This window comes from Pseudomonas sp. TWRC1-2 (assembly GCF_049896685.1).
In the GTDB taxonomy this organism is placed as follows: domain Bacteria; phylum Pseudomonadota; class Gammaproteobacteria; order Pseudomonadales; family Pseudomonadaceae; genus Aquipseudomonas.
In genome coordinates this window covers 57,002-171,338 of the sequence record NZ_JAFCUU010000006.1, presented here as the reverse complement: position 1 = coordinate 171,338, position 114,337 = coordinate 57,002, and the positions used below count along the sequence as shown (strand labels likewise).

110 protein-coding genes and 6 tRNA genes (2 of these 116 cut by a window edge) are annotated in these 114,337 nt (G+C 60.5%); 64 read left to right on the top strand and 52 right to left on the bottom strand.

The genetic code is table 11. The features are described from left to right. The 9 genes from ACP7B3_RS18645 to ACP7B3_RS18605 all read left to right on the top strand — a co-directional run. Positions 1-525 carry the end of an ABC transporter substrate-binding protein gene (locus ACP7B3_RS18645; RefSeq protein ID WP_262210123.1) on the top strand. Its footprint begins 1,104 nt before the window's first position, so only the last 525 of its 1,629 coding nucleotides appear in the window; the start codon falls outside the window, past its left edge; it ends in the stop codon at positions 523-525. A gap of 365 nt (positions 526-890) precedes the next feature. After that, entirely contained in the window at positions 891-2,435 is a 1,545-nt protein-coding gene (locus ACP7B3_RS18640) for an ABC transporter substrate-binding protein (RefSeq protein ID WP_370004724.1), read from the top strand. 170 nt (positions 2,436-2,605) lie between these two features. Beyond that, positions 2,606-4,000 (top strand): OprD family porin, encoded by a 1,395-nt coding sequence (locus ACP7B3_RS18635; protein WP_145165243.1) that lies wholly within the window; start codon positions 2,606-2,608, stop codon positions 3,998-4,000. Between the two features lie 80 nt (positions 4,001-4,080). Then, a complete protein-coding gene (locus ACP7B3_RS18630) occupies positions 4,081-5,679 on the top strand; it encodes an ABC transporter substrate-binding protein (protein WP_145165245.1) in 1,599 nt (532 codons plus the stop codon). 76 nt (positions 5,680-5,755) lie between these two features. Then, positions 5,756-6,766: an ABC transporter permease subunit gene (locus ACP7B3_RS18625; RefSeq protein WP_010565541.1), complete on the top strand. Its 1,011-nt coding sequence runs from the start codon at positions 5,756-5,758 to the stop codon at positions 6,764-6,766. Positions 6,767-6,776: 10 nt separating this feature from the next. Beyond that, complete coding sequence (locus tag ACP7B3_RS18620) at positions 6,777-7,688, top strand: ABC transporter permease subunit (protein ID WP_145165247.1); 912 nt, start codon at positions 6,777-6,779, stop codon at positions 7,686-7,688. Positions 7,689-7,698: 10 nt separating this feature from the next. After that, a complete protein-coding gene (locus ACP7B3_RS18615) occupies positions 7,699-8,667 on the top strand; it encodes an ABC transporter ATP-binding protein (RefSeq protein ID WP_242194736.1) in 969 nt (322 codons plus the stop codon). Further along, positions 8,667-9,638, top strand: coding sequence for a peptide ABC transporter ATP-binding protein (locus ACP7B3_RS18610; protein ID WP_106578631.1), 972 nt, complete (start codon positions 8,667-8,669; stop codon positions 9,636-9,638). Before ACP7B3_RS18615 ends, ACP7B3_RS18610 begins: the two co-directional genes overlap by 1 nt. A gap of 254 nt (positions 9,639-9,892) precedes the next feature. Then, entirely contained in the window at positions 9,893-11,029 is a 1,137-nt protein-coding gene (locus ACP7B3_RS18605; protein ID WP_426180136.1) for a hypothetical protein, read from the top strand. Between the two features lie 85 nt (positions 11,030-11,114). On the opposite strand, the gene ACP7B3_RS18600 is transcribed toward ACP7B3_RS18605, so the two are convergent. From ACP7B3_RS18600 to ACP7B3_RS18590, 3 genes are all read right to left on the bottom strand, one after another. Then, positions 11,115-11,375, bottom strand: a complete 261-nt coding sequence (locus ACP7B3_RS18600) for a hypothetical protein (protein ID WP_106578629.1) — start codon at positions 11,373-11,375, stop codon at positions 11,115-11,117. 97 nt (positions 11,376-11,472) lie between these two features. Beyond that, positions 11,473-11,730: a hypothetical protein gene (locus tag ACP7B3_RS18595; RefSeq protein WP_145165253.1), complete on the bottom strand. Its 258-nt coding sequence runs from the start codon at positions 11,728-11,730 to the stop codon at positions 11,473-11,475. A gap of 188 nt (positions 11,731-11,918) precedes the next feature. After that, entirely contained in the window at positions 11,919-13,502 is a 1,584-nt protein-coding gene (locus tag ACP7B3_RS18590; protein ID WP_426180129.1) for a peptide chain release factor 3, read from the bottom strand. 332 nt (positions 13,503-13,834) lie between these two features. On the opposite strand from ACP7B3_RS18590, the gene ACP7B3_RS18585 reads away from it, so the two are divergent. The 5 genes from ACP7B3_RS18585 to ACP7B3_RS18565 all read left to right on the top strand — a co-directional run bounded on the left by ACP7B3_RS18585 (position 13,835) and on the right by ACP7B3_RS18565 (position 18,916). Further along, positions 13,835-14,551: an ABC transporter permease gene (locus tag ACP7B3_RS18585; protein WP_025856261.1), complete on the top strand. Its 717-nt coding sequence runs from the start codon at positions 13,835-13,837 to the stop codon at positions 14,549-14,551. 20 nt (positions 14,552-14,571) lie between these two features. Continuing rightward, a complete protein-coding gene (locus tag ACP7B3_RS18580; protein WP_242194740.1) occupies positions 14,572-15,468 on the top strand; it encodes a glycine betaine ABC transporter substrate-binding protein in 897 nt (298 codons plus the stop codon). 11 nt (positions 15,469-15,479) lie between these two features. After that, positions 15,480-16,133, top strand: coding sequence for an ABC transporter permease (locus ACP7B3_RS18575; RefSeq protein WP_027604864.1), 654 nt, complete (start codon positions 15,480-15,482; stop codon positions 16,131-16,133). Then, the gene (locus tag ACP7B3_RS18570; protein WP_053131666.1) at positions 16,130-17,287 is read left to right on the top strand and encodes a betaine/proline/choline family ABC transporter ATP-binding protein; all 1,158 of its coding nucleotides are present in this window, start codon (positions 16,130-16,132) and stop codon (positions 17,285-17,287) included. The genes ACP7B3_RS18575 and ACP7B3_RS18570 overlap by 4 nt, the downstream gene beginning before the upstream one ends. 465 nt (positions 17,288-17,752) lie before the next feature. Next, positions 17,753-18,916 (top strand): type III PLP-dependent enzyme, encoded by a 1,164-nt coding sequence (locus tag ACP7B3_RS18565; RefSeq protein ID WP_053254366.1) that lies wholly within the window; start codon positions 17,753-17,755, stop codon positions 18,914-18,916. A gap of 49 nt (positions 18,917-18,965) precedes the next feature. On the opposite strand, the gene ACP7B3_RS18560 is transcribed toward ACP7B3_RS18565, so the two are convergent. Both ACP7B3_RS18560 and ACP7B3_RS18555 read right to left on the bottom strand, forming a co-directional pair. Further along, on the bottom strand, positions 18,966-19,715 hold the full coding sequence (locus tag ACP7B3_RS18560) for a tetratricopeptide repeat protein (RefSeq protein WP_426180122.1): 750 nt from the start codon (positions 19,713-19,715) through the stop codon (positions 18,966-18,968). Between the two features lies 1 nt (position 19,716). Then, the gene (locus ACP7B3_RS18555) at positions 19,717-20,397 is read right to left on the bottom strand and encodes a Fe2+-dependent dioxygenase (RefSeq protein ID WP_369302581.1); all 681 of its coding nucleotides are present in this window, start codon (positions 20,395-20,397) and stop codon (positions 19,717-19,719) included. Positions 20,398-20,604: 207 nt separating this feature from the next. Here ACP7B3_RS18555 and ACP7B3_RS18550 point away from each other — a divergent pair, with 207 nt between their 5' ends. Further along, positions 20,605-22,890, top strand: a complete 2,286-nt coding sequence (locus tag ACP7B3_RS18550) for a TonB-dependent receptor (protein WP_426180118.1) — start codon at positions 20,605-20,607, stop codon at positions 22,888-22,890. Positions 22,891-23,027: 137 nt separating this feature from the next. Beyond that, entirely contained in the window at positions 23,028-25,553 is a 2,526-nt protein-coding gene (locus ACP7B3_RS18545) for a PepSY domain-containing protein (RefSeq protein ID WP_426180115.1), read from the top strand. 134 nt (positions 25,554-25,687) lie between these two features. On the opposite strand, the gene ACP7B3_RS18540 is transcribed toward ACP7B3_RS18545, so the two are convergent. The 4 genes from ACP7B3_RS18540 to ptsP all read right to left on the bottom strand — a co-directional run bounded on the left by ACP7B3_RS18540 (position 25,688) and on the right by ptsP (position 32,951). Further along, positions 25,688-27,229 (bottom strand): alkaline phosphatase D family protein, encoded by a 1,542-nt coding sequence (locus ACP7B3_RS18540; RefSeq protein WP_426180112.1) that lies wholly within the window; start codon positions 27,227-27,229, stop codon positions 25,688-25,690. Positions 27,230-27,423: 194 nt separating this feature from the next. Beyond that, entirely contained in the window at positions 27,424-29,139 is a 1,716-nt protein-coding gene (locus ACP7B3_RS18535) for a PTS fructose-like transporter subunit IIB (RefSeq protein WP_426180109.1), read from the bottom strand. An 11-nt stretch (positions 29,140-29,150) separates the two neighbouring features. Further along, positions 29,151-30,092 (bottom strand): 1-phosphofructokinase, encoded by a 942-nt coding sequence (gene pfkB, locus ACP7B3_RS18530; RefSeq protein WP_426180106.1) that lies wholly within the window; start codon positions 30,090-30,092, stop codon positions 29,151-29,153. Continuing rightward, positions 30,093-32,951, bottom strand: coding sequence for a phosphoenolpyruvate--protein phosphotransferase (gene ptsP, locus ACP7B3_RS18525; RefSeq protein WP_426180103.1), 2,859 nt, complete (start codon positions 32,949-32,951; stop codon positions 30,093-30,095). Positions 32,952-33,245: 294 nt separating this feature from the next. Between ptsP and cra the strand changes: the two genes are divergently transcribed. After that, the gene (gene cra, locus ACP7B3_RS18520; protein WP_145165276.1) at positions 33,246-34,241 is read left to right on the top strand and encodes a catabolite repressor/activator; all 996 of its coding nucleotides are present in this window, start codon (positions 33,246-33,248) and stop codon (positions 34,239-34,241) included. A 2-nt stretch (positions 34,242-34,243) separates the two neighbouring features. Next, positions 34,244-35,020: a TatD family hydrolase gene (locus ACP7B3_RS18515; RefSeq protein ID WP_426180099.1), complete on the top strand. Its 777-nt coding sequence runs from the start codon at positions 34,244-34,246 to the stop codon at positions 35,018-35,020. Here ACP7B3_RS18515 and ACP7B3_RS18510 read toward each other — a convergent pair. The 5 genes from ACP7B3_RS18510 to ACP7B3_RS18490 form a co-directional block, all read right to left on the bottom strand. Beyond that, positions 34,967-35,395, bottom strand: a complete 429-nt coding sequence (locus tag ACP7B3_RS18510; RefSeq protein WP_124416411.1) for a hypothetical protein — start codon at positions 35,393-35,395, stop codon at positions 34,967-34,969. The genes ACP7B3_RS18515 and ACP7B3_RS18510 overlap by 54 nt on opposite strands. A 127-nt stretch (positions 35,396-35,522) precedes the next feature. Further along, on the bottom strand, positions 35,523-36,227 hold the full coding sequence (locus ACP7B3_RS18505) for a methyl-accepting chemotaxis protein (RefSeq protein WP_426180459.1): 705 nt from the start codon (positions 36,225-36,227) through the stop codon (positions 35,523-35,525). Positions 36,228-37,744: 1,517 nt separating this feature from the next. After that, the gene (gene ampE / locus ACP7B3_RS18500) at positions 37,745-38,581 is read right to left on the bottom strand and encodes a regulatory signaling modulator protein AmpE (protein ID WP_106578613.1); all 837 of its coding nucleotides are present in this window, start codon (positions 38,579-38,581) and stop codon (positions 37,745-37,747) included. After that, positions 38,578-39,141: a 1,6-anhydro-N-acetylmuramyl-L-alanine amidase AmpD gene (gene ampD / locus ACP7B3_RS18495; RefSeq protein WP_426180096.1), complete on the bottom strand. Its 564-nt coding sequence runs from the start codon at positions 39,139-39,141 to the stop codon at positions 38,578-38,580. Before ampD ends, ampE begins: the two co-directional genes overlap by 4 nt. A gap of 61 nt (positions 39,142-39,202) precedes the next feature. Next, positions 39,203-41,359 carry a DUF1631 domain-containing protein gene (locus ACP7B3_RS18490; RefSeq protein WP_426180094.1) on the bottom strand — a complete coding sequence of 719 codons (2,157 nt, stop codon included), beginning with the start codon at positions 41,357-41,359 and terminating at the stop codon, positions 39,203-39,205. Positions 41,360-41,604: 245 nt separating this feature from the next. Here ACP7B3_RS18490 and nadC point away from each other — a divergent pair, with 245 nt between their 5' ends. Then, the gene (nadC, locus tag ACP7B3_RS18485) at positions 41,605-42,453 is read left to right on the top strand and encodes a carboxylating nicotinate-nucleotide diphosphorylase (RefSeq protein ID WP_145165288.1); all 849 of its coding nucleotides are present in this window, start codon (positions 41,605-41,607) and stop codon (positions 42,451-42,453) included. 43 nt (positions 42,454-42,496) lie between these two features. Here nadC and ACP7B3_RS18480 read toward each other — a convergent pair whose 3' ends face one another. The 3 genes from ACP7B3_RS18480 to ACP7B3_RS18470 all read right to left on the bottom strand — a co-directional run bounded on the left by ACP7B3_RS18480 (position 42,497) and on the right by ACP7B3_RS18470 (position 43,525). Continuing rightward, entirely contained in the window at positions 42,497-42,802 is a 306-nt protein-coding gene (locus ACP7B3_RS18480; RefSeq protein WP_242194771.1) for a DUF6388 family protein, read from the bottom strand. 172 nt (positions 42,803-42,974) lie between these two features. Continuing rightward, positions 42,975-43,047, bottom strand: a tRNA-Thr gene (locus tag ACP7B3_RS18475). A 64-nt stretch (positions 43,048-43,111) separates the two neighbouring features. Beyond that, on the bottom strand, positions 43,112-43,525 hold the full coding sequence (locus ACP7B3_RS18470) for a pilin (protein ID WP_277933556.1): 414 nt from the start codon (positions 43,523-43,525) through the stop codon (positions 43,112-43,114). A gap of 202 nt (positions 43,526-43,727) precedes the next feature. Here ACP7B3_RS18470 and ACP7B3_RS18465 point away from each other — a divergent pair, with 202 nt between their 5' ends. Genes ACP7B3_RS18465 through yacG form a run of 4 tightly spaced genes read left to right on the top strand, consistent with a single transcriptional unit; the run spans position 43,728 to position 46,616 of the window. Next, complete coding sequence (locus tag ACP7B3_RS18465) at positions 43,728-44,936, top strand: type II secretion system F family protein (protein ID WP_426180090.1); 1,209 nt, start codon at positions 43,728-43,730, stop codon at positions 44,934-44,936. Further along, the gene (locus tag ACP7B3_RS18460) at positions 44,933-45,799 is read left to right on the top strand and encodes a prepilin peptidase (RefSeq protein ID WP_426180088.1); all 867 of its coding nucleotides are present in this window, start codon (positions 44,933-44,935) and stop codon (positions 45,797-45,799) included. The genes ACP7B3_RS18465 and ACP7B3_RS18460 overlap by 4 nt, the downstream gene beginning before the upstream one ends. Next, entirely contained in the window at positions 45,796-46,419 is a 624-nt protein-coding gene (gene coaE, locus ACP7B3_RS18455) for a dephospho-CoA kinase (protein ID WP_145165294.1), read from the top strand. Before ACP7B3_RS18460 ends, coaE begins: the two co-directional genes overlap by 4 nt. After that, complete coding sequence (gene yacG, locus ACP7B3_RS18450; RefSeq protein ID WP_106578604.1) at positions 46,416-46,616, top strand: DNA gyrase inhibitor YacG; 201 nt, start codon at positions 46,416-46,418, stop codon at positions 46,614-46,616. Before coaE ends, yacG begins: the two co-directional genes overlap by 4 nt. Here yacG and ACP7B3_RS18445 read toward each other — a convergent pair. The 3 genes from ACP7B3_RS18445 to ACP7B3_RS18435 form a co-directional block, all read right to left on the bottom strand. Continuing rightward, on the bottom strand, positions 46,613-46,828 hold the full coding sequence (locus ACP7B3_RS18445; protein ID WP_003171680.1) for a hypothetical protein: 216 nt from the start codon (positions 46,826-46,828) through the stop codon (positions 46,613-46,615). The genes yacG and ACP7B3_RS18445 overlap by 4 nt on opposite strands. Before the next feature lie 66 nt (positions 46,829-46,894). Further along, positions 46,895-47,584: an energy-coupling factor ABC transporter permease gene (locus tag ACP7B3_RS18440; protein WP_426180084.1), complete on the bottom strand. Its 690-nt coding sequence runs from the start codon at positions 47,582-47,584 to the stop codon at positions 46,895-46,897. Further along, complete coding sequence (locus ACP7B3_RS18435) at positions 47,581-48,048, bottom strand: FAD/FMN-containing dehydrogenase (RefSeq protein ID WP_145165300.1); 468 nt, start codon at positions 48,046-48,048, stop codon at positions 47,581-47,583. The genes ACP7B3_RS18440 and ACP7B3_RS18435 overlap by 4 nt, the downstream gene beginning before the upstream one ends. Before the next feature lie 100 nt (positions 48,049-48,148). Here ACP7B3_RS18435 and ACP7B3_RS18430 point away from each other — a divergent pair, with 100 nt between their 5' ends. The 3 genes from ACP7B3_RS18430 (at position 48,149) to ACP7B3_RS18420 (ending at position 50,400) form a co-directional block, all read left to right on the top strand. Then, positions 48,149-48,778 (top strand): DUF1780 domain-containing protein, encoded by a 630-nt coding sequence (locus tag ACP7B3_RS18430; RefSeq protein ID WP_145165302.1) that lies wholly within the window; start codon positions 48,149-48,151, stop codon positions 48,776-48,778. 89 nt (positions 48,779-48,867) lie between these two features. Then, positions 48,868-49,041 carry a DUF3094 family protein gene (locus ACP7B3_RS18425; RefSeq protein ID WP_064450648.1) on the top strand — a complete coding sequence of 58 codons (174 nt, stop codon included), beginning with the start codon at positions 48,868-48,870 and terminating at the stop codon, positions 49,039-49,041. 60 nt (positions 49,042-49,101) lie between these two features. After that, positions 49,102-50,400: an NAD(P)/FAD-dependent oxidoreductase gene (locus tag ACP7B3_RS18420; protein ID WP_145165303.1), complete on the top strand. Its 1,299-nt coding sequence runs from the start codon at positions 49,102-49,104 to the stop codon at positions 50,398-50,400. A 59-nt stretch (positions 50,401-50,459) separates the two neighbouring features. Here ACP7B3_RS18420 and ACP7B3_RS18415 read toward each other — a convergent pair whose 3' ends face one another. From ACP7B3_RS18415 to rluD, 9 genes are all read right to left on the bottom strand, one after another. After that, a complete protein-coding gene (locus ACP7B3_RS18415; RefSeq protein WP_426180079.1) occupies positions 50,460-51,347 on the bottom strand; it encodes a LysR family transcriptional regulator in 888 nt (295 codons plus the stop codon). Positions 51,348-51,378: 31 nt separating this feature from the next. Continuing rightward, complete coding sequence (locus tag ACP7B3_RS18410) at positions 51,379-52,122, bottom strand: cysteine hydrolase family protein (protein WP_426180456.1); 744 nt, start codon at positions 52,120-52,122, stop codon at positions 51,379-51,381. Positions 52,123-52,279: 157 nt separating this feature from the next. After that, positions 52,280-52,356, bottom strand: a tRNA-Pro gene (locus ACP7B3_RS18405). Between the two features lie 94 nt (positions 52,357-52,450). After that, positions 52,451-52,526 (bottom strand) — tRNA-Lys (locus ACP7B3_RS18400). Between the two features lie 5 nt (positions 52,527-52,531). Beyond that, positions 52,532-52,608: transfer RNA gene (locus tag ACP7B3_RS18395), tRNA-Pro, on the bottom strand. A 10-nt stretch (positions 52,609-52,618) separates the two neighbouring features. Beyond that, positions 52,619-52,694 (bottom strand) — tRNA-Asn (locus ACP7B3_RS18390). A 302-nt stretch (positions 52,695-52,996) separates the two neighbouring features. Then, on the bottom strand, positions 52,997-55,561 hold the full coding sequence (gene clpB, locus ACP7B3_RS18385) for an ATP-dependent chaperone ClpB (RefSeq protein ID WP_242194788.1): 2,565 nt from the start codon (positions 55,559-55,561) through the stop codon (positions 52,997-52,999). A gap of 170 nt (positions 55,562-55,731) precedes the next feature. Next, positions 55,732-56,457 carry a peptidoglycan editing factor PgeF gene (gene pgeF / locus ACP7B3_RS18380; RefSeq protein WP_426180077.1) on the bottom strand — a complete coding sequence of 242 codons (726 nt, stop codon included), beginning with the start codon at positions 56,455-56,457 and terminating at the stop codon, positions 55,732-55,734. After that, complete coding sequence (gene rluD, locus ACP7B3_RS18375) at positions 56,454-57,416, bottom strand: 23S rRNA pseudouridine(1911/1915/1917) synthase RluD (protein ID WP_005784662.1); 963 nt, start codon at positions 57,414-57,416, stop codon at positions 56,454-56,456. Before rluD ends, pgeF begins: the two co-directional genes overlap by 4 nt. A 149-nt stretch (positions 57,417-57,565) precedes the next feature. Here rluD and ACP7B3_RS18370 point away from each other — a divergent pair, with 149 nt between their 5' ends. Further along, a complete protein-coding gene (locus tag ACP7B3_RS18370) occupies positions 57,566-58,591 on the top strand; it encodes an outer membrane protein assembly factor BamD (protein WP_106578596.1) in 1,026 nt (341 codons plus the stop codon). A 125-nt stretch (positions 58,592-58,716) separates the two neighbouring features. Then, positions 58,717-58,950, top strand: a complete 234-nt coding sequence (locus ACP7B3_RS18365) for a PP0621 family protein (protein ID WP_092240641.1) — start codon at positions 58,717-58,719, stop codon at positions 58,948-58,950. On the opposite strand, the gene thiO is transcribed toward ACP7B3_RS18365, so the two are convergent. From thiO to pilV, 5 genes are all read right to left on the bottom strand, one after another. Then, entirely contained in the window at positions 58,937-60,046 is a 1,110-nt protein-coding gene (gene thiO, locus ACP7B3_RS18360; RefSeq protein ID WP_426180072.1) for a glycine oxidase ThiO, read from the bottom strand. The genes ACP7B3_RS18365 and thiO overlap by 14 nt on opposite strands. Positions 60,047-60,108: 62 nt before the next feature. After that, positions 60,109-60,510, bottom strand: coding sequence for a type IV pilin protein (locus tag ACP7B3_RS18355; protein ID WP_426180070.1), 402 nt, complete (start codon positions 60,508-60,510; stop codon positions 60,109-60,111). A gap of 11 nt (positions 60,511-60,521) precedes the next feature. After that, the gene (locus ACP7B3_RS18350) at positions 60,522-61,052 is read right to left on the bottom strand and encodes a pilus assembly PilX family protein (protein WP_426180067.1); all 531 of its coding nucleotides are present in this window, start codon (positions 61,050-61,052) and stop codon (positions 60,522-60,524) included. A gap of 7 nt (positions 61,053-61,059) precedes the next feature. Then, entirely contained in the window at positions 61,060-61,767 is a 708-nt protein-coding gene (locus ACP7B3_RS18345) for a PilW family protein (RefSeq protein ID WP_426180064.1), read from the bottom strand. Further along, positions 61,764-62,249 (bottom strand): type IV pilus modification protein PilV, encoded by a 486-nt coding sequence (gene pilV, locus ACP7B3_RS18340; RefSeq protein WP_426180061.1) that lies wholly within the window; start codon positions 62,247-62,249, stop codon positions 61,764-61,766. Before pilV ends, ACP7B3_RS18345 begins: the two co-directional genes overlap by 4 nt. Before the next feature lie 206 nt (positions 62,250-62,455). Here pilV and ACP7B3_RS18335 point away from each other — a divergent pair, with 206 nt between their 5' ends. Beyond that, entirely contained in the window at positions 62,456-63,037 is a 582-nt protein-coding gene (locus ACP7B3_RS18335) for a GspH/FimT family pseudopilin (RefSeq protein ID WP_416364411.1), read from the top strand. Here ACP7B3_RS18335 and ispH read toward each other — a convergent pair. From ispH to murJ, 6 genes are all read right to left on the bottom strand, one after another. Beyond that, positions 62,991-63,938 (bottom strand): 4-hydroxy-3-methylbut-2-enyl diphosphate reductase, encoded by a 948-nt coding sequence (gene ispH / locus ACP7B3_RS18330; protein ID WP_083360219.1) that lies wholly within the window; start codon positions 63,936-63,938, stop codon positions 62,991-62,993. The genes ACP7B3_RS18335 and ispH overlap by 47 nt on opposite strands. Before the next feature lie 184 nt (positions 63,939-64,122). Continuing rightward, on the bottom strand, positions 64,123-64,560 hold the full coding sequence (locus ACP7B3_RS18325; protein WP_426180454.1) for an FKBP-type peptidyl-prolyl cis-trans isomerase: 438 nt from the start codon (positions 64,558-64,560) through the stop codon (positions 64,123-64,125). A gap of 7 nt (positions 64,561-64,567) precedes the next feature. After that, the gene (gene lspA, locus ACP7B3_RS18320) at positions 64,568-65,077 is read right to left on the bottom strand and encodes a signal peptidase II (protein WP_426180057.1); all 510 of its coding nucleotides are present in this window, start codon (positions 65,075-65,077) and stop codon (positions 64,568-64,570) included. Continuing rightward, positions 65,070-67,901, bottom strand: coding sequence for an isoleucine--tRNA ligase (gene ileS / locus ACP7B3_RS18315; RefSeq protein WP_426180054.1), 2,832 nt, complete (start codon positions 67,899-67,901; stop codon positions 65,070-65,072). The genes lspA and ileS overlap by 8 nt, the downstream gene beginning before the upstream one ends. A gap of 14 nt (positions 67,902-67,915) precedes the next feature. Then, positions 67,916-68,854, bottom strand: a complete 939-nt coding sequence (gene ribF, locus ACP7B3_RS18310; RefSeq protein ID WP_064450635.1) for a bifunctional riboflavin kinase/FAD synthetase — start codon at positions 68,852-68,854, stop codon at positions 67,916-67,918. Between the two features lie 119 nt (positions 68,855-68,973). Continuing rightward, the gene (gene murJ, locus ACP7B3_RS18305; protein WP_145165592.1) at positions 68,974-70,512 is read right to left on the bottom strand and encodes a murein biosynthesis integral membrane protein MurJ; all 1,539 of its coding nucleotides are present in this window, start codon (positions 70,510-70,512) and stop codon (positions 68,974-68,976) included. Between the two features lie 253 nt (positions 70,513-70,765). Here murJ and rpsT point away from each other — a divergent pair, with 253 nt between their 5' ends. Next, entirely contained in the window at positions 70,766-71,044 is a 279-nt protein-coding gene (rpsT, locus tag ACP7B3_RS18300; protein ID WP_003171647.1) for a 30S ribosomal protein S20, read from the top strand. 283 nt (positions 71,045-71,327) lie between these two features. On the opposite strand, the gene ACP7B3_RS18295 is transcribed toward rpsT, so the two are convergent. Next, positions 71,328-71,813, bottom strand: a complete 486-nt coding sequence (locus ACP7B3_RS18295) for an FKBP-type peptidyl-prolyl cis-trans isomerase (protein ID WP_003188398.1) — start codon at positions 71,811-71,813, stop codon at positions 71,328-71,330. Here ACP7B3_RS18295 and ACP7B3_RS18290 point away from each other — a divergent pair. The 3 genes from ACP7B3_RS18290 to ACP7B3_RS18280 all read left to right on the top strand — a co-directional run bounded on the left by ACP7B3_RS18290 (position 71,812) and on the right by ACP7B3_RS18280 (position 75,181). After that, positions 71,812-72,102: a DUF3565 domain-containing protein gene (locus tag ACP7B3_RS18290; protein ID WP_242195076.1), complete on the top strand. Its 291-nt coding sequence runs from the start codon at positions 71,812-71,814 to the stop codon at positions 72,100-72,102. The two genes, ACP7B3_RS18295 and ACP7B3_RS18290, sit on opposite strands and share 2 nt — an antisense overlap. Positions 72,103-72,181: 79 nt before the next feature. Next, positions 72,182-74,281 carry a phosphate acetyltransferase gene (gene pta, locus ACP7B3_RS18285; protein ID WP_106578583.1) on the top strand — a complete coding sequence of 700 codons (2,100 nt, stop codon included), beginning with the start codon at positions 72,182-72,184 and terminating at the stop codon, positions 74,279-74,281. Further along, positions 74,282-75,181 (top strand): acyltransferase, encoded by a 900-nt coding sequence (locus ACP7B3_RS18280; RefSeq protein ID WP_145165591.1) that lies wholly within the window; start codon positions 74,282-74,284, stop codon positions 75,179-75,181. 176 nt (positions 75,182-75,357) lie between these two features. Here ACP7B3_RS18280 and cysN read toward each other — a convergent pair whose 3' ends face one another. The 3 genes from cysN to ACP7B3_RS18265 form a co-directional block, all read right to left on the bottom strand. Beyond that, a complete protein-coding gene (gene cysN, locus ACP7B3_RS18275) occupies positions 75,358-77,256 on the bottom strand; it encodes a sulfate adenylyltransferase subunit CysN (RefSeq protein WP_426180049.1) in 1,899 nt (632 codons plus the stop codon). 13 nt (positions 77,257-77,269) lie between these two features. Then, a complete protein-coding gene (gene cysD / locus ACP7B3_RS18270) occupies positions 77,270-78,187 on the bottom strand; it encodes a sulfate adenylyltransferase subunit CysD (protein ID WP_017137614.1) in 918 nt (305 codons plus the stop codon). A 256-nt stretch (positions 78,188-78,443) separates the two neighbouring features. Continuing rightward, positions 78,444-79,202, bottom strand: a complete 759-nt coding sequence (locus tag ACP7B3_RS18265) for a Nif3-like dinuclear metal center hexameric protein (protein WP_426180045.1) — start codon at positions 79,200-79,202, stop codon at positions 78,444-78,446. A 102-nt stretch (positions 79,203-79,304) separates the two neighbouring features. On the opposite strand from ACP7B3_RS18265, the gene algW reads away from it, so the two are divergent. From algW to ACP7B3_RS18250, 3 genes are all read left to right on the top strand, one after another. Continuing rightward, complete coding sequence (gene algW / locus ACP7B3_RS18260) at positions 79,305-80,459, top strand: Do family serine endopeptidase AlgW (protein WP_369302557.1); 1,155 nt, start codon at positions 79,305-79,307, stop codon at positions 80,457-80,459. Positions 80,460-80,566: 107 nt separating this feature from the next. Then, complete coding sequence (locus ACP7B3_RS18255; protein WP_426180041.1) at positions 80,567-82,678, top strand: TonB-dependent siderophore receptor; 2,112 nt, start codon at positions 80,567-80,569, stop codon at positions 82,676-82,678. 12 nt (positions 82,679-82,690) lie between these two features. Further along, positions 82,691-83,410 carry a DUF4198 domain-containing protein gene (locus ACP7B3_RS18250; protein ID WP_426180039.1) on the top strand — a complete coding sequence of 240 codons (720 nt, stop codon included), beginning with the start codon at positions 82,691-82,693 and terminating at the stop codon, positions 83,408-83,410. A 132-nt stretch (positions 83,411-83,542) separates the two neighbouring features. Here ACP7B3_RS18250 and hemH read toward each other — a convergent pair whose 3' ends face one another. Together hemH and ACP7B3_RS18240 are read right to left on the bottom strand one after the other, a co-directional pair. Beyond that, complete coding sequence (gene hemH, locus ACP7B3_RS18245) at positions 83,543-84,568, bottom strand: ferrochelatase (protein ID WP_426180037.1); 1,026 nt, start codon at positions 84,566-84,568, stop codon at positions 83,543-83,545. 14 nt (positions 84,569-84,582) lie between these two features. Next, a complete protein-coding gene (locus ACP7B3_RS18240; RefSeq protein ID WP_426180035.1) occupies positions 84,583-85,482 on the bottom strand; it encodes a TIGR01777 family oxidoreductase in 900 nt (299 codons plus the stop codon). 211 nt (positions 85,483-85,693) lie between these two features. Between ACP7B3_RS18240 and ACP7B3_RS18235 the strand changes: the two genes are divergently transcribed. The 12 genes from ACP7B3_RS18235 (at position 85,694) to ACP7B3_RS18180 (ending at position 95,700) form a co-directional block, all read left to right on the top strand. Further along, positions 85,694-86,680, top strand: a complete 987-nt coding sequence (locus tag ACP7B3_RS18235; RefSeq protein WP_106578574.1) for an NAD(P)/FAD-dependent oxidoreductase — start codon at positions 85,694-85,696, stop codon at positions 86,678-86,680. Then, a complete protein-coding gene (locus ACP7B3_RS18230) occupies positions 86,677-86,892 on the top strand; it encodes a TIGR02450 family Trp-rich protein (protein WP_106578573.1) in 216 nt (71 codons plus the stop codon). The genes ACP7B3_RS18235 and ACP7B3_RS18230 overlap by 4 nt, the downstream gene beginning before the upstream one ends. A gap of 112 nt (positions 86,893-87,004) precedes the next feature. Next, the gene (locus ACP7B3_RS18225; protein WP_242194828.1) at positions 87,005-87,964 is read left to right on the top strand and encodes a YbgA family protein; all 960 of its coding nucleotides are present in this window, start codon (positions 87,005-87,007) and stop codon (positions 87,962-87,964) included. Between the two features lie 17 nt (positions 87,965-87,981). Next, a complete protein-coding gene (locus ACP7B3_RS18220) occupies positions 87,982-88,911 on the top strand; it encodes a MerR family transcriptional regulator (RefSeq protein WP_404486800.1) in 930 nt (309 codons plus the stop codon). Continuing rightward, positions 88,912-90,354: a deoxyribodipyrimidine photo-lyase gene (phrB, locus tag ACP7B3_RS18215; protein ID WP_426180032.1), complete on the top strand. Its 1,443-nt coding sequence runs from the start codon at positions 88,912-88,914 to the stop codon at positions 90,352-90,354. Next, on the top strand, positions 90,347-90,769 hold the full coding sequence (locus tag ACP7B3_RS18210) for a nuclear transport factor 2 family protein (protein ID WP_426180029.1): 423 nt from the start codon (positions 90,347-90,349) through the stop codon (positions 90,767-90,769). Before phrB ends, ACP7B3_RS18210 begins: the two co-directional genes overlap by 8 nt. Beyond that, positions 90,766-91,548: an SDR family NAD(P)-dependent oxidoreductase gene (locus ACP7B3_RS18205; RefSeq protein WP_106578568.1), complete on the top strand. Its 783-nt coding sequence runs from the start codon at positions 90,766-90,768 to the stop codon at positions 91,546-91,548. The genes ACP7B3_RS18210 and ACP7B3_RS18205 overlap by 4 nt, the downstream gene beginning before the upstream one ends. After that, complete coding sequence (locus ACP7B3_RS18200) at positions 91,545-92,792, top strand: NAD(P)/FAD-dependent oxidoreductase (RefSeq protein WP_426180026.1); 1,248 nt, start codon at positions 91,545-91,547, stop codon at positions 92,790-92,792. Before ACP7B3_RS18205 ends, ACP7B3_RS18200 begins: the two co-directional genes overlap by 4 nt. Further along, positions 92,789-93,598 carry a DUF1365 domain-containing protein gene (locus ACP7B3_RS18195; protein WP_124416390.1) on the top strand — a complete coding sequence of 270 codons (810 nt, stop codon included), beginning with the start codon at positions 92,789-92,791 and terminating at the stop codon, positions 93,596-93,598. Before ACP7B3_RS18200 ends, ACP7B3_RS18195 begins: the two co-directional genes overlap by 4 nt. Then, positions 93,585-94,856 carry an SAM-dependent methyltransferase gene (locus ACP7B3_RS18190; protein ID WP_145165579.1) on the top strand — a complete coding sequence of 424 codons (1,272 nt, stop codon included), beginning with the start codon at positions 93,585-93,587 and terminating at the stop codon, positions 94,854-94,856. The genes ACP7B3_RS18195 and ACP7B3_RS18190 overlap by 14 nt, the downstream gene beginning before the upstream one ends. Beyond that, complete coding sequence (locus ACP7B3_RS18185; RefSeq protein WP_404486791.1) at positions 94,849-95,340, top strand: DUF2878 domain-containing protein; 492 nt, start codon at positions 94,849-94,851, stop codon at positions 95,338-95,340. The genes ACP7B3_RS18190 and ACP7B3_RS18185 overlap by 8 nt, the downstream gene beginning before the upstream one ends. A 54-nt stretch (positions 95,341-95,394) precedes the next feature. Further along, on the top strand, positions 95,395-95,700 hold the full coding sequence (locus ACP7B3_RS18180) for a YkgJ family cysteine cluster protein (RefSeq protein WP_016977069.1): 306 nt from the start codon (positions 95,395-95,397) through the stop codon (positions 95,698-95,700). Between the two features lie 134 nt (positions 95,701-95,834). Here the strand turns inward: ACP7B3_RS18180 and ACP7B3_RS18175 are convergent, their stop codons facing one another. The 6 genes from ACP7B3_RS18175 to hemA form a co-directional block, all read right to left on the bottom strand. Then, the gene (locus tag ACP7B3_RS18175) at positions 95,835-96,353 is read right to left on the bottom strand and encodes an acyloxyacyl hydrolase (protein WP_145165577.1); all 519 of its coding nucleotides are present in this window, start codon (positions 96,351-96,353) and stop codon (positions 95,835-95,837) included. Between the two features lie 111 nt (positions 96,354-96,464). After that, positions 96,465-97,259, bottom strand: a complete 795-nt coding sequence (murI, locus tag ACP7B3_RS18170) for a glutamate racemase (RefSeq protein ID WP_426180023.1) — start codon at positions 97,257-97,259, stop codon at positions 96,465-96,467. Then, positions 97,252-98,007, bottom strand: a complete 756-nt coding sequence (gene moeB, locus ACP7B3_RS18165) for a molybdopterin-synthase adenylyltransferase MoeB (RefSeq protein ID WP_426180021.1) — start codon at positions 98,005-98,007, stop codon at positions 97,252-97,254. The genes murI and moeB overlap by 8 nt, the downstream gene beginning before the upstream one ends. Next, positions 98,001-98,831 (bottom strand): peptide chain release factor N(5)-glutamine methyltransferase, encoded by an 831-nt coding sequence (gene prmC / locus ACP7B3_RS18160; protein WP_369302547.1) that lies wholly within the window; start codon positions 98,829-98,831, stop codon positions 98,001-98,003. The genes moeB and prmC overlap by 7 nt, the downstream gene beginning before the upstream one ends. Beyond that, a complete protein-coding gene (gene prfA, locus ACP7B3_RS18155) occupies positions 98,832-99,914 on the bottom strand; it encodes a peptide chain release factor 1 (protein WP_119736461.1) in 1,083 nt (360 codons plus the stop codon). After that, on the bottom strand, positions 99,911-101,200 hold the full coding sequence (gene hemA / locus ACP7B3_RS18150) for a glutamyl-tRNA reductase (protein ID WP_426180018.1): 1,290 nt from the start codon (positions 101,198-101,200) through the stop codon (positions 99,911-99,913). Before hemA ends, prfA begins: the two co-directional genes overlap by 4 nt. Before the next feature lie 182 nt (positions 101,201-101,382). Between hemA and ACP7B3_RS18145 the strand changes: the two genes are divergently transcribed. The 16 genes from ACP7B3_RS18145 to sctC all read left to right on the top strand — a co-directional run. Further along, on the top strand, positions 101,383-103,107 hold the full coding sequence (locus tag ACP7B3_RS18145) for a tetratricopeptide repeat protein (protein WP_242194851.1): 1,725 nt from the start codon (positions 101,383-101,385) through the stop codon (positions 103,105-103,107). Positions 103,108-103,111: 4 nt separating this feature from the next. Then, entirely contained in the window at positions 103,112-103,729 is a 618-nt protein-coding gene (gene lolB, locus ACP7B3_RS18140; protein WP_177016585.1) for a lipoprotein insertase outer membrane protein LolB, read from the top strand. A 50-nt stretch (positions 103,730-103,779) separates the two neighbouring features. Then, positions 103,780-104,583 carry a 4-(cytidine 5'-diphospho)-2-C-methyl-D-erythritol kinase gene (ispE, locus tag ACP7B3_RS18135; RefSeq protein WP_426180452.1) on the top strand — a complete coding sequence of 268 codons (804 nt, stop codon included), beginning with the start codon at positions 103,780-103,782 and terminating at the stop codon, positions 104,581-104,583. A 36-nt stretch (positions 104,584-104,619) separates the two neighbouring features. Continuing rightward, positions 104,620-104,694: transfer RNA gene (locus ACP7B3_RS18130), tRNA-Gln, on the top strand. Positions 104,695-104,740: 46 nt separating this feature from the next. Further along, positions 104,741-105,682 carry a ribose-phosphate pyrophosphokinase gene (locus ACP7B3_RS18125; protein ID WP_003208392.1) on the top strand — a complete coding sequence of 314 codons (942 nt, stop codon included), beginning with the start codon at positions 104,741-104,743 and terminating at the stop codon, positions 105,680-105,682. A 138-nt stretch (positions 105,683-105,820) separates the two neighbouring features. Beyond that, positions 105,821-106,423 carry a 50S ribosomal protein L25/general stress protein Ctc gene (locus tag ACP7B3_RS18120; protein ID WP_106578554.1) on the top strand — a complete coding sequence of 201 codons (603 nt, stop codon included), beginning with the start codon at positions 105,821-105,823 and terminating at the stop codon, positions 106,421-106,423. 168 nt (positions 106,424-106,591) lie between these two features. Further along, the gene (gene pth, locus ACP7B3_RS18115; RefSeq protein WP_010213318.1) at positions 106,592-107,176 is read left to right on the top strand and encodes an aminoacyl-tRNA hydrolase; all 585 of its coding nucleotides are present in this window, start codon (positions 106,592-106,594) and stop codon (positions 107,174-107,176) included. Between the two features lie 21 nt (positions 107,177-107,197). Beyond that, entirely contained in the window at positions 107,198-108,298 is a 1,101-nt protein-coding gene (gene ychF / locus ACP7B3_RS18110) for a redox-regulated ATPase YchF (protein WP_101266309.1), read from the top strand. A 304-nt stretch (positions 108,299-108,602) separates the two neighbouring features. Then, positions 108,603-109,517: a sigma 54-interacting transcriptional regulator gene (locus ACP7B3_RS18105; RefSeq protein ID WP_262210145.1), complete on the top strand. Its 915-nt coding sequence runs from the start codon at positions 108,603-108,605 to the stop codon at positions 109,515-109,517. A gap of 255 nt (positions 109,518-109,772) precedes the next feature. After that, positions 109,773-109,940, top strand: a complete 168-nt coding sequence (locus tag ACP7B3_RS18100; RefSeq protein WP_157986803.1) for a hypothetical protein — start codon at positions 109,773-109,775, stop codon at positions 109,938-109,940. Positions 109,941-110,026: 86 nt separating this feature from the next. Continuing rightward, positions 110,027-110,392 (top strand): hypothetical protein, encoded by a 366-nt coding sequence (locus tag ACP7B3_RS18095; protein WP_426180014.1) that lies wholly within the window; start codon positions 110,027-110,029, stop codon positions 110,390-110,392. 4 nt (positions 110,393-110,396) lie between these two features. Further along, positions 110,397-111,182: a type III secretion system inner membrane ring lipoprotein SctJ gene (gene sctJ, locus ACP7B3_RS18090; RefSeq protein WP_416364426.1), complete on the top strand. Its 786-nt coding sequence runs from the start codon at positions 110,397-110,399 to the stop codon at positions 111,180-111,182. Continuing rightward, positions 111,175-111,756, top strand: a complete 582-nt coding sequence (locus tag ACP7B3_RS18085) for a type III secretion protein (protein WP_426180011.1) — start codon at positions 111,175-111,177, stop codon at positions 111,754-111,756. Before sctJ ends, ACP7B3_RS18085 begins: the two co-directional genes overlap by 8 nt. Beyond that, the gene (sctL, locus tag ACP7B3_RS18080) at positions 111,734-112,339 is read left to right on the top strand and encodes a type III secretion system stator protein SctL (protein WP_145165554.1); all 606 of its coding nucleotides are present in this window, start codon (positions 111,734-111,736) and stop codon (positions 112,337-112,339) included. Before ACP7B3_RS18085 ends, sctL begins: the two co-directional genes overlap by 23 nt. A gap of 91 nt (positions 112,340-112,430) precedes the next feature. Next, positions 112,431-112,664, top strand: a complete 234-nt coding sequence (locus ACP7B3_RS18075) for a hypothetical protein (RefSeq protein ID WP_145165552.1) — start codon at positions 112,431-112,433, stop codon at positions 112,662-112,664. Between the two features lie 263 nt (positions 112,665-112,927). Next, positions 112,928-114,337, top strand: partial view of a type III secretion system outer membrane ring subunit SctC gene (gene sctC, locus ACP7B3_RS18070; RefSeq protein WP_426180009.1) — the 5' portion only. Its footprint extends 723 nt past the window's final position; the window shows 1,410 of its 2,133 coding nt (coding positions 1-1,410); the start codon lies at positions 112,928-112,930; the stop codon falls past the right edge of the window.

Here is a 114,337-nt window from a genome sequence, read left to right as displayed (position 1 = left end):
CTCAAGGAAGCCGGTATCAAGGAAGGCACCGAGATCACCTTGTGGGCCATGCCGGTTCAGCGTCCGTACAACCCGAACGCCAAGCTGATGGCTGAGATGCTGCAGAGCGACTGGAAACAGATCGGCCTGAAGGTCAACATCGTCAGCTACGAATGGGGCGAGTACATCAAGCGCTCCAAAGGCGGCGAGAACCAGGCGATGATCATCGGCTGGAGCGGTGACAATGGTGACCCGGACAACTGGTTGGGTACCCTCTTTGCCTCCTCGGCCTTGAACGGTAACAACTTCTCCAAGTTCACCAACAAGCAGTACGACGACCTGATCAGTCAGGCCAAGTCGACCACTGATGTGGCCAAGCGCACCGAACTGTACAAGCAGGCGCAACAACTCCTGAAACATGAATTGCCTTACACACCTATCGCGCACTCGACGGTGTATCAACCCATGCGCAACACCGTGCAGGACTTCAAGATCAGCCCGTTTGGCTTGAACTCCTTCTATGGCGTAAGCGTAAGCGGCAAGTAAGGATTAATAACGGCGACGTTTCATAACGTCGCCGTTATTGCATCCGCCTGGACCGTAGGAATCAGACCACCTTTGCAACCGTTACCGTCCTACGGCAACGAACTGCGATAGGTGCGTCTGTTGCCTACAAGGTCAATCCGTTTTGGCGCATTTACTGCGAAGTCCACGGCCCATACCGTCGTACGACAGCAGAGGCACCAATATCGGAAAGGCACCTGCCGTGTGTGGGATCAGTGATGTCTCCCAGGCTTCGAGCCTGGGTGATTGCTCGCTGATGACAACTACAAACAAGGATCGGGATCGTCATGCGCCATACCACTGTTCTATCCGCAATTTTTGGCACCAGCCTGCTGGCTGTGGCCACGATGGGCCAAGCCGCCGACAAGAAGAGCCTGGTGTTCTGCTCTGAAGGCAGCCCGGCCGGGTTTGACACCGCGCAGTACACCACCGCCACCGACAACGATGCGGCCGAGCCGCTGTACAACCGCTTGGTTGAGTTCGAAAAAGGCGCGACCAATGTGGTACCTGGGTTGGCAACCAAGTGGGATATTTCCGAAGACGGCCTGACCTACACCTTTCATTTGCGTGAAGGGGTGAAATTCCACAGCAACAAGGAATTCAAGCCGACGCGCGACTTCAACGCCGACGACGTGCTGTTCACCTTCAACCGCATGCTTGACCCCGACCACCCGTTTCGCAAGGCCTACCCCACCGAGTTTCCATACTTCAACGGGATGAGCCTGAACAAGAACATTGCCAAGGTCGAGAAAACCGACCCGCACACCGTGGTGATGACCTTGAATACGGTTGACGCCGCGTTCGTTCAAAACATCGCCATGAGCTTTGCCTCGATTCTGTCGGCCGAGTACGCCGAGCAGTTGCTCAAGGAAGGCAAGCCCAGCGACATCAACCAGAAGCCGATCGGCACTGGCCCGTTTGTGTTCCAGCGTTATCAGAAAGACTCGCAGATCCGTTACGTGGCTAACAAACAGTACTGGGACCCAAGCCGGGTCAAGCTGGACCAGTTGATCTTCGCCATCAACACCGATGCGTCGGTGCGGGTACAGAAGCTCAAGGCCGGCGAATGCCAGATCACGCTGCACCCGCGCCCGGCCGACGTCGACGCCCTCAAGGCCGACCCGAACCTGCAACTGCTGACCAAACCCGGCTTCAACCTGGGTTACATCGCCTACAACGTGCGCCACAAACCCTTCGACCAGCTCGAAGTGCGTCAGGCGCTGGACATGGCGGTGAACAAGCAAAGCATCCTCAACGCCGTGTACCAGGGCGCCGGCCAACTGGCGGTCAACGCCATGCCGCCGACCCAGTGGTCCTACGACGACACCATCAAGGACGCTGCCTACAACCCGGAAAAAGCCAAGGAATTGCTCAAGGCCGCCGGCGTCAAGGAAGGCACCGAGATCACCCTGTGGGCGATGCCGGTGCAACGTCCGTACAACCCCAATGCCAAGCTGATGGCCGAGATGCTGCAAAGCGATTGGGCCAAGATCGGCCTCAAGGTCAAGATCGTCAGCTACGAATGGGGCGAGTACATCAAGCGCACCAAGAACGGTGAGCACGACGTCAGCCTGATCGGCTGGACCGGCGACAACGGTGACCCGGACAACTGGCTGGGCACTCTTTACAGCTGCGACGCCATCGGCGGGAACAACTACTCCATGTGGTGTGACCCGGCGTACGACAAGCTGATCAAGCAAGCCAAGGTCGTCACCGACCGCGAACAAAGGACTGTTCTGTACAAACAGGCGCAGCAACTGCTTAAAGCACAGGTGCCGATCACGCCCGTCGCCCACTCCACGGTCAACCAGCCGTTAAGCGCCAAAGTCGAAGGTTTCAAAGTCAGCCCCTTCGGCCGCAACGTGTTCTCGGGCGTCAGTATCAACCCATAAAAAAATAACCGGATTGCAGGGAGCGACGTTGGCTCCCTGGCAAACGTGCAGCCTTTTGTTGCGAAATTTCCTACAGCAAACGTTTGCAAAGGCTTGAACGAGTTACACACCCAATAGCCGGTTCACCTAAAAAGACCGGCATTAAAAAGAGAACCAAAGGAGCTTCACCCATGAAACTGAGCAGCAAAGCGCTTCTGGCCCTGGCCATCAGCAGCATCACGGCAACCGCCTTCGCTGAAACCCAAAGCCAGGACTTCGTCCCTACCACATTGGCCGGCACCAGCGCCCAAAGCGAGGCCAAAGGCTTTATCGACGGTCAAAGCCTGGGCGGTACCACCCGTAACTGGTTTTCCAACGAGCAGCGTTTCCGTGGTAGCAAGTTCACTTACCAGAAGCACGGCGAGGCTCGCACCGACGCCTACCGTACCAACTGGCTGCAAGGCACCATCCTTAACTACTCCTCGGGCTTCACCCAAGGCACTGTTGGGGTAGCAACCGAAGTAGCGGGTTACAACGTCATCGCGCTCGACCAGAGCAAGCGTGACATCAAGGGCGGTTCCAACCGTACCCTGGCCGACTCCGACGGCGATGCAGTAGGCCAGTGGAGCAAACTGGGCCTGGCCAACGTCAAGTTCCGTGTGTCCAACACCACCTTGACCGCCGGTCGCCAGAACTTCAGCAGCGGCATCGTCGACACCATCGGCAACCGTGCACTGCCGTCGAGCTTTGAAGGTTTTGCCCTCAACAGCGAAGAGTTCAGCAACCTGTCGTTCCAGGGCGCTTACTTCGACCGCGTGTCGCCACGTACCGAACAGAGCCTGTCGAAATTCCGCAGCGAATACGGCAATGGCCAGGAAGCGGATCACGTCTACACCGCGGGTGTGAACTACCAGCCGTTCAAGAGCCTGAAAACCAGCTTCTTCGGCGCTCAAGTCAAAGACTTCTGGAACCAGTACTACTTCGGCGCTACCCATGAACTGGGTGACAGCCAGCAACTGAGCCTGACCACCGGCCTGAACTACTACAAAACCGTCGACGAAGGCAAAAAGTTGATGGGCAAGATCGACAACGACACTTACTCGCTGTCGCTCGGCCTGACTCACCAGGCTCACAGCCTGACCTTCTCGTACCAGGAAGTGAACGGTAACGAGTACTTCGACTACCTGCACGAAACCAACGGTATCTACCTGGCCAACTCCCTGACGTCCGACTTCAACGGTCCGAACGAGAAATCGTTCCAGATCGCTTACGGCATCAACATGGCCGAATACGGCGTGCCAGGCCTGAAGTTCAACATCTACTCGGCTCGCGGCTGGGGCATCGACGGCACTCACTACACCGGCGACGGCGGCCGTGCCGGCTTTGCTTACAACGGTATCCAGACCCAGGACGGCGAGAAACACCAGGAATACGGCGTGGGTACTTCCTACGCGATTCAAAGCGGCGCACTCAAGGCCACCACCATTCGTGGTACCTACGTGACTCACCGTGCCAGCGCCAACCAGGCTGACGGCAACCTGCGTGAGTTCCGCCTGGTCACCACCATCCCGTTCAACATTCTTTAATTAGCGCCAGGTAGACGGCGGGCTCAGGAGGAGCCCGCCGTCTACGCTTGTCTGGTTCACTCGATTGCAGAGGGCTCTGAATGAAAATGCTCCCGTTACAAGCTGCCATTGCCGCTGCGCTATTGAGCGTTGCGATCGGCGTTTCGGCCAAACCGTTGGTGGTCTGCACCGAAGCCAGCCCGGAAGGTTTTGACCCGGTCCTGTACACCACCGCCGTCACCGCTGACGCCGCGGCAGAAACCATGTTCAACCGCCTGGTGGACTTCAAGCCCGGCACCACCGAAGTCGTGCCTGCCCTGGCCAAAGACTTGCCGGAAATCAGCGCCGATGGCCTGACCTACACGTTCCACCTGCGTGACGACATCAAGTTCCACACCACCGATTACTTCAAACCCACGCGCAACATGAATGCCGACGACGTGCTTTGGAGCTTCCAGCGCCAGCTGGACCCGAATCACCCGTGGCACAACAAGTCCAACGTGGGCTACCCGTACTTTGAAAGCATGGGTTTCAAGGAACTGCTCAAGAGCGTAGAGAAGACCGACGACCACACCGTGGTCTTCACCCTGACCCGTCCTGAAGCACCGTTCCTGTCCGATCTGGCCATGGCGTTTTCCTCGATTCACTCCGCCGAATACGCCGACCAGTTGCTCAAGTCCGGCAAGACCGATGACCTGAACGCCAAGCCCATCGGCACCGGCCCGTTCATCTTCAACCGTTACGCCAAAGACGCCCAAGTGCGCTTCAAGGCCAACCCGGACTACTTCCGTGGCAAGCCGCCGGCTGACCCGTTGATCCTGGCCATCACTACCGACAGCAACGTGCGCCTGCAAAAGCTCAAGGCCAACGAATGCCAGATCGCGCTGTATCCCAAGCCCGATGATGTGCCGAGCGCCAAGGCTGATCCCAACCTGAAAGTCGCGGAACTGGCGGCGATGACCACCAGCTACACCGCCTTGAACACCACCCACAAGTACATGAGCGACGCGCGCGTGCGCCACGCGATCAACATCGCGTTCGACAAAAAAGGCTACAACGAGTCCCTGTACGGCAAAGGCAACGCAATCGACGCCACCGGCCCGTACCCGCCAACCCTGCTGGGCTTTAGCGACAAGCTGAAAAACCCACCGCGTGACCTGGACAAGGCCCGCGCCCTGCTCAAGGAAGCCGGCGTACCGGAAGGCACCGAGTTCACCCTGTTCACCCGTAACGGCGGCGGCCCGACCAACCCCAACCCGATGCTCGGCGCCCAGCGCATGCAGGCGGATCTGGCGCAGATCGGCCTGAAAGTGAACATCAAGGTCATGGAATGGGGCGAAATGCTCAAGCGTGCCAAAAACGGTGAGCACGACATGGTGTCCGCAGGTTGGGCGGGGGATAACGGGGACCCGGATAACTTCCTCACACCAAACCTGAGTTGCGATGCAGCCAAAAACGGCGAAAACTACGCCCGCTGGTGTAACAAAGAGTTTCAAGACTTGATCGACAAGGCACGCGCTATCGCTGAACCGGCCCAGCGCGCTGCACTCTATGAACAAGCACTGGACGTTTTCGAGAAGGACCAACCGTGGATTCCCATGGCTTACCCGAAAATGTTCACCGCCATGCGCAAAAACGTCGAGGGTTATACCCAAAGCCCTCTGACGACCAATAACTTCGCCACCACCCAGGTGAAGTAATAAGAGAAGACGCTCGGCACCGTCGCCATTGACGGTGCCGAACCTGCCTAACCGGCTGATTGAGGTACACAACAAGATGTTTAGTTTTATTGCCCGCCGATTGGGGTTATTGATCCCCACGTTTTTCGGCATCACGTTGCTGACGTTTGCGTTGATTCGCATGATCCCCGGCGACCCTGTCGAAGTCATGATGGGCGAACGACGAGTCGACCCCGAGATGCACGCACAGGCAATGGAACGCCTCGGCCTTAACAAGCCGCTGTACGCGCAATACCTGGACTACGTAGGCAAACTCGCCCACGGCGACCTCGGTGAGTCCCTGCGCACGCGCACCAGCGTGTGGACCGAATTCACCGCCCTCTTCCCGGCGACCCTGGAACTGTCCATGGCCGCCCTGTTGTTCGCCGGTATCCTGGGCCTGTTGGCCGGGGTGATCGCGGCCTTGAAACGAGGATCCCTGTTCGACCATGGGGTGATGGGCATCTCCCTGGCGGGATATTCGATGCCGATCTTCTGGTGGGGCCTGATCCTGATCATGTTCTTCTCGGTAAGCTTGGGCTGGACCCCGGTTTCCGGGCGTATCGACCTGCTCTACGACATCGAGCCGCGCACCGGCTTCATGCTGATCGACACGCTGCTGGCTGACGAGCCGGACGCGTTCTTCGACGCCCTGCACCACTTGATCCTGCCGGCCATCGTGCTCGGCACCATCCCGCTGGCGGTTATCGCGCGGATGACCCGTTCGTCGATGCTCGAAGTCCTGCGTGAAGACTACATCCGTACCGCCAAGGCCAAAGGCCTGTCGCCGGCGCGCGTGGTCTTCGTACACGGCCTGCGTAACGCGCTGATCCCGGTACTCACCGTGGTCGGCCTGCAAGTGGGCACTCTACTGGCCGGTGCGGTTCTGACCGAAACCATCTTCTCGTGGCCCGGCATCGGCAAATGGCTGATCGAAGCCATTGGCGCACGGGACTATCCCGTGGTGCAAAACGGCATCCTGTTAATCGCCTGCCTGGTGATTCTGGTGAACTTCGTGGTGGATATCCTCTACGGCTTCGCCAACCCACGCATCCGTCACCAGCGCTGAGATCATGACCATGACCACACCTACTTCCGCGGTAGCAGTCGATCAAAGCCTGCTGTACCCGTCCCCGTACAAAGAATTCTGGCAAGCCTTTTCCAAGAACAAAGGCGCCGTCGCCGGCCTGCTGTTCATGTTGCTGGTGGTGTTTTGCGCGATCTTCGCCCCTTGGGTTGCGCCGCATAACCCGAGCGAGCAATACCGTGACTTCCTGCTCACCCCCCCAGCCTGGCTGGAAGGCGGGCAGATGCAGTTCCTGCTCGGCACCGACGAACTGGGCCGTGACCTGCTCTCGCGCCTGATCCAGGGTTCGCGCCTGTCCTTGCTGATCGGCTTGTCGTCGGTCGTGATGTCGCTGATCCCGGGCATCCTGCTGGGTCTGTTCGCCGGGTTCTTCCCGCGCCTGCTTGGCCCAACCATCATGCGGTTGATGGACATCATGCTGGCCCTGCCGTCACTGCTGCTGGCCGTTGCCATTGTCGCGATCCTCGGCCCTGGCCTGATCAACACCGTGATCGCCATTGCGATCGTGTCGCTGCCCTCTTATGTGCGTCTGACCCGTGCTGCGGTGATGGGCGAACTGAACCGCGACTACGTGACGGCCGCCCGCCTCGCCGGCGCCGGCCTGCCACGCCTGATGTTCATCACCGTGCTGCCCAACTGCATGGCGCCGCTGATCGTACAGGCCACCTTGAGCTTCTCTTCGGCGATTCTCGATGCCGCGGCCCTGGGCTTCCTTGGCCTTGGCGTACAACCGCCAACCCCAGAGTGGGGCACCATGCTGGCTTCGGCCCGTGACTACATCGAACGCGCCTGGTGGGTCGTGAGCTTGCCGGGTTTGACCATTTTGCTCAGCGTGCTGGCAATCAACTTGATGGGTGACGGCCTGCGCGATGCGCTGGACCCGAAACTCAAGAACGCCGCCTGAGGAGATTCCCATGTCACTGTTAGAAATCAAGAATCTCAACGTACGCTTCGGCGACACGACCGCCGTGCCGGTGGTCGATGGCCTCGACATTTCCGTCGACAAAGGCGAAGTACTGGCGATCGTTGGCGAGTCGGGCTCGGGTAAATCCGTGACCATGATGGCGCTGATGGGCCTGATCGAGCACCCCGGCATCGTCACCGCCGACGCCCTGAACTTCGATGGCAAGGACATGCTCAAGCTGAGCAACCGTCAGCGCCGCCAAATCGTCGGCAAAGACCTGGCGATGGTGTTCCAGGACCCGATGACCGCGCTGAACCCCAGCTACACCGTGGGTTTCCAGATCGAAGAAGTGCTGCGCCTGCACCTGAAAATGTCCGGCAAGCAAGCGCGCAAACGTGCGATCGAACTGCTCGAAAAAGTGGAAATCCCGGGCGCCGCCAGCCGTATGGATGCCTACCCGCACCAACTGTCCGGCGGTATGAGCCAGCGTGTCGCAATCGCCATGGCGATTGCCGGCGAGCCGAAACTGCTGATCGCTGACGAACCGACCACGGCCTTGGACGTAACCATTCAGGCGCAGATCATGGAGCTGCTGCTGGCCCTGCAGAAAGAGCAGAACATGGGCCTGGTGCTGATCACCCACGACCTGGCCGTGGTGGCCGAAACCGCCCAGCGCGTGTGCGTGATGTACGCCGGCCAAGCCGTGGAAGTCGGCCAGGTGCCGCAACTGTTCGACATCCCGGCGCACCCGTACAGCGAAGCGCTGCTCAAGGCGATCCCCGAGCACAGCCTGGGCGCCACGCGCCTGGCCACGCTGCCGGGTATTGTTCCCGGTCGTTATGACCGCCCGCAGGGTTGCCTGCTGTCGCCACGCTGCCCGTATGTGCAGGAATCCTGCCGTGCCCAGCGGCCTGGCCTTGACCCGAAAACCAACAGCCTCGCGCGTTGCTTCTACCCCTTGAACCAGGAGGTGGCGTAATGGCCGTCGTTCTTACCGCCCGCGACCTGACCCGTCACTACGAAGTCTCCCGTGGCCTGTTCAAGGGCCACGCGCTGGTACGCGCGCTTAATGGTGTGTCGTTTGAACTGGAAGCCGGCAAGACCCTCGCCGTAGTGGGTGAGTCGGGTTGCGGCAAATCCACCCTGGCCCGCGCGCTGACGCTGATTGAAGAGCCGTCGTCGGGCTCCTTGAAAATCGCCGGCCAGGAAGTCGCCGGCGCCGACAAGGCCCAGCGCAAGCAACTGCGCAAAGACGTGCAGATGGTGTTCCAGAGCCCGTACGCCTCGCTGAACCCACGCCAGAAGGTCGGTGATCAACTCGGCGAGCCGCTGTTGATCAACACCAACCTGTCCGCCGCCGAGCGCCGCGAGAAAGTGCAGGCGATGATGAAGCAAGTGGGCCTGCGCCCTGAGCATTATCAGCGCTACCCACACATGTTTTCCGGTGGTCAGCGCCAGCGTATTGCCCTGGCCCGCGCGATGATGCTGCAACCCAAAGTGCTGGTGGCCGATGAACCGACCTCGGCACTCGACGTGTCGATCCAGGCCCAGGTGCTCAACCTGTTCATGGACCTGCAGCAGGAATTCAACACCGCCTACGTGTTCATTTCCCACAACTTGGCAGTGGTGCAACACGTTGCCGACGACGTGATGGTGATGTACCTCGGCCGCCCGGTGGAAGTGGGCCCCAAGGAAGACATCTACGCCCGCCCGCTGCACCCGTACACCCAGGCGCTGCTGTCGGCCACCCCGACCATCCACCCAGACCCGAACAAGCCGAAGATCAAGATCGTCGGCGAACTGCCCAACCCGCTGAACCCGCCATCTGGCTGCGCGTTCCACAAGCGTTGCCCGTATGCGACAGCGCGTTGCAGCAGCGAGGAGCCGTTGTTGCGGCCGCTGGACAACCGCCAGGTGGCTTGCCACTACGCGGAGCAGTTCGTGGCCTGAGCCTGCTGGCAACAAAAATGCCCTGGCGATAGCGCCAGGGCATGACAGGTGTTCTACAAGCCCTTCCCATCAGGTTGCGCATCAGCCTGTTGGGAGGGGCTTTTTTTTGGCTCGTCACCACCCGCTTTTGATGACCAAATCCCGTTCAGTATTCGAAACCAATCTAACTGCCTGTCAGTTCTCACAGTAGCCAGCCACGGCCTTTTGCATTGTTATGAGTTCACCCCCTTTATCCAATGGACGGGTAATCGCTCATGACAACCTTCACTGTTTTTTTCTGCGGCACTGGCTCAACCAAGTTTGACGATACTCACGCAAGTTATTGGAACGGCGAGTTGATTTCCACGCTGGCGCAAAACACTCAAAGCGTCAGTAAGGAGTTTGCCGAATGGATTGTTATCGACGGCCCCGGCAGCGGCAACTTGCAGGCCGATGAGATGTTCTCCGAGTCTGGCAATTATCTTCAGTTAAAGGGCACCGCCCTGGGCTCCGGCTGGGAAGAAAATGTGGCTCACGCGGTTAACATCATGAAGGGCACGTTTAGCTGGCAGCGCGAAAAACTGACGGAGGAAAACTACACCCAACTGCAGAAAGCCGGCATTCCGATTGAAGACGTCAAAGTGACCGGCAGTTGGTATTGGCGCACTTACGATTACGGTACGCGCAAAGTAACGCAGCAGCAGTTGCAAGAGCAGATCATCAAGACCTTCCGAAAAGACGGCATCATTCCCACGCGCGTCAACCTGGTCGGCTGGAGCCGCGGCGGGATCAGCTGCCACATGCTGGCCAACGCCATGCTCAACGACAGCGTCTTGAAGAATGTGCCGGTCAATATCTTCGCTGTCGACCCCGTTCCGGGACTCTTGAACTTCCAGAGCAGTCGAGTAACGCTCGGCAGCAACGTTAAAGAGTACGTCGGTTTTTACGCCAGGGACGAGCGATCTTCCGGCTTCGCATGTGTCGTGCCCACCTTTGATAAAAGTACCCATATTCATATCTATCCAATGCCCGGGCGCCACGCGACCTTGGTGGGTAATGCTGCCCCCGATGGAAACCAGGGTGCCAAGGTGTATGCCGAACCCGGCGAGATTGTTCGTCACTTTGCAGAAACTTGCCTGACGCGATGGGGTGTGCGCCTGGAAAAGAAACTCGACCTCACGCCCGGCCAGATAAATGACCGTCTTACAAAGATGAATAATGATTTGAGCGGGTACGTGGCGATGCGTAATACGGTTTACACCACCCGCACGTCGACTGCAGGTGAGCGCAGCATTACCAAGGGCAGCAGCGATATTAAATTCACCGCCGCGAGCGGCACCGATTACCTGCCAGGACAGGGACTTTCAATAGACAAGATAGTGGAAAGCGACTATTTCAAAGACATCGCGTGATTCTTATAAGGGAACAGGTTAAGCGTTTACAGCCCTCCCGTCAGGCGGTGCATACCTGACGGGAGGGGCCGTGCTTCAGGCCGAATCAGGTATCGCTGTCACCTTGATCGCTATCATCGTCATCCGGGGCTTGCTGGTCGTCATCATCCTTGGAACCGCCTTGGTCCTCATCGCCTGGTTCGGCTTCCGACTTGGCCAGCTGCAGTCCCTTGCCCTGCGCTGTCTGCACCGCCGAAAAGCCCGTCTGACTGCCTTGCACCGGGTTATGCGCCCAGGCCGTCGACATCCCCAACGACAACAGCACCAGCACTTTTATCAACAGCACTACACGTTGAAAAATACTCATGGTCGATTTCCGTCCAGTCAGTAGATGAATCCTGCACGACAGCGTTTTACCGTCGCCAGGTTAGAAGCTAGTCCCAATGCCGGGTTTGCGCCAGGCTTCAGGTGTCGCCATCGTCGTAGGTGTCGCTGTCCTCGCCTTCGTTATAAGGGTTTTCTGCGTCTTCCTTTGGCGCGGGTTGGGCTTGGGGTTGCCAACTGCCGGAGTTGACCTCCTTTTGCTTTTTTTTGCTGACGGGGCCGGTGTCCTTCCACTGGGGGGTTCCGGCATCCGCCAGCGCCGCGGTGTGAGCCAAAGCAGTGGACAGCCCCAAGGCGCCCAGCAGCACCACATGAATGGCGCGTTGAGTTATACGCAAGGTCGCCTCCTGATCCGTCGCTGATTGGGTGAATTATTTGAAACGCTAGACCGGATGCGGACTTCTCGCCAATGCCGCTGACAGATGAGGATCAAATGTGGGAGCTGGCTTGCCACATTGAGTCAGCGGCGCGCCCACAAAAAAGGGCGAAGCCATGACAGCTTCGCCCTTTTTTTACCGCTCAGACCTTAATGGTGCTCACGCGTCGCGCAGAATTTCACATCCGGCCAGCGCTCTTCCATCAATGCCAGGTTCACGCGGGTCGGGGCCAGGTAGGTCAGGTGACCGCCGCCGTCCACTGCCAGGTTTTCCACAGCCTTGTTGGAGAACTCTTCCAGCTTCTTCTTATCGCTGCAATCGATCCAGCGCGCGGAGTACACGGTGATTGGCTCGTAGGAGCATTCAACCTTGTATTCCTCTTTCAGGCGGCTGGCGACCACATCGAACTGCAACACGCCGACGGCGCCAAGGATGATGTCGTTGCTGCGCTCGGGGAAAAACACCTGGGTGGCACCCTCTTCCGCCAATTGCTGCAGGCCCTGGCGCAGTTGCTTGGATTTGAGCGGGTCGCGCAGGCGTACGCGGCGGAACAGTTCCGGGGCGAAGTGCGGGATACCGGTGAAGCCCAGCACTTCGCCTTCGGTGAAGGTGTCGCCGATCTGGATGGTGCCGTGGTTGTGCAAGCCGATGATGTCGCCGGCGTAGGCTTCTTCGAGCTGTTCACGCTCGGAGGAGAAGAACGTCAGGGCATCGCCGATGCGCAGGTCCTTGCCGGTGCGCACGTGGCGCATCTTCATGCCTTTTTCGTATTTGCCGGAGCAGATACGCATGAAGGCGATACGGTCGCGGTGCTTGGGGTCCATGTTCGCCTGGATCTTGAACACAAAGCCGGTGAATTTCTCTTCGACCGGTTCCACGGTGCGCTCATTGGCAACCCGGGCCAGAGGCTTCGGCGCCCAGTTCACGACGGCGTCGAGTACGTGGTCGACACCGAAGTTGCCCAACGCAGTACCGAAGAACACCGGGGTCAGCTGGCCGTCGAGGAATTCCTGCTGATTGAACTCGTGGCAGGCGCCCTGCACCAGCTCCAGTTGATCAACGAAGCGGTCGTACTCGTCACCCAGGTGGGCGCGGGCTTCGTCGGAGTCGAGCTTTTCGATGATTTTCACATCGGTGCGCTCGTGGCCGTGGCCAGCGGTGTAAACGATGATGTAGTCGTCGGCCAGGTGGTACACACCCTTGAAGTCGCGGTAGCAACCAATCGGCCAGGTGATCGGCGCGGCCTTGATCTTCAGGACCGCTTCGATTTCATCGAGCAACTCGATCGGGTCGCGAATATCGCGGTCGAGTTTGTTGATGAAGCTGACGATTGGCGTGTCACGCAGGCGGCACACGTCCATCAGCGCAATGGTACGTGGCTCAACGCCCTTACCGCCGTCGAGGACCATCAAGGCCGAGTCCACCGCGGTCAGGGTGCGGTAGGTATCTTCGGAGAAGTCTTCGTGGCCCGGGGTGTCGAGCAGGTTGACCATGTAGTCGCGATACGGGAACTGCATGACCGACGTGGTAATGGAAATACCCCGTTGTTTTTCCATTTCCATCCAGTCGGAGGTGGCATGGCGGTCGGATTTGCGGGATTTCACCGTGCCGGCCACTGCGATTGCCTTGCCCATCAGCAGGAGCTTCTCGGTGATGGTGGTTTTACCGGCATCGGGGTGGGAAATAATGGCGAAAGTGCGGCGTTTCGCGACTTCGGCGGCCTGGTGGGTCATGGGAAATCGCCTGGCAGGTGAGTCAAAAAAGGGCGGCGAGTATAGCGCAAACCCAGGGAGCCAGACCACCGTTCACCCGATTGGGGGTGGCTAAATGCTGCCAAGTGTGGAACCTTTTAAAAGGTAGAGACGTCCACTCCCCTGCTACCGCACTCGTACCAGGGGCTGAAAAATCAGCAAGTTAGCCTGACGAGGCTGCGCTCATGGCTTGATCGCATACCGCGTTGCCGGTATCGGCGAGCTGCTTTTCGCGAACTCATTCGCCGACAGCCAGGAATGGCATTGCCGCTCGGAAATGTGTTCGCCGACAAAAGAAAAAAAGGAGTCCGCCTGTGGCTATTCGCTATGGCAAAGGGCTGATAGGAGGAGCGGTTGTCGTCGCTCTCCTGGCCCTGCTGGTCCACTGGATCGGCATCAACACGATCGAACTGTACCGCGACGATTTGTTGTTTTACCTGCAAGCACACCTGATCCTCGTTCTTGTCTCCATGCTGGCTGCCCTCGTTGTAGGCATCCCCGCCGGTATCCTGCTCAGCCGACCGAACATGGTCGGGCGTGCAGAACGTTTCATGCAGATCTTCAACATCGGCAACACCGTCCCTCCCCTGGCCGTACTGGCCATCGCCCTCGGCGTCCTCGGCATCGGCAGTGGCCCGGCCATCTTCGCGTTGTTCCTCGCCTCGTTGCTGCCCATTGTGCGCAACACCTACGAAGGCCTCAAAAACGTTCAAGGCTCGCTGAAAGAAGCCGCCACCGGCATCGGCATGACGCCGCGCCAGGTGCTGTTTCGCGTGGAATTGCCCAACGCCGTGCCGATCATCATCGGCGGTGTGCGCGTGGCCCTGGCGATCAACGTCGGCACCGCACCGCTGGCGTTCCTCATTGGAGCCAACAGCCTGGGCAGCCTGATCTTCCCCGGCATCGCCCTGAACAATCAGCCGCAACTGCTGCTCGGCGCCGCGTGCACCGCGCTGCTGGCATTGCTGCTTGACGGTCTGGTGACCATGGCCAGCCGCCTCTGGCTGGAACGCGGGTTGCGTCCGTCTTAAGGCTTGGCAAAGGAATTCACATGAAAAAACTGACATTGATATTGAGCTGCGTCCTGCTGTTCGCAGGTTTTGCGCAAGCCGCTGAAAAACCAGTGATCCGCATCGGCGCACGGGTGTTCACCGAACAGACGCTGCTCGCCGAAATCACCTCCCAGTACCTGCGCACCAAGGGTTACGACACCCGCGTGACCGGCGGCCTGGGCAGCAACCTGGCGCGCAGTGCCCAGGAAAGCGGGCAACTGGACCTGATCTGGGAATACACCGGCGTGTCGCTGGTGGCCTACAACCATGTGGACGAGAAGCTCGACAGCGAACAGTCCTACGCCCGAGTCAAAGAACTCGATGCGAAAAAAGGCCTGGTCTGGCTCTCCCCGTCGAAATTCAGCAACACCTACGCATTGGCGTTGCCGGAAAACGTGGCCAAGGAATTTCCGCAGATCAACAGCATCAGCGACCTGACCCAAGCCCTGGCCGAGAAAACCAAAGGCACGCGCCTGGTGGCCCTGGACACCGAGTTCGCCAACCGTTCCGACGGCATGGCCGGCATGGTCAAGCTGTATGACATGAACCTCACGCGCAAAAACACCCGGCAGATGGACGCCGGCCTGGTCTACACCGCGCTGCGTAATGGCCAGGTGTTTGCCGGGTTGGTCTACACCACCGACGGTCGCCTGAATGCCTTCAAATTGAAGCTGCTCGAAGACGACAAACACTACTTCCCGGACTACACCGCTGCGCCGGTAGTGCGTCAGGTTTATCTCGACGCTCACCCGCAATTGGCCGCTGACCTGAAACCGCTGGCCGCGCTGTTCGACGACGCCACCATGCGCCAGCTGAACGCACGGGTCGACGTTGACCATGAAAGCCCCTCCGCCGTGGCCGCAGACTTCCTGCGCCAACATCCCATCAGCCAATAAGAGGAGAAGACATGGAATTTCTGAACGCCTTTTCCCATCTTGATTGGGCCCAGGTCCTGCACCTGACCTGGCAGCACATCACCCTGGTCGGCATTGCCGTCATTCTGGCAATCGTCGTGGGCGTGCCGCTGGGCGTGCTGATGACGCGCTTCCCGACCCTGGCCGGCCCGCTGCAAGCCAGCGCCACGGTGCTGCTGACCGTGCCGTCGATCGCGCTGTTCGGCCTGCTGCTGCCGTTCTACTCCAAGTTCGGCCAGGGCCTGGGGCCGATGCCGGCGATCACCGCGGTGTTCCTCTACTCGCTGCTGCCGATCATGCGTAACACCTACCTGGCCCTGACGGGCGTGGAACCGGGCATCCGCGAAGCCGCCAAAGGCATCGGCATGACCTTCGGCCAGCGCCTGCGCATGGTTGAACTGCCCATCGCCGTGCCCGTGATCCTTGCCGGTGTGCGCACCGCCGTGGTGATGAACATTGGTGTGATGACCATCGCCGCCACCATCGGCGCCGGTGGCCTGGGTGTACTTATTCTGGCTTCCATCAGCCGCAGCGACATGTCGATGCTGATCGTTGGCGCCGTGCTGGTCAGTCTTCTGGCCATCTTCGCCGACCTGCTTCTGCAATGGCTGCAACGCTCGCTGACTCCAAAAGGACTGCTCAAATGATCGAACTTCAAAACCTGACCAAGACTTTTCAAAGCAACGGCAAAACCGTATCTGCCGTGAACGACGTAAGCCTGACCGTCAATGAAGGCGAGATTTGCGTGTTCCTCGGCCCATCGGGTTGCGGCAAAAGCACCACGCTGAAAATGATCAACCGCCTGATCAAGCCCACCTCGGGCAAGATTTTGATCAACGGCGAAGACACCACCGACCTGGATGAGGTGACCTTGCGTCGCAACATCGGTTATGTGATCCAGCAGATCGGCCTGTTCCCGAACATGACCATCGAGGAAAACATCGTGGTCGTGCCCAAGCTGCTCGGCTGGGACAAGCAGAAATGCCACGACCGCGCCCGCGAGTTGATGAGCATGATCAAGCTGGAACCCAAGCAGTACCTGCATCGCTACCCGCGTGAACTGTCGGGCGGCCAGCAACAGCGCATCGGCGTGATCCGTGCGTTGGCGGCCGATGCGCCGCTGCTGCTGATGGACGAGCCGTTCGGCGCGGTTGACCCGATCAACCGCGAGATGATCCAGAACGAATTCTTCGAGATGCAGCGCGCGCTGAACAAGACCGTGATCATGGTCAGCCACGACATCGACGAAGCGATCAAGCTGGGCGACAAGATTGCGATCTTCCGCGCCGGCAAGCTGCTGCAGATCGACCACCCGGACACGCTGCTGGCGCATCCGGCTGACGAGTTCGTGAGCAATTTCGTCGGCCAGGACAGCACCCTCAAGCGCCTGCTGCTGGTGAAAGCCGAGGACGCGGCGGACAACGCCCCGTCGGTGAGCCCCGAAACCCCGGTGGCCGAGGCCCTGGAGCTGATGGACGAAACGGACCGTCGCTACGTGGTGGTTACCTGTGCCGAGAACAAGGCGCTGGGTTATGTACGACGTCGCGACCTGCACCGTCAGACCGGTACCTGCGGCCAGTACTTGCGCGAGTTCAACGCCACGGCGGCGTATGACGAGCACTTGCGCATCCTGTTGTCGCGCATGTACGAGTTCAACCGCTCGTGGTTGCCGGTGATGGACGCGGAGCGGGTGTTCCTGGGTGAAGTGACTCAGGAATCGATTGCCGAGTACCTGAGTTCCGGTAAGTCGCGTGGCGGCAAGACCAGTATTGTCTCCCCTGCCGAGACCGCCCTGGCCTGATATAAAACAACCCAGGTCAACCTGTGGGAGGGGGCTTGCCCCCGATGACGGTGTGTCAGTCACTTCATCAGTCACTGATCCACCCCATCGGGGGCAAGCCCCCTCCCACATTTGCTCGCTGAAATCCCGCCGATTTAGCCCTCCCGGGGAACATCAATCCGTCACACCGGTCGGTTACATAAGTAGCTGCACGAGGTCCTGCGACGAACGCGTGCAAAAACGCGACATTTTTAGTTGATCTATGGCCCCTCACGTCCTAAAGTTCGCGCCGAACGTCCATGCTGGAAACGATCCATCCGGCTCAAGTACTGACGACGAGACAGCAAGGCCAAGGGAAGCGGTGATTCCCGTGGCCTTTTTGCTTTCGGCGACATGCCTTGGGAAGTAGGCGAACCAAAGTGGGGATACGGAGGACGTTCATTTGCACCCATTGCTAATTTTAGTTTGCCCTTAGGAGTTCCCAGCATGTCGATCAACGTCGAAGATTATTTCGCGCGCGCCACGTTTGACAAAATGAAGGCGTTCGCCGACAAGCAAGAAACCCCGTTCGTGGTGATCGACACCGCGATGATCAGCCAGGCCTACGATGACCTGCGCGCCGGTTTCGAATTCGCCAAAGTCTATTACGCGGTCAAGGCCAACCCTGCCGTCGAGATCATCGACCTGTTGAAAGACAAGGGTTCGAGCTTCGACATCGCCTCGATCTACGAGCTGGACAAGGTCATGGACCGTGGCGTGAGCCCCGACCGTATCAGCTACGGCAACACCATCAAAAAATCCAAGGACATCCGCTACTTCTACGAGAAGGGCGTGCGTCTGTTCTCCACCGACTCCGAAGCCGACCTGCGCAACATCGCCAAGGCCGCGCCGGGCTCGAAAGTCTATGTGCGTATCCTCACCGAAGGCTCGACCACGGCTGACTGGCCGCTGTCGCGCAAATTCGGCTGCCAGACCGACATGGCCATGGACCTGCTGATCCTCGCCCGTGACCTGGGCCTGGTGCCATACGGCATCTCCTTCCACGTCGGCTCGCAGCAGCGCGACATCAGCGTGTGGGACGCGGCGATCGCCAAGGTCAAAGTGATCTTCGAACGCCTGAAAGAAGAAGACGGCATTCATCTGAAGCTGATCAACATGGGCGGTGGCTTCCCGGCCAACTACATCACCCGTACCAACAGCCTGGAAACCTACGCCGAAGAAATCATCCGCTTCCTCAAGGAAGATTTCGGCGACGACCTGCCGGAAATCATCCTGGAACCAGGCCGTTCGTTGATCGCCAACGCCGGCATCCTGGTCAGCGAAGTGGTGTTGGTGGCGCGTAAATCCCGCACCGCCGTCGAGCGTTGGGTGTACACCGATGTGGGCAAATTCTCCGGCCTGATCGAAACCATGGACGAAGCCATCAAGTTCCCGATCTGGACCGAGAAGAAAGGCGAGATGGAAGAAGTGGTCATCGCCGGCCCTACCTGCGACAGCGCCGACATCATGTACGAAAACTACAAGTACGGCCTGCCGCTGAACCTGGCGATTGGTGACCGTTTGTACTGGCTGTCGACCGGTGCGTACACCACCAGCTACAGCGCTGTGGAATTCAATGGCTTCCCGCCGTTGAAGTCTTACTACGTGTAAGCAACTCGCACACAAAAAACCCATGACATGTCATGGGTTTTTTTATCGGTCAGGAAAGGCTTGCGGCGCGCTGTTGGTAGGCCTCGGCCATCGCCCGAACCTGCGGGTCACTGGCTGCGGCCAACGCGGTGTGAGCCGTTCGCAAAAACTTCAGATTGCCGCCCGCCAGCGCCTTGCGCAGCCACGCCAATGCCTCGTCGATTCGGCCTCGGTCAGCCAATATCGCGGCATAGCTGAACTGCCCGCGAAAATCCCCGCCTTCGGCTGAACGCCGATACCACTCGACAGCCGCCTCAAAATCCCTCGGGCAAGAGTGGCCGTCTTCCAGATAACGCCCCAGCAGGTTCATCGACTTGGCGTGGCCCTGCTCTGCAGCCAGCCGATAAAACCCCAGCGCTTGCGGTCGGTCTTCGTCGACACCACGACCGGTGGCCAGCAGGTTGGCATAGTTGTACTGGCCCCAATCCAACCCGGCCTCTGCCGCCAGGCGATACTCCCGCGCAGCTGCCGCTTCATCGACGGCGCAGCCCCAGCCATGTTCCAGGCAACGCCCGGCCATATTGCGTGCCATCAACTGCCCGCCGTTGGCGGCGATCTGGAACCAGCGCAGCGCCAGCGCTTCATCGCGCGCAATGCCGCGCCCTTCCAGCAGGATTTGCCCCAGCAAGGCCTGGGCGTCTACCACGCCCTCCTTGGCGGCCATCAAAATCGCCTGGGCGGCGCGCACCGGGGAATCGTCGAGCATGCTTTGCAGTTGCTCGACGTTGAGCACTTCTTCACGGCGCAATAAAAAGCCCATGTCAGACCTCGACCCAGCGGCGCAACAGGTTGTGGTACGTGCCGGTGAGCTGGATCAGCGCTGGATGGTCAGGAACATCGCGGGTCAGTTGCTGGATGGCGCCGTCCATCTCGAACAGCAAGGTGCGCTGGCTGTCTTCACGCACCAGGCTTTGGGTCCAGAAGAACGAGGCGTAACGCGCGCCACGGGTTACGGCGTTGACCTTGTGCAGGCTCGAGCCCGGGTACAGCACCATGTCGCCGGCCGGGAGTTTGACCCGCTGCAGGCCGAAGGTGTCCTGGATCTCAAGCTCGCCGCCGTCGTATTCCTCTGGATCACTGAAAAACAGCGTGGACGACAGGTCCGTGCGCACCCGTTCGTGGCTGCCCCGCGCCTGGCGCACGGCGTTGTCGATATGGAAGTCGAAACTGCCACCGGCCGTGTAGCAATTGAGCAAAGGCGGGAAAACCTTGTGCGGTAACGCCGCTGACATAAACAGCGGGTTTTTCCACAAACGCTCAAGCATCGCCGCGCCAATTTCCTTGGCCAGCGGGTGGCCTTCGGGCAATTGCAGGTTGTGTTTGGCTTTGGCGGACTGATGCCCGGCGGTGATTTTACCGTCGGCCCACTCGGTGCTTTCCAAGGCTTGGCGAATGCGCAGCACCTCCTCGCGAGAGAACAGGCCGGGAATGTGCAGCAGCATGGGGCAGTACCTGGAGGCAGAGAGGCACCAATGGTATTGATTCTTATCCGCCCTGTAAAACGCGGGGGACGAACGAGTTGGTAAAAACCGTAAGCAAAAAGTGTAAAGAATGTAAATTCAGTGCGAATAGTAATGTATCGCAATTGATAGAAACTCTTGTTGATCCTATATTCCGCGGCCTTACAACCTTGGGGAAGGGACACGTCAATGTCGCGCACACTGCTAAAAACACCAGCCAGTTCACCACGCGTGCTGGCTTCGGCCATCGGCGTCGCACTCAGCGCCAGCTCTGCCGCCCAATTGGCGCAAGCGGCCGAAAGCACCGAACACAAAGGCGAGCGCAACAGCATCTCCTTGGGCGCCACCAGCATTACCGGCCAGGAGCAGGACAACACGTCCTACCAGGTGGAAAAAGCCGCTTCACAAAAGTACACCGCGCCACTGGTAGACACCCCGCGCTCGGTGACCGTGGTGCCGCAACAAGTGCTCAAGGACACCGCCGCCACCTCGTTGCAGGACGCCTTGCGCACTGTACCGGGCATTACTTTCGGTGCCGGTGAAGGCGGTAACCCTCAGGGCGACCGTCCGTTCATTCGCGGCTTTGATGCCCAGGGCGACACTTATCTGGACGGCGTGCGCGACACCGGCGGCCAGAGCCGCGAGATCTTCGACATCGAATCGATTGAAGTCAGCAAAGGCCCGAACTCCTCGTTCGGCGGTCGCGGCTCGGCGGGCGGCAGCATCAACCTGGTGAGCAAAACGCCACAGGCGCGCGACTTCACCAACGGCGGTTTCACCTACGGCTCCGACCAGACCCGCCGCTACGTGCTCGACGTGAACCGCCAGTTCCTCGACAACGCCGCGTTCCGCTTGAACCTGATGAGCCACGAACAGAACGTGGCTGGCCGCGATGTCATCGACTATGACCGCTGGGGTGTTGCGCCGTCGCTGACCTTCGGCCTGGGCACGCCGACGCGCGTCAACTTCAGCTACTACCACATGGAAAGCAACGACCTGCCGGACTCGGGCATTCCCTACGGCTACAGCTCGCCGACCGCTACTGCCCACGGGCACGACAAACCCACCGATGGCGGTGACAGCAACAACTTCTACGGCTTGAAGGACCGCGACTTCCGCAAGACCCGCGCCGATATCAGCACGTTCTCCATCGAGCACGACCTGAACGACAACATGACGCTGAAAAACACCCTTCGCCATGGCAGCACCGGCCAGGACTACGTGCTCACTCAGCCGGACGACAGCCAGCGCAACGTCAGCCGTTTCGGCACCGTGTGGCGCCGTGCCAACACCCGAGTGTCGACCACCGACACCACCACCAACCAGACCGACCTGTTCGGCAATTTCCAGCTGGCGGGCATGAAGCACTCGTACTCCACCGGCCTGGAATTCACCGGCGAAGAAACCCGCGTCAGCGGCTACACGGTCAGCCCGAACGCCAACCCGACCTGCACCGTGGCCAAAGGCAGCCTGGGCGGGCAGTGCACCTCGCTGAGTAACCCGACGCCGGACGACGCCTGGACCGGCAGCGTCGCGCGCAACTACTACGGCACCAACACCAAGGCCACCAGCCGCGCCGCCTACGCGTTCGATACCATTGAGCTGGACCCGAAATGGCTGTTGAACCTGGGCCTGCGCTACGACACCTTCGACACCGAAGCCAACACCAACGCCGCCGCGGGGCGCAGCAAAATCAAGGACGACAGCCAGTTCTTCAACTGGCAGGCGGGCCTGGTCTGGAAGCCGCTGGAGAACGGCAGCATCTACACCTCCTACGCCACCTCGGCATCGCCTGCCGGCGGCATGGTCGGTGAAGGCCAGGAAACCAATGGCTTCGTCACCGGCATCAACACCAGCGACCTGAAACCCGAAGAAACCGTCAACTACGAACTGGGCACCAAGTGGGACCTGTTCCACAACCGCCTGTCCCTGACCGGCGCGATCTTCCGTACCGAGAAGAAAAACACGCGCATTCTGGTGGACTCCAACACCTACGAGACCGCGGGCGAATCGCGAGTGGACGGCATCGAACTGTCCGCCAGCGGCAAGCTCACCGAACAATGGCAAGTGTTCGCCGGCTACAGCTACCTGAAAAGCGAGCTGGTTGACCCCGGCAAAAACGGCAACCGCCAGGGTGTCGTCACTGCCGGTTCCAACCAGGGCAACCAAATGCCCAACACGCCGAAAAACACCTTCAGCCTGTGGACCACCTATGACATCACGCCAAAGCTGACCATCGGCGGCGGCGCGTTCTACGTCGACCAGGTTTACGGCGATGCGGCCAACACCGTTTACGTGCCGTCCTACACGCGCTACGACGCCATGGCCAGCTACAAGCTGACCAAGAACGTCGACCTGCAATTGAACGTGCAAAACCTGACCGACAAGACCTACTACGACAAAGCTTACGCGGCGCACTTCGCCAACCAGGCGGCCGGTCGTACGGCGTTGTTGACCACCAGTTTCCACTTCTAAACGCGGCAAACTTCAGGCCCAAAGCCCCACGCATCGGATGCGTGGGGCTTTTGCGTGTAAAACAGAAGATTTCTCGTTAGCCCACGGCATAATGCGCGCCGTGACTTATTATATCCAGATGAGCGAGGCGGTCCGACGTGTTGAAGAAAACCCTGTTCCAGTTGCACTGGTTCTTCGGCATTACCGCCGGGCTGGTGCTGGCATTGATGGGGATTACCGGGGCTGCGGTCTCGTTTCAGGATGAAATTCTGCGCGCGCTCAATCCGACCGTATTGAGCGTCGAAAAACGCGAAGCCGGCGTGCTGCCGCCTGCCGAACTGGTGCGCAAGCTGGAGGCCACCGAAGGCAAGACCGTGTCGATGCTGTGGGTGGAAAGCGACAGCGGCAACGCTGCGCGCGTGTTCTTCACGGCACCGCCGGGCGAGCGGCGTGGCCAAATGCGCTACTTCGACCCGTACACCGGCAACTACCTGGGCGACGCCGTCGGCCAGGACGTGTTCGGTTTCATCTTGCAACTGCACCGCTTCCTGGCGGCTGGCGATACCGGCCGGCAAATCACCGGCGCCTGCACGCTGATCCTGGTGTTCTTCTGCCTGTCGGGCCTGTACCTGCGCTGGCCGCGCCAGGTGGCAAGCTGGCGCGCCTGGCTGACGCTGGACTGGCGCAAAAAGGGCCGCAGTTTCAACTGGGACCTGCACTCGGTGTTCGGCACCTGGTGCCTGCTGTTTTATCTATTGGCCGCGCTCACTGGCCTGTATTGGTCGTATGACTGGTACAACCAGGGCGTGACCAAACTGCTCTCCGACGCCCCGCAAAATGAACGCATGCGCAAGCGCGGCCCGCCGCCCGAAGGCCCGGCGCCAGTGGCCGACTACGACGCGATCTGGAGCAGCATCTACGCCAACGCCGGCCCCGGCTTGAGCGCCTACAACATCCGTATGCCGGCCGTCGCCGGGCAGCCGGCCATTGTGTATTACCTGCTCAACACATCGCCGCATGACCGCGCGCTGAACCAGATCAACCTCGACCCGGCCACCGGCGAGGTCAAGTCCCATGACCGCTACGCGAGCAAGACCTTCAAGTCGCAATTGCTCACCAGTGTCTACGCGCTGCACACCGGCAGCTACTTCGGCCTGGTAGGCCGCATCATCCTGACCGTCAGTGCGCTGTGCATGCCGCTGTTCTTTATTACCGGCTGGCTGCTGTACCTCGACCGCCGTCGCAAAAAACGCCAGGTCCGCGATGCCCGCAAAGGCCTCGGCGCCAACCACAGCGACGCCCCGGCGTGGCTGATCGGCTTTGCCAGCCAGAGCGGCTTTGCCGAACAGCTTGCGTGGCAGACGGCCGGGCAATTACAGGCCGCCGGCCTGCCGGTGAAGGTGCAGCAGTTGGGCAGTGTCAGCCAGCAAGACCTGTGTGAGTCAGAACATGCACTGTTTGTGGTCAGCACCTTCGGCGACGGCGAAGCGCCCGACAGCGCCCGTGGTTTCGAACGCAGCGTGCTCGGCCAGGACCTGTCGCTCAAAGGCCTCAACTACTCGGTGCTGGCCCTGGGTGACCGCCAGTACGAACACTTCTGCGGCTTTGCCCGGCGCCTGCATTTCTGGCTGACCCATCAAGGCGGCAACCCGTTGTTCGCGCCTGTGGAAGTCGACAGCGGCGACACCGACGCGCTGCTGACCTGGCAACAGCAGCTGGGCCAGCTCACCGGGCATGCGCCGGCATCCGCCTGGCAGACCGCCCAGTACGAAAACTGGACCCTGACCCGACGCACCCTGCTCAACCGCGACAGCGTCGGCTCGGACATCTACTTGCTCGGCCTCACACCGCCTTCGCCACACACCTGGCTGGCCGGCGACCTGGTGGAAATACTGCCGCGCAATTGCCCGTGGGCCATCGAACACTTCCTCGCCGGCCTGGGCCTGGCCGGCAGCGACGGCGTGTTGATCGAGGGCCTTGCGCAAACCCTCAACCAAGCCCTGGCGACCCGCCAACTGCCGGACAACCGCGCGCATTTGGTCGGCCTGCATGCCCAGGCACTGGTGAACGCCCTGGTGCCCCTGGGCATGCGCGAATACTCCATCGCCTCGATTGCCAGCGACGGCGTGCTGGAGCTGATCGTGCGCCAGGAACGTCACCCCGACGGCAGCCTGGGCCTGGCTTCCGGCTGGCTGACCGAACACGCCGCCCTCGGCTCAAGCATCAGCCTGCGCGTGCGTCGCAACAGTGGTTTCCATCTGCCAGAGGCGCCAGTGCCGCTGATCCTTTTGGGCAACGGCACCGGCCTTGCCGGCCTGCGCAGCTTGCTCAAGGCGCGCATTGCCGCTGGCCAGCAGCGCAACTGGCTGCTGTTTGGCGAGCGCAATATCGCCCACGATTACCTGTGCCAGGACGAGCTGCAAGGCTGGCTGGCCAGCGGCGATCTGGCCCTGCTGGACCTGGCGTTTTCCCGCGATCAGCAAGAGAAAATCTACGTACAGGATCGCCTGCGCGAGTCGGCGGACGTGCTGCGTCGATGGCTGGCAGACGGCGCGGCCATTTATGTCTGCGGTAGTTTGCAGGGCATGGCGACGGGCGTGGACCAAGTGCTGCATGAGATGCTGGGCAGCGAAGCGGTGGAGCGCCTGATCGAGCAGGGCCGCTATCGCCGGGATGTGTACTAAGCCCTCATAAACACCGAGGATCAAATGTGGGAGCTGGCTTGCCTGCGATGCAGGCACCCCTCGGTGTATCAGTGACACCAGGGTGATGCAATCGCAGGCAAGCCAGCTCCCACAGTGATTAAGTGCATTGCAGGTCAGGCAGGCTGCAGCTTTTGCTCGAACACCGAGACCCCATCCAAGTCGCGCAAGATCACCGTCAACTCCGCCGTCTGCCCGTCAATCTGCACCTCACCAAAAAACTGAAACCCAGCCAGCGGCGAGGTGTTCTGCGCAGGCGGCGCCTTCTCGAACACCACCTGTGGGCCAAAGGTTTTATCCAGCGGGTTGGGCCCAAAACTCCCTGCATTCAAAGGCCCGGCCACAAATTCCCAGAACGGCTCGAAATCCTGAAACGCCGCCCGGTCGGGGTGGTAATGGTGCGCCGCGCAGTAGTGCACATCCGCCGTCAGCCACACATGGTTACGCACCTGCTGGGCACGCAGAAACCCTAACAGTTCGGCAATCTCCAGCTCACGGCCCTGAGCCGGGCCAGGGTCGCCGTTGGCGATCGCTTCCCAACGCGGTACGCCGGGGCTGACCTCGCCGTCAGGCACGCCAAGGCCGATGGGCATGTCGGCGGCGATGACCTTCCATTGCGCTTTTGAGGCCTTGAGTTCGCGCTTGAGCCAGTCCAGTTGCTCACGGCCCATGAACGGTTTTTCGCCGCCCAGGTTGTCGTCGTTGGGGCCGCGGTAACTGCGCATGTCCAGTACGAACACATCCAGCAGCGGGCCGTAGCTGAGCTTGCGATAAATCCGCCCGCCGCCATCGGCGCTTTGCCGACGCATCGGTGAATACTCCAGCCAGGCCTGACGTGCGCGGCCGACCAGGGTGTTGATGTCCTTGGTCTGATAGCGCTCATCGAGTTGCTTGCTCGGCGACCAGTTATTCACCACCTCGTGATCGTCCCACTGCCAGATCTGCGGCACCTCGGCGTTGAAGCGGCGCACGTTTTCGTCGAGCAGGTTGTAGCGGTAATTGCCGCGGTATTCATCCAGGGTTTCGGCGACTTTGCTCTTGGCTTCGGTGATGATGTTGCGCCAGATGCGCCCGTCTTCAACGCTCAACTGCGCCGGCACCGGGCCGTCGGCGTAGATGGTGTCGCCGCTGTGGATAAAAAAGTCCGGCAGGCGCAGGCGCATCGCTTCGTAGATGCGCATGCCGCCAATGTCCGGGTTGATACCAAAGCCCTGGCCGACGGTGTCGCCGCTCCACACAAAACGGATGTCACGGCGTTGTTGCGGCACGCTGCGCAGGTGGCCAAACCACGGCTCGCTGGCGACGCCGGTCTGGGCGTCTTCAAAATGCACGCGGTAAAAGATCGCCTGGTCGACCGGTAACCCCGTGAGTTCGACGCGGGCAGTAAAGTCGGTGCGGCTGTCGGCCAGTGGCGAGATGAATTTTCGCGGGTTGCTGAACACGCTGCGGGTGTCCCATTCCACCACCATCTTGGCCGGGCGGTCGCTGCGGCTCCAGATCATCGCGCGGTCGCCCAGCAGGTCGCCGGACTGCACGCCATCGGTGAGTTGCGGCCGGTCCTTGACCGACGCGATCACCGCCGGCGCCAGGCCCGGCAGCAGCAGGCCCGCGCCGACGGCTTGCATCACGCGGCGACGGCCGAGATCGAAGTGGCTCATGCAGGTGCCCTCTTGAGTATCAAAAGGTCAACTAAAGCACGCGGGGATGAAGCGGATGTGACACCCGACTCGGCAGCCCCGAAGATCCAAATGTGGGAGTGGGCTTGCCCGCGAAAGCGCAGTGTCAATCAACCAATACATTGACTGGCACACTGCGTTCGCGAGCAAGCCCGCTCCCAAATTTTTGGCCGGTGTCAGGCCTTTCCCGCAGCTTCTGTGAGTTCCAGCGCCTCAGGGCGCTTGATCAGCGCATACACCAACCCCGTCAACAGGCTGCCGGCAACAATCGCCAGCAAGTACAGCAGGGCATGGTTCATCGCATTGGGAATGATCAGCACAAACAGGCCACCATGAGGCGCCGCCAGTTTGCAGCCGAAATACATCGACAGCGCGCCGGTCAAGGCGCCACCGGCGATGCTGGCCGGGATCACGCGCAGTGGGTCTTTGGCCGCAAACGGAATCGCGCCTTCGGAGATAAAGCACAGGCCCAGAATCATCGCGGCCTTGCCGGCTTCGCGCTCGGTCTGGGCGAACTTGCGCCGCGCCAGGAACGTGGCGATGCCCATGCCAATCGGCGGCACCATGCCAGCGGCCATGGTCGCGGCCATCGGCGCGCCGCTGGAAGCGGCCAGCAAGCCGACGGAAAACGCATACGCCGCCTTGTTGATCGGCCCACCCAAATCGACGCACATCATGCCGCCCAGGAGGATACCCAGCAGCACCGCGTTGGTGGTGCCCATGGTGCTGAGAAAGTCGGTCAGGCTGCTGAGCAGCCGCGCGACCGGCGGGCCGACCAGATAAATCATCGCAAGGCCGGTGAACAAACTCGCCAGCAATGGAATGATCAGGATCGGCTTGAGCGCCTCCAGGCTCTGCGGCAACTTCACCGCGCGGGTGATCAGTTTGACGCAATAACCGGCGAGGAAACCGGCGAAAATCCCGCCGATAAAACCCGCGCCCAACGTGCCCGCGAGCAGGCCGCCAATCATGCCCGGCGCGAGGCCGGGGCGGTCGGCAATCGAGTAGGCGATATAGCCCGCCAGCAACGGCACCATCAGCATGAAGGCCTGGTCGCCGACGGTTTTGAGTGCCGCCGCCAAGGTACCCTTTTCTTCAAAGGCATGAATGCCGAACACAAACGACAAGGCGATCAGCAAGCCGCCGGCCACCACCATCGGCAACATGAACGACACACCGGTGAGCAGGTGTTTGTACACGCCGGTCTTTTCCGATTTTTTCGCCACCGCGCTGCCGGCCGCGCTTTCCACCGCGCCTTCGGCCAAGGCTTTGTTGAGCGTGGCTTCGGATTGCTTGAGGGCAATGCCGGTGCCACAGCGGTAAATCTTCTTGCCGGCGAAGCGCTCGGTGGCCACTTCAATGTCGGCCGCCAGCAACACCACGTCGGCATTGGCGATGGCCTCCGGGCTCAAAGGCGTGCGCGCGCCCACCGAGCCCTGGGTCTCGACCTGCAAGTCGTAGCCCAGGCGCTTGGCGGTTTGCTGCAAGGCTTCGGCCGCCATAAAGGTGTGCGCTACGCCGGTGGGGCAGGCCGTGACCGCGACGATACGCGGCGCGGACTTGGCTGCCTGCTGCGTCGCCACATAGACCTCAGCCTCTTCGGCGCCGCGACGCAATACTGCGTCCACATCCGCCAACGCCTGGGCCGGCGTGCTCTGGAACACGCGTTTGCCGACAAACCGCTGCATCTCCACCGGCGTGCTGCTGACCAGCAACACCCAATCGGCGTCATCGAGCGTGGCCTGGGACAACTGGCGTTCCGGGTGCTGCACGTCCACCACTTCGACGCTGGTGTGCAAGCCCTGGCGCTGCGCGGCGGCGTCCAACAAGCGGGCGCACAGCACACTGGTGACCATGCCGTTCGGGCAGGCGGTAACAATGGCTAACTTCATCACAAACCCTCTTATTGTTCTGTCAGCGCGCGCACATGGACGCCGCTTTCGAGACGCGCCAACTGCGCGTCATCGCTGATGCCAAACCCGATCTGCGTGACGGCCATCGCGGCAATTGCCGTGGCGCGCCGCAAGGTGGTTTGCGGCAGATCAACCCCGAGCAAACCGTGAAGCATCCCGGCCAGCAGCGAGTCGCCGGCGCCCACCGTACTGGCGACGCTGACCTTGGGCGGCGTGGCGTGCAGCGCGGTGCCCGGGCTGAACCAGTTCACGCCGTCGGCACCGTGGGACACCACCACATGTTCCACGCCTTGGGCGTGCAGACGCTCGGCGGCCTGGGCCTGTTGCGCGATGGAGTCCGTGGGGCAATCCAAGGCCTCGGCCAACTCTTCAGTGTTGGGTTTGATCAGCCACGGGCCCGCCTGCAAACCGGCGCGCAAGGCTTCGCCGCTGGTGTCGAGGGCGACTTTCAAACCGAGGCTTTTCAGGTGTTCCAGCAAGCCCTGAAACCACTGCGCGCTGATGCCGCGCGGCAAACTGCCGGCAACCACCACCGCGTCGTGCCCTGGCGCAATCCGCGTCAGTTGATCGAGCAACGCCTGCTGGGCCTGCTCACTGACCTGCGGTCCCGGCGCATTGACGTCGGTGACCCGGCCGTCCAGCTCGGCGATCTTGATGTTGCTGCGGGTTTCGCCCGGTACGCGAATAAACGCATCGGCAAAACCACGCCGGGCAATCAACGCCTCGAAGGCTTGCGGATTGTCTTCACCCAGAAAGCCGCCGACGGTGACGTGATGGCCAAGGTCTGCCAACACTTGGGCGACATTCACACCTTTGCCGGCGGCGTGGGTCAGCAGGGTTTCGCTGCGGTTGACGGCACCCGGCTCCAGGCGAGCCAGGCGTACCGTGAGGTCCAACGCCGGGTTCAGCGTCAGGGTCAGAATCTTCGCCATTTACACGGCCTCCACTAGGGCTCGCACTTGCGCGGGCGAACCCACCGCAAGGGCTTTTTGCGCCAGGCCCTGGGCCTCGCTCAGACTGAATTCGCGTACCCGCGCCTTCACTTCAGGAATGCTGCGGGCCGACACGCTCAACTCATCCACCCCCAGCCCGATCAGCACCGGCACCGCCAGCGGGTCCGCTGCCAATTCGCCGCACACGCCCACCCACTTGCCATGGGCGTGGGCGGCACGCACGGTGATGTCGATCAGTTGCAGCACCGCCGGGTGCAGGCCGTCGGCCTGGGCCGACAAGGTTGGGTGGCCACGGTCGATGGCCAGCGTGTACTGGGTCAGGTCGTTGGTGCCGACGCTGAAAAAGTCGACCTCCTTGGCCAGTACCGGTGCGAGCAAGGCGGCAGACGGCACTTCGATCATGATGCCCAGCTGCAAGTCGGCGACCGGGATTTCCAGGCGCAGGCGCTCGGTCATGTCCCGGGCCGCGCGCCATTCATCGACGCTGCCGACCATGGGAAACATGATGCGCAGCGGTCGGTTGTCCGCCGAGCGCAGCAGCGCACGCAATTGCGCTTCCATGATCTGCGGGCGCTGCAAGGTGAGGCGAATACCGCGCACACCGAGGAAGGGGTTTTCTTCCTCGGCGATTGGCCAATACGGCAGCGGTTTATCACCCCCAACATCGAGGGTGCGCACCACCAGCGGGCGACCGCCAAGGCCGTCGAGTACGCGGCGGTATTCGGCTTCCTGAGTGGCTTCATCCGGCGCTTGTGGGTGAGCCATGAAAATCAGCTCGGTGCGCAGCAGGCCGATGCCTTCGGCGCCCTGCTCCACCGCGCCGGCAACACCGGCGCTCTCGCCGATATTAGCGAACACTTCCACGGCGTGACCGTCACGGGTCAACGCCGGTTCGTGGCGCTGCGCCGAAGCCGCTTGCAGGCGCTGTTCGCGGGTGTCGCGCTCGACGCTGGCGCGTTGCAAGGTGGTGGCGTCGGGGTCGACATGCAGGCGACCGCGCTGACCATCGAGCAACAACGGCGTGCCGGAGGCGAGCAACAACACCGCCGCGCCTGCGCCTACCAAGGCGGGAATGCCCAGGGCGCGCGCGACGATGGCGCTGTGCGCCGTGGCGCCGCCACGCGCGGTGAGAATGCCGGCGACACGGGCCGGGTCCAGACGCGCGACGTCGGAGGGACCGACTTCGTCCATCACTAAAATGTAGGGTTCGCTCGGCTCCTGGGCGGTTTCGACGCCGCACAATTGCGCCAGCACCCGACGGCCGATGTCGCGCAGGTCGGCGGCGCGCTCGGCGAGCAAGGCATCCTGCAGCGCCTCCTGCTGCTTGGCGGCGGCCTCGATCACGCTCATCCACGCCGCTTCGGCGCTCTCGCCCTGCTTGAGGCGGGTGTCGACTTCGTCGGTCAGCTCCGGGTCGTCGAGCATTTCCTGGTGGGTGATGAAGATCTCGCGGATGGCTTTGGCCTGGCTGCGTTCGATCAGGCCCTGGATATCGTGGCGCACATCGGCCAGGGCGCTCTGCAAGCGCTGGCGCTCAATGGCCGAGGACTCGCCGCGAAGGGGGTAATCGAAGACTTGCTGAACCTGGATATGTGCAGGCCCGATGGCAATGCCCGGCGCGGCAGCGATGGCCTGGATCTGGCTGCCGGCTGCGGGCGCGCTGATGGCCGGCTCGATCTCGACGCTGGCAGGCTGGGCACTTACGGTCGGCAGCGGCTCGATTTCTTCGCCCAGACCTTCTTCTACGGCCGCGAGCAACGCGGGCAATGCATCGCCGGCAATTGTCGGTTCAGCGACAAACTCCAGCACTTGGCCGCGACGGGCGCCAAGGCTCAGCAACTTGCTCAAACTTTTCACCGACACGGCGCCCACCGGGCCATCAACCAGGCGCACGCGGATATCGCCATCAAAACTTTTCGCCAATTGCGCGAGGATTTTCGCCGGCCGAGCATGCAAGCCATGGGCGTTGGCCAGGGTGACGCGCACGCTGGGCCAGTCAGGCGGCAGTTCGCCGCCGAGCACTTCGAGCACCGCACGGCTGCTGGTGGCGCGGCCGAGTTCCTGGCCGCGCCCTTCAATCAACAACGCACACAGGCGTTCGAGCAAGCTCTGGTGCGCTTCGCCAAGGCTGGCCAGGCAAAACAAACCGTTGAGCGGCTGGCCGAGGTAACGCATGGGTTTGTCCGGCGTGACGAACGCAAGGCCCGGACGCTTGACCGTCTGCTCGCTGTGCAACCACCACAGGCCATCGCCCAGCGGCAACGCGTCGACTTGCTGCAACACGGCAGCAAAACCATTGCTCACGCAATCAGCCTGACGCAACAGGCGTGCGCCTCGCCAGACAAGCTCTTCGAAGTCATCGGCGGACACGCCAAGGCTGATCATTTGCGCGTCCAGCGCCAGTTCCTGCGGCGCGCCTTGCAGCAGCTTCAGCAAGGCGTCGGCCGAACCGGCACGGCGCAGCGCCTCGCCCAGATCGGTTTCACCGAGGGCGCGGGTCAGCAATTGCAGCAGGCGCAGGTGTTCATCGGATTTGGCGGCAATGCCAATGGCCAGGTAGACGATCTGGCCATCGCCCCAGTCCACCCCTTCGGGGAACTGCAGCAGGCGTACGCCGGTGGAAAAAACCTGGTCGCGGGTTTCCGGGGTGCCGTGAGGGATGGCAATGCCTTGGCCGAGAAAGGTCGAACCTTGGGCTTCACGCGCTTGCAAGCCACTGAGGTAACCCTCGGCGACCAGGCCGTCGGCCACCAGTTTGTCAGCGAGCAGGTGCAAGGCAGCAGATTTATCCAAAGCCACCTGGCCCATGGATATCTGCTCTACAGTGAGCTCAAGCATGCCGTTCTCCTAGTTAGTGCGGTGGGCGCACTAGGTATTGTTTTGAATAAATCAGCGTGGCTGCGTTCAAAAATAGCTGACTGAATGGTCAATTGGCAGTAGCCAGTCAGTCGCGAACGTCGTAAAAATACGCTGGCTGAAACGTTTAATCTAGAATTTATGGCAGATTACGCGCTAATTATGCAAGCTTGAAGCGCCACTCGGCGCTTGAGCTCAGCCAATAGTCGTGTGCAGTAATCGGTTACGATTGGACAAAATGTCGGGGCAAGCTCTAAAAAACAAGGAAATCCCGGTTTGAAACTCAGTGATATCGCACGTCTGGCCGGTGTGTCCGTGACCACCGCAAGCTACGTCATCAATGGCAAGGCCGCGCAACAACGCATCAGCAGCGCAACCGTCGAGCGGGTGCGCGCGGTGGTTGAAGCCCATGGCTTTACCCCAAACCCTCAGGCAGCCGGGCTGCGCAGTCGGCACACGCGCACCTTGGGCTTTATCCTGCCGGACCTGGAAAACCCCAGTTACGCACGGATCGCCAAGTTGTTGGAACAAGGCGCACGGGCGCGCGGCTATCAGTTGCTGATTGCCAGCTCCGACGACGAGGCCGACAGCGAGCGCCAGTTGCTGCAGCTGTTTCGCGCGCGGCGTTGCGATGCGCTGTTTGTGGCCAGTTGCCTGCCGGCCAGCGATGACAGCTACCGCGAACTGCAAGCCAAAGGCCTGCCAGTGATTGCGATCGACCGGGTGATGGAAACGGAGCAGTTTTGCTCGGTGGTCAGCGATGACCGCCAGGCCTGCCAGCAGTTGACCAGCAGCCTGCTGCAACCGTTGCCCAAGCAGATCGCGCTGATCGGTGCGCGTCCCGAGCTGGGCATCAGCCAGGAGCGCGCCGCCGGTTTTCATGAAGCGCTGAAAGGCTTCACGGGTGAGGTCATCGTCGAACAGGGCGAGGCCTTCAGCCGAGATTGCGGCCGACAGCTGATGGAGCAACTTCTGCAACAACTGGGGCATTTGCCTGACGCGCTGGTGACCACTTCGTACGTGCTGCTGCAAGGGGTGTTCGACGCGCTGCACGACTTCCCGCTCAAATCCCGGCCGCTGCGCCTCGGCACTTTTGGTGACACCCAGTTGCTGGACTTCCTGCCGCTGCCGGTCAACGCCATGGCCCAGCAACACCAATTGATTGCCGACACCGCCCTGCGCCTGGCGTTGGCCGCCATCGAGGAAGAACAGTACCAACCGGGCGTGCACGCCATCGGCCGGACCTTCAAGCAGCGTATTCACGAGGCTTGAGCGTGGAGCTGATCGACACCCATACCCACCTGGACTTCCCGGACTTCGACCCTGATCGCAGGCAAGTCCTCGCCCACAGCCGCCAACTCGGCGTGCAGCGCATGGTGGTGTTGGGCGTGTATCAGCAAAACTGGCAACGGCTGTGGGACCTGGTGCAGGAAGACGAAGGCTTGTTCGCCGCCTTCGGCCTGCACCCGGTGTACCTGGATGAGCATCGCCCCGCCGACCTGACGGAGCTGGGCGACTGGCTGACGCGCTTGAAGGGCCACCGGCAACTGTGCGCCGTCGGTGAAATCGGCCTGGATTACTTTCTCGAACAGCTGGACCGCGAGCGCCAGCAGCACCTGTTTGAAGCGCAGCTGAAACTGGCGGTGGACTTCCAGCTCCCGGCCTTGCTGCACGTGCGCCGCAGCCACGCAGCAGTGATCGCTACCCTCAAGCGCATTCGCCTGCCACGCGGCGGCATCATCCATGCGTTTGCCGGCAGTTTTGAGGAAGCCCGCGAGTACATCAAGCTGGGTTTCAAACTCGGCCTGGGCGGCGCCGCCACATGGCCGCAGGCGCTGCGCATGCACAAAGTACTTGCGCGACTGCCCCTTGACGCGGTGGTGCTGGAAACCGATTCACCGGACATGGCGCCCGCCATGTACCCGGGCCAGCGCAACAGCCCGCAACACCTGCCAGACATCTGCACCGACTTGGCCGAACGCATGGCGATCAGCCCTTTACTGCTGGCCGAGACGAGCACACGCAATGCGCGCGAGCTGTTCAACTGGTAGCGGTTTGACCGCCTGCAAGTTCAACGTCAGCCGTTGCCGATGACGGGCGTAACGCAGCACTAGAAAGTGCATCAGCACCGCCACCAGCGAAACGTTGAGTTGCCCGACCACGCTGAGCAACCCGACCCACTCCGCCACCAGCGCCACAATCAGCACCGAGCAGGTCAATACCACCATGCTCGGGGCCACCATGGCCCAGTGGTCCAGCGCCTTGAACTGGCGCAGCTGCCTGGGGCATATCAACTGCAGAGTGCGCTGGCAATAGGGGCATTCAAAGGGCTCGTGGATGGCAATCGCATTCACTTGCCAGGGCTTGAGTTCAAACGTGATGTCGCAATGGGCGCAATGCCCTTTGATCCCCATGGCAGTGGCCATCGCTGTGCCTCCCTTGAACCGTGACGGGTTGAAACAAATTCTCACCCATTCAGGCATTCAAAAAAGCCACACAGCGAAATCAGGACGGGCACCACGGCCCACGAAGACCAAGTCCTACGCGCCTGCCCTACACACGAAACGCGCCGATCAATTGCCTCAACTCGACGACTTGCACCGACAGCAGCCGACTGGCCGTTTCGGTCTGATGCGCGCCCTCGGCGGCATGCTCGCCCGCACGATTGATGGCAACGATGTTCTGGTCGATATCGTGGGCCACGGCGGTTTGCTGCTCCACGGCCGCGGCAATCTGCTGGTTTTGATCGACGATCATTCCGACGGCACCCAGGATATTTTCCAGGGCTTGCTGGACCTTTTCCGACTGCCCCACGGTGCCATTGGCCATGGCATGGCTGGTGCCCATGACCTTCACGGCCGCGCCGACACCGCTGTGCAGGCGGCTGATCATCTGTTCGATTTCTTCAGTGGACTGCTGGGTGCGTCGGGCCAGGGTGCGAACCTCGTCGGCCACCACAGCAAAACCGCGGCCCTGCTCGCCGGCGCGCGCCGCCTCAATCGCGGCGTTCAGCGCCAACAGGTTGGTTTGTTCGGCGATGCTCTTGATCACCTCGAGCACGCCACTGATCGACTGGCTGTCGGTGGCCAATTGGTTGATGACCTGCACTGACGCCTCTATCTCCAACGCCAGGCTCGCGATGCTGCCCTGCTGGGATTGCACCAGGCCTCGGCCGCTGACGGTTTCGTCGTTGACGCTGTGGGCACTGCTGACCGCCGCCGCCGCACTGCGCGCCACTTCCTGGGCGGTGGACGACATCTGGTTCATGGCCGTCGCCACCTGCTCGATCTGGCTGCGCTGCCCGGAAACCGCCTGGTTGCTGTGGGCCGACACGGCTTGCACTTGCCCGGCTTGCAACTCGACCTGGCTGACGGTGTGACCGACGCGCTCGATCAAGTCATGAATCCTGGCCACCGTGCCGTTGAATACCTGGCCCAACTCCCCCAGTTCGTCGCGACTGTGCGCAACAAAGCTGACGGTCATGTCGCCGCCCGCGACCTGGTTCATCATCGCCCCCAGGCGACGCAACGTGGTGCGGGTCGACGCGTAGAAACCGGCATACAAATAAAAGATCAGCACAAACACCGCCACCAGCGCCGAGACCAGCACCATCATGTGCGTGCGTTTTTGGGCCAGGCGCTGCTCAAGTTGCTGTTCAAGAAACGTCAGGGTCGCTTCATTGAGTTGGTAGGTTTGGGCCATCAACTGGCTGACGCTTTCATAAAAACCCTGCCACGGCGCATCGAGGGTTTCGGCCATCACCACCTGCTCTTCAAACAACTCGCTGCCGTGCTTGAGGCTCGCGCTGCTGGCCGTGGCCAGAGGGTCGAGCGCCGCATGCGCGGCGGTGCTGGCGCCCAGTGCGTCCTGCAACTTCAGGGCGTACTCGGCCTGGAGTTTTTCCAATTGCTGCAGCAGTTCATCAAAGCGCGTACTGGAGGATGAATTGAGAAAACCCTGGCCCAAGGAGTAGGCGCCCATGGCCCGCCCTTCACCCAGGGTTTGGGTGACTTGCGGGGTGACGCTGGTGACCAGCTCGCTGAGTTGGCGCAAATCGCCCTGAGGGTCACGGCTCAAGCCGGACTGGCTGGCGATGATCTGGCTGAGCATCTGCGCTTTGTTGAGCAATTTGCCAATCAGCGCGCTTTTGCTCAGCAGCGAGGTTTCCTGTTGCTGAGCCTTGAATGCGGCGACCATTTCGTCGCGCTTGCCATCAAAAACACGGGTGTGTTCAGGGTCGCCGGTCATCGCGTTGAGGCCTTGCAGGCGGCTCAACACGCTCTGTTCCAACGCACTGATCTTGCCCTCCAGATCACCGGCCTTGCCGGACTGCCCCAGCACCGCGTTGATCTGCACCTGGTTATTCAGGGTTTCCAGGTCACGGCGCAGCGCCAGGCTGCTGCCGAGCAGATCGAGGCTTTGCAGTTCGATGCGAGTGCCCTGCAATTGCGACCAGGAATCACGCACCAGGAAATAATTGGTGGCCAGCATCGGCAGCAGGAACAGCACGCTGATCAGGCTGAATTTCATGCCGAAACTCAGACGGTTCATCAGCGCGATGGCGGGATAGAGCAAGCTCTTCAAAGGTGTACTCCCTTTCTATTATTTTTATTGAGGCGCAGGGGGAAGCGGCAGATAGCCACTATTTGGCGCTCTGTCTGTATAGCTCAATTTGAAAGGGAGTTTTGTAACGTAAGGTTAACGACCTGCGCTGAGCGGTTTTTTGTGGCGGGGGCGCAAAGTCCCCCGCCACAAAAACCCGCTCGTCTGGCTAGCTACGGCAGTACGGTCCAGATCGCAAACCCGGCATACCACAGCACCGCCGCGCGCAGCAGCAGTTCCCACAGCCGATCCAGGCTGTTGATACCCTCGGGCCCCACCACGGGCGGTGGGATTTCAGCCGCCGCCAGGCCGACTTTTTCTACCAGTTGTGCAGCGCTGATGTCCCAGCTCAACAACTCATGCAACATCACCCGCCCAACCGCGACAAAGTTACCCACCAAGGCAAAACTTGCCGCCAGAAGGCGCACCGGCACCCAGTCAAATGCGTGACGCAATTGCCCGGCACGCTCGGCAACCTGCGGGTTCTGGCTGTATTCGCTGGCCAATGCCAATAGGCGATACGCCAACGCCGCCACCGGCCCCAACAGGAAGTACCAGAAGATCACTGCAAAAAAGCTCTGATAGGCCTGCCACAGCAAATGGCCTTGAACGCGCTCCAGCAGTTGCTCGCCATTGTCAGCCACCACCTTCAGGTCTCGTTCGGCCACATGCTCGGCGGCCTGCAGGTCACCGCGGCGCCATGCATCGCGAAACGGCCCAAGCCCAGCCAGCAGATCGCCGCGCCCGAGGCTGTAAATCACCACCAGCAGATGCACCGGCAGCGCCAGCAGGCCATAAGCCACCGGTTCCAGCACCAACAGCAACAGCGCCAGCAAGGCCACCGGCAGTAACACCAACAGGACAAGAATCAGCCAGGGCCGCTTCCCCATGCGCGGGCTGGATTCCAGCTTGGCCAGCTCACGCAGCCATCCACCGTCGCGTTGTAACCGCTGACGCAAGGCCGAGAATTTCTCGATCCAGACCGCCAACACCAACACCAGGAAACTCATCGTGCGTGTCCTCCATCCTGCAGGGCGCTGCGAAAGCGCGTCCAATCAAAAGCCGGGCCCGGGTCGGTCTTGCGACCCGGTGCGATATCACTGTGACCACAAATACGCTGCCGGGTGATGTCTGGATAAGCCGCCAGCAGCTGCCGCGTGAGGTCAATCAGCGAAACATATTGAGCCTCGGTAAACGGTAGCTCGTCCGTTCCTTCCAGCTCGATTCCCAGAGAAAAGTCATTACACACCTCGCGCCCCTCGAAACTCGATACCCCGGCATGCCAGGCGCGGTCCAGGCACGACACAAATTGCGTCACGCTGCCGTCGCGCTCAATCAGAAAATGCGCAGACACCCGTAAGTCGGCAATGCCTTCAAAGTAAGGATGTTGCGTGACATCCAGGCGATTCTGGAAAAACTCATGCACCTTGCCGGTGGCAAACTGTGCCGGTGGCAGGCTGATGTTATGCACCACCAACAGGGAGATCTCGCCGGCGGGGCGCTCGTTGAAGTTGGGCGAAGGGCAATGGCGAATGCCCTGGCACCAACCGCTGGTGGGGTCCAACCGCATACGGGTTCCTTGAATGAGACGAGGTGTTACCAGTATGCCGCGTTCAGGCCTGCGGTTGCGATCACTTGCCGCGATTGAGTTGACGCAGGTTGCCCACCACGCATGCCAGCGCGCGGTCGAACAGCAGCCCGTCGTCCAAGGTACGCAAGGCCCCGCGCTTGAATGCCATGGCCAACTGGTCGGCACTTTTTTCCAGGACTTTGAGCCCGGTACGGCTGACAAAAATGTAGCTATTGGCCGGGGCCATGATCGCCGTCAACTTGCAGCGCAACGCTGTGGTTTCGTCTTGCTGGAACTCAAACCAGCCACCGACACGCAGCTGGTGAGCCTTGAGCAGGTCCGGGTCATCGCTCGGCAAGCGCTGTATTGAATCAGGCAACCCTACACTGAACGAAAACGGCTCACGCACCTTGATCAGCGCGTCGATGCACTCGCCTTCGGCCGACTGAACATGCATGGCCTGCAATTGAACAAAAAACTCACGGGTGCTGAAAGGGTCGAACGCTGCGCTGGTCAAGCCGTTGCGCAAAGCCGTGAGCAGCCCGGGCAGTTGCTCCAGCAGGTGCCGGCCGGCCTCGGTGTCTGTCTGCAGGCCCACACTCCAGATCAACTCGTCCATGGTGCGCACACCCGCCTGCCACTGCACCGACTGTTCGCCGTGCTTGAGGCAGGCCAACAACAGCACCTGGCTCCAGGCCTGCTGAAGAAACCGCACCACCGATTGCGGCAAGACCTTGCCGAGCAAGCGCCGATTGAGCAGATCGGCCACACGGTCACGTGCGGCTTGCGTGCGTATGCGCCCTTCTTCGGCCTCACGGGTGTGTTGTTCAAGCAACGCGCTACGGCGTTGTTCATCCGAGGTGAACGCAGTGAACTGCGCCAGCAGTTGGGAAAAAATCGTCAGGTCTTCGACGAAATCATTCAACAAACACTGCACCACTTGCTCAATATGCAAGTACAGGCTGTCGCGCTGATAGCCCTCGTGCGGGCTCCAGCCCATGGCAGCCGAGGCGATTTCATTAAGCAGTCGACGCGCCGGGTGGCAGGCGCGGCTGAAGAGGCTCTTGTCCAGCACCGCCACTTTCAACATCGGAATCTGCAAGCGCGCGATCAAGCCCTTGAACGCATCAGGCACGGTGCGATCATTGAGGATGAACTCGAACAGCAAGGCGACCAGATTGATCACATCTTCATCGGCGCCTTCCACCACACGCGACTTGCCGCTCTTGACGCTGACGCGGGTCAACAGTTGTTCAAGCTGGTTACGCAGGTCGAAATCGTCTTCGGCCTCAGGTTCGGGCACATATTGTTGCAGGTGCGAGAGCAGGCGCAGCAGGTCGCGCGAGGCAATGGGTTGCGGTTCGGCGCAGGCTTCCAGGGTCGGCGCCACGCTGCCTCGCACCGCCGCCAACAACACCTGCAAGGCGGCGAAGGCTTGCTGGCCGTTCTCATCCAGGGGCGGGTCGATGGGTGGCGGGTTGCCTTCTCGCTGCTGGTCACGGGCGGCACGCCCGCCAGGGCGACGCGAGGGCACGGCCTTGAGTTCGGGCAAAACCCCGGTGGCGACCAGCAACTGATTGGCTTCGCAGAACAATTGGTCGGCGTCACTGAGCACGTACTTTTCAAACAGTTTGAGCATGATCAGCTTGACGCGAATCTCTACGCCCAGGCTGCGCCCCGCGCGCAAAAAGAACTCGCAAAGCAGCGCCGGACCCAACGGGTTGTCGCACTCGCTCAGAGGCTTGCCAAGCAATGCACTCAAGCGCGCGGTCAGTTGGCCCAGCGCCAGACCATCGCGATGTCGCACCCGTCCGAGCATGGCCTCCAGCGCAACGGCCTTTTCCAGTTCGTCGCTGGACGTGCCGGGCGCCGCCTCATACGACACCACCGGCACCAAATGCGCCTCGCCTGGCTCTGCATGGCCCAGACTGGCGAAAGCGGCGAACAACTGCGCCATGAACACGCGCTCAAAATTTTTGCGCTTGAGGCGCAAGTCACGCATCGCTTCAAAGAAGATGTGATGGTCAACATTGCTGCGGGCCTTGTCGGCCATTTCGAACAGCGTGTCATCGGCGTTATCGAACAGTTCCTGCAGACCTTGCTGCAACTGTTGGGCAGCCTTGTCGCGAACCTGCAGCAACACCACCGGCAGGCGCGCAAGCGGCGATGGCGTGGGGTGCGCCTTGTTGATTGGCACCACCTTTCCGTCATTGTGCATCCTGGCCTCCTGAAACGGCGGTGTTGGGGTGGGGAGCGATCAGCTACAGGTCCGATGGGGGCTGCGAAAACCGGTTGTCACCAGGACGTCAAAGCTATGACGCCAATTGCAAGGCGCAGGATTATCTTGCAAATAAGGGTAGTTGCGCCAGTGAACTCTGCCATTGCTCTGTAAATGAGTGTTGAGTCTGGGTTCACAGGCGCGCTGCCCCTATAATCCGTGGCACTTTGTTTGTGGAGCCTGTTATGCCGAATCTCCGTCTTGCCGACCTCACCGCCGAAATCGAAGCCAACGTGCGCCGTGCACTGCTGGAAGACATCGGCAGCGGCGACATCACTGCGCAATTGATTCCGGCCGAACGGCTGGCCAAGGCGACGATCATCACCCGCGATGCGGCCGTCATCGCCGGTACGGCCTGGGTCGATGCGGTGTTCCGTCAGCTCGATCCGCGGGTCGCGGTGCATTGGCAGGTTGCCGACGGTGAGCGTGTCAGCCCCAACCAGGCGCTGTTCCACCTTGAGGGCCCTGCCCGCTCACTGCTCAGCGGCGAACGCTGCGCGCTGAATTTTCTGCAGATGCTGTCAGGCGTCGCCACGCGCGCTCAGTACCTGGCGGATTTCGTCGCCACGACCCAGGTCAAGCTGCTGGACACCCGCAAAACCCTGCCGGGCCTGCGCCTGGCGCAGAAATACGCCGTGACCTGCGGCGGTTGTCATAACCACCGCATCGGGTTGTACGACGCCTTCCTGATCAAGGAAAACCATATCGCGGCGTGCGGCGGGATTGCGCAGGCGATTACCGCCGCGCACAAGATCGCGCCGGGCAAGCCCGTGGAAATCGAAGTGGAAAGCCTGGAGGAACTGCGCGAAGCGCTGGCGGCGGGCGCCGATATCATCATGCTCGACGAATTGAGCCTGGATGACATGCGTGAGGCCGTGCGCCTGAATGCGGGCAAGGCCAAGCTGGAGGCCAGCGGCGGGATCAATGAAACCACGCTGCTGCCCATCGCCCAAACCGGAGTGGACTACATCTCCATCGGCGCGATGACCAAGGATGTGAAGGCGGTGGACTTGTCGATGCGGCTGAGCATCTGACGTTTTAATGTAAGCGCCGGCAAGCCGGCGCCTGCACAGTGTTTCAGATCGCGAGGTTGTTCATCCCGCAATACTCGTTCCAGTCGACACCCAGCACCTCGGCGGCCTCCTTGTGCAAGGCCAGGCGTGCGGCCTCGAACTCTTCCGGCGTCGACGTGTACTTGAGGGTTAATTCCCATGGCTGCAGGCCCTGGGCCTCGGCCTCATCCTCAAATGACCATTGGATCTGGTCCCTTTGATCATCGGCGCTCAGGTCCTTGATCTCATCCAGCAGTTCCGGCGACTCCGCAACGTACTTTTTGAGGGCTGCTTCGTGCCGCGCTTCCTGGGTCATTTCTGATGTGGTCATGTTGTTCTCTTAGATCGAGGAATGGGGATGCATCTGGGTCATCAAGGTTGCGCAGATACGAAAGAGCAAGCATGAATGCCGGCTCGTCTGGCCTTCAGAACCATTCTGGGATCATCTGAAAACAGTGCTGCCTTTTGAAACAGTGTTGCGTTTTTTCAACAGTGTTGCCTTGTGCCCGAGACAGGAATCGAACCTGCGACCTTCGCGTTACGAGTGCGCTGCTCTACCGGCTGAGCTACACGGGCGGTGGGCTAAAGCTAGCACCGCATTGGGCAGGCGGCAACTAACTCGCCTACCGCCCGACGGCCGTCAGGCCCCGTCGGCGCCGCAGCCTTTGGCAACGTATTGCGCTTCAGCCGTGGTCGCGCACTTCCAGCCCGTGGTGGCGCTGCGCGTCAACGTGATGGTCTTGCCCAGCACGGGCGCAGGCGCATCAAGAATTTCACAGCTGATGGAGCCTGTGCCGGTGGCCACATCGCCTGCCACGTCGATCTTGCAATTGGCGGTGGGACTGGTGCCACCGATCAAGGCCAGGGTCGGTACGGTGCCCTGATTGAGGGTGTCCTCGAAACCTGCCTTCAGCGCGGAGACTTCAGCCAACCCCGCGGTGAACTTGGCCTTGGCCTGGTGCTTGGTATACATGGGCAAACCGATAGTGGCCAAAATGCCGATGATTGCCACGACGATCAACAGCTCGATCAAGGTAAAGCCTTTCTGACGCATCACATTCACTCTCCAGAATAGAAACCCTCACAAGGCGCGTCCTGCGCCCCGCATTGTGCAACGGCGCCAGTGTACTCATCCACGCACGACCAATCGCCTGCAAGACGCACAATCTGACATTTTATCCTTCCTCGCCAGCCTGTCCGAATCCCTCACCTGACTAAGCTATAAATCTTCAACGACCTGCGTGCGGAAACGTGACATGAATGACGCTGCAACGATCTACGCCTGGGAAGGCATCAACCGCAAAGGACGCAGAGTCTGCGGGCAAACCACAGGCCAGAACCTGGCGCTGATCAAGGCACAACTGCGCGAGCAAGGGATTTGCCCCGGCCGTATCCGCAAGAAAACCCCACGCCTGCCAAGCTTCGCCCCGCCGATAAAACCCGCCGATATTGCCCTGTTCACCCGCCAGCTGGCGACATTACTGAAGGCTGGCATACCGCTGTTGCAAGCGTTCGACATTATTGGCGAAGGCTTCGACAACCGCCTGATGCGCGAGCTGATAAAGGGCTTGAAACAGGAAATCGCCGCCGGCAACAACCTGGCGGCAGCGCTGAAAAAACAACCGCGCTATTTCGATGACCTGTATTGCCACCTGATTGCCGCCGGCGAGCACGCCGGCGCCCTGGAAACGCTGCTGGAGCGCGTTGCCATCCATCTGGAGAAAAGCCAGCAGCTCAAGGCGCGCATCAAGAAGGCCATGACCTACCCCATCGCCGTCATCGTGGTTGCAGGCCTGGTCAGCACGGTCTTGCTGATCCACGTGGTGCCGCAGTTCCAGAACCTGTTCGCCGGCGTCGATGGCAAACTGCCGGGCTTCACCCTGAGTGTCATTGCCTTGTCCGAGTTCCTGCAGCGTGCCTGGTGGATGGTGGCACTGGGTTTGGCCGCGACAATTATCGGGCTGCGCCACGCCTATCGGGCATCTCCCGGTTTTCGCCGTTGGCTGGACCTCGGTTTGTTGAACGCGCCCCTGGCAGGCACACTGCTGAAAAAAACCGCGGTTGCCCGCTACGCCCGCACACTCTCAACGACCTTCGCCGCGGGCGTGCCGTTGGTGCAGGCGCTGGATTGCGTGGCGGGGGCGGTCGGAAATGGGTTGTTCAAACAGGCGATAGAGCATATGCGTCACGATGTATCCACTGGCATGCAGTTGCACCAATCCATGGCCAACAGCCGCCTGTTTCCCAGTATGGCAATCCAGATGACGGCCATCGGGGAAGAATCGGGAACCCTGGACCGCATGCTGGAAAAAGTCGCCAATCACTACGAGGCCGATGTGCAAAACCTGGTCGATAACCTCACCAGCCTGATGGAGCCCCTGATCATGGTGGTATTGGGCGGCATCGTCGGCGCACTGGTGATCGCCATGTACCTGCCAGTTTTCCAGCTGGGGTCGGCATTTTGAACCCGTTGCTGAATGAACAACCGTGGCTCTTTGTCGGGATGGCGCTGGTGCTGGGCCTGATTGTCGGCAGTTTCCTCAATGTGCTGGTGTGGCGCCTGCCGAAAATGCTCGAGCGCGAATGGCGCGCCCAGGCCCAGGAGGTGCTCGGTTTGCCTGCTGACCCTGCGGGCCCGGCTTACAACCTGATGCGCCCCCATTCCTGCTGCCCGCGATGCAATCATCCGGTTCGCGCGTGGGAAAATATTCCGCTGCTCAGCTACCTGCTGCTCAAGGGCCGTTGTGCCCATTGCCGAGAACCTATCAGTGCCCGCTACCCGTTCACCGAACTTGCCGGCGCGCTGGTCTCGGCGGCGGTGGCCTGGCATTTCGGCTTCGGCTGGCAAGCCGGTGCGGTGATGCTGCTGAGCTGGGGGTTGCTGGCGATGAGCCTGATCGATGTGGATCATCAGCTGCTACCCGACGTTCTGGTGCTGCCGCTGTTATGGCTGGGGCTGATCCTCAACAGCGTTGGCTTGCTGGCGACGCTGCCGGATGCGCTCTGGGGTGCGGTCATTGGGTACATGAGCCTGTGGACGGTGTTCTGGCTGTTCAAGGTGATCACCGGCAAGGACGGCATGGGCTATGGCGACTTCAAGTTGTTGGCCTTGCTCGGCGCCTGGGGTGGCTGGCAGATTCTGCCGATGACACTGCTGATGTCTTCGTTGCTCGGGGTGCTTGCCGGGCTCATCCTGCTGCGCTTGCGCAAGCCCCAGGCGTCGGCCCCAATGCCGTTTGGTCCGTGTCTGGCGATTGCCGGCTGGATTGCATTGCTCTGGGGTGGTCAAATAACCGACTTCTATTTGCAGTCTGTCGGTTTCAAATGACCACTTCTGTTGCAACACCCTGGATTCTTGGCCTCACCGGCGGCATCGGCAGCGGCAAAAGCGCGGCCGCCCAGCACTTCATGGATTTGGGCATCGACCTGATCGACGCCGACCATGCGGCTCGCTGGGTGGTTGAGCCCGGGCGCCCGGCACTGGCGCAAATCGCCGAGCACTTCGGTGCAGGCGTGCTGTTACCCGACGGCCAACTGGACCGCGCCGCGTTGCGCAAACTGATCTTTGAGGTCCCGCAAGAACGCCGCTGGCTGGAAGCCTTGCTGCACCCGCTGATCGGCGAGGAGATTCGCAGCCATCTGGCGCGCGCGCGGTCGCCTTACGCAATCCTGGTGTCACCGCTGCTGATCGAGTCCGGCCAGTACAGCATGACCCAGCGCATCCTGGTGATTGACGTGCCGCAATCACTGCAGATTCAGCGTACCCTGCAGCGCGACGGCATCAGCGAACAGCAGGTGCAGGCGATTCTGAAGGCCCAGTCCAGCCGTGAAGACCGCCTGAACCATGCCGATGACGTACTGGTCAATGACCAGGACCTCGCCTGGCTGCACAGCGAGGTCGAGCGACTGCACCACTTTTACCTTACTTTGCGTGGAGGCCGATCATGAGCCAACCTATGACCGTCGACTGCCCAACCTGCGGTGCACCCGTGGAATGGAAAACAGACAACCTCAATCGGCCGTTTTGCTCGGACCGTTGCAAACTCATCGACCTGGGCGCCTGGGCGTCGGAAGAGCACAAGATTCCGGTCAGCCCGGATGCCGAAGACGACCTGTTCTCCGAAGACTTTCAGCCTAAGCACTAAGGCCGCATAAAGGCGTATTCCTGCTGGTCGTCAAGGTTCTCTGCAAGGTATTGCAGCTCGTCGGCCAGGTCTTCGAAACTGCGTACGCCTTTACTCTGCTGCACCACGGCGCTGAGCATGGCGCGCAAGGTCAAGCCTGGGTCGAAACCGATTTCCTGCGCGGCGTCCTGACTTCTGCGCAACTCCTGCCGTGCCCATTCGTACACACTCATGCCCCACGCTCCTTCATAAATTTCGCAGAGCATGGGCCTGTGTGGCCGGCCGGGATTTGATCTGGGTCAACGCCGCGAATCGTCGTCTTTCCATGGCGCAGAGAGGTAGCGCGTACGGTTGAAGGTCTCAAGCCACTCCGGGCAAAACACCACCAGAGCGCTGATGACCATGCCGTTGATGAAGGCTTCGGGGAAGATGATCAGCCACAGGTAGCCGATGAAGTCTTCCAGCCACTCCGGCATCGCGAAACGGCCGTCTAACCACAGCAACCCCAGCGCAGCCATCAAGCAGAGCAGCGCCGACAGCGCGGCGGCAAAGAAGCCCGAGCAGAAGATATACACAAAGGGATTGCGGGGTTGGGCGCGCTCTACCAGCACTGCACAGCCTTCCGTGACCAGTACTGGCAACACGATAAACAGCAGGCCATTGACCCCGACGGCGGCCAGGTCCTGACGCCCCAGCAGCAACAGCCCGAACTGCGCCGCCAACCCGCCGACGATTGCCAGAGGCCAGTCGAGCAGCAGGGTCACGGCGGTCATGCCGATAAAGTGGTAGGAAACGCCAGTATCGAAATCGCGCCGCACCAGCCACAACATGAACAGCGCGAACACCGTACCAAACAGCAGATGCTGACGCCGCCGGTCGGCAAACAGCTCGACCCATGGCGAGCGCAGGATTGCCCACATCACCACGGGCGCATACAACAGCCAGCCGATGCTGAGGGTTTGCGGCGCCAGCACGGCGGCACTGATCACGGCTTCACCTGCTCCAGTGCCTGGCGCAGCTCGTCGGCGGAGCTGAATTCGTGCTGCGCAATCACCTTGCCGCTATCGAGTTGCAGCCACAGCACTTTATCCACAGCCCCTGGGTAACGCGGGGCGATACGCGCATCACGGTCCAGCATGACCCGGTAGTTGTAGGCCTGCATCGCCGGCACGGCGAACAGCTTGGCGATGAGCCGGGGCATGCGCTGGATATCGGCGATGAACACCGCGTGGCGCGCTTCGAGGTAGCCCTTGGGCTGGCCTTGCAGCGCGGCATCTACCCGCTTGGCGGCGTCCATGCTGCGGGCTACCAGCAGAATCTGCGCCTGGTCATCCAGGGTGTAGGCCTGGTCGAACTGGTCGAGCAGGGTCCATGGCGCCACGCGCTCACCCACCTCAACAGCTTGGGCCCACAACGGTAAAAGGCTCAGCAACAGCACCACGAAAAACTTCACCGCAGACTCCTTGATTCGGATGAGGGTCGAGTAGCCAGTCTACACCGGCCGTTTAAAGCAAGACTTCCTGCGGTCATCATTTGGACGCTAAGCTGCAAATATGGATGACTCAGATTACTTGCGCCTGCTCACCGTAGCGGCCGAACAAGCCAATGCGTTCCTGTCCAATGCCCGCAAATGGGAGCGTGAGCGTTGGGTCTGCCAGCGCCTGCTGCAAGGCTTGAATGTGCCCTACCGGGCCGAGGAGTTTCATGCCGCCGGTCAAGAACCGCCGGATGTGTTGTTTCGCGACGCCAGTTTCGAGGTGTTTTTTGTACTGGATGAAGGCCGACGCCTGAACGACGAATGGCGCGACGAGTTGCTGCGCCGACGCAGCGCGTTTTCCCTGAGCCAGTTGGTCCGGCGCGAAGCCAAGCCGCGGCGTATCCCCGCCCATGAGTTCCTGTTGCGCCTGGCGCCGACGCTGCGCAAAAAAGCGCACAACTACAAAGAACGTGGCATTGACCTGGGCGAGCTGGACCTCATCGCCTTCGCCAGTCTCAAGCGCGAAGTGCTGGACCTCAACAGCCATTTCCCGCCTCCCACCGAATACCTGCGCCAGGGCTGGCGCTCGCTGTCGCTGGTCGGGCCGACCTTTGCCCGCGTGCTGTTCGCCCATCCTGATGCCCCGGATTTCTTGCGCAACAACTTGGGCCGCAGCATAGTATTCGACGTGGGCATCAGCCTGTGACGCAGGCACAGGCTACGCTTGTGGCGATACCGCCAATCTCCTGACTGTAACGTGGCGCCCTTTTGCAACGTCTACCTGACGAGGCCTTTATGACCAGCCGCCTGAACCCCGATGACCAACAGCATGTCGAAGAGTACCTGCAACTCTCCCAGAACCGAGTCGAGCGCAAGCCTTTCCGGCCGTGGCTGCTCCTTGGTGTGGTGCTGGTGGCGGTGATCGGGCTCGGTCTGCTGAGCCGCCTTTTGAGTTACCTGACGCTATGAGCTGCCTGGCGCTCGCGAGGGTAACTGCTCCGATTTCTTTTAGCCTTGCGAGATATCCCCATGACCCATCGTATTATTATCGTCGGCGGCGGCGCCGGCGGCCTGGAGTTGGCTACCCGCCTGGGTAAGACTCTGGGCAAGCGCGGCACCGCCAACATCACGCTGGTGGACACCAACCTGACCCATATCTGGAAGCCTTTGCTGCACGAAGTGGCTGCCGGCTCGCTGAACTCTTCGGAAGACGAACTCAATTATGTCGCCCAAGCCAAATGGAACCACTTCGAGTTTCAGCTGGGGCGCATGAGCGGGCTTGACCGTGAACAGAAAAAAATTCAGCTGGCCGCCACCCTTGACGAAGAAGGCCGCGAACTGGTGCCTGCGCGCGTGCTGGGCTATGACAGCCTGGTGATCGCAGTCGGCAGCACCACCAATGACTTCGGCACCGAGGGCGCAGCGCAACACTGCCTGTTCCTGGACACACGCAAACAGGCCGAGCGTTTCCACCAGCAGTTGCTCAACCACTACCTGCGCGCCCATGCCGGGCAGACCGATACCATTGAACAGATCAGCGTCGCCATCGTCGGCGCTGGCGCCACCGGCGTTGAGCTGGCCGCCGAGCTGCATAACGCCGCCCACGAGCTGGCAGCGTACGGCCTGGACAAGATCAAACCGGAAAACATGCACATCACCCTTATCGAAGCCGGCCCACGGGTATTGCCTGCGCTGCCGGAACGAATTGGCGGGCCGGTGCATAAAACCCTGGAGAAACTCGGGGTCACGGTGCTGACCAATTCGGCGGTCAGCGAAGTGACGGCCGACGCACTGATCACCAGCAGCGGCCAGGTCATTCCGGCCAGCTTGAAGGTGTGGGCCGCCGGGATTCGCGCGCCAGGCTTCCTCAAGGACATCGACGGCCTGGAAACCAACCGCATCAACCAATTGCAGGTGTTGCCGACACTGCAGACTACCCGCGACGAAAATATCTTCGCCTTCGGCGACTGCGCCGCCTGCCCGCAACCAGGCACCGACCGCAATGTACCGCCCCGCGCACAGGCCGCTCACCAGCAGGCTTCGTTGCTGGCCAAGTCGCTGAAACTGCGGATTGAAGGCAAGGACCTGCCGTCCTACAAGTACACCGACTACGGCTCGCTGATCTCGCTGTCACGTTTCTCGGCGGTGGGTAACTTGATGGGCAACCTGACCGGCAGCGTGATGCTGGAAGGCTGGCTGGCGCGGATGTTCTATGTATCGCTGTACCGCATGCACCAGATGGCGTTGTACGGTTTCTTCCGCACGGCCATGCTGATGCTCGGCAGCAAGATCGGGCGCGGGACCGAACCAAGGCTCAAGCTGCACTGATTGACTGAACGGCAGCAAAAAAATCCCCCTATCACACGATAGGGGGATTTTTTATTGGGCTAGAGCTGCTGGTAGAACTCAGCCATATAGTCGACAAACGCCCGCACCTTCGGCGCCAGGTGCCGGGACTGTGGATAAAGGGCGTAATAGTGCCGCTCGCCCAATGAATAATTGGGCAGAATTCGCACAAGCTGACCGTGCGCCAAGTCGCTGTGCACTGTGGCCTGGGTGAAACACGCAATGCCCGCCCCCGCCAACGTGGCCGCGTGCAACGCGCTAATGGTGTTGGTGCTGAACCGCCCCGATGGGGTGACCGTAACCACCGCGCCACGCGCCGCGCTCAGTTGCCAATCCGACGACGCACCAATGAAAGTCAGCAAGTGATGGTTGTCGAGCTCCTGCGCCGAACGGGGCAACCCATGGCGGCCGATGTAGCTCGGCGACGCGACCAGAACCTGGCTGGAAATCGTCAACGTGCGGGCAATCAATGACGTATCCGCCAGGGCGCTGGCAATGCGTATCGCGACATCAAACCCGTCGGCCACCAGGTCGACGAACTGATCATCACAGCACAGCTGCGGCTCAATATCCGGATAGCGTCGTTGAAAACCCGGTAGCCAGTGCGGCAGATCCAGTGTGCCCACCACCAGCGGCACACTGACTCTCAGCAGGCCCTCGGGGCGTTGGTGCCCGTGGGCGATGGCCTGGGATGCGGCGTCGAGACGATCAAGGATATCCACGCACGCTGCGTAGTACTGCTCCCCGGCACCCGTCAGACTGAAGCGTCGCGTGTTGCGGTTGATCAGTTGGGCGCCCAGCTCAATCTCCAATTGCTGCAATTGCCGGGATATCGTCGAATGCGTGGTCTCCAGGCGCTCTGCGGCTGCAGAAAAACCCTTGGCTTCGACGATGCACCGAAAGGCGCGCATGGCAGATAACTGGTTCATGAAGCAGGCGATCCCAAGCTGGTCAGGGGAATCAGTTAACCGGCAAAGCGATAATTTGCGAGGTGGTCAGCACCGAACCGAAGGTGTCTTCGATTTCAGCCAGTGCCGAGTTGTGCAACTCATCCTTGGTTACCGAACGGCCATCGGCGCGGGTAATAGCCCGTGTGGCACTGGCATCGGATGCTACCACAACGTCATAGCCCAACGGCGCGGCGTCACGGGCGGCGCCAGCGACACAGGCGTGAGTCATCAGGCCACTGATAATCAGGGTTTTGACGCCGGCTTTCTTCAGTTGCGCATCCAGGTCGGTGCTGGCAAACACGCTGACCGTGGTCTTCTGCACAAGCGTGTCTTGTGCACGTGGCTTCATCAGCGGGTGAAAATCGACGGTCTTGCCATTCTTGGCGAAGACCGCCGCGTCGTCCGGGGCGATGTGCTGCACGTGAATGACTTGGATGTTTTCCTTGTCGGCAAACTTGATCAGACGCTGGGTGTTTTCCAGGGCTTTCATGCCGTCAGGGATCGGCATGCGGCCGGTGAAGTATTCATTCTGGAAGTCGATGACCACCAACGCGGTGGTTTTCGGGTCAAGACGGTCGGTCGGCTTCGCCCCCAACATCGCGCGAATGGTCGGCTGCGGGTGTGTGGCTGTTTCGGCGGCGACAGCGTAATGGCCGAGGCCCACCATCATACCGAGGCCAACAAGCGTGGACTTGAGTAGGGCAGAAAACGGACGGACAGGGTGAACGGCTGGAGTGAGGGTCATCATGCAGATTCCTTGAGGCGAGTGAATGGACGAGGCCCAGTCTAGGAGGCCGCGACCAGTGCACCAACGCACCCATCAGCACAATATCTGTTTGGAATTCGCACAAGTGAGGCCAAACAACAGGCAAAAAAAACCCCCGTATCTTTCGATACGAGGATTTTTAATATGGTCGGGGTAAGGGGATTCGAACTCCTGACATCCTGCTCCCAAAGCAGGCGCGCTACCGGACTGCGCTATACCCCGGTAAAAAAAAGGCGACCTCTCAGTCGCCTTCTGCGACCAGGGCTTTTGACCTCTGATCTTAAGATCTGATTCCAGCGTTAACTGGTCTCAAAAATGGTGGGTCGTGTGGGATTCGAACCTACGACCAATTGGTTAAAAGCCAACTGCTCTACCAACTGAGCTAACGACCCAAAAATGGTCGGGGTAAGGGGATTCGAACTCCTGACATCCTGCTCCCAAAGCAGGCGCGCTACCGGACTGCGCTATACCCCGGTTTTGAAATTGGCTCCGTGACCAGGACTCGAACCTGGGACCCAATGATTAACAGTCATTTGCTCTACCGACTGAGCTATCACGGAACTGCATATTTCAAATGTGTAACTTTACTGCGTTGAAACGTTCTCTTCGGCTTGTCCGTATCGCTACGTTCATGTCTCTGAGGCGCGCTATTCTACAATCTTAAAAACCCCTGTCAACCCTTTAAATTGCTTTTAAGACAATGATTTGCGCTTCTTTCTGATTTCTTCTTGGGGAGAAGAAACCCGTGGGCTGACGTTGCTGCGGGGCGCACTTTACAAGCCTTTGCCTTACAGTTCAACGCCCTATCGAAAAAAAAGGCCCCGCAATGCGGGGCCTCCTCTTATAGCCATACAGGCTGGACTCAGTGGAAGACGATTTCGTCGTTTTCCACAGTCGCCGTGACGCTGGTGCCCGGCATGAAGCTGCCCGACAGGATCAACTGCGCCAATGGGTTCTCGATCCAGCGCTGGATCGCACGTTTCAGTGGCCGTGCGCCATACACCGGGTCGTAACCCACCGCGATCAGCTTGTCCAACGCCTCGCTGCTCAGCTCCAGGTCGAGCTCGCGCTCGGCCAGGCGGCCACGCAGACGTCCCAACTGGATCTCGGTGATGCCCGCGATCTGATCCCGCGCCAGAGGCTCGAAGATCACCACTTCATCGACCCGGTTGATAAATTCCGGACGGAAATGAGTGGTCAGTGCATCCATCACCGCAGCGCGCTGGCCCTCGCGATCACCCACCAACTCCTGAATCTGCGCCGAGCCCAGGTTGGAGGTCATCACGATCACCGTATTACGGAAATCCACGGTACGCCCGTGGCTGTCCGTCAAACGGCCATCTTCCAGCACCTGCAGCAAGATGTTGAACACATCCGGGTGGGCCTTCTCGACCTCGTCCAGCAGGATCACCGAGTAAGGCTTGCGACGCACGGCTTCGGTCAGGTAACCCCCCTCTTCGTAGCCCACGTAGCCTGGTGGGGCGCCGATCAAGCGAGCCACCGAGTGTTTCTCCATGAATTCGGACATATCGATCCGCACCATGGCCTCTTCGGTATCAAACAGGAACTCGGCCAAGGCCTTGCACAGCTCGGTCTTACCCACGCCGGTCGGGCCGAGGAACATGAACGAACCGCTCGGACGGTTCGGGTCGGACAAGCCGGCCCGGGAACGCCGTACCGCGTTGGACACAGCCACCACGGCCTCTTCCTGGCCAATGACGCGCTGGTGCAACAGGCTTTCCATCTTCAGCAACTTGTCGCGCTCGCCTTCGAGCATTTTCGACACGGGAATACCGGTCCACTTCGAAACGACTTCGGCGATTTCTTCCTCGGTCACCTTGCTGCGCAACAATTGGTTCTCGGGCTTACCATGCTGGTCGACCATTTGCAGGCTGCGCTCCAGGTCCGGGATCACCCCATACTGCAACTCGGCCATGCGGTTCAGGTCACCTTTACGGCGCGCGGCTTCCAGCTCCTGACGGGACTGCTCGATCTTTTGCTGGATCTGCGCAGAACCCTGGACCTCGGCTTTTTCCGAGGTCCAGATTTCCTCGAGGTCTGAATATTCACGCTCCAGACGCACGATTTCTTCCTGGAGTTTTTCCAGGCGTTTCTTCGCGGCCTCGTCTTCTTCTTTCTTCAGGGCCTGGGACTCAACCTTCAGTTGAATCAGGCGCCGATCCAGACGGTCGAGCACTTCCGGCTTGGAGTCGATCTCCATGCGAATACGGCTGGCCGCTTCGTCGATCAAGTCGATGGCCTTGTCCGGCAACTGGCGGTCAGTGATGTAGCGATGGCTCAATTTGGCCGCCGCAATAATCGCGCCGTCAGTGATCGCCACCTTGTGGTGGACCTCATAGCGTTCTTTCAGGCCACGCAGGATCGCGATGGTGTCTTCTTCGCTGGGTTCTTCCACCAGCACTTTCTGGAAACGACGCTCAAGGGCTGCGTCTTTCTCGATGTACTGGCGATACTCGTTCAGCGTGGTGGCGCCAACGCAATGCAGCTCACCGCGCGCCAATGCGGGCTTGAGCATGTTGCCGGCATCCATCGAGCCCTCGCCTTTACCGGCGCCGACCATGGTGTGCAGTTCGTCGATGAACAGAATGATCTGCCCTTCCTGCTTCGACAATTCATTAAGCAGGGATTTCAGGCGCTCTTCGAACTCGCCACGGAACTTGGCGCCGGCGATCAGCGAGCCCATGTCCAAAGACAGCAGACGCTTGCCTTTAAGACCGTCCGGCACTTCACCATTAATGATGCGCTGGGCCAGGCCTTCGGCAATCGCGGTTTTACCCACGCCAGGTTCACCGATCAGCACTGGGTTGTTCTTGGTGCGGCGTTGCAGCACCTGGATGGTGCGACGAATTTCGTCATCACGGCCAATCACCGGGTCAAGCTTGCCTTCTTCGGCGCGCTTGGTCAGGTCGACCGTGTATTTGTCCAGAGCCTGGCGCGACTCCTCGTGGTTGGGGTCATTCACCGCCTCGCCGCCACGCAGGTTGTTGATGGCGTTTTCCAAGGCCTTTTTGCTCACGCCCTGGCCCAGCAGCAATTTGCCAAGCTTGCTGTTGTCGTCCATCGCCGCGAGCAGCACCAGTTCGCTGGAGATGAACTGATCACCTTTTTGCTGAGCCAGGCGATCTGCCTGGTTAAGCAGGCGCGCCAGGTCCTGCGACATGTTCACGTCGCCGGTAGGGTTTTGGATTTTTGGCAGTTGGTCGAGCTCTTTGCTCAACTCTTTGCGCAGGCTGTTGACGTCAAAGCCCACCTGCATCAGCAAGGGCTTGATAGAACCACCTTGCTGTTCCAGAAGCGCCTGCATCAAGTGCGCAGGCTCAATGGCCGGATGGTCGAGGCCGACCGCCAAGGATTGGGAGTCCGATAGAGCTAACTGCAATTTGCTGGTTAAACGATCAATACGCATTAGTCACCTTCCTTTTGAGCAGGCCGGAGCTATGTGCGAGCGAGCTTGCTCGCGAAAAACGCATCCTGAATGAAGAAACCTGCCAGATACCCCTATAGATGGGGTGGATTCTGCAAGATTCAAGCGGGCTATCGTGGATGTGGATCAGCGTTGACCCAAGTCAAGAGAGTCTAGCGCTCAAGCCAGATAAGGGAGGCAAATCGACCCGTGCGAGGGCTGCGACGGTAAGAAAAGAAGCGCGGGTCAGTCACGGTGCAATAACCGCCACCATAGACAGCGGTGATTCCACGTGCGGCGAGCCGCAGGAGCGCCAACTGGTAGATGTCGGCCATGTACTTGCCGGGATTGTGGCTTGGCACGAAGGCTTCGGCGGTCGTCGGCAGCTGCTGCATGAAGGCTTCACGCACCTCCGGGCCGACTTCAAAGGCTTGCGGGCCAATGGCAGGGCCCAGCCAGACCAATACATCGGCAGGTTCGCAGCCCAGGCTTTCGAAAGCCGCTTCGAGCACACCCGCTGCCAGCCCACGCCAACCGGCATGGGCGGCCGCCACGCGAGTACCGGCGCGGTTGCAGAACAACGCGGGCAGGCAATCGGCAGTCATGGATGTGCAGGCGATACCAGGCGTGCTGGTCCAGCTGCCATCGGCTTCGGCGATGCGCAAGGGGTCAGCCTCGACCACGCTCACCCCATGGACTTGGCGCAGCCAGGCCGGCTGAATATCAAAGGCGTCGGTCAGACGACGGCGATTCTCAAGGACGGCCTCAAGGCTGTCCTCGACATGATCGCCCAGATTGAGGCTGTCGAACGGCGCCAGACTGACGCCGCCCGCACGGGTGGTGACGCAGGCTTTAACCTGAGCCGGCGCAGGCCAGTCAGGAATCAGCCAGTCATTCATCCGATAAACGCCTCGCGATCCTGCTTGAGCAGCGACAACAACCAGACCAAATCATCTGGAAGAGGCGATTCCCAGCTCATCCGCTTACCGCTCGTCGGATGGTCCAGCTCCAGGAAACGTGCATGCAGCGCCTGACGCGGGAAGGATTTCAGCGATTCAACCATGGTCTGACTCGCCGCCGGCGGAATACGGAAGCGACCGCCGTAGGCCGGATCTCCGACCAACGGGAAGTTAATGTGCGCCATGTGCACGCGGATCTGGTGCGTACGGCCGGTTTCCAGCTTGACCCGCACGTGAGTGTGGGACCGGAAACGCTCCAGCACACGGTAGTGGCTGACGGCCTGCTTGCCGCCTTCCATCACCGCCATACGCTGACGCTGCTGGCCGTGGCGACCAATAGGGGCGTTGATCTTGCCACCCGCCACCACCACGCCAATCACGATGCACTCGTAGATGCGGCTGACGCTACGGCTCTGCAACTGTGTGACCAGTTGCGTCTGGGCCTGGATGGTCTTGGCCACCACCATCAAGCCGGTAGTGTCCTTGTCCAGGCGGTGCACGATGCCGCAGCGCGGGACATTGATGATGTCCGGCACGTGGTGCAGCAAGGCATTGAGCAAGGTGCCATCAGCGTGCCCGGCTGCCGGGTGAACCACCAGGCCTGCGGGTTTATTGATGACCAGGATGTCGTCGTCTTCATAGACGATGTCCAGCTCGATGTCTTGGGCAACCCATTCTCCCTGGGCTTCCTGCTCGGCAGTCAGCTCAAGAATCGCACCGCCATGGACTATGTCTCGCGGGCGGATAACCGCTCCATCCACAGTCAGGCGGCCGTCTTTGATCCAGGCGGAAAGGCGCGAGCGCGAGTGCTCAGCGAATAATTGTGCGGCGACTTGATCGAGGCGTTGGCCGCCCAATTCGGACGGCACCTCTGCGCGAAGTTCAATTTTATCGGACATGCTCAGACTAGGCGTGGCACAGCCTTTGGTTTCGGCTGCGCGCTTGTGGTTAAATACGGCGTCTTTTGCCCCGAGGCTTTCAACGGGGCGCTCATCATAACAGGACGGCCCCGCCCAAGACAGCGGCCGTCATAGGGACGCAAGCCGCCATGCAAGTGAAACACCTGCTGCTGATCGCCATCCTCGCCATGACTGCTGCTTGCTCGTCAACAAAGGAAGTCGTCGACGAAAACCTGAGCGAAGTCGAGCTGTATCAATTAGCTCAAAAAGACTTGGACAATAATAGCTACACCAGTGCCACAGCCAAGCTGAAGGCCCTGGAGTCACGCTATCCGTTCGGGCGCTACGCCGACCAGGCACAGCTCGAGCTGATCTACGCCAACTACAAGAACGCCGAGCCGGAAGCTGCCAAGTCCGCCGCCGAGCGTTTTATCCGCCTGCACCCGCAGCACCCGAACGTGGACTACGCCTACTACATGAAGGGCCTGACCTCGTTCGACCAGGACGTGGGCCTGCTGGCGCGCTTCCTGCCGCTGGACATGACCAAGCGTGACCCCGGCGCTGCCCGCGACTCCTACAACGAGTTCGCCCAGCTGACCAGCCGCTACCCCAACAGCCGCTACGCGCCGGACGCCAAGCAGCGCATGATCTACCTGCGCAACCTGCTGGCTTCCTACGAGATTCACGTGGCTGACTACTATCTGACCCGTCAGGCATACGTGGCTGCCGCCAACCGTGGGCGCTATGTAGTGGAGAACTTCCAGGAAACCCCTTCCGTGGGTGACGGCCTGGCGGTGATGACCGAGGCTTACCAGGCGTTGCACCTGGATGCATTGGCAGCCACCAGCCTGGAAACCCTGAAGCTCAACTACCCAGACTCGCCAAGCTTGAAAGACGGCCAGTTTGTGCCTCGGGTTGCCGAAACAGACAACCGTTCGTGGCTGAGCAAGTACACCCTGGGCCTGATCAGTTCCCGTCCACCCTTGCCGCCGGGCGAAACCCGCGCCAACCAGGACGTGATCAAACAGTTCCAGGACGCCAAGGAAGCAATTCCGTCGGAGCTCAAGCCGCATGACGAGAATGGCGATGTGATCGAAGAGCAAGAGCCGCAGGCCCTTGGCAACAACGAAGATCGTTCGTGGTTCAGCTACATGACGTTCGGCGTATTCGACTGATTGCACCCAGCGTCATCAAGAAGGAGCCTTTCGAGGCTCCTTTTTTATTGCCCGGCGTTATTGCGCTGTGCGCCTGCCACGACCTTGGCTAAACTGGCGCATTCCTTGTCGAGAAACTGCCCATCATGCTTCGTCTACTGTTCTGGATTGCCGTCATTGCTGCCGCGGTATGGTTCTGGCGCAAATTCAAAAGCCCGGCCGCCCGGCAGCAACGCGCCAGCGAGCCTGACGCAGCCCTGATGGTGCGCTGCGCCCACTGCGGCGTGCACTTGCCGCAGGATCGCGCGCTGAGTTCACGCCAGGAGTGGTATTGCACTCAGGCACACCTGGAACAGGGGCCGAAGTCTATCCAGCGTTGATTCGACCTGCGGGCGCATAAGGCGCCGGGTCAATGATCGGCGTACGCCCCAGCAACAAGTCGGCAAACAACTGGCAGGATGCCGGCGCAAGCACCAAGCCATTGCGGTAATGCCCGCAATTGAGCCACAACCCTTTGAAGCCCGGGACTTCACCGATATAAGGGATACCTTCCGGTGAGCCGGGCCGCAAACCGGCCCAATGCCCCACGACCTCGGCGTCCGCCAAGGCAGGAATCAACTCCACAGCCGAAGCCTTGAGGCTTTCCAGCGCTGAGTCGGTCGGGGTCTTGTCGAACCCTTCGTGTTCAAGCGTGCTGCCGATCAGAATGTGCCCATCACGCCGTGGGATCGCATAACGCCCCTTGGCCAGGACCATGCTCGAGAGGAAATCCGAGGCGCATTTGTACAAAATCATTTGGCCTTTGACCGGTTCCACCGGCAGCGCCAAGCCCAACTTGCCAAGCAACTCACCGCTCCAGGCACCCGCAGCCAACACTATCTGGTCGCCAAGAATCGGTCCCGCAGCGGTATTCACGCCCACTACGTCTTCGCCTTCAAGTACAAACCCCTGCACTTCGCACTGCTCATGAAGGGTCACACCAGGCAGCGCCAACAGCGCCGCCTTGAGGGATTTGACCAGGCGCGGGTTGCGCACATTGGCCACGTCCGCCATGTAGATCGCCTGGGAATACCCGCCGCCCAGTACCGGCACGGCATCGTGCGCAGCCGACACATCCACTTTGCTCAGCGGCCGCCCCTCGCGGGCAGCCCAGGCCAACGCCTGGGCCTCGTCTTCCAGGTCCAGCCAGTACAGGCCCGTGGTATGAACCTCTGGATCAACACCCGTGGCCGCAAACAGACGTTCGGCCAATTGCGGATAAAAATCCTGGGACCAATGCGCCAGCGCGGTGACCGCCAGGCTATAGCGCCACGGATACAGCGGCGACACGATCCCGCCGCCGGCCCAGGAGGACTCCTGGCCAAGCCCGGAGCGCTCCAGCAGTATGACGGCCTGCCCTTGGGTGGCCAGGTTGTACGCCGTCAACAACCCGATTACTCCGCCACCGACAATCACCACTTGCTGTTGCTTAGCCATCATTTGATCCAGCCGATAAAAAGGGAAAAGCGCACCGGGCGCCCACTCATCCAGCACTCTCATCATTGCCCCCAGCACGCCTTGCGCGACATTCCAGGTGCCGCGCCCGGGTTGCTGCGCACGCCGGAGCTGCTCAGGCTGAATTCAGCGCAAGGGTCGCCTGCCATGACTGAGCCGACGGCAGGCGTGGCCACCAGGGTGAAGTCCTGAGGGTTCAATGCAGCGCCGATTCTATAGCGTTCATTGCCCGCACTGACGCCGCTTGCATCAATAAAAGTGCCGTTGCGCGTGTAAAAGCGCTCCAGGTAATGGACTTGCTCGGACAACAACGCAACGATTTCTGCGCGATAGGCCTTTTTTACATGCCCGGTATACGCCGGGTAAGCGATCCCGGCCAGAAACGCGATGATCGCGACAGCGATCAATAACTCGATCAAGGTAAAACCCCGGCAATCCTTGCCCATTGATACGCTCCTTATTGAAGTTGCCGCCATAAAATCCGACGAAATCTCGCCCCTGCTGCTTCGTTGACCTGCGCATAGACCGTCTCCAGAACGGTGCGCGATTGGCCACTGAAGCCCACCGCCGTCACGCGGTATAACCTGGCAGATATGTGCAGAGGTAAACCCGTCAGCCCTGTGCCCTGCCCCAGCGCTTGAATGCCGTACAGGCCGCCCTTGAAGGCAACCCAACTGACCGCTGAAACAGAACGCTCCCCGGTGCCAACCACAGAAAACGACTCCGGTGGCGGTGCGCAGGCGCTTATCGACGGGCATAACGGCAACACCGACCCCGCGCGCCGGACCATTGATTCCCCCAACCTCAGGCCGCTTTCTGCACTTTGAAATGATTGATTGCGATGCCAGACGCCGCTGGCAATCCTTTGCTGGGACACGGCCCCTTGCATCGAGGCCAGGCCGATCAGTGACAACACCAGCAAAAACACCAGGCTGATCAAGAGGACCATGCCCGTCTGCCGTGGATGGAAGCCGTCAAAGTTGCGCATGATCGCTCTACTCCAACCGGTTGCGCAGCGCTGCCACGACGCTGTAGGCCTGATCCTGAACGCGCCCCGTCGGGTCTCGCAGCGTCATCCGGATGCGCACACTGCGTATCAGTGATTCGTCGGCCGGGGTGGGGTCATAGCGCGCAACGCGAGCCGAGCCGGGCTTGGCTGCCACACCGAAACTGAGGTCGAACGCCTGTACGTTATCCACCAGAACCGCCTTGGCCGGCGCAGCCGGTGTACTGACCTTCAGCTGGCCCGCTTCAAAGGTGTAGGTGAGCTGGCGTATCGCAAACCGGCTCTGGCCAGGCGCGGGCGTCGGCGAGTTGCCCGCATAGGCCTGGGCCGTGGTCATGCAGTCGGAAAGTACCGTCCAGTCTGGCCTGCCACCCTCTCCACTTGCATCCGCGGTGACTAACGTCAGTGACCTCGAGCTGCCCGAGGTGCTCCAGCCGACCGGTCGATCAAAGGCCGCCGGCGCATTATCGATAGAGGCCGTCGCCAGGCAGCCAAACACACCCGCATGGCGAATGTCCTGAATCATCTTGCCCAGCACAAACCGCGCATCATCCTGCAGCAACATGGCTGCCTGCTGGCTGGCGTGGGTGGCTCGAACGCTGATGACGACTTGGCTGACCCCGAGGATCAACACCAACCCGACAGACAGCGCCAGCAACAGCTCCACCAGGCTGAATCCCCGTGCAAAGCGATTCATTTCGCCACCCCAGACTCGCTGGCAATGCGACTGGCGAGGGTGAAGGTCTCCCGTGCGCCGCTGCGGTTCGCGCCCCTGGCGTCGTCCCAACTGATACTGACGGTCACCTCGCTGCCACTGACCACGACGGAGCCTTTTGCACTCGCTCCGGCAAACCCGACGATATTTGCTTCGAAGTCGTGCAGGTCCAGGTCACGCACGCTGGCGCTGGCCGTACCGAGCGGCGCGCCTTCGGTTCGGCTCCATGAATAGTCGACGCTCGAGTTGGCGCGAACCCGGTCGAGCATGTCGTAGGCAATGAAACTGGCCTGGCTGATCATCCTTGAGCTGTCGGTGTATTTGAGTGCGTTGAGCTGGATCACCGCCGCGCCCAGCAACCCGACCGCAAGAATCAGCACGGCCACCAGCACCTCGATCAGCGTCATGCCGGATTGGTGGCGGGGTAAGACGCAGGCAAATTTTAGGTTCGGGCAAACAAGCATCACCGTCGTCATCCCTGTCGAAGGCCGGAGAAAAGCAGGAAAAACCTGCTGTGCGGCCCAAGACTAGCGTCGGTTTTCGGCTGGCGCTGCTGCCGGAACAAAGGGAAATACTTTGGACATAAAGGCCATCACTCCACGCCAGGAACTGGCGGCTATACCTATGCCTGTCACCTGAAACAGTGAACCCGTCCATGGAGGGACGACACATGAAGCAACGCGGATTCACCCTGGTCGAGCTTCTGCTGACCCTGTTGCTAAGCGGCATCCTGGCAAATCTCGCAGTACCCGGTTTCAAAGGCTTGCTCGAGTCACAGCAACGACAAACAGCTGCGCAGGCCTTGGCCAGCGGCATGCGCTATGCGCGCACCGAGGCCATTGCGCGCAATCGTGCGGTGGTCATTCACGCGCGGGATGAAAACTGGAGCCAGGGATGGCGAGTGATACTGGACGAAAGCGGACGCGGCCACCTGGACGAGAACAATCCGGTGCTGCTGGAACGACAGGACAGCGGGCAGGTACCGATCGTAGGCAATGGGCCCGTGAAGAGCGAGGTACGCTTCAGCGGATTGGGCGAGCCGATTTTTTCAGCGGGAGGGTTCCGTGCAGGCACTGTGCACGTGTGCGACGCGGATCAGGCGCAAAGCCTGTTTCAGGTGGTACTTGCCCCCAGCGGGCGCATCAGCCTGCGCAGTGAAACCACCGAGCAGGCGTTATGCCGGAATGACTCCGGCACCTTGGCACTCAGAGCAGCGAGCGAACCCGCAGCTCCTTGGGCATGGAGAACGTGATGTTCTCTTCACGGCCAGCCAATTCATCGGCACCGGTGGCACCCCATGCCTGCAGTTGCTGGATCACACCGCGCACCAGCACTTCCGGCGCCGACGCGCCCGCCGTAATGCCGATACGCTCGACACCGTCGAACCAGCTGCGCTGCATGTCTTCAGCGCCGTCGATCAGGTAGGCCGGCGTGGCCATGCGCTCGGCCAGTTCGCGCAAGCGGTTGGAGTTGGAGCTGTTGGGGCTGCCGACCACCAGCACGACATCGCACTCATCGGCCAGTTGCTTGACCGCGTCTTGACGGTTTTGTGTGGCATAGCAGATGTCGTCTTTGCGCGGGCCACCAATGGCCGGGAATCGCGTGCGCAAGGCATCGATTACACGGCTGGTATCGTCCATCGACAAGGTGGTCTGCGTGACAAAGGCCAGCCGTTCGGGGTTTTGCACCTGCAAGTTGGCAACGTCTTTTTCGTCTTCCACCAGGTAAATCGCGCCGCCATTGCTGGCGTCGTACTGGCCCATGGTGCCTTCGACTTCCGGGTGGCCGGCATGGCCGATCAGGATGCATTCACGGCCATCACGGCTGTAGCGCGCGACTTCGATGTGCACCTTGGTCACCAGGGGGCAGGTGGCGTCGAATACCTTGAGGCCGCGGCCGGCAGCCTCGGTACGCACGGCCTGGGAAACACCGTGCGCGCTGAAGATGACGATAACGTCGTCCGGCACCTGATCGAGCTCTTCGACAAAGATGGCACCGCGTGCGCGCAGGTCTTCAACCACAAATTTGTTGTGGACGACTTCATGACGCACGTAAATCGGCGGCCCGAAGACTTCCAGGGCGCGATTGACGATTTCGATCGCCCGGTCCACACCGGCGCAGAAGCCACGGGGGTTGGCGAGTTTGATTTGCATGCTGTGCCTCGTGTCTTGCAGGGCAAGAAATTGGATCAACTCAACTCTACAGGAGTGAGCCCCTGTGGGCGCCGGGGTTGCCCGCGATGCAGACGACTGGGTGTATCAGGTACACCGAGGTGATGCTATCGCAGGCAAGCCAGCTCCCACATAAACCAGCCCCCACAGGAGCCAGCGTCGTTGATCAGAGCGCTTTAACGTCGATGATTTCAACGTCAAACGTCAAGGTTTTACCGGCCAACGGGTGGTTGAAGTCGATGGTCACTTGCACGTCATCGAAGGTTTTCACCACACCAGGCAGCTCGGTATTCGCCGCATCATTAAAGATCACCAACAGGCCTTCCGACAGGTCCATGTCCTGGAACTGCGAACGCGGGATGATCTGCACGTTTTGTGGGTTGGGCTGGCCAAAGGCGTTTTCCGGCAGGATCTGCAGGGTACGCTTGTCACCGGCCTTGAAACCGAACAGCACCGCTTCAAAACCCGGCAGCAGGTTGCCGTCGCCGACCTTGAAGGTCGCCGGGGCTTTGTCGAACGTGCTGTCGACCGTGTCGCCATTCTCCAGGCGCAGTGCGAAATGCAAAGTGACTTCCGTGTTCTGGCCGATGCGTTGCTCAGCCAATACCTGATCAGTCATTGACGGTCTCTCCGGTTTTCTTGCTTTTGAACATGTCCAACGCCAGCATGATTGCACCGACGGTGATGGCGCTGTCGGCAAAGTTGAACGCCGGGAAGTACCAGCGGTTCTGCCAATGCACCAGGATAAAGTCGATCACATGGCCCAGGGCAATGCGGTCGTACAGGTTGCCCAGCGCGCCGCCCAACACCAGGGCCAGGGCGATCGCGAGCCAGGTGTCATCGCGACCCAGGCGCTTAAGCCAGACCACCAGGACTGCACTGACCACGACCGCGATCAACGCGAACAGCCAGCGCTGCCAGCCGGAGCTGTCAGCGAGGAAGCTGAAGGCAGCGCCGGTGTTGTAGGCCAGGGTCCAGCTGAAGTAGTCAGGGATGACCACGATCTGCTGGTACATCTGCAAGGCACCTTCGAAGTGAGCCTTGCTGAGCTGGTCAATGACCAGCACCAGCACGCTCAGTACGAGCCAGCCCAGACGTCCGAAACGGCTGGCGTTAGGCATAGTGGCGAACCTCGCCAGCACCGCTGATGTTGTCGACGCAACGACCGCAGATTTCCGGATGCTCAGGGTTCACGCCAACGTCTTCACGGCAGTGCCAGCAACGGGCGCACTTAGGGAAGGCCGACTTGACCACTTGAAGCTTGAGGCCCGGCACTTCGGTAGCCACCGCGTCCGCAGGTGCCTGGGCAAACGGTGCCAGGCTGGCAGTCGAGGTGATCAGCACGAAGCGCAGTTCGTTGCTCAACTTGGCCAGGTCGGCGCTCAGGCCTTCCTCAGCAAACAGGGTAACTTCGGCCTGCAAGTTGCCACCGACGGCCTTGGCCGCACGCTGCACTTCCAGCTCCTTGTTCACCGCAACCTTCACGGCCATTACGCCTTCCCAGTACTCGCGGCCCAGTTCGAAGTCGGCCGGCAGTTCGGTCAGGCCTTCGTACCAGGTGTTGAGCATCACCGATTCGTTACGCTCGCCCGGCAGGTATTCCCACAGCTCGTCGGCGGTGAAGGCCAGGATCGGCGCGATCCAGCGCACCAGCGCTTCAGAGATGTGGTACAGCGCGGTCTGCGCCGAACGGCGTGCCTTGCTGTTGGCGCCGGTGGTGTACTGGCGGTCCTTGATGATGTCGAGGTAGAAACCGCCCAGTTCCTGCACGCAGAAGTTGTGGATCTTGGAGTACACGTTCCAGAAGCGGTATTCGCCGTAGTGTTCCTGCAACTCGCGCTGCAGCAACAGGGTACGGTCCACGGCCCAACGGTCGAGGGCGAGCATGTCCTCGGCCGGCAGCAGGTCGGTGGCCGGGTTGAAACCGGTCAGGTTCGACAGCAGGAAGCGTGCGGTATTACGGATACGGCGGTAGGCATCGGCGCTACGGGCCAGGATCTGGTCCGACACGGCGATTTCGCCCGAATAATCGGTCGAGGCTACCCACAGACGCATTATGTCGGCGCCCAGGGTTTCATTGATCTTCTTCGGCTCGATCACGTTTTTCAGCGACTTGGACATCTTGCGGCCCGTCTCGTCGACGGTAAAACCGTGGGTCAGCAGTTCGCGGTATGGCGCGTGGTTGTCGATGGCGCAGCCGGTCAACAAGGAGGAGTGGAACCAGCCGCGGTGTTGGTCCGAACCTTCCAGGTACAGGTCGGCACGCGGGCCGGTCTCGTGGCCCATCGGGTGCGAACCGCGCAGCACGTGCCAGTGAGTGGTGCCGGAGTCGAACCACACGTCGAGGGTGTCGCTGATCTTGTCGTACAGCGGCGCTTCGTCGCCCAGCAGCTCGGCGGCGTCCAGCTTGAACCAGGCTTCGATGCCTTCCTGCTCAACACGCAGGGCGACTTCTTCCATCAGTTCGACGGTACGTGGGTGCAGCTCGCCGCTTTCCTTGTTGAGGAAGAACGGGATTGGCACGCCCCAGTTACGCTGACGGGAGATGCACCAATCCGGGCGGTTGGCGATCATCGAGTGCAGGCGCGCCTGGCCCCAGGCCGGGACGAACTTGGTGTCTTCGATGGCTTTGAGCGAGCGCACTCGCAGGGTGTCGCCGCTGGTCGGCTCTTTGTCCATGCCGATAAACCACTGCGCGGTGGCGCGGTAGATCAACGGGGTCTTGTGGCGCCAGCAGTGCATGTAGCTGTGCTTGATGGTTTCGGTGTGCAGCAGCGAACCGACTTCACGCAGCTTATCGATGATTGGCTCGTTAGCCTTGAAGATGAACTGGCCGCCGAAGAACTCCAGCGACGGCGCGTACACGCCATTGCTCTGCACCGGGTTGAGGATGTCGTCGTTGACCATGCCGTAGGCTTTGCAGGTCACAAAGTCGTCAACGCCGTAGGCCGGTGCGGAGTGAACCACACCCGTGCCCGAACCCAGCTCAACGTAGTCAGCCAGGTACACCGGCGACAGGCGGTCATAGAACGGGTGACGGAAGTTGATCAATTCCAGCGATGTGCCAGTGGTGGTGGCGATCACCGAACCTTGCAGCTCGTAACGCGCCAGGCAGGCTTCGACCATTTCTTCAGCGAGCACCAGCAGGCGATCACCGACGTCCACTAGGGCGTAGGTGAATTCCGGGTGCACGTTGAGCGCCTGGTTGGCCGGGATGGTCCACGGGGTGGTGGTCCAGATCACGATGGCAGCCGGTTTGCTCAGGCTTGCCAGGCCAAAGGCCTCAGCCAGCTTGGCGTCGTCGGCGATCGGGAAGGCCACGTCGATGGTCGAGGACTTCTTGTCTTCGTACTCGACTTCCGCCTCGGCCAGGGCCGAACCGCAGTCGAAGCACCAGTTCACGGGCTTGAGGCCCTTGAACACGAAACCGCCCTTGACGATTTCAGCCAAGGCACGGATTTCCCCGGCCTCGTTCTTGAAGTTCATGGTTTTGTACGGGTTGTCCCACTCGCCCAACACGCCCAGGCGGATGAATTCGGACTTCTGCCCTTCGATCTGTTCGGTGGCGTAGGCACGGCACAGTTCGCGGGTTTTATCCGCGCCCAGGTTCTTGCCGTAAGTCACTTCGACTTTGTGCTCGATTGGCAGGCCATGGCAGTCCCAGCCCGGAACATAAGGTGCGTCGAAACCCGACAGGGTTTTAGAGCGCAGGATCATGTCCTTGAGAATTTTGTTCAGCGCATGACCGATGTGAATCGTGCCGTTGGCATAAGGAGGGCCGTCGTGCAGGACGAATTTCGGACGATCCTTGCCAATTTCGCGCAACTTTCCGTACAGGCCAATACTGTCCCAGCGCTGCAGAATCTGCGGTTCGCGCTGTGGCAGGCCGGCCTTCATTGGGAAGGCGGTGTCCGGAAGGTTTAGCGTGGCTTTATAGTCGGTCATTTAAGGCTCTTCGGTTAGCGATGGGCGCTAGGTGCGGCTAGTGCACGGGCGGCGGCGACATCCGCATTGATCGCCGTTTTCAACGCCTCAAGCGAGGCGAAACGCTGCTCTTCACGCAGCTTCTGGTGGAAAACCACCGTCAAACGCCGGTCATACAAATCACCGGCAAAATCCAAAAGGTGAACTTCCAGGTGGGCCTTGCCATCACCTGCAACCGTGGGCCTGACGCCTATGTTGGCGACTCCCGGCCACGATTGGCCGTCGATGTCGACGCTCACCAGGTAAACCCCGGTGAGTGGCACACGACGGCGCTTGAGTTGCACGTTGGCGGTTGGCGTGCCCAGTTGGCGCGCCAGCTTCTGGCCGTGCAGTACCCGCCCGGCAATGCGGAACGGGCGACCGAGCAAACGCTCGGCCAAGGCGAAGTCGGCAGCGGCCAGGGCGTTACGCACCTGGGTACTGCTCACGCGCAGGCCGTCCAGTTCGACGGTTTGCGCGGCTTCGACGGTAAAACCTTGATTCACACCGGCGTGTTGCAGGAAGTCGAAATCCCCGACGCGGTCGCAACCGAAACGGAAGTCGTCGCCGACCTCCAGGTGCTGTACGCCCAGGCCATCTACCAGAATACGGTCGACGAACTCCGCGGCGCTGAGGCTTTGCAGACGCTGGTTGAAGGCCAGGCAAAGAACACGGTCCACGCCCTCTTCGGCCAGCAGCTGCAGCTTGTCGCGCAAACGAGCCAACCGTGCCGGCGCCGTTTCCGGGGTAAAGAATTCCCGTGGCTGCGGCTCAAAAATCACCACGCAGCTGGGCACGCCCAACTCGACCGCGCGTTCACGCAGCCGGCCCAGGATAGCCTGGTGACCACGGTGAACACCGTCAAAGTTGCCAATAGTGGCGACGCAGCCCCGATGCTCGGGGCGCAGGTTGTGGAGACCTCGAACCAGCTGCATAACGCGCTTCTTGCTCATAAAGTGGTCGATTATAACCACACCCGGCCCCGGACGACAGGCAACAGCGCAGGCCAAATGGATCGAATCGATAAAACCATCGTTTTATCGCGGCAAACTCTCTATCCCAGGGACTTGCGATTGAAATCACGCAGGCGAAAGCCTTGCAGCAGCAACATCCCGAAGTACACCACCACGCCGGCAACCACCAAAATGCCCAGGCGCATGAAGCGCTCCAGCATATGGCCTTGGTCCCAGGCGGGCATAAAGTGCATCAGGCCCAACAACACGGCCGACATGGTCGCCACCGCCACGAGCAGCTTGAGGGCGAACATGCCCCAGCCCGGCTGCGGCTGATACATCTGTTGTTTACGCAGTTGGTAAAACAACAGGCCGGCATTGATGCAGGCACCAGCGCTGATGGCCAGGGCCAGGCCGGCGTGAGCCAGCGGACCGATGAACACCAAGTTAAGCAGTTGAGTGACGATCAGGGTGAAGATTGCGATCTTGACCGGTGTGCGGATGTTTTGCTGGGCGTAGAACCCCGGCGCCAGCACCTTGATCACAATAATGCCGAGCAGCCCGACGGAGTAGGCGACCAGCGCACGCTGGGTCATCGAGGCGTCAAACGCGCTGAATTGGCCGTATTGAAACAGCGACACGGTCAGCGGTTCGGCCAGGATGCCCAAGGCCAGAGAACACGGCAGTACCAACATAAAGCACAGGCGCAGGCCCCAATCGAGGATCCGCGAATACTCCTGGCGGTCCTTGCTCGCATAGGTGCGCGACAAGGTTGGCAGCAAAATGGTGCCCAGGGCCACCCCGAGCACGCCGGACGGCAGCTCCATCAGACGGTCGGCGTAGTACATCCAGGACACTGAGCCTGAAACCAGCAGCGAGGCGAACGCGGTGTTGATGATCAGCGATATCTGACTGACGGAGACCCCGAGGATCGCCGGCAACATATTGCGCATCACGCGCCAGACGCCAGTGTCCTTGAGGTTCAGGCGCGGCAGCACGAGCATGCCGATCTTTTTCAGGTGCGGCAGCTGGTACAGCAATTGCGCCAGGCCACCCGCCAGCACCGCCCAACCCAGGGCCATCACCGGCGGATCGAAGTACGGCGTGAGGAACAGCGCAAAAATAATCATGCTGACGTTCAGCAGCGTCGGCACGAAGGCTGGCACCGAGAAGCGGTTCCAGGTGTTGAGGATCGCCCCAGCCAGGGACGACAGGGAAATCAGCAATATATAAGGAAAGGTCACGCGCAGCAGATCAGTGGTCAGCGCGAATTTTTCCGGGGTATTGGCAAAACCCGGCGCCGTGGCCCAGATCACCCAAGGCGCGGCGAGCATGCCGGCGATGGTGACTAGCATCAGCACCAGGGTCAGCAGGCCCGAAACATACGCGATAAAGGTGCGGGTGGCTTCTTCGCCCTGCTGGTTTTTGTACTCGGCCAGAATTGGCACGAAGGCCTGGGAAAATGCCCCCTCGGCAAAGATGCGTCGCAGCAGGTTGGGCAGTTTAAAGGCAATAAAGAACGCATCCGTGGCCATGCTGGCGCCAAAAATGCGCGCCAGCAGGGTGTCGCGCACGAACCCCAAAACCCGGGAGATCATCGTGATAGAGCTGACGGCAGCCAACGATTTGAGCAGATTCATTGAAAGAGTTTGCGCCTATAGATAAAGAGCAGGCGAACAAAGCGCCCACTTATGCGATACTGCGCGCCTGCAACAGCACAGAGCCAAAGCTCGCGAGTTTACAGGTCAAGCGCCGGAAATAAATCACCCGCCTCTTCAGATCGACCACTCAGCAGTTCGCATCAGCCGCCCTTGACAACCCATCAAGTCATCGGCATGATTCGCGGCCTATTTTGTTTGCTATTTCCTAAAAAGTCTTTCGAGGAGCTCGACGGTGGCCAACACACCTTCCGCCAAAAAACGTGCAAAACAGGCTGAGAAGCGTCGCAGCCACAACGCCAGCCTGCGTTCCATGGTTCGTACCTACATCAAGAATGTAGTTAAAGCCATCGACACCAAAGACGCTGAAAAAGCCCAAGCTGCTTACGTTCTGGCCGTGCCAGTTATCGACCGTATGGCCGATAAAGGCATCATCCACAAGAACAAGGCCGCTCGTCATAAGAGCCGCCTGAATGGCCACATCAAGGCTCTGAACGTCGCTGCAGCAGCCTAAGTGGTAAAAACTGCCACGTAGCCCAGGCCGCGTAACAGTTAAGAAATGCCCCGCACCGAAAGGTGCGGGGCATTTTTGTTTGCGCCGCATATAGGGCGTGCGCAGTGCAATGTGGGAGCGGGCTTGCCCGCGATTACAGCGTGTCAGTCACCGAATACTTGGCTGATACACCGCTATCGCGAGCAAGCCCGCTCCCACATTTGGACTGGGGTGCATTTTCAATGCACAAAAAAACGCCCCGAACCAGTCGGGGCGTTTTTGCTACCTATTGATCAAACCACAATCAATGGTGATGACCGCCTTCACCGTGAACGTGGCCGTGGGCCACTTCTTCCTGGGAAGCGTCGCGGATGGCAACGATCTTCACTTGGAAGTTCAGGCGCTGGCCAGCCAGAGGGTGGTTACCGTCAACGGTCACGTCATCGCCGTCCAGATCGCGGATGGTGACGATCTGCATTTGGCCGTCCGGCGCGGAAGCGTGGAACTGCATGCCCACTTCCAGCTCGTCAACGCCTTCGAACATGCTGCGGCTCAAGGTGCTGACCAGTTCGGCGGAGTATTCGCCGTAAGCGTCTTCAGGTTCTACGGCGACGGTCAGTTCGTCACCCACGTTCTTGCCTTCCAGAGCCTTTTCCAGGCCCGGGATGATGTTACCTGCGCCTTGCAGGTAGACCAGCGGCGCGCCGCCGGCGGAGCTGTCGATGACCTCACCAGCGTCGTTGGTCAGGGTATAGTCGATGGAGACAGCCTTGTTAGCGGCGATCGTCATGGGGCGAGACCTTTTGCATAAGAATGAAGAACGGACAAGTCTAAACAAGGATTTGCCCGAAAGCGAACACAACCCGGACAGACGGGACCGATCAACGGCATCCTTCATCCTCGGATTCCACCAGGATGACGACCGGCACTGGGTCGCCGAGCTGTCCTGCGGCCACACCCAGCACCTGCGCCACCAACCGCCATGGCAGTCGCGCGCCTGGGTACTGGACCCCGCGCAACGCCTTGAAAAAATAGGCCAACCCTTTGCGTGTGGCTGGTGTGCGCAAGCGCTCGAATAACGATAACCTTGGCGTCTGATTCCCGGTAGGCGCTCAACCATAGAGCGCCACCGAAGCCATGCACCTCCAGAGAATTCGCATGCAGACTTTTTTTATCGCGCCCACCGATTTTGGTGTGGGTCTGACCTCCATCAGCCTTGGGCTGGTGCGTACCCTTGAACGGGCCGGGCTGAAAGTCGGTTTCTTCAAACCCATTGCCCAGCCGCACCCGGGCGACACCGGCCCCGAGCGCTCCACCGAGCTGGTGGCCCGCACCCACGGCCTGAAACCGCCCCAGCCTTTGGGCCTGGCCCATGTAGAGCGCATGCTCGGCGACGGCCAGCTGGACGAGCTGCTGGAAGAAATCATCACCCTTTACCAGCAAGCCGCCGTGGGCAAGGACGTGCTGATCGTCGAAGGCATGGTGCCAACCCGCAGCGCCAGCTATGCGGCGCGGGTCAACCTGCACCTGGCCAAGAGTCTGGATGCGGAAGTGATCCTGGTCTCGGCGCCGGAAAACGAAGTGCTCACCGAGCTCTCTGGCCGCGTGGAACTGCAGGCGCAACTGTTCGGCGGCCCCAAAGACCCGAAAGTGCTGGGCGTGATTCTCAACAAAGTGCGCACCGACGAAAGCATGGAAGCGTTCTCGGCGCGCCTCAAAGAACATTCGCCACTGTTGCGCAGCGGTGACTTCCGCCTGCTTGGCTGCATCCCGTACCAGCCCGAACTCAACGCGCCGCGCACCCGCGACGTGGCCGACCTGATGGGCGCACAGATCCTCAATGCCGGCGATTACGAAACCCGACGCATGACCAAAATCATCATCTGCGCGCGCACTATGCGTAACACTGTGGAGCTGCTCAAGCCCGGCGTGCTGGTGGTTACTCCTGGCGATCGCGACGACATCATCCTCGCCGTCAGCCTGGCCGCGATCAACGGCGTGCCGCTGGCCGGCCTGCTGCTGACCAGCGACACACTGCCCGACCCGCGCATCATGGATCTGTGCCGGGGCGCGTTCCAGGCCGGGCTGCCGGTGTTGTCGGTGAGCACGGGCTCCTACGACACCGCCAACCAGCTCAACAGCCTTAACAAAGAAATCCCGATTGATGACCGCGAGCGCGCAGAAATCATCACCGATTTCGTCGCCAGCCACCTCGACGCACGCTGGTTGCACCAACGCTGCGGCACGCCACGAGAGATGCGCCTGTCGCCGGCCGTGTTCCGCTACCAGTTGATCCAACGCGCCCAGGCCGCCAACAAACGCATCGTGTTGCCCGAAGGCAGCGAGCCGTTGACCGTGCAAGCTGCCGCCATCTGCCAGGCGCGCGGCATTGCCCGTTGCGTGTTGCTGGCCAAACCGGCGGATGTGGAAGCGGTGGCCCGCGCCCACGGCATCGAGCTGCCCGAAGGCCTGGAGATTCTCGACCCGGACCTGATTCGCCAGCGTTATGTCGAACCGATGGTCGCGCTGCGCAAGAGCAAAAGCCTCAACGCACCGATGGCCGAGCAGCAACTGGAAGACACCGTGGTGATCGCCACCATGATGCTCGCGCTGGATGAAGTGGATGGCCTGGTCTCCGGCGTCATCCACTCCACCGCCAACACCATCCGCCCTGCCCTGCAGCTGATTAAAACGGCGCCGGGCTGCACCCTGGTGTCGTCAGTGTTCTTCATGCTGTTCCCCGAGCAGGTGCTGGTCTACGGCGACTGTGTGATGAACCCGCACCCGAGCGCGGCGGAACTGGCAGAAATCGCCCTGCAAAGCGCCGACTCGGCCGCCGCGTTCGGCATCACCCCGCGCGTGGCGATGATCAGCTATTCCAGCGGCGATTCGGCCAGTGGCGAGGAAGTGGAAAAAGTCCGCGAAGCCACCCTGCTCGCCCACGAACAGCAAAGCTCGCTGCTGATCGACGGGCCGTTGCAATACGACGCCGCCGCCAACGAAACCGTGGCCCGGCAACTGGCGCCCAACAGCCTGGTCGCCGGCAAAGCCACGGTGTTTGTGTTCCCAGACCTGAACACCGGCAACACCACGCACAAGGCCGTGCAGCGCAGCGCCGATTGCGTAAGCCTGGGGCCGATGCTGCAAGGCCTGCGCAAACCGGTGAACGACCTGCCGCGCGGCGCTCAGGTCGACGACATCGTGTACACCATCGCCCTGACTGCGATTCAAGCCGCCAACCGACCTATGGATATTTAAATGCTGGATTTTCTACCTGCCGCCGTGCGCGGGGTGATCGCGTCCTTGTTGTTGGCGCTGAACACGATTCTGTTGTGCTCGTTTCTGTTTATCGTCGCGCTGTTCAAGGCGCTGCCATTTGCCAAGCGCTTCAGCGAATGGCTGATGAACCACACCCACGAAGCCTGGGTCACCAATAACAAGGGCTGGATGAACCTGGTACGGCGCACGCGCTGGCACCTGACCGGCCTTGAAGGGCTGGACTACGAGCACTCGTACCTGGTGACCAGTAACCACCAGAGCTGGGTGGACATCATGGTGTTGCAGTACGTGCTCAATCGACGGATTCGCCCGCTGAAGTTCTTCCTCAAGCAGGAGCTGATCTGGGTGCCGGTGATTGGCCTGGCGTGGTGGGCGCTGGGCTTCCCATTCATGAAGCGCTACACCAAGGCTTACCTCGAGAAACACCCGGAAAAGAAAGGCAAAGACCTGGAAACCACCCGCAAGACCTGTGCGAAGTTTCGTGACAACCCGGTGGGCATTTTCAACTTTGCCGAAGGCACACGCTTTACGCCGGGCAAGCATGCGCAGCAGAAATCCCCATTTCGCTACTTGCTCAAACCTAAAGCCGGCGGCATTGCGTTTGTGCTGGACGCCATGGGTGAGCAGTTGAAGTCCCTGGTCAACGTGACTATTCACTACCCTGCCGGGCGCCCTGGGTACTGGGACTTGCTGTGTGGGAATGTGAAGGATGTGGTGGTGCACTTTGAAGAAGTGCAGATTCCGGCCGGGTTTATCGGCAAGAATTATGAGCAGGACGGAGAGTACCGGTTGGCGTTTCAGGGCTGGATCAACCAGCTGTGGGAAGACAAGGATGCGTTGCTGGACAAGCTGCACACTGATTTCCCAGGCAAACAATAATCAACTGTGGGAGGGGGTTTGCCCCCGATAGCGGCACATCAGTAACAGACGTACTGACTGACACACTGCCATCGGGGGCAAGTCCCCTCCCACAGTTGACCGAGTGGTTTTTCAAGATCCCACAAAAAAGCCCGCCACCGAGTCATCGGTGGCGGGCTTTTTTGTGGCGGCGAGGTTTAGATCGCGCCGCGCTGACGCAACAGCTCCAGCACTTGCTTGACGCTGTCTTCCAGCGACGTGGCCTGGGTGTCGATCACCAGATCGGCATTCAACGGCACGTCGTACGGGAAAGACTCGCCAGGGATGTTATCCCCACCCGCCGCGTACAGGCCTTGCGGATCACGCTCGGCGCACACCAGCGGCGACGCTTGCACATAGACGGTGAGCAGGCGGTCGGCGCCAATCAGCGCCTTGGCCTGTTCGCGGCCCTCGGCGTCCGGGGCAACGAACGCGGCCAGGGTCAGCAGGCCGGCTTCGTTGAACTGGCGCGCCACGTGAGCAGCGCGACGCCAGTTTTCAGTGCGACCGGCTCGATCCTGCGGCAATCCTTTGTTCAGGTCGTGACGCAGGTTCTGGCCATCCAGTACGAAGACCGCACGGCCCATGTCGAACAACTTGCGCTCAACCGCGTAGGCCAAGGTGCTCTTGCCCGCGCCCGACAGGCCGCTGAACAACACGGTGGCCGGCTGCTGGCCGAAGCGCAGAGCGCGCTCTTCAGTGGCGACATGAGCAAGGCTGCCGTGTTGCGCTGAACCACCATGGTGGACCGGCGGCGCGATGATCATGCCCGCGGCCACCGTGCCGTTGGTCAAACGGTCGATGACGATAAACGCACCGGTGGTGCGGTTACTGTCGTAACCGTCCAGCGCGATGGCGGCGTCGAGGCTGACCTTGACCCGGCCGATCTCGTTCAACTGCAGCGAACTCGCCGGGCCTTCGGCCAGGGTGTTCACGTCCACGCGGTGCACGATGCTGGTGATGGAACCCGGCACATAGCTGGTCGCGCGTTTGATGTCGTATTTCTTGCCCGGCAGCATCGGCTCTTCGGCCATCCACACCAGCATGGCGTCGAAGGCATCGGTCACTTGCGGCACGTTGTCGGCATGCACCAGCAGGTCGCCACGGGAGATGTCGATCTCGTCTTCCATAGTCAGGGTCACGGCCTGGCCTGGGCCGGCGTGTTCCAGCTCACCTTCAAAGGTGACGATGGATTTGACGCGGCTGCTCTTGCCCGACGGCAGCACCACGACTTCGTCGCCCTTGTGCACGATGCCGCTGGCCAGGGTGCCGGCGAAACCACGGAAGTTCAGGTTCGGACGGTTGACGTACTGCACCGGGAAACGCAGGTCGGTGTAGTTGCGGTCGTTGGCGATCTCGACGGTTTCGAGAATTTCCATCAGCGACTGGCCGGTGTACCAAGGCGAACGCTCGCTCTTGTTCACCACGTTGTCGCCCTTGAGCGCCGACATCGGCACGAAGGCCAGGGTGCTTGGCTTGAACGCGATACCGTCGGCAAACTTCAGGTAATCGGCCTTGATCTGCTCGAATACGCTTTGGTCGAAGCCGTTGATGTCCATCTTGTTGATGGCCACCACGATATGTTTGATGCCCAGCAACGAGGCGATAAAGCTGTGGCGACGGGTCTGGGTCTGCACGCCATAACGCGCGTCGATCAGAATGATCGCCAGGTCACAGGTGGAGGCGCCGGTGGCCATGTTGCGGGTGTACTGCTCATGGCCGGGGGTGTCGGCAATGATGAATTTGCGCTTGGCGGTAGAGAAGTAGCGGTAGGCCACATCGATGGTGATGCCCTGCTCGCGCTCGGCCTGCAGGCCGTCGACGAGCAAGGCCAGGTCGATGTCATCGCCGGTGGTGCCGGATTTCTTCGAATCGCGGGTGATGGCTTCCAGGTGATCTTCGTAGATCATCTTGGAGTCGTGCAGCAGGCGCCCGATCAGGGTGCTCTTGCCGTCGTCGACGTTGCCGCAGGTCAGGAAGCGCAACATTTCCTTGCGCTCGTGCTGGCCCAGGTAGGCGAGGATGTCCTCGCTGATCAAATCAGATTGATGCGACATTGGTGACAGCCCCTTAGAAATAACCCTGACGTTTTTTATCTTCCATCGAGCCTGCGCCATCGTGGTCGATGACCCGGCCCTGGCGCTCGGAAGTTCGCGTCAGGAGCATTTCCTGAATGATGTCCGTCAGCGTCTCGGCTTCGGACTCCACCGCGCCCGTCAACGGGTAGCAGCCCAGGGTACGGAAACGTACTTTCTTTTTGACGATTCGGGCTTTGTCTTCGTCGGACAAGTGCTCGAGGATGCGGTCGTCGTCGATCATGATCAACGTGCCGTTCTTCTCGATCACGTCGCGTTCGGCGGCGAAGTACAGCGGAACAATCGGAATGCCTTCCAGGTAGATGTACTGCCAGATGTCCAGCTCGGTCCAGTTGGACAGCGGGAACACACGGATCGACTCGCCCTTGTTGACGTTGCCGTTGTAGACGTTCCACAGCTCCGGGCGCTGGTTTTTCGGGTCCCAACGGTGCTTGCTGTCGCGGAACGAGTACACGCGCTCTTTGGCGCGGGATTTCTCTTCATCGCGACGGGCACCGCCGAAGGCTGCGTCGAAACCATGCTTGTCCAAGGCCTGCTTGAGGCCTTCGGTTTTCATGATGTCGGTGTGCTTGGCGCTGCCGTGGGTGAACGGGTTGATGCCCTGCGCCACACCGTCCGGGTTGACGTGGGTGATCAGGTCCAGGCCAAGCTCTTCGACCATTTTGTCGCGAAACTTGTACATCTCCTGGAATTTCCAGCGGGTGTCGACGTGCATCACCGGGAACGGCAGCTTGCCCGGGAAGAAGGCCTTGCGCGCCAGGTGAAGCATCACGGCGGAGTCTTTACCGATCGAGTAGAGCATCACCGGGTTGTCGAACTCGGCGGCGACCTCGCGGATGATGTGGATGCTTTCCGCCTCCAGCTGTTTCAGATGCGTCAGTTTGTCGACCATGGCTACTCACGGAAAAACGATCTTATGGACGGCCAGCGGGCCGTGTTCGAGCGGGGCATGCTAGCACAGCACCTTCTTCTATTCAGGGAGCTGGCTAGATCGAAACGGTATATGAATATGCCACTGGGTTTGGCTCAACTCGGTCGAATGTGGGAGCGGGCTTGCTCGCGAAAGCAGAGTGTCAGTCGAAATATGTATCAACTGGCACACCGCATTCGCGAGCAAGCCCGCTCCCACATTTGATCCCAGGTGGTAGTTAGACCGGGTTGGGGCAATCGATGAACAGATGCTCCAGCGCGAAACGCCGCGCCAGGTACTCGCCCAACGCCTGCACGCCATAACGCTCGGTGGCGTGGTGCCCGGCGGCGATAAAGCTGATGTCGTTTTCCCGCGCGCAGTGAAAGGTTTGCTCGGAAGCTTCGCCGCTCAGGTACAGGTCGACGCCGGCGGCAATCGCCTGGTCGATATAGCCCTGGCCACCGCCGGTGCACCAACCAACGCGGCGGATCATTTCGCTGCCTTCGATCAGCAGCGGTTCACGGCCCATCACGTCCTGCACACGGCGGGCAAAGTCGCGGGGCGACAGGGGCTCGGCGAGGGAACCGACCAGGCCGACGATTTTGGGGTTGCTCGGGTCCAGCGGGCCTTCGACGGTAATGTCCAGCTGGCGGGCGAGTTGCACGTTATTGCCCACGTCCGCGTGCAGGTCCAGCGGCAGGTGGTAGGCGAGCAGGCTGATGTCGTGCTTGAGCAGGGTTTTCAGGCGGCGCTGTTTCATGCCGGTGATACACGGGTTTTCGCCCTTCCAGAAACAACCGTGGTGCACCAGCACCAGGTCGGCCTGGGCTTCGACCGCGGCATCCAGCAGAGCCTGGCTTGCGGTCACGCCGCTGACGATGCGCATCACCTGCGGACGGCCCTCGACCTGCAGGCCATTGGGGCAATAATCGGCAATTTTTGCGCTGCCAAGGTAGCGGTCCGCTTCCTCGACGAGGGTGGTAAGGGGGACGGCCATAAAAGACTCCTAAATATCCCGTTCCGAGGCGCTCGCAGCCTCGTATAATGCGCGACATTATGGGCGCTCTCCCGCCCCCTGCAACCTGTCAGGACTTACTTGATGCTTAAGGCACTGCGTTTTTTTGGATGGCCATTGTTGGCTGGCGTGCTGATCGCGATGCTGATTATTCAGCGTTATCCCCAGTGGGTGGGCTTACCCAGCCTTGATGTGAACCTGCAACAGGCACCGCAAACCAGTTCGGTGGTGCAAGGTCCGGTGACTTATGCGGACGCCGTGGTCATCGCCGCACCCGCCGTGGTCAACCTGTACACCACCAAGGTCATCAACAAACCGGCGCATCCGCTGTTTGAAGACCCGCAATTTCGCCGCTATTTCGGCGACAACGGCCCCAAGCAGCGCCGCATGGAATCCAGCCTGGGTTCCGGCGTGATCATGAGCCCCGAAGGCTACATCCTCACCAACAACCACGTGACCACGGGTGCCGACCAGATTGTCGTGGCCCTGCGCGACGGCCGCGAAACCCTGGCCCGCGTGGTTGGCAGCGACCCGGAAACCGACCTCGCGGTATTGAAGATCGATTTGAAAAGCCTGCCCTCGATCACCATCGGCCGCTCTGAAGGGCTGCGCGTCGGTGACGTGGCACTAGCGATCGGCAACCCGTTTGGCGTCGGCCAGACGGTGACCATGGGCATCATCAGCGCCACCGGGCGTAATCAGCTGGGGCTCAACAGCTACGAAGACTTTATCCAGACCGACGCGGCGATCAACCCGGGCAACTCCGGCGGCGCGTTGGTGGATGCCAATGGCAACCTGACCGGTATCAATACCGCGATTTTCTCCAAATCCGGCGGCTCCCAGGGCATCGGTTTTGCGATCCCGGTGAAGCTGGCCATGGAAGTGATGAAGTCGATCATCGAGCACGGCCAGGTAATCCGTGGCTGGCTGGGCATCGAAGTACAGCCGCTGACCAAGGAATTGGCTGAGTCGTTCGGTTTGACCGGACGCCCGGGTATCGTGGTCGCCGGGATCTTCCGCGACGGCCCGGCGCAGAAAGCCGGTCTGCAACTGGGCGATGTGATCCTCAGCATCGATGGCGAACCGGCCGGTGATGGCCGTAAGTCGATGAACCAGGTCGCGCGGATCAAGCCGACCGACAAGGTGGCAATCCAGGTAATGCGCAACGGCAAAGAGCTCAAACTGCTGGCAGAAATCGGCCTGCGCCCACCGCCGGCGCCGGTGAAAGAAGAGGAATAATGGGTTGGGAGCCCGTTCGCGGGCTCCTGTAACCTAATATTTCAAAAGAAATCCATTCTCATTAGGCATGTTATATTGTTTCAATATAGACATTGGAACGCTCTATCATGCCGCCTCGTAGATTTACCCCACTGGCTGGTCTGGCCTTGGGATTGCTGCTCGACCCCGCCTACGCCGAAGACAGCTACGCCAAAGACAACACTGTCGAACTGGACACCATCAGCGTCACCGGCGAAGCCTATGAATCTGCCACGGGCCCCGTCAAAGGCTATCGCGCCACCCGGTCTGCCAGCGCGACCAAAACTGACACGGCCCTGCGTGACATCCCACAATCAATCAGCGTGATTCCCGCCACGGTGCTCAACGACTTGGGCAGCACCAATGTCGAGCGCGCCCTGGAATTCGCCGGCGGCGTGTCCAAGCAAAACAACTTCGGCGGCCTGACGCTTTACGAGTACAGCGTGCGCGGCTTCACCACTTCGCAGTTCTACCAGGATGGTTTCAGCGCCAACCGTGGCTACCCGAGCACGCCAGACGCGGCCAATATCGAGCGCATTGAAGTGCCCAAAGGCCCCGCCGCCAGCCTCTACGGGCGTGGCGATCCCGGCGGCACCGTCAATATCGTCAGCAAAAAACCCCAGCTGCAAGCCTTCACCACCGTGCAAACCAGTGCCGGCAGCTGGGACCGCTACCGCACAGCCCTTGATGTGAACACGCCACTGGACGGCGACGGCCGCATGCTGTCGCGCGTGAACCTGGCGGTGGAAGACAATCACAGCTTTCGCGATCACGTTGACGCCAAGCGCGTATTCGTCGCGCCGTCTTTCAGCTGGCAATTGGACCCGGACACCCACCTGCTTGTGGAAAGCGAGTTCGTGCGCCACAGCTCAACCTTCGACCGTGGCATCGTCGCGCCGCACGGCATGTCCCGCTCCACCTTCCTCGGCGAGCCCAACGACGGCAACATCCGCAACCACAACAACCGCCTCCAGGCCGCCGTGGAACACCACCTCAACGACGCCTGGCAACTGCGCCTCGCCAGCCACTATAAACAGGGCAGCCTGTGGGGCGACGCCTCGGAAAGCCGCGCGCTGAATGCCGACGGCCACACCGTCAACCGCCGCTACCGCCAACGCTCTACCGGCTGGCATGACAGCATTACCCAGCTCGAACTGCGCGGCCTGTTCGACATCGGCAGTTGGCAGCATGAACTGCTGATCGGCAGCGAGTACGAGGACTACCGCAAAAAAGAACGCGTGACGGCGATTGCCGGCAGCCTCTACCCCATCGACATCTATAAACCGATCTATGGCCAGACCAAACCCAACGGCGCGCGCTCCGGCACCGACGTTTTCGAACAGGTGAAGAGCCAGGCACTGAACCTGCAGGACCAGATCGTTTTTACCGACCGCCTGCGCGGCATGCTCGGTGCGCGCTTCGAGCACGTCGAACAAAGCACCGATGACTTCACCCGCAACCACGCCAAGGGCCGGCAAACCCACGATGCCCTGACCCAACGCGCCGGCTTGCTCTACCAGCTCACGCCGCAGGTCGGCGTGTTCGCCAACGCGTCAACGTCGTTCAAACCGAACAACGGCCTGGATGCCGGCGGTAAATCCTTCGAGCCAGAAGAAGGCGTCGGTTATGAAATAGGGCTCAAGAGCGAGCTGTTCGACGATCGCCTGAGCACCACCCTCGCCGCCTTCCACATCGAAAAGAAAAATGTCCTCGCCCTCGATCCCGCCACCGACACCCAGCGCGCCATGGGCAAGGCGCGCAGCCAGGGTGTAGACCTGCAACTGAGCGGGCAAGTGACCGACGCCGTACGCGTCATCGGCGCCTTCGCCTACATCGACGCCGAAGTGACCAAGGGCGACAAAGCCATCCCCACCGGCAGCCGAATTCTCGGCGTGGCCAAGCGCAGCGCCAGCCTGTTGGGCGTGTATGAGTTCCAGAATGGCGCGTTGCGCGGCTCGGACCTGGGCGCAGCGTTCACCTACGTCGGTGACCGCTCCGGCGAGGCCGGCAGTCGTTTCGAACTGCCCGCCTACCACACCGTCGACCTGCTGGCGCATTACAAAGCCAGCGACAACGTCACCGTGGGCCTGAACCTCAACAACGTATTCGACGAAAAGTACTACGAGCGCTCCTACAGCAACTACTGGGTCACGCCCGGTGAGCCGCGCAACGTCACCGTCAGCCTGACCCTCAACCTGTAAAAGGACGCTCCCATGCAAGCCTTGAAATCCCTGGCCGTGCTCGGCCTGCTGTTTGCCAGCCAAGTTTCTGCCCACGGCCTGTGGACCGAACAGCGACGCGGCAATATCGAAATGATCTACGGCCACGGCGCCGAGGACAACGCCTTCAAGGCAGAGAAAATCAGCGGCGCCTGGGCGTATGACGCCAGCGCCAGGATGATCCCGGTCACCGTAGAACGCCTTGCCGACCACGCACGCCTCAAGCCGCTCAAATCACCCGCCGTTTTAGCGGTTGCCCTGGATAACGGCATGTGGTCGCAGACGCCGGACAAGAAGTGGATCAACCAGGGCCGCAGCCATGTGCCGGGGGCGATTGCATCGACCCAGACCTTCAAGTACAGCCTGGCGATTTATCAGCCGGGGGCGAAGTTGCCGAAGCTGGATCAGATCAAGCTGCTGATCCTGCCTGAAGTGGATCCGCTGACCGTAGGACCTGGCCGGTCACTGCCGGTGCGTGTGCTATTGGATGGCAAGCCTGCGGCGGGGATCAAACTGGTGGGCGACTATCGCAATGCACCAAACACCTTGAGCACTGAGACCGACAAAGACGGTCGCGCCCAGGTGCTGGTGCGTAACGAAGGGTTGAATGTGATCGCGGCGCAGGTGGAGATCCCGCTCAAGGACAATGCCGAGGTGGCGACGCGCGGGCTGTTCAGTTCGCTGACGTTCCTGGGTGAACCGCATCACGAATAAACCCTAAAAAACACTGTGGGAGCGGGCTTGCTCGCGAAGGCGCTGCATCAGCCAATACATTCGTTGACTGACACCTCCCATTCGCGGGCAAGCCCGCTCCCACAGTTGATCTCTATCGTTTCGACAATCTGATCACAGCGCCAAGGGCGCCCGCTCACACAACGTGTTCAGCGCCGCAGCCCACTGCGGATCATCATTGAGGCACGGCACCAACACCAACTCCTCGCCCCCTGTTTCGCGGAACTGCTCCAACCCACGATCACCAATCTCTTCCAGTGTCTCAATGCAATCGGCAACAAACGCCGGGCACATCACCAGCAGCTTTTTAATGCCTTGCTGGGCCAGGGCTTCCAGGCGGGCTTCGGTGTAGGGTTCGATCCATTTCGCCCGGCCCAGGCGCGACTGGAATGCCACCGACCACTTGCCATCCGGCAGGCCCATGCGCGCGGCAAATTCCCGTGCAACGCTGAAGCACTGCGCGCGATAGCAGGTGGCAAGCACCTCGGGCGACGCGTTCTGGCAGCAGTTCGCATCCTTGAAACAATGCCCGCCGGTGGGGTCGAGCTTTTTCAGATGACGCTCGGGCAGGCCGTGAAAACTCAGGAGCAAATGATCGTAGTCCTGCTCGACATACGGCCGGGCGCTCGCAACCAGTGCCTCGAGGTATTCCGGCTGATCGTAAAAGGGCTGCAGGATCGAAAACTGCACGTTGAGCTTTTTGTCACGCACCACACGCTTGGCTTCTTCAATCACGGTGGTCACGGTGCTGTCGGCAAACTGCGGGTACAACGGCGCCAGGGTGACTTTCTTAATCCCCTGGGCGGCCAGGCGCGTCAGCGTCGTTTCAAGCGACGGTTCGCCATAACGCATCGCCAGCTCCACCGGGCCCTGCGTCCACTGCGCGGTCATTTGCTGCTGCAAACGACGACTCAAGACTACAAGCGGTGAACCCTCGTCCCACCAGATCGACGCGTAGGCATGCGCCGACTGCTCGGGGCGCTTGATCAGGATCAGCGACACCAGCAACCGCCGCACCGGCCACGGCAGGTCGATCACGTAAGGGTCCATCAGGAACTGATTGAGGTAGCTGCGCACATCGGCCACCGAAGTGGAGGCCGGTGAACCCAGGTTGACCAGTAACAACGCGTGATCCGTCATGCAACATCCTATGGCTAGAGGCGGCTGGACAAGTCTTCCAGGGCCGCGTGCAACTCAGTGAACTGAAAAGTGAAACCGGCCGCCAACAGCCGCTCGGGCACGGCTTTTTGCCCGCCGAGCAACAACCCGGACAACTCACCCAGCCCGACCTTCAATGCAAACGCCGGCATCGGCATGAACGCGGGACGGTGCAGCACCTGGCCCAGGATCCTGGCGAATTCGCGGTTGCGCACCGGGTGTGGCGCGCAGGCATTATAAGGACCGCTGGCGTCGGCTTTGTGCAGAAGAAAATCAATCAGGGCGATTTGATCTTTGATATGAACCCACGGCATCCACTGCCGACCATCGCCGATCGGCCCGCCCAGCGCCAGCTTGAACGGCAATAACAACCGCGACAAAAAGCCGCCTTTCGCCGCCAGCACAAGGCCGGTGCGCACCAGCACCACGCGGATGCCCATGGCTTCGGCGCGCAGGGCCGTTTCTTCCCAGGCGATACACAGCTGGCTCGGGAAGTCGTCCTGCACCGGGCCGCTGGCCTCGGTCAATTCGCGCTCGCCGCCGTCGCCGTACCAACCGACCGCCGAACCGGAAATCAGCACCTGCGGTTTTTGCGCCTGGCCTTCCATCCACGCCAACAGCGTTTCGGTGAGGCTGATGCGGCTGCTCCACAACAAGGCCTTGCGCCTTTTGGTCCAGGGCCGATCAGCAATGGGCGCGCCGGCCAGATTGACCACCGCATCCACGCTGCCGATCACGTCTTGCAAGCGGCCAACGCCCAACACTTGCGCACCGCACCACTTGGCAACGGTGTCCGGTTCACGGCTCCAGACGGTCAAGCGATGCCCTTGGGCAAGCCAGTGTTGGCAAAGCTGGCGACCGATCAAGCCGGTACCGCCGGTCAGCAAAATATGCATGGGACACTCCTCATGTAACGTTCGCCGCCGATCACTGGTCTATTTTATAAGCAGGGATCAATTGCAATCGGGCGCGGCTGTTGGTTAAGCCTCAGCTTTAACCATAGGCCACGTCGTAAGAACAGGTACGCCAAAACTTATACCAAAAAACAATATTGTACAGCTATTGGTGTCGGCGTAGTCTGTACCCAACGGTAAAACGAGGCCTCCCATGACTGTTCCCATCGCGATCATCGGCACCGGCATCGCCGGTCTCTCCGCCGCCCGAGCGTTACGAGACGCGGGGCACGCTGTACAACTCTTCGATAAAAGCCGCGGCAGCGGCGGCCGCATGTCCAGCAAGCGCAGCGACGCTGGCGCGTTGGACATGGGTGCGCAATACTTCACCGCCCGCGACCGGCGCTTCGTCAACGAGGTGCAACGCTGGCAAAGCAACGGCTGGGCCGAGCAGTGGAAACCCCAGCTGTACAACTTCAAGTCCGGTCAGCTCACGCCCTCTCCCGACGAGCAAATTCGCTGGGTCGGTACGCCGCGCATGAGTGCTATCACCCGTGCGCTGCTGGATGATTTGCCAGTGGAGTTCGGTTGCCGCATCACCGAAGTGTTCCAGGGCAAACAGCATTGGAACCTGCTGGACGCCGACGGCGGCAATCACGGCCCGTTCAGCCACGTCGTGATTGCCACGCCGGCGCCCCAGGCCACCGCGCTGCTCGCCGCCGCGCCCAAGCTGGCGGGTGCCGCTGCTGGGGTGAAAATGGACCCGACCTGGGCCATCGCGCTGGCTTTCGACAAACCTCTGGACACGCCGATGGAAGGCTGTTTCGTCCAGGACAGCCCCCTCGACTGGCTCGCGCGCAACCGCAGCAAACCCGGGCGCGATACCACTCTCGACACGTGGGTGCTGCACGCCACCAGCGCGTGGAGCAAGGCGCACCTGGACTTGCCCAAAGAAGCCGTCATCGAACACCTGCACGGCGCCTTCGCAGAACTGCTGCACAGCGCCATGCCCGCGCCTTCTTTCAGCCTGGCGCATCGCTGGCTGTACGCGCGACCCTCCAGCGCGCATGAATTCGGGGTACTGGCCGATGCTGACCTGGGCTTGTATGTGTGCGGCGACTGGTGCCTGTCCGGTCGGGTCGAAGGCGCATGGCTCAGCGGCCAGGAAGCGGCGCGACGCTTGATCGAGCACCTGCAATGAACCGCATCAATCCCGCCAAACTGCTGCTGTCGAAGTGGACAGCAGCGCGTCCTCGCAACAAGGAGAAACACTTCTTGGTCACCGAATTGTTTCGTGACGAGGAAGGCACTGTGCTGGAAATCGAGCTGCAAGCCGTCATGACTCGCCGTGCTGAACGCCTGGCCTGGCAAACCCTGCAGAACGCCGAAGATTGGCGAATAGGCTGGAAGTAGCTTGCCCGAAAATACTTGTACAAAATATTTGACTTGTACAGCATCAAACCTATGATGAGATTTAGTTGTACAGACTTAAGAGTTTGTACAGGAATCTCGGAGAGGTTTGAACATGTCCAGCACTGGAAAACCGAAGATCGCCATCAGCGCCTGCCTGTTAGGCGAGAACGTGCGCTTCAATGGCGGACACAAACAATCCCTGCTGTGCAGCCAGACGCTCGCTGACTACTTCGACTTCGTGCCGCTGTGCCCCGAAGTTGCCATCGGCCTGGGCATCCCCCGCGAACCGATCCGCCTGGTGGGCGACCCTGCCCAGCCGCAGGCCGTCGGCACGGTGCGCCGTGATCTCAACGTTACGCAGCCACTGGACGAATACGGCCAGCAGATGGCCCTGGAACACACCGATCTGTGCGGCTACATCTTCATGCAGAAGTCGCCGTCGTGTGGCCTGGAACGGGTCAAGGTCTACCGTGAGAACGGCACACCTGTGGACGGCGGCGGGCGCGGCATCTACGCGCAGGCGTTCTGCGCGCGCCACCCCAACCTGCCGGTGGAAGAAGACGGCCGGCTGAATGACCCGGTGTTGCGGGAAAACTTCCTGACCCGCGTCTTTGTGTACGCCAGCTGGCAACAACTGCTGGCCGAGGGCCTGACCCGCCACCGCCTGCTGGCGTTTCACTCGCGCTACAAATACCTGCTGATGGCCCACAGCCCGGTGCATTACAAAAGCCTCGGCCACCTGCTGGGCAGCATGAGCAAGGACACCTCTCTCGACGCACTGGCCGCCGGCTATTTCAGCGAGCTGATGACCGGCCTGAAAAAATGCGCCACCCGCGGCACTCACACCAATGTGCTGCAACACATCAGCGGCTACCTCAAGCAGGCCATCAGCGCCGACGACAAGCAGGAAATGCAAACCGTCATCGGCCAGTACCGCACCGGCATCGTGCCGCTGGTGGTGCCGCTGACCCTGCTCAAACATCACTTCCGCCAACACCCGGACCGTTACATCGCGCAGCAGGCCTACCTGCAACCGCACCCGGAAAACCTCAGCCTGCGTAATGCGATCTGACCCATGAAAAGTACATTATGAAAGCTGCCCTGCAAGACGAGCCCGGCGAAGACATCGCCCAAGCCCTCCAAGACGGCTGGCTGCCGATTCGCGAAGTGGCGCGCCAGACCGGCGTCAACGCCGTGACCCTGCGCGCCTGGGAACGCCGCTACGGCCTGATCGTGCCCCAGCGCACGCCCAAGGGCCACCGGCTGTTCAGCGCCGAACACGTGCAACGCATCCACACCATCCTGACCTGGCTCAACCGCGGTGTGCCGGTCAGCCAGGTCAAAGGCTTGATCGACTCCGCCCAGGTCAGCCCCGACACCGTCGAAAACGAATGGCACGCCCTGCGCCAGAACCTGGTGAACGCCATCAGCGCGTTGGCCGAGCGCCGGGTCGACGATGCGTTCAACCAAGCCATGGCGTTGTACCCGCCACGTACCCTGTGCGAACAGTTGCTGCTGCCGCTGCTCCAGGAACTCGAGCAGCGCTGGCAAGGCCAGTTCGGCGCCCAGATGGAGCGGGTATTTTTCCTGTCCTGGCTGCGCAGCAAGTTCGGCGCACGCATCTATCACAACAATCGCCAGCTGCAAGGCGCCCCGCTGCTGCTGGTCAACCACTCGGACCTGCCGCTGGAGCCGCATCTGTGGCTCAGCGCCTGGCTGGCCAGCAGCGCCGATTGCCCAGTGGAAGTCTTCGATTGGCCGTTGCCGGTCGGTGAGCTGGCGTTAGCGGTGGAGCACCTGCAACCGCGGGCCGTGCTGCTGTATTCGAGCAAGGCCCTGCAGGTGTCGACACTCACCAAGCTGCTGGGCGGCGTCGGTTGCCCAACGCTGATTGCCGGACCAACGGTATGCATCCACCAGGCCGAGTTGGCCGTATTAACCCGTGAAACCCCTGAATTGTTCGTGGCCGAAGACCCGTTGTCGGCCCACTTGATTCTGATCCAGCGTGGACTTCTTTAAATGCATTTGATCTGGCTGCGCACCGACCTGCGCCTACACGACAACACCGCCCTGGCCGCCGCCTGCCAGCGAGGCCCGGTTGCGGCCGTGTACCTGATCACTCCCCAACAGTGGCTGGCCCACGATGACGCACCGTGCAAAGTCGACTTCTGGCTGCGCAACCTGCAGCACTTGAGCCAGGCGCTCGGCGAGCTGAACATTCCCCTGCTGATCCGCACCACCGCGACCTGGGACCAGGCGCCCGCCGTGCTCGGCACGCTGTGTCGGGAGCTGTCGGTCGAGTCGGTCCACGTCAACGAGGAATACGGTATCCACGAAACCCGCCGCGATGCCGCCGTGGCTCAGGCTCTGGAAGCCCAGGGCGTGACGTTCCACAGCTACCTGGACCAATTGTTCTTCCAGCCCGGCAGCGTGCTGACCAAAAGCGGCACGTACTTCCAGGTCTTCAGCCAGTTCCGCAAGGTCTGCTACAGCCGCCTGCACAGCGCCCTTCCCCGTTTGGTGGCAACACCCAAAGCCCAGGCGCCGATCAAGCTCAAAAGCGATCCGATACCTGCACAGGTCCAAGGGTTCGAGCCGCCCAGCGAAGCCTTGCGCGCGCTCTGGCCGGCCGGTGAAGACGAAGCACGCCGCCGTCTCGACGCCTTCGCCGATCAACAAATCAGCTACTACAAAGATGAGCGCGACTTCCCGGCCAAACCCGGCACCAGCCAACTGTCCGCCTACCTTGCCGCCGGCGTAGTTTCGCCCCGCCAGTGCCTGCATGCCGCCTTGCAAACCAACCAGGGCGAGTTTGAAAGTGGCGACATCGGCGCGATCACGTGGATCAACGAACTGCTCTGGCGCGAGTTTTACAAGCACATTCTGGTCGGCTATCCACGGGTGTCGCGCCACCGTGCGTTTCGTCCCGAGACCGAAGCGGTGGCCTGGCGCGATGCGCCCAAGGACCTCGCCGCCTGGCAGCAAGCGCGCACCGGCCTGCCGATCATCGACGCCGCCATGCGCCAGTTGCTCGAAACCGGCTGGATGCACAATCGCCTGCGCATGGTGGTCGCGATGTTCCTGACCAAGAATCTGCTGATCGACTGGCGCGAAGGCGAGCGCTTCTTCATGCGCCACCTGATCGACGGCGACCTGGCCGCCAACAACGGCGGCTGGCAGTGGAGCTCCTCCACCGGTACCGACTCGGCGCCGTATTTCCGGATTTTCAGCCCGCTGAGCCAGTCGGAAAAATTCGACAGCGAAGGCGTGTTCATCAAGCACTGGCTGCCGGAACTGGCGGCGCTGAACAAGAAGGAAGTGCACAACCCCGAGGCGGTTGGCGGCCTGTTTGGCGTGGCCGATTACCCACGCGCTATCGTCGACCTGAAAAAGTCCCGCGAGCGCGCCCTGGCCGCCTTCCGCAGCCTGCCCTCGCGCCAGGGGGTTGCCGAACATGAGTGACTTCCTGCAGCGGTTCGCCCAGGCCTTTGCGACGCTGGACAAGCACAACCTGCACCTGCTCGACAGCCTGTACAGCAAGGACATCGCCTTCACCGACCCGCTGCATGAAGTGCACGGGCTGACGGCCCTGCACCGCTATTTCACCGAGCTGTATGGCAATGTGAGCCAGCTGCGTTTTGACTTTCACGGCTTCGACCAAGTGGCCGAAGGCGAAGGCTACCTGCGCTGGAAGATGAGTTTTTGCCACCCGCGCCTGAACAGCGGCAAAGTGATCCGGGTTGAAGGCTGCTCACACCTGATGTGGCGCGACAAGGTGTACCGACACCGGGATTATTTCGATGCAGGCGCTCTGCTCTACGAACACCTGCCAGTACTCGGCCGCGTCGTCGGCTGGCTGAAAAGGAGAATGGGATGAGCCTTACACCGCCCCGCCGATATTGGCTGACCGGCGCCAGCAGTGGCATCGGCGCGTCGCTGGCCGTGGAGCTGCTCAACAGCGGCGCCCACGTGGCGCTCAGCTCACGCACGAAAGGCCCGCTGGAAGCCCTCGCCCAACGTTATCCGGGCCAAGTGCTGGTGGTGGCCGGCGACCTGACCAACAGCCAGACCGTGCGTGAGATCGGCGAGCACATCGGCGTGGTCTGGGGCTCCGTCGATACGGTCATTCTCAACGCCGGCACCTGTGAGTATGTCGATGCCAAGCAATTTGATGCATCGATTGTCGAGTACGTGGTGCGCACCAACTTGCTGGCCAGCAGCTATTGCATCGAAGCTGCGCTGCCGCTGTTGCGCGCCGGGCATTCCCCGCACCTGGTCGGCGTAGCCAGCGCCGTCACCTACCTGCCCATGCCCCGCGCCGAAGCCTATGGTGCGTCCAAGGCCGGACTTCGCTACCTGTTCGAATCCCTGCGCATCAGCCTCTCGCCCGAAAATATTGACGTCACCGTGATCAGCCCGGGCTTTGTCGACACCCCGCTGACCGAACGCAACGACTTCCCGATGCCCCTGAGCTGGTCCGCCGACAAGGCCGCGCGGCATATCTTCGCCAAGCTGGCAAAACGTCCGCTGGAAATCGCCTTTCCCGCCATGTTTATCGCCACCTTGTGGCCGCTGTCGAAGCTGCCCAACCGTGCGCAATTGATTATCGGCAAACGCATGTTGCGCAGCCCGCCACCGAAGAAGGACGACCTGTGAAGATCGCCATTATCGGCAGCGGCATCGCCGGGCTGACCAGCGCTTACCTGCTCAGCCGTCGCCACGACATCACTGTGTTCGAAGCGGGCGACCGCATTGGCGGGCATACCCATACGGTCGACGTCACGGTTGAGGGCAAAAGCTACGCGGTGGACACCGGGTTTATCGTGTTCAACGACTGGACCTACCCCAACTTCATTCGCTTGCTGGGGCAAATTGGCGTCAGCTTCAAACCCACCGAAATGAGTTTTTCGGTGTGCGATCAAAGCGCCGGATTCGAGTACAACGGCAACAACCTCAACAGCCTGTTTGCCCAACGCCGCAATATCCTGTCGCCAGGGTTCTGGGGCATGTTGCGCGACATTCTGCGCTTCAATCGCCAGGCGCCGCTGGACCTGCAGGAACAACGCATCAGCGCCGAGATGACCCTGGGCGATTACCTCGAAGCCGGCGGCTACGGCCCACGCTTTATCCGGCATTACATCGTGCCGATGGGCGCGGCGATCTGGTCGATGTCCCTGGCCGACATGCTCGGCTTTCCGTTGCAGTTCTTTGTGCGCTTTTTCAAGAACCACGGTTTGCTCTCGGTGAACAACCGGCCGCAGTGGTGCGTGATCGAGGGCGGGTCGAGCAGCTACATCGAGCCGCTGACGCGCAGCTTTCGCGAACAGGTGCGCCTCAATTGCCCGGTGCATAACGTCGAGCGCACCGACGAGGGCGTTGTGATCCACAGCGCCGCCGGCAGCGAGACGTTTGACCGGGTCGTGTTGGCCTGCCACAGCGACCAGGCCCTGGCCTTGCTGGCCGACCCCAGCACGGCGGAACAGGAAATCCTCGGCGCGCTGCCTTACGCCGACAACGATGTGGTGCTGCACACCGACACGCGCCTGCTGCCGGACCGCAAGCTCGCCTGGGCCAGCTGGAATTATCGGCTGACCGGCGATACCCAAACCCAGGCCGCCGTCACTTACGACATGAACATTTTGCAAGGCATCGACAGCGCCACCACCTTTTGCGTCAGCCTCAACCAGACGCCGATGATCAACCCGCTGAAGATCCTCGCGCGCTACACCTACGCGCACCCGCAATACAGCCTCGCGGCGGTCGCTGCCCAAGCGCGCTGGGAAGAATTGGCAGGCACGCGCAACACCTTTTTTTGCGGCGCCTACTGGGCCAATGGTTTCCACGAAGACGGCGTGGTCAGCGCATTGCGCGTGGCTCAAGCCTTTGGAGAAACCCTGTGAACAGCGCCCTGTACAGCGGCTGGATCGCCCATCGCCGGTTTGCGCCCAAGGCTCACGCCTTTCGCTACCGCATCGGCCTGCTGTACCTGGATTTGAGCGAACAAGACGAAGTGCTCGGACTGTCGCCCCTGGCCGGCGCTGGTCGCCTGGCGCCCTTTGGCTTTCGCCAGCAGGATTACCTGCGTGAATTCACGCGCCACGGCATGAGCTTGAGCGATGCCGTGCGCCAGGAAGTTGGCAAGGCGCTGGGGCGCGAGCCCCAGGGCGTTATCTGCCTGCTGACCCAGGCTCGCAGTTGGGGCCTGGCTTTTAACCCGGTGAGTTTCTTCTACTGCTTCGAGGCCGATGGGCAACTGGCCGCGATCCTGTGTGAAGTGACCAACACCCCATGGCGCGAGCGCTATCACTACGTGCTGCCGGCCCAGGCGCTCGGCGCCGATGAGCATCAGCACTTCGCCGTGGCCAAGGCCTTCCATGTGTCGCCGTTTTTGCCACGCGACCTGGAGTACCGCATGAGTTTCAGCCCGCCCGCCGCCAAGCTCGGCGTGCACATGGCCGACTGGCAAGGTGAGCTGAAGGTTTTCGACGCCACGCTGAGCCTGCACAAGGAAGCGTTGAACCGCGCCAGCCTGCATCGCTACCTGTGGCGCTTCCCGTGGATGACCGCCAAGACGTGCTTGGCCATTTACTGGCAGGCCATGCGCCTGTTGCTCAAACGCACACCGATTTTTTCCCATCAGGCCGCCGATGGCGCCTCTCGCACCGCAGTCGGGTATACCAAGGATCGCCGCCATGAAATCCCCTAGCTTATCGGTCAAGACCAATCGCCTGAACGTCAACGGCATGACCAGCGCATTGCTGCGCAAGGCCGTGCTGCGCCAACTCAGCCAACTGCGCCACGGCCAGCTGGTGGTGATCGAGGACGGCGAACGCCAAGTGTTCGGTGCCCGCGAAGCGCACCTGCTGGGGGAAATCCAGATCCTCGACTCGGCGGTGTGGGGCCTGGTGGCGGCCAACGGATCGATCGGCGCCGGCGAGGCGTTTATCCACGGTTACTGGACCAGCCCGGACTTGACCGCCGTGGTGCGCGTGATGGTCAGCAACCTGGAGGTGCTCGACGCCATGGAAGGTGGCCTGGCGCGCCTGGCACGCCCCTTCACTCAAGGCCTGCACTGGCTCAACCGCAATACGCGCAAGGGCTCGCAGAAAAACATCGCCGCCCACTATGACCTGGGCAACGACCTGTTCGAAGAATTCCTCGACCCGACCATGATGTACTCGGCGGCGCAATTTCTGACGCCCGATGACACCCTGGAACAGGCGCAATTGAACAAGCTGGAACGCATCTGCCAAAAGCTTGCACTCAAGCCCACCGACCATCTGCTCGAAATCGGCACCGGCTGGGGCAGCATGGCGCTGTACGCAGCGCAGCATTACGGCTGCAAAGTCACCACCACGACCTTGTCCAAAGAGCAGTTTGCCTACACCCAAAAGCGCATCGATGCCCTGGGACTGCAGGGCCAGGTGACCCTGCTGTTGCAGGACTACCGCGACCTGACCGGTCAATACGACAAGCTGGTGTCCATCGAGATGATCGAGGCGGTGGGCCATCGCTTCCTGCCGACCTACTTCAAGCAGTGCGCGCATTTGCTCAAGAGCGACGGCCTGATGCTGCTGCAAGCCATCACGATTCGCGAGCAGCGTTTTGAGCAGGCCAAGAATAGCGTCGATTTCATCCAGCGCTATATTTTCCCCGGCGGCGCCCTGCCCTGCGTGCAGAACATGCTGCACATCGTCAGCCGCGACACCGACATGAACCTGCTGCACATGGAAGACTTCGGCCTGCACTACGCAAAAACCCTGCGCCTGTGGCATGAAAACTTCCGCCGCGCCCATGGCCGCCTTGCCGAGTTGGGCTACGACGAATACTTCCTGCGCTTGTGGGAATTCTATTTGTGCTACTGCGAAGGTGGGTTCATGGAACGTACGATAGGCACCGCGCAGTTGCTGCTGGCCAAACCTGCGGCAATCAACCCACCCTTGCTTGGGCGCTTCAGTGCTTAAATCGCTGGCGAACGCCGTACTGTTCCAGTGCGGCTGGTTTGCCTGTGTGCTGGGGGGCGACAGCGAATGGTTGCTGGTGGTCGGTGCAGTGCTGGCCATCCACCTGCTGTGGATAAGTTCATGGTCGCGGGAAGGCCAGGTGATCCTCGCCGTCACGTTGTTTGGCACTGTGGTGGATACCGCATTGCGCACCTTTGGCGTCTTTCATTTCAGTTTTCCGGGGCCGCTGATCCCGTTTTGGCTGGTGTTGCTGTGGGCGTTGCTCGCCACCACGCTACGCCATTGCCTGGCCTGGAGTGCCCAGCCCTGGTGGCGCGCCAGCGTGTTGGGCGCGGTCGGCGGGCCGTTGTCTTATTACGCGGGCAGCCAATTGGCCGGCGTGGGTTTCGGTTACGGCACGGCGCCAACCCTGATTGGCCTGGCGCTGCTTTGGGCGCTGGTGTTCCCGGTGCTGCACTGGATCGCCCGACAACTGGGGCACTGACGTCCGTCAGAGCTTTCACACCTACCTGACACGCTTGCCTTACACTGCGCGCCTATGACCAACATTCCCCACACTCAAATCACCGAACCCGCCGTCACTTGCTCGACATGCGCGGCCTGCTGTTGCCAATTGGAAGTGATGCTGATCACCGACACCGGCGTGCCGGAGCGCTATATCGATACGGACGATTGGGGCGGCGAAGTGATGCTGCGTCTGGATGATGGCTGGTGTGCGGCGCTGGACCGGGACACGATGATGTGCACGATTTACGAGCGACGGCCGCTGATCTGCCGGGAGTTCGAGATGGGTGCGCCGGAATGCCTCACCGAGCGTGAAGGGATTGCGACGGCGTATCGCTGATCCTGAGGTAGATGAAAATCAAAATGTGCGAGCTGGCTTGCCTGCGATAGCATCACTTCGGTGTAACTGATAGACCGAGGTGTCTGCATCGCGGGCAAGCCAGCTCCCACATTAGTCAGCAGGTGCCTGATGATTTACAACGGCAAGGTGTAGTGCAACGAGTAGCTCTCTACGCCGTCGTTATTGCTGCTGATGCCCGCGTTGGAATAGTGCGTGGCACGAATGCCCACCTCATGCCCACCGGTGAAACGCAAACCAAAGCCCAGGCGGTCCTCAAACTGAAAGGACTGGCCGATGTTGTTGTCTTCCAGGCGTGTGCGCGAGAACGCGGCCACGCCGATGCCGGCCTCGATGTAAGGTTTTACCGATGCCCCGGCAAACTCATACACAAATACCGGCGAGAACGACAGGCTGCTGGCGCCCGCACGTTTGTCGCCTTCCCAGTAGGTGTACGCGCCGCTCCAGTAGCCGGTCAACCGGCCGGTATCGCTCTGCCACCAGCTTTTATCCCAATCCGATGTCAGCCCCAACCGATAGGTCATGGTCGAATCGCTGGTGCTCCCCACACCAAATTCCAGGCCAGCGGCCTGGGCCGAAACAGAGTGTCCTACCACGGCGGCCGCAATCGCAGCCAAACAGAACAAGCGCTTCATAAGAAACAGTCCTTGAGAACGAAGTTGTATGGTTTGGTACAAGCTAACTCGCTATAGAAGCGCGCGCATAGCCAGAAGTTCAGCGTCTAACCCCGGTATTTCACGAATTTTTCACGCGTCGAAGCTTCGCACAACTCCGGAATGTTTCCATAGTGTAGGTAGGATATTTCTTAAATGATCGACGTTACCGCTCGTCCAGAACCGGGCCGGCTCAGGGTTGCCGCTGGCCAGCAGGTCACGCTCGCCCAGCAAACGCTTGAGCTGGCGTGCCACGGCAGCGCCGGTATCGATCAGGATGATGCTCGGGGCAAGCATCTGCGCCAGAAGCGGCTTGAGGAAGGGATAATGGGTGCAGCCCAGAATGATCGTGTCGCAGCCAGCACTGAGCAGCGGTTCGACATAGCCGCGCAACATCTGGCGCAGTTCGGGGCTGTCGAGGTCGCCGCTTTCAATCAACTCCACCAGGCCCGGGCATGGCTGGGTGATCACACGCACGTCGGTGGCGAAGCGATCAAGCAAAGCAGCAAACTTGGCGCTTTGCAGGGTGCCAGTGGTGGCGAGTACACCGACCACGCCGCTGCGAGTGGCGGCGGCGGCGGGTTTGACGGCGGGCTCCATGCCTACCAGGGGCCAGTCGGGGTAGTCCTGGCGCAAATCGGCAACGGCGGCGACGGTCGCCGTGTTGCAAGCAATCACAAACGCCTTGGCGCCTTGCTCGCGGAAAAATTCGGCGACATACCGGGAGCGTTCAAGAATGAATGCCGGGGTTTTCTCGCCGTAGGGGATATGCCCGCAATCAGCCACGTACAGCAGCGACTCATGGGGCAATAACTGCTGAATTTCGTCCAGCACGGTCAAGCCGCCGATGCCGGAATCGAACACACCGATGGGCGCGCTCTTAACCATGCTGCGTCCCACAGACACTGCAACCGGGGTCGCGCTTGACGCGTAATTCGCGAAAACGTGTGGTCAACGCATCAATCAGCAACAAGCGGCCTACCAGCGGCTCACCGAAACCGGCCAGCAGTTTCAGGGCTTCCAGTGCTTGCAGGCTGCCGACCACGCCAACCAGCGGACCGACGACGCCGGCTTCGCTGCAGGTCAGTTCGGTGTCGCTGCCATGCCCGTACAAACAGTGGTAACACGGGCTGTCGGCGCGACGCGGGTCGAACACCGACAGTTGCCCTTCCAGGCGAATCGCTGCGCCGCTGATCAATGGCTTGGCGGCGGCAACACAGGCGGCGTTCACCGCTTCACGGGTGGAAAAGTTGTCGCTGCAATCGAGCACCACGTCCACCGCCGCTACCGCCGCGGCCAGTGAATCGGCATCCAGCGCTGCGCGGTGAGCAAGCAGTTTGACTTCAGGGTTGATCGCCGCGAGACGACGCAGGGCCGAATCGACCTTGGTCTGCCCGACACTCTCGGTGTCATGGATGATCTGGCGTTGCAGGTTGGTCAGGTCAACGGTGTCAAAGTCCGCCAGGTGCAACTCACCTACACCGGCTGCCGCCAGGTACAGCGCCACCGGCGCGCCCAGCCCGCCCAGGCCAATGATCAACGCGCGGGCGTTTTTCAGGCGCAATTGGCCGTCGATGTCGACATATTGCAACAGAATCTGTCGGCTATAGCGCAACAGCTCCTGGTCGGTCAGCACGGCCGGCGCCCCAGGGTGATGCGTTCGTGTCCACCGAGGTCAAGGCGGCTGTGCACCTCTTCAAAGCCTGCGCCAAGCAGCAGGTCACGCACGGCCGCCGCCTGATCGTAGCCATGTTCGAGTAACAGCCAGCCAGCCGCATTCAAGTGGGCGGGAGATTCGGCGATGATCAACCGCAAGTCATCCAGGCCATCATGCCCCGCCACCAGCGCGCTGGCCGGTTCAAAACGCACGTCGCCGACCACCAGATGGGGATCGTTATCGGCAATGTACGGCGGGTTGCTGATGATCAGGTCGAAGGTTTGATCTTGCAGGGCGCTGAACCAATGACTGTTCAACACCGTGGCGTTTTTCAGGTGCAGGCGCTGGCGATTGCGTTCAGCCAGGGCCACGGCTTCCAGCACGCGGTCAACCGCCGTGACCTGCCAGGCCGGACGTTCGCTGGCCAGGGCCAGGGCGATGGCGCCGCTGCCGGTGCCCAGGTCCAGAACCTTGGCAGGCGTGGCGGGCAACAGTTCCAGCGCGGCTTCCACCAATAGCTCGGTTTCCGGACGTGGGATCAGCGTGTGAGGCGCGACCTCCAGGTCCAGCTTCCAGAAGCCTTGCTGGCCGAGGATATACGCCACCGGCTCACCGCCACGACGACGTTGCAAATAGTCGGCAAAGGTCAGCGCATGTTCGCTGCTGACGATTTTTTCCGGCCAGGTGTGCAGGTAGCTGCGCGATTTACCCAAGGCCGCGGCCAGCAACAACTCCACATCCAGACGCGCAGTGGGCGAGTCGGGCAGGTCTGCGGCGCGCAGCAGGCTGGCAATGATGGTCATTTATTCACCTATCGCCGCCAATTGGTCGGCCTGGTATTCGGCGAGCAACGGTTCGATCACTGCATCCACACCGCCGGCGAGAATCTCGTCGAGGGAGTAAAGCGTGAGGTTGACCCGGTGGTCGGTGACCCGGCCCTGGGCAAAGTTGTAGGTACGGATGCGCTCGGAGCGGTCACCCGAACCCACCAGCAACTTGCGCTCGCTGGCAATCGCGTTAGCGGCGGCGCTGGTCTGCTGGTCGTTGAGCTTGGCCGACAGCCAGGACATGGCCCGCGCACGGTTCTTGTGCTGGGAACGTTCTTCCTGACACTCCACCACGATGCCCGACGGCAAGTGCGTGATGCGGATCGCCGAGTCGGTCTTGTTGACGTGCTGACCACCGGCGCCCGATGAGCGGTAGGTGTCGACACGCAAGTCCGCCGGATTGATCTCGATGGCTTCCTGCTCGTCGGGCTCTGGCAACACGGCCACGGTGCACGCCGAGGTGTGGATACGGCCTTGGGATTCTGTCGCCGGCACCCGCTGCACGCGGTGTGCGCCGGATTCGAATTTCAGTTTGCCGTAGACGTTATCGCCTTCAACCCGGGCGATGACTTCTTTATAGCCGCCGTGTTCGCCTTCGTTCTCGGACAGAATCTCGACGCGCCAGCCACGACGCTCGGCGTAGCGCGAGTACATGCGGAACAGGTCGCCAGAGAAGATCGCCGCCTCGTCGCCACCGGTGCCGGCACGGATTTCGAGGAACACGTTGCGCCCGTCGTTGGGGTCTTTGGGCAGCAGCATGCGCTGCAGGTCGCCTTCCAGCTCAGCCAGTTTTTCCTTGGCCTCGCGAACTTCTTCCACGGCCATTTCGCGCATGTCCGGGTCGCTGTCTTTGAGCAGCGCCTGGGCGCCTTCGAGGTCGGCCTGCACTTTCATCAGGTGTTTGTAGGTGGCCACAATCGGCTCAACTTCGGCGTATTCCTTGGAATAGGCGCGGAACTTGGTCTGATCGGAGATGACCTCGCCATCGCCGAGCAAGGCGGTCAGTTCTTCGAAACGGTCCTGGAGCACGTCCAGTTTATTGAGCAGTGACGCTTTCATTGCGGTTTTTTATCCGAAGAGCTATCTGACGCGCCCTCACCGAGGGCAAAGAGTTCCTGGGCCATGGCCAGCGCATCAAGGCGGCCTTCGGCAGTAAGCTTTTTCAACTGGACGCTGGGGGCGTGAAGCAACTTGTTGGTCAGGCCACGCGCCAGTTGCATCAGCACCTCTTCGGCGCTGCTGCCGTTGGCCAGCAGACGCTGGGCCTTGATCAATTCCTCGTCACGCAGGCGTTCGCCCTGCTGACGATACGCCTTGAGCACGTCGACCGCCGCTAGTTCGCGCAGGCGCACCATGAAGTCTTCGGCGCCGATGCTGACCATTTCCTCGGCGGCCTGGGCGGCGCCCTGGCGACTCTTGAGGTTTTCGGCAACCACTTCGTGCAGATCGTCGACGCTGTAGAGGTAAACGTCGTCCAACTCGCCGACTTCCGGCTCGATATCGCGGGGAACGGCGATATCCACCATGAAGATCGGTTTGTGCTTGCGCAGCTTCAGCGCGCTCTCGACCGCGCCTTTGCCAAGAATCGGCAACTGGCTGGCGGTGGAGCTGATGACGATATCGCTGCGCACCAGTTCAGCCGGGATATCCGACAGCAGCACCGCATGGGCGCCAAACTGCTCGGCAAGAATGCTCGCGCGTTCCAGGGTTCGGTTGGCGACCACAATGCGCTTTACACCCAGGTCGTGCAGATGACGCGCCACCAGGGTGATGGTTTCGCCGGCGCCGATCAGCAGGGCCTGGCTGCGCTGCAAGTCGCTGAAAATCTGTTTGGCCAGACTGACGGCGGCAAACGCCACGGACACCGGGTTTTCACCGATGGCGGTGTCGGTGCGCACCTGCTTGGCCGAGTTGAAGGTGGCCTGGAACAGCCGCCCCAACAGTGGTCCCACGGTGCCGGCCTCGCGGGCCACGGCATAGGCAGATTTCATCTGGCCAAGGATCTGCGGTTCGCCCAACACCAGCGAGTCGAGCCCTGAGGCGACACGCATCATGTGACGAACTGCCGCATCCTCTTCATGCACATACGCACTGGCGCGCAGGTCATCGAGGCTTAAATGGTGATAATCGGCCAGCCAGCGCAGCACCCCATCCGCTGAAAGATGTTCCTGCTCTATATAAAGCTCACTGCGATTGCAGGTCGAAAGGATCGCAGCTTCGCGGCTGTCGGTGAGCCGGCAGAGCTGCTGCAAGGCCTCAACCAACTGCTCTGGCGTAAACGCCACGCGCTCGCGCACGTCTACGGAAGCAGTCTTGTGGTTAATACCGAGTGCGAGGAAGGCCATTCAATATCGCTGATGATGTCGGGAAGCCGACAATTGTCCTACTTCGAAAGATCCAGAACAACCACCGTCGTCTATTGTCCTAGTAGCTTATGCCTATAAAGGCGCCAACTGAGACTCGGTTATGTTTGGCCGAAGGCTTGTGTCATGATGATCCGACCGCAGGTTAGTCGTCCTCTTCCTATATGAATAGATCTTCCGCGTTGCTCCTTGCTTTTGTCTTCCTCAGCGGCTGCCAGACCTTGGCACCCGTGTCGCCGGACGGTACGCCGCCGGTTGAAGACAGCACCCCCGCCCCTGAAAAGCCCAAGGTTTATTCCTCGTTCAATGAAGAAACGATCTACAGCCTGCTGACCGCGGAACTCGCCGGCCAGCGCAATCGTTTCGATATTGCCCTGGATAACTACGTGACCCAGGCCATCAACACCCAGGATCCGGGCATTTCGGAGCGCGCGTTTCGCATCGCCGAATACCTGGGCGCTGACCAGGCTGCGCTGGACACCTCGCTGATCTGGGCGAGAAACGCACCGGACGATCTGGAAGCGCAGCGGGCCGCGGCCATTCAACTGGCGCGCGCGGGGCGCTATGACGATTCCATGGTCTATATGGAGAAAGTCCTGCTGGGCAAGGGCGACACGCATTTCGACTTCCTCGCGCTGTCGGCTGCCGACACCGACCAGGACACGCGCAATGGCCTGATGAAGAGTTTCGACCGCCTGCTGCAAAAACACCCAAAGAACAGCCAGCTGATTTTCGGCAAGGCGTTACTGCTGCAACAGGATGATGAAGCCGACGCCGCACTCAAGCTGCTGGAGCAGAATCCGCCGGAAGACGGCGAGATCGCACCGATTTTGCTGCGTGCGCGCTTGCTGCAGAACCTCAATCGCGGCAAGGAAGCGATTCCTCTGCTGGAAAAGAGCATCAAGAAGTATCCGGACGACAAGCGCCTGCGCCTGACCTATGCGCGCACGCTGGTTGAGCAGGACCGTATGGAAGACGCCAAGGTGCAGTTCGCCAATCTGGTCCAGCAATACCCGGACGACGATGAATTGCGCTACTCCCTGGCCCTGGTGTGCCTGGAAGCCAAGGCCTGGGACGAGGCCAAGGGCTATCTGGAAGAGCTGATCCAACGCGAAAGCCATGTGGACTCGGCGCACCTGAACCTCGGCCGTATCGCTGAAGAGCGCAACGACCCGCAGGCGGCCCTGCTCGAGTACGCTCAGGTCGGCCCTGGCAACGACTACCTGCCGGCCCAATTGCGCCAAGCTGACATCCTGATGAGCAACGGCCGCACCGACGAGGCGGAAAAACGCCTGGCCGCAGCGCGCGATGCCGAACCGGACTACGCGATCCAGCTGTACCTGATCCAGGCCGAAACCTTGTCGGCCAACAAGCAGGGCGAACGCGCCTGGAAATTGCTGCAACAAGCCTTGCTGCAATACCCCGACGATTTGAATCTGCTGTACACCCGCGCCATGCAGGCGGAAAAACGCAACGACCTGGCGCAGATGGAAAAAGACCTGCGCCTGATCATCAAGCGTGACCCGGACAACGCCATGGCGCTGAACGCCCTGGGTTACACCTTGTCCGACCGTACGACGCGCTACGCCGAAGCCAAGGTGCTGATTGAGCAAGCCCACAAGCTCAACCCGGAAGACCCGGCCGTGCTCGACAGCCTGGGCTGGGTCAATTACCGCCTGGGCAACCTGGACGAAGCCGAACGCTTGCTGCGTCAGGCGCTGGAACGCTTCCCCGACCAGGAAGTGGCCGCCCACCTAGGCGAAGTGCTGTGGGCCAATGGCAAGCAGCGCGAAGCGCGACAAATCTGGGAAAAATTCCTCAAGGAACAACCCGAAAGCCCCATCCTGCGCGGCACCATCAAGCGCCTGACCGGATCCGAGACCCTTTAAGCTTATGTTCTTGCGCCACGTCATTGTTTTCAGCTTCATCGCCCTGCTCGCCGGTTGCGCGGGTTTCGGCGCCCGCGAATCCGTTGAAGGCCAGGGCAACCCGGCGCAATGGAAACAACACAAGGATCAGCTCAGCAGCATTGATGGCTGGCAGATCGAAGGCAAGGTCGGGGTTCGCGCGCCAAAAGATTCCGGCAGCGGCACGTTGTTCTGGCTGCAGCGCCAGGACTATTACGACATTCGCCTGTCCGGCCCACTGGGCCGCGGCGCGGCTCGTCTGACGGGACGCCCGGGGCAAGTCAGCCTGGAAGTGGCCAACCAGGGACGCTATGAAGCGGCGTCGCCGGAAGAATTGCTGGAGCAGCAAATGGGCTGGAAGCTGCCCGTTTCGCACCTGGTGTGGTGGGTTCGCGGTTTGCCCGCGCCGGACAGCAAAAGTCGCCTGAGCCTCAATGGCGACAGTCGGCTGGCCACGCTGGAACAGGATGGCTGGCAGGTGGAGTACCTCAGCTACGTGCAACAAAGCGGTTACTGGCTGCCCGAGCGCATCAAGCTGCATGGCACCGACCTTGATGTCACGCTGGTGATCAAGGACTGGCAACCGCGCAAGCTGGGGCAATAAACGTGACTGTTACAACGCTGACGCTGCCCTCCCCCGCCAAACTCAATTTGATGCTGCACATTCTGGGTCGCCGTGAAGACGGCTACCACGAGCTGCAGACGCTGTTTCAATTTCTGGACTACGGCGACGAACTGACCTTCGCCGTGCGCGATGATGGCGTGATTCAGTTGCACACCGAATTCGAAGGCGTGCCTCACGACAGCAACCTGATTGTGAAGGCTGCGAAAAAACTTCAGGAACAATCCGATTGCCCCCTGGGCATCGACATCTGGATCGATAAAATTTTGCCTATGGGTGGCGGCATTGGTGGTGGCAGCTCAAATGCCGCGACGACGTTGCTCGGCCTCAATCACTTGTGGCAACTGGGATGGGACCACGATCGCCTGGCTACGCTGGGCCTGACGCTGGGCGCTGACGTCCCGGTTTTCGTGCGTGGGCACGCCGCTTTTGCCGAGGGCGTGGGTGAGAAACTCACCCCGGAATACCCCGAAGAGCCGTGGTATGTCGTGCTTGTTCCGCAAGTATCTGTAAGTACAGCAGAAATTTTTTCAGATCCACTGTTGACACGTAACTCTCCTCCCATTAAAGTGCGCCCCGTTCCCAAGGGAAACAGTCGAAATGACTGCTTACCGGTTGTAGCAAGGCGTTATCCAGAGGTACGTAACGCTTTGAATTTGTTAGGTAAATTTACCGAAGCAAAATTAACCGGAACTGGAAGTTGTGTGTTTGGGGGCTTCCCAAGCAAAGCTGAAGCTGATAAAGTCTCGGCCCTTCTTACAGAGACCCTTACAGGGTTTGTAGCAAAGGGAAGCAACGTTTCGATGTTGCATCGCAAGCTGCAAAGTATGCTCTAAAGGAACCGAGTACTGGGTACTCGTTGCAACAGATACAGGGGCGTCGCCAAGCGGTAAGGCAGCAGGTTTTGATCCTGCCATGCGTTGGTTCGAATCCAGCCGCCCCTGCCATTTTCTAATACTCATCCAGGTTACCCTCAGCCTCTAGGTACTGCGCGTGTCCAAGATGATGGTCTTTACGGGGAATGCCAACCCCGATCTGGCTCGACGTGTCGTACGTCAGCTGCATATCCCTCTCGGTGACATCTCTGTCGGTAAGTTCTCCGACGGCGAAATTACAGCCGAGATCAATGAAAACGTCCGCGGTAAAGATGTCTTCATTATTCAGCCGACCTGCGCTCCGACCAACGATAACCTGATGGAACTCGTCGTGATGGCTGATGCCTTCCGCCGCTCCTCAGCGACTCGAATCACAGCTGTAATCCCTTACTTTGGTTATGCCCGTCAGGATCGCCGTCCGCGTTCCGCACGTGTGGCTATCAGCGCGAAAGTCGTTGCTGACATGCTGACCGTGGTAGGCATCGACCGTGTTCTCACGGTTGACCTGCACGCTGACCAAATTCAGGGGTTCTTCGATATCCCGGTAGATAACATCTACGGGTCCCCAGTATTGGTGGATGACATCGAAGACCAGCGCTTTGAAAACCTGATGATCGTGTCCCCGGACATTGGTGGCGTCGTGCGTGCACGGGCCGTTGCCAAATCCCTGGGCGTTGACCTCGGGATCATCGACAAACGCCGTGAAAAAGCCAATCACTCTGAAGTGATGCATATCATCGGTGATGTCGAAGGGCGTACCTGTATTCTGGTTGATGACATGGTCGACACCGCCGGCACACTGTGCCACGCGGCGAAAGCCCTGAAAGAGCACGGTGCCGCAAAAGTCTTCGCCTACTGCACACACCCTGTGCTGTCGGGCCGAGCGATCGAGAACATCGAGAACTCCATGCTGGACGAACTGGTGGTGACTAACACCATCCCGTTGTCCGCAGCAGCTCAAGCCTGTTCGCGTATCCGTCAACTGGATATCGCACCGGTAGTTGCCGAGGCGGTTCGCCGCATCAGCAACGAAGAATCGATCAGCGCGATGTTCCGTTAAGGTTCACACCTTAGCGACCTCAACCTGACGAAAAGCGCCCCGCCCCAGCATACTGTTGGGGCGGGGCTTTTTTGCCCATATCGCCTTTAGCGCTGGTCGCAAACGCTGGGGCGAATGTGGTTATTTTGGAGATACAACATGAACGATTTTACTTTGAATGCTGAACTGCGTTCCGACCTGGGGAAAGGTGCGAGCCGCCGCCTGCGTCGTCTCGCAAGCCTGGTTCCAGCTGTAGTTTACGGTGGCGAAAAAGCCCCTGAATCCATCAGCATGCTGGCTAAAGAAATCGCCAAACTGCTCGAAAACGATGCTGCTTACAGCCACGTTATCGAACTGAACGTTGGTGGCACCAAGCAAAACGTGATCATCAAAGCTCTGCAACGTCACCCGGCCAAAGGCCACGTGCTGCACGCTGACTTTGTACGCGTTGTAGCCGGTCAGAAACTGACCGCTATCGTTCCAGTGCACTTCGTTGGCGAAGAAGCTCCGGTCAAGAAAGGCGGCGAGATCTCGCACGTCCTGAACGAAATCGAAGTGACCTGCCTGCCGAAAGACCTGCCTGAGTTCATCGAAGTCGACCTGTCGGCTCTGGAAATCGGCGCCATCGTTCACCTGTCCGACCTCAAGGCCCCTAAAGGCGTTGAGTTTGTCGCACTGGCTCACGGTGATGACAAAGCTGTTGCCAACGTTCACGCTCCACGCGTTGCTCCAGAAGCTGAAGAAGAAGGCGCTGCAGAGTAATTCACTCTGTATTGCCGGAGCTTGAGGAAACATCGCGGACCGAAACGTAGCGAGAAAGCGGGCGATAACGCGGCGTTTACTCTTGAGTAAATGATCTCTTGTCGTCCACTTTCGCCGCACGCAGGTTGCGGCGATGTTATCCACAACTCCAAAGGAAGGGCCCCTGTCGTGACTGCCATTAAACTGATCGTTGGCCTGGGAAATCCAGGCGCCGAATACGAACAGACCCGGCATAACGCGGGGGCCCTTTTTGTTGAGCGTATCGCCCACGCCCAAGGCGTAAACCTTGTGGCCGATCGCAAATATTTTGGCCTGACCGGACGCTTTTCGCATCAAGGTCAGGATGTTCGTCTGCTGATTCCCACCACCTACATGAACCGCAGCGGCCAAGCCGTCGCGGCGCTTGCGGGCTTCTTCCGGATCAAACCCGAAGAAATCCTGGTGGCCCATGACGAACTGGACCTGCCACCCGGCGTTGCCAAACTCAAGTTGGGCGGCGGGCATGGCGGGCACAATGGCCTGCGCGACATCATCGCGCAGCTGGGCAATCAGAATAATTTTTACCGTCTGCGGCTCGGCATTGGCCACCCAGGCGTTGCCAGTATGGTTTCAAATTTCGTCCTGGGTCGTGCGCCACGCGCCGAACAGGAAAAACTCGATGCCAGCATCGACTTTGCCCTCGGCGTGCTGCCGGATATCTTCGCCGGTGAATGGAACCGTGCGATGAAAAACCTGCACAGCCAGAAGGCCTGACTCTTACCGAGGGGAAACACCATGGGATTCAATTGCGGCATCGTCGGCCTGCCCAACGTCGGCAAATCCACCCTGTTCAACGCCTTGACCAAGTCCGGTATTGCGGCGGAGAACTTCCCCTTCTGCACCATCGAACCCAACAGCGGTATCGTGGCCATGCCGGACCCGCGCTTGCAGGAGTTGGCGGCTATCGTCAATCCAAAGCGCATCCTGCCGACCACCATGGAATTCGTCGACATCGCAGGCCTGGTGGCCGGCGCGTCGAAAGGTGAAGGCCTGGGCAACAAGTTCCTGGCCAACATCCGTGAAACCGATGCCATCGCCCACGTGGTCCGCTGCTTTGAAGACGAGAACGTGATTCACGTCTCCAACAGCGTCGACCCGAAACGCGACATCGAGATCATCGACCTGGAACTGATCTTCGCCGACCTCGACAGCTGCGAGAAACAACTGCAGAAAGTCGCGCGTAACGCCAAGGGTGGCGACAAGGATGCCGTGGTCCAGAAAGGCCTGCTGGAGCAATTGATCGCTCACTTCACCCTGGGCAAGCCAGCGCGCAGCCTGATGAAGAGCATGAATGCCGATGAAAAAGCAGTGATCAAAGGCTTCCACCTGCTGACCACCAAGCCGGTGATGTACATCGCCAACGTCGCTGAAGACGGCTTTGAGAACAACCCGTTGCTCGACGTGGTCAAGGCCATCGCCGAGGAAGAAGGCGCGATCGTGGTGCCGGTGTGCAACAAGATCGAAGCCGAAATTGCCGAGCTGGATGACGGCGAAGAAAAAGACATGTTCCTCGAGGCGCTGGGCCTGGAAGAGCCTGGCTTGAACCGTGTGATCCGCGCCGGCTACGAAATGCTGCACCTGCAGACTTACTTCACCGCCGGTGTCGAAGAAGTCCGCGCCTGGACCGTCAAAGTCGGCGCCACCGCGCCACAGGCTGCCGGCGTGATCCACACCGACTTCGAAAAAGGCTTTATCCGCGCCGAAGTCATCGCCTACAACGACTTCATCCAGTACAAGGGTGAAGCCGGCACCAAGGAAGCCGGTAAGTGGCGCCTTGAAGGCAAGGAATACATCGTCAAAGATGGCGACGTCATGCACTTCCGTTTCAACGTATAAGTAAACCTGGCGGTCATTGCCGCAAACAAAAAGCCGATGCACTGCATCGGCTTTTTTGTGGGCGACTACTTATGGACGTTCATCCGAACACTCCGAAACTTAAGATTCCTCCTATTAACTCTCAATATTTTACTGACTACACCTCCAAGCAAAATAACTCCCAAACCTATCTCATTTCTCCTACGCCTTGCGCGTAAGTTCCTACTTCAGAACAACAATAAAAAAACTATAATTTGCGCCCTGCTGGCCTTTGCCTGTCGACCGTTGCCTGAATGATGCACAGTGATAATGGAGCACTTACTTGATGTCGGATGCCTACCATAGGGAAGTTGAAACAGACATCTCAATCAGTGACACCTCAGGTATTGAAAACACCCTTAACAGCACAGCGTCACTCAATATCGACATTCTGCTATTAGGGGAAACCGGCACAGGGAAAGACACCTTGGCCCAACGGGTCCATCGCTTGTCGGGGCGGCGCGGTAACTTCATTGCCGTGAACTGCGCCGCTATCCCGGAAAGCCTCGCGGAGAGCCAATTGTTCGGGGTCAACAGTGGCGCCTTTACCGGGGCCATGCAATCGCGGGCCGGCTTTGTCGAGGCGGCTCACCTGGGCACCTTGTACCTCGATGAGGTCGACAGCATGCCATTGAGCCTGCAGGCCAAACTGCTGCGGGTGCTGGAGTCGCGGGGCGTGGAGCGGCTGGGTTCAACCCGCTTCATCCCGGTGGACATGCGCGTCATTGCCTCGGCCCAGCAGTCACTGCACCACATGGTCGAATCAGGCACCTTCAGGCGTGACCTGTACTTTCGCCTGAATGTCGTCAGCCTCGAACTTCCGGCCTTGCGGCACCAGCGGGAACGCATCATTCCGCTGTTCATGAAGATGGTCCGGGAAGAAGCCGAGCACTTCAAATGCCCCGCTCCGACGGTTCCCGGCCCGCTGTTGCAACAACTGCTGTGCCACGCCTGGCTGGGCAATATTCGCGAATTACGTTCGTCCGCCAAGCGGTTCGTGCTGGGCCTGCCACCGTTCTCCACGCCCATGAGCAACCCGCACGATGGCGAACTGAGCCTGAAGGAACGCCTGCAACAAATCGAAAAAGCACTGATTGAAGAGTCGTTGCGCCGCAATGATCATTGCGTGGATATCACCGCAATTGAATTAGGCGTCGCCAAACGCACGCTCTACCACCGAATTAAACAACTCGACTTATAACCGAGCAGTGTAACTGGCACATTGCGGCAGAACTTAGCCATTCGCACCTGCCTGGGCACTTTAGCGCATGCGCACAATTAAGCATTACAACAATGACTTCACAAAAAACCGCACTAGAAATAATTTTAAACATATAAATACTGGAACGCTTTATTTCCCTCCACCACTTATAAGTGGGTGACTTCACAGCCACTCAACACGTGACGGTAGCTAACACTCGCTATCAGACTTCATTTGAAATCAAGAAGGTGATCTATGTCCTCAATCTCAGGTATTGGTGGTTCCAGCGCGGGTAACCAGGCGCAACTGGACGCAATCAACGCAGATAAAGAAAGGAAAGTCGTCGAAGAGGCCAAGAAGACTGCTGAACAAGAACTGACTACCGCGAAAGCGGGCCGCATTAAGTCTTTGCGATTCGCGTAAGTCAGACTGACCTCCTCTGCCCCGGTCGAGGAGGTTTTTCATCGTCACGAGGCACGTAACACTCGATACGTTCGATGGAGGTTCACATGTACATCACCACCCCAGGGCAACCGGAAAACAGCAGCATCCTCTCTCAAGCCGAGGCGCCTGGCGCGATCAACCGGGCGTCTGACATCAACTTTTTCAACGCCCAACTCAGCCAGACCGAGCCGCCCGTGAAAGGCATCGTGCCTGCGGTGGCGTCCCCCGCTCAGGCGTGGAGCGCGACAGCGTCGGACACTTTATCCAGACGCGTATCCAAAGGCTTTCGTGACGCGAGCCTGAACAAAAAGACCAAGGACGCGAACGAGTTCCCACAGTCGCTCGCCGAAGCGCATATCGACGTGATGTCACGCGTCAAGGTCATCGGCGCCGTCGCGAAAGGCGTCGACAAAATTTCAAGCATGGGATAGCTGCATGTACCGCCGTCTAACCGCCCCATTCTTGTTTTCATTAGCGTTGATGCTGTCCGGTTGTGGTGACAGCGTAGAGCTGCATCGCAATATTTCTGAGCAGGAAGCCAACGAAGTCATCGCGGAGCTGGCAGACAAGCAAATCCGGGCCCAGAAGGTGCCAGGCAAAGACGGTGTCGCTGTTCGGGTCAAGGCCAGTGACATCAGCCGAGCTGTGCGTACCCTGGACGCGGCGGGGCTGCCCAAAACGGCCCGGTCGACGCTGGGGGATATCTTTCGCAAGGAAGGCGTCATCTCCACCCCGCTGGAAGAGCGCGCACGCTACATCTACGCGCTGTCCCAGGAGCTGGAATCGACCTTGTCCAACATAGACGGTGTGATCGTCGCGCGTGTGCATGTGGTACTGCCTGAGCGCGTCGCGCCAGGCGAGCCGGTACAGCCGGCCTCCGCCTCGGTCTTCATCAAGCACGACCCGCGACTGGATCCGGACAATATCAATCCGCGCGTGCGCAGACTGGTGGCCAGCAGCATCCCGGGCATGGCCTCGGCCATAGACAACACGACAAAACTGACCGTCATTTTTGTACCGGCCACCGCCTACACCGAACAGCAACAGCTGACCTACCTCGGCCCTTTTCTGGTGCCCGAGCAAGACCTTGGTTTCTGGCGCGCCAGCATGATTGCGCCGCTGATCATCGCTCTGTCAGCAGGCATCGCCTGGCTGTTCTGGCGCCGCAGGAAAGTCTCCACACTCACACCCGAAAGCACACCGGCACACGCCCATGAGTGACGACCTCAGCTGGGTAAAATGGTGGGCTTTCCCATGGAGAAACGCCCACATCGACTGGCTCACGCAAACGGGGTTTGTGGAAACCGCAGCGCTTTCACGCGCCTATCATCGCCGCGTGAGCAGCCTGTTCGGCATCGCGCCCGAGCTTGCCCCTCCCACGTCTCCAGCCCTCCTCCAATGGGTGTTGAGCAGCGCACAACAACGCGACCTCGCACTGACACTGGTGAATGAGGTGTACAACGCGCCCCACGACAGCCGGTTGAATCAAGAGCAGCTGCTGTGGTGCCAGCGCCTGGCCAAGGCACTGCCCACGGGCTCAGCACCGGTGAACGTCGACGACCCGTTGCACTACCTGCGCGCGTGGGTCGCTCCCAATGTCTGGCAGCGGCTACGCCTGAATTTTGCTCGCCCAAGGGTGCTGGCCTTGGAACAGCATCCTCGCCTGGCGGACACGCACGGCCGGCTGGATACCCTGTGGAAAGCCACGATCTGGCGCGCAACCTCCACCGCTGTCGATGACGCGCCGCCCGCCCCTCGCGAGAAACCCGACCATGTTTTGCGCCCACACGATTGAGCTGAACACCCCCGCCCACGCACTGCCCACGGCCCTGATCCCCAGGGAAATGCTGTCTGACTACACCCAGGCCCGTCAGCTGTTGGAACACGCAGAAACTCAAGCGCAGACGCGCATCAGCCAGGCCCAGGCCCAATGCGAAAAGATACTCGAACGTGCCAGCGATGAGTTCTGGCAACGCGCCAATGCCCAGCTGCACCGCTGGGAGTCAGAGCGCCAGGCAATGCTGGCGAGTTTGGAGCAGGTCGCCAGCTCAGTCATCAACGCGGCCATTCAAACCCTGCTGGAGGAGACTGTGCCCGTTCAACGCCTCACGACACTGCTCAACAAACTGCTGGAGGCGCAACTGCCCACCGTTGAGGCGCACCTGGTGTGCAATCCGCAGGACCGTGAACACGTCGAGCTATGGCTCAACCTTCACAGCAGCGTGCCCTGGACGCTTCGGGTCGAAGACGGGATCGCCGCCCAGTCGCTGCTGCTTGAGACAGAAGATGGCGGGTTTCATATCAACTGGGCGCATGCCCTGGACAACCTGGTGGCGATTCCACCCTTGGCCAAATCAAGTGACACCTTTGCTGGGTAAATGCTGTTCTTTTTAACCACACAGGCCTGTTGTTGGAACTGGTGAGCAATCTGCCGCCACACAGGGATACACACCCACTGGAGATAACGCCATGAATACTGACTCACGCGTACTCAGCAGTCTCTACAGGCAGCAATCCCAAGCCGAAAAAAACCTCGACCAGATCAGCGCCGACATTCCGTACAGCGAAGCAAGCGAAGACAGCGCGCGGCTCTTCGAACAACTCATTGAGGAAAAGTCCGCCCTGGTTAACAACTTTGCCGTGAGTTCGACCTACCTCAGCTACAAACACGAGACGGTTAAATCGGCCATCAATGTCGTTTAGTGGCTGGCAGCAAACGCTGACTGACGGCTTGGGCGGTCGTGAACAGAATAGGCGGCGGCTTGAACCGCAAGTCAGCACTTGCCCAGGTTCGCGCCACGCGCCATCTCCGGTGGGTGCAATGCCTGCCACTTGATTGCAAACCCTTGAAGTCCCTCTCAACCAACGTGACACCTGGCGCGGCGCAACGGCGCGCCTGACAACGGCTGGGCGCAAATCCGGCCCACTTCATTACGACGCTTTCGCACTGAAACAGAGAACCTGTCATGTATAGCAAGATCAACAAGCACACCGGCTTGCGTTTAAACTCGCCCGCGGCTCTGGCAAAACGCGCCCACTGGCGTTGTTTGCTTGCGCTGCCCTTGTTGTTGGCGCCGTTGCACAGCCCCCTCGCCGCCATCCCCTCCGAATGGAAAAACACCGCCTACGCCTATGAAGCCGAGCATAAGCCCCTGCGGGATGTGCTGGAGGACTTTGCTCAAACGTTTGGCACGCAACTGCAAGTCGACGGTCTGCTGGAGGGCATCGTAAATGGCAAGATACGCGCCAATACCCCGCAGTCGTTACTCGATAGGCTGGGCGTTGAACACCGTTTTCAATGGTACTTGTACAACAACACCCTCTATATCAGCACCCTGGACCTGCAAGAGTCCGCGCGCCTGGAGGTTTCTTCCGAGACCGTCGCCGACCTCAAACGGGCCTTGACCGATATCGGCTTGCTCGACAGTCGTTTCGGTTGGGGTGAACTGCCCGATGACGGCGTGGTGCTGGTCTCTGGCCCCAAGCGCTACATCGAACAGATCAAGCAATTCAGCAGCCAGCGTAAGTCACCCGACGAAAAACAAAGCGTGCTCAGCTACCCGCTGAAATTCGCCAACGCGGGAGATCGCCAGATCGACTACCGCGGCGAAAAAATAGTCATCCCTGGCGTTGCCAGCATGCTGCGGGGCTTATTGGAGCCTCGGGCGACGTCATCCCTGTCGACGCTTTCCCCGCGCCCCTCCTCGCAGCCCTCGCCCATCACGCCGAACGTTCCCCGGTTGAGCAATCCCATGCTCGGGCAAATGTTCGGCCAGACAGCGGACCCAGGCCAGTTGGCCTCTGGCGCCACGCTCACCCCGCGCGCTCCGGTGTCGGCAGGCAAAATCCGCGTAGAGGCCGACGTGCGCAACAACGCCGTGCTGATCTACGACCTCCCGGAACGGCAGGCCATGTACCGAGAGCTGATTACCCAGCTCGATGTGGCGCGCAAAATGGTGGAAATCGACGCAATCATCCTCGACATAGAGCGCTCCCAACTGCGCGAATTCGGGGTCAACTGGGGCAACAGCCATTTCAGCAGCGACATGAGAATGGCGCCTGGGAGTTCATCGCAGCTGTCGATCGAGAACCGTGATCGCTTCTTTGCCAAGATACGCGCCCTGGAGCAGCGCGGCCTGGCAACCATGGTGTCCAACCCTTCGGTGCTTACCCTGGAAAACCAGCCCTCGGTGATTGACTTCAACCGCACCCAATACCTGACCGCAGGCACGGAGGTCGCGACGATCCTGCCGATTACGGTAGGTACCAGCCTGCAAGTGATCCCCAGGGTGATTACCACCCGTGGCACTCATCAGGTGCACCTCATGGTGGACATCGAGGACGGCAACTTCGATGAATCCAACCCGGATCGCATC

Bases quoted from the DNA above. Each gene is read 5' to 3' on its own strand.
- ACP7B3_RS18640 (WP_370004724.1), top strand. From the start codon at position 891: ATGGGCCAAGCCGCCGACAAGAAGAGCCTGGTGTTCTGCTCTGAAGGC.
- ACP7B3_RS18635 (WP_145165243.1), top strand. From the start codon at position 2,606: ATGAAACTGAGCAGCAAAGCGCTTCTGGCCCTGGCCATCAGCAGCATC.
- ACP7B3_RS18630 (WP_145165245.1), top strand. From the start codon at position 4,081: ATGAAAATGCTCCCGTTACAAGCTGCCATTGCCGCTGCGCTATTGAGC.
- ACP7B3_RS18625 (WP_010565541.1), top strand. From the start codon at position 5,756: ATGTTTAGTTTTATTGCCCGCCGATTGGGGTTATTGATCCCCACGTTT.
- ACP7B3_RS18620 (WP_145165247.1), top strand. From the start codon at position 6,777: ATGACCACACCTACTTCCGCGGTAGCAGTCGATCAAAGCCTGCTGTAC.
- ACP7B3_RS18615 (WP_242194736.1), top strand. From the start codon at position 7,699: ATGTCACTGTTAGAAATCAAGAATCTCAACGTACGCTTCGGCGACACG.
- ACP7B3_RS18610 (WP_106578631.1), top strand. From the start codon at position 8,667: ATGGCCGTCGTTCTTACCGCCCGCGACCTGACCCGTCACTACGAAGTC.
- ACP7B3_RS18605 (WP_426180136.1), top strand. From the start codon at position 9,893: ATGACAACCTTCACTGTTTTTTTCTGCGGCACTGGCTCAACCAAGTTT.
- ACP7B3_RS18600 (WP_106578629.1), bottom strand. From the start codon at position 11,375: ATGAGTATTTTTCAACGTGTAGTGCTGTTGATAAAAGTGCTGGTGCTG.
- ACP7B3_RS18590 (WP_426180129.1), bottom strand. From the start codon at position 13,502: ATGACCCACCAGGCCGCCGAAGTCGCGAAACGCCGCACTTTCGCCATT.
- ACP7B3_RS18580 (WP_242194740.1), top strand. From the start codon at position 14,572: ATGAAAAAACTGACATTGATATTGAGCTGCGTCCTGCTGTTCGCAGGT.
- ACP7B3_RS18575 (WP_027604864.1), top strand. From the start codon at position 15,480: ATGGAATTTCTGAACGCCTTTTCCCATCTTGATTGGGCCCAGGTCCTG.
- ACP7B3_RS18570 (WP_053131666.1), top strand. From the start codon at position 16,130: ATGATCGAACTTCAAAACCTGACCAAGACTTTTCAAAGCAACGGCAAA.
- ACP7B3_RS18565 (WP_053254366.1), top strand. From the start codon at position 17,753: ATGTCGATCAACGTCGAAGATTATTTCGCGCGCGCCACGTTTGACAAA.
- ACP7B3_RS18560 (WP_426180122.1), bottom strand. From the start codon at position 19,715: ATGGGCTTTTTATTGCGCCGTGAAGAAGTGCTCAACGTCGAGCAACTG.
- ACP7B3_RS18555 (WP_369302581.1), bottom strand. From the start codon at position 20,397: ATGCTGCTGCACATTCCCGGCCTGTTCTCTCGCGAGGAGGTGCTGCGC.
- ACP7B3_RS18550 (WP_426180118.1), top strand. From the start codon at position 20,605: ATGTCGCGCACACTGCTAAAAACACCAGCCAGTTCACCACGCGTGCTG.
- ACP7B3_RS18540 (WP_426180112.1), bottom strand. From the start codon at position 27,229: ATGAGCCACTTCGATCTCGGCCGTCGCCGCGTGATGCAAGCCGTCGGC.
- ACP7B3_RS18535 (WP_426180109.1), bottom strand. From the start codon at position 29,139: ATGAAGTTAGCCATTGTTACCGCCTGCCCGAACGGCATGGTCACCAGT.
- pfkB (WP_426180106.1), bottom strand. From the start codon at position 30,092: ATGGCGAAGATTCTGACCCTGACGCTGAACCCGGCGTTGGACCTCACG.
- ptsP (WP_426180103.1), bottom strand. From the start codon at position 32,951: ATGCTTGAGCTCACTGTAGAGCAGATATCCATGGGCCAGGTGGCTTTG.
- ACP7B3_RS18510 (WP_124416411.1), bottom strand. From the start codon at position 35,395: ATGGCCACTGCCATGGGGATCAAAGGGCATTGCGCCCATTGCGACATC.
- ACP7B3_RS18505 (WP_426180459.1), bottom strand. From the start codon at position 36,227: ATGTCGTCCACCGCCCAGGAAGTGGCGCGCAGTGCGGCGGCGGCGGTC.
- ampE (WP_106578613.1), bottom strand. From the start codon at position 38,581: ATGAGTTTCCTGGTGTTGGTGTTGGCGGTCTGGATCGAGAAATTCTCG.
- ampD (WP_426180096.1), bottom strand. From the start codon at position 39,141: ATGCGGTTGGACCCCACCAGCGGTTGGTGCCAGGGCATTCGCCATTGC.
- ACP7B3_RS18490 (WP_426180094.1), bottom strand. From the start codon at position 41,359: ATGCACAATGACGGAAAGGTGGTGCCAATCAACAAGGCGCACCCCACG.
- nadC (WP_145165288.1), top strand. From the start codon at position 41,605: ATGCCGAATCTCCGTCTTGCCGACCTCACCGCCGAAATCGAAGCCAAC.
- ACP7B3_RS18480 (WP_242194771.1), bottom strand. From the start codon at position 42,802: ATGACCACATCAGAAATGACCCAGGAAGCGCGGCACGAAGCAGCCCTC.
- ACP7B3_RS18470 (WP_277933556.1), bottom strand. From the start codon at position 43,525: ATGCGTCAGAAAGGCTTTACCTTGATCGAGCTGTTGATCGTCGTGGCA.
- ACP7B3_RS18465 (WP_426180090.1), top strand. From the start codon at position 43,728: ATGAATGACGCTGCAACGATCTACGCCTGGGAAGGCATCAACCGCAAA.
- coaE (WP_145165294.1), top strand. From the start codon at position 45,796: ATGACCACTTCTGTTGCAACACCCTGGATTCTTGGCCTCACCGGCGGC.
- yacG (WP_106578604.1), top strand. From the start codon at position 46,416: ATGAGCCAACCTATGACCGTCGACTGCCCAACCTGCGGTGCACCCGTG.
- ACP7B3_RS18445 (WP_003171680.1), bottom strand. From the start codon at position 46,828: ATGAGTGTGTACGAATGGGCACGGCAGGAGTTGCGCAGAAGTCAGGAC.
- ACP7B3_RS18430 (WP_145165302.1), top strand. From the start codon at position 48,149: ATGGATGACTCAGATTACTTGCGCCTGCTCACCGTAGCGGCCGAACAA.
- ACP7B3_RS18425 (WP_064450648.1), top strand. From the start codon at position 48,868: ATGACCAGCCGCCTGAACCCCGATGACCAACAGCATGTCGAAGAGTAC.
- ACP7B3_RS18420 (WP_145165303.1), top strand. From the start codon at position 49,102: ATGACCCATCGTATTATTATCGTCGGCGGCGGCGCCGGCGGCCTGGAG.
- ACP7B3_RS18415 (WP_426180079.1), bottom strand. From the start codon at position 51,347: ATGAACCAGTTATCTGCCATGCGCGCCTTTCGGTGCATCGTCGAAGCC.
- clpB (WP_242194788.1), bottom strand. From the start codon at position 55,561: ATGCGTATTGATCGTTTAACCAGCAAATTGCAGTTAGCTCTATCGGAC.
- pgeF (WP_426180077.1), bottom strand. From the start codon at position 56,457: ATGAATGACTGGCTGATTCCTGACTGGCCTGCGCCGGCTCAGGTTAAA.
- rluD (WP_005784662.1), bottom strand. From the start codon at position 57,416: ATGTCCGATAAAATTGAACTTCGCGCAGAGGTGCCGTCCGAATTGGGC.
- ACP7B3_RS18370 (WP_106578596.1), top strand. From the start codon at position 57,566: ATGCAAGTGAAACACCTGCTGCTGATCGCCATCCTCGCCATGACTGCT.
- ACP7B3_RS18365 (WP_092240641.1), top strand. From the start codon at position 58,717: ATGCTTCGTCTACTGTTCTGGATTGCCGTCATTGCTGCCGCGGTATGG.
- thiO (WP_426180072.1), bottom strand. From the start codon at position 60,046: ATGGCTAAGCAACAGCAAGTGGTGATTGTCGGTGGCGGAGTAATCGGG.
- ACP7B3_RS18355 (WP_426180070.1), bottom strand. From the start codon at position 60,510: ATGGGCAAGGATTGCCGGGGTTTTACCTTGATCGAGTTATTGATCGCT.
- ACP7B3_RS18350 (WP_426180067.1), bottom strand. From the start codon at position 61,052: ATGCGCAACTTTGACGGCTTCCATCCACGGCAGACGGGCATGGTCCTC.
- ACP7B3_RS18345 (WP_426180064.1), bottom strand. From the start codon at position 61,767: ATGAATCGCTTTGCACGGGGATTCAGCCTGGTGGAGCTGTTGCTGGCG.
- pilV (WP_426180061.1), bottom strand. From the start codon at position 62,249: ATGCTTGTTTGCCCGAACCTAAAATTTGCCTGCGTCTTACCCCGCCAC.
- ACP7B3_RS18335 (WP_416364411.1), top strand. From the start codon at position 62,456: ATGAAGCAACGCGGATTCACCCTGGTCGAGCTTCTGCTGACCCTGTTG.
- ispH (WP_083360219.1), bottom strand. From the start codon at position 63,938: ATGCAAATCAAACTCGCCAACCCCCGTGGCTTCTGCGCCGGTGTGGAC.
- lspA (WP_426180057.1), bottom strand. From the start codon at position 65,077: ATGCCTAACGCCAGCCGTTTCGGACGTCTGGGCTGGCTCGTACTGAGC.
- ileS (WP_426180054.1), bottom strand. From the start codon at position 67,901: ATGACCGACTATAAAGCCACGCTAAACCTTCCGGACACCGCCTTCCCA.
- ribF (WP_064450635.1), bottom strand. From the start codon at position 68,854: ATGCAGCTGGTTCGAGGTCTCCACAACCTGCGCCCCGAGCATCGGGGC.
- murJ (WP_145165592.1), bottom strand. From the start codon at position 70,512: ATGAATCTGCTCAAATCGTTGGCTGCCGTCAGCTCTATCACGATGATC.
- ACP7B3_RS18290 (WP_242195076.1), top strand. From the start codon at position 71,812: ATGGGGCGAGACCTTTTGCATAAGAATGAAGAACGGACAAGTCTAAAC.
- ACP7B3_RS18295 (WP_003188398.1), bottom strand. From the start codon at position 71,813: ATGACGATCGCCGCTAACAAGGCTGTCTCCATCGACTATACCCTGACC.
- pta (WP_106578583.1), top strand. From the start codon at position 72,182: ATGCAGACTTTTTTTATCGCGCCCACCGATTTTGGTGTGGGTCTGACC.
- ACP7B3_RS18280 (WP_145165591.1), top strand. From the start codon at position 74,282: ATGCTGGATTTTCTACCTGCCGCCGTGCGCGGGGTGATCGCGTCCTTG.
- cysN (WP_426180049.1), bottom strand. From the start codon at position 77,256: ATGTCGCATCAATCTGATTTGATCAGCGAGGACATCCTCGCCTACCTG.
- cysD (WP_017137614.1), bottom strand. From the start codon at position 78,187: ATGGTCGACAAACTGACGCATCTGAAACAGCTGGAGGCGGAAAGCATC.
- ACP7B3_RS18265 (WP_426180045.1), bottom strand. From the start codon at position 79,202: ATGGCCGTCCCCCTTACCACCCTCGTCGAGGAAGCGGACCGCTACCTT.
- algW (WP_369302557.1), top strand. From the start codon at position 79,305: ATGCTTAAGGCACTGCGTTTTTTTGGATGGCCATTGTTGGCTGGCGTG.
- ACP7B3_RS18255 (WP_426180041.1), top strand. From the start codon at position 80,567: ATGCCGCCTCGTAGATTTACCCCACTGGCTGGTCTGGCCTTGGGATTG.
- ACP7B3_RS18250 (WP_426180039.1), top strand. From the start codon at position 82,691: ATGCAAGCCTTGAAATCCCTGGCCGTGCTCGGCCTGCTGTTTGCCAGC.
- hemH (WP_426180037.1), bottom strand. From the start codon at position 84,568: ATGACGGATCACGCGTTGTTACTGGTCAACCTGGGTTCACCGGCCTCC.
- ACP7B3_RS18240 (WP_426180035.1), bottom strand. From the start codon at position 85,482: ATGCATATTTTGCTGACCGGCGGTACCGGCTTGATCGGTCGCCAGCTT.
- ACP7B3_RS18235 (WP_106578574.1), top strand. From the start codon at position 85,694: ATGACTGTTCCCATCGCGATCATCGGCACCGGCATCGCCGGTCTCTCC.
- ACP7B3_RS18230 (WP_106578573.1), top strand. From the start codon at position 86,677: ATGAACCGCATCAATCCCGCCAAACTGCTGCTGTCGAAGTGGACAGCA.
- ACP7B3_RS18225 (WP_242194828.1), top strand. From the start codon at position 87,005: ATGTCCAGCACTGGAAAACCGAAGATCGCCATCAGCGCCTGCCTGTTA.
- ACP7B3_RS18220 (WP_404486800.1), top strand. From the start codon at position 87,982: ATGAAAGCTGCCCTGCAAGACGAGCCCGGCGAAGACATCGCCCAAGCC.
- phrB (WP_426180032.1), top strand. From the start codon at position 88,912: ATGCATTTGATCTGGCTGCGCACCGACCTGCGCCTACACGACAACACC.
- ACP7B3_RS18210 (WP_426180029.1), top strand. From the start codon at position 90,347: ATGAGTGACTTCCTGCAGCGGTTCGCCCAGGCCTTTGCGACGCTGGAC.
- ACP7B3_RS18205 (WP_106578568.1), top strand. From the start codon at position 90,766: ATGAGCCTTACACCGCCCCGCCGATATTGGCTGACCGGCGCCAGCAGT.
- ACP7B3_RS18190 (WP_145165579.1), top strand. From the start codon at position 93,585: ATGAAATCCCCTAGCTTATCGGTCAAGACCAATCGCCTGAACGTCAAC.
- ACP7B3_RS18180 (WP_016977069.1), top strand. From the start codon at position 95,395: ATGACCAACATTCCCCACACTCAAATCACCGAACCCGCCGTCACTTGC.
- ACP7B3_RS18175 (WP_145165577.1), bottom strand. From the start codon at position 96,353: ATGAAGCGCTTGTTCTGTTTGGCTGCGATTGCGGCCGCCGTGGTAGGA.
- murI (WP_426180023.1), bottom strand. From the start codon at position 97,259: ATGGTTAAGAGCGCGCCCATCGGTGTGTTCGATTCCGGCATCGGCGGC.
- prmC (WP_369302547.1), bottom strand. From the start codon at position 98,831: ATGACCATCATTGCCAGCCTGCTGCGCGCCGCAGACCTGCCCGACTCG.
- prfA (WP_119736461.1), bottom strand. From the start codon at position 99,914: ATGAAAGCGTCACTGCTCAATAAACTGGACGTGCTCCAGGACCGTTTC.
- hemA (WP_426180018.1), bottom strand. From the start codon at position 101,200: ATGGCCTTCCTCGCACTCGGTATTAACCACAAGACTGCTTCCGTAGAC.
- ACP7B3_RS18145 (WP_242194851.1), top strand. From the start codon at position 101,383: ATGAATAGATCTTCCGCGTTGCTCCTTGCTTTTGTCTTCCTCAGCGGC.
- lolB (WP_177016585.1), top strand. From the start codon at position 103,112: ATGTTCTTGCGCCACGTCATTGTTTTCAGCTTCATCGCCCTGCTCGCC.
- ispE (WP_426180452.1), top strand. From the start codon at position 103,780: ATGCTGCACATTCTGGGTCGCCGTGAAGACGGCTACCACGAGCTGCAG.
- ACP7B3_RS18120 (WP_106578554.1), top strand. From the start codon at position 105,821: ATGAACGATTTTACTTTGAATGCTGAACTGCGTTCCGACCTGGGGAAA.
- ychF (WP_101266309.1), top strand. From the start codon at position 107,198: ATGGGATTCAATTGCGGCATCGTCGGCCTGCCCAACGTCGGCAAATCC.
- ACP7B3_RS18105 (WP_262210145.1), top strand. From the start codon at position 108,603: ATGTCGGATGCCTACCATAGGGAAGTTGAAACAGACATCTCAATCAGT.
- ACP7B3_RS18100 (WP_157986803.1), top strand. From the start codon at position 109,773: ATGTCCTCAATCTCAGGTATTGGTGGTTCCAGCGCGGGTAACCAGGCG.
- ACP7B3_RS18095 (WP_426180014.1), top strand. From the start codon at position 110,027: ATGTACATCACCACCCCAGGGCAACCGGAAAACAGCAGCATCCTCTCT.
- sctJ (WP_416364426.1), top strand. From the start codon at position 110,397: ATGTACCGCCGTCTAACCGCCCCATTCTTGTTTTCATTAGCGTTGATG.
- ACP7B3_RS18085 (WP_426180011.1), top strand. From the start codon at position 111,175: ATGAGTGACGACCTCAGCTGGGTAAAATGGTGGGCTTTCCCATGGAGA.
- sctL (WP_145165554.1), top strand. From the start codon at position 111,734: ATGTTTTGCGCCCACACGATTGAGCTGAACACCCCCGCCCACGCACTG.
- ACP7B3_RS18075 (WP_145165552.1), top strand. From the start codon at position 112,431: ATGAATACTGACTCACGCGTACTCAGCAGTCTCTACAGGCAGCAATCC.